The sequence below is a fragment of the Mycolicibacterium arcueilense genome (genome assembly GCF_058536225.1).
In genome coordinates this window covers 849,466-963,433 of the sequence record NZ_JBZTYL010000007.1, presented here as the reverse complement: position 1 = coordinate 963,433, position 113,968 = coordinate 849,466, and the positions used below count along the sequence as shown (strand labels likewise).

Annotated in this window: 108 protein-coding genes, 1 tRNA gene, 1 other RNA gene and 1 pseudogene (1 of these 111 cut by a window edge); 58 read left to right on the top strand and 53 right to left on the bottom strand. The window is 66.4% G+C overall.

Annotated features, from left to right (window positions below):
* The 4 genes in view from AC4LGL_RS08870 to mbtN are tightly spaced (at most 60 nt apart) and all read left to right on the top strand, a layout consistent with a single transcriptional unit that may run on beyond the window.
* Positions 1-649: the 3' portion of a putative PII-like signaling protein gene (locus AC4LGL_RS08870; protein WP_491838381.1), read on the top strand. It extends 425 nt beyond the left edge of the window; the window shows 649 of its 1,074 coding nt (coding positions 426-1,074); the start codon falls outside the window, past its left edge; its stop codon occupies positions 647-649.
* Between the two features lie 60 nt (positions 650-709).
* Entirely contained in the window at positions 710-979 is a 270-nt protein-coding gene (gene mbtL, locus AC4LGL_RS08865; RefSeq protein WP_055112333.1) for a mycobactin biosynthesis acyl carrier protein MbtL, read from the top strand.
* Positions 980-984: 5 nt separating this feature from the next.
* Positions 985-2,550, top strand: a complete 1,566-nt coding sequence (mbtM, locus tag AC4LGL_RS08860) for a long-chain-fatty acid--ACP ligase MbtM (protein ID WP_491839308.1) — start codon at positions 985-987, stop codon at positions 2,548-2,550.
* Positions 2,547-3,722 carry a mycobactin biosynthesis acyl-ACP dehydrogenase MbtN gene (mbtN, locus tag AC4LGL_RS08855; protein ID WP_491838380.1) on the top strand — a complete coding sequence of 392 codons (1,176 nt, stop codon included), beginning with the start codon at positions 2,547-2,549 and terminating at the stop codon, positions 3,720-3,722. Before mbtM ends, mbtN begins: the two co-directional genes overlap by 4 nt.
* A gap of 10 nt (positions 3,723-3,732) precedes the next feature.
* On the opposite strand, the gene AC4LGL_RS08850 is transcribed toward mbtN, so the two are convergent.
* Positions 3,733-4,383, bottom strand: a complete 651-nt coding sequence (locus tag AC4LGL_RS08850) for a GNAT family N-acetyltransferase (protein WP_055112327.1) — start codon at positions 4,381-4,383, stop codon at positions 3,733-3,735.
* 74 nt (positions 4,384-4,457) lie between these two features.
* Entirely contained in the window at positions 4,458-4,817 is a 360-nt protein-coding gene (locus tag AC4LGL_RS08845) for a DUF488 domain-containing protein (protein ID WP_491838379.1), read from the bottom strand.
* Positions 4,818-4,837: 20 nt separating this feature from the next.
* Here AC4LGL_RS08845 and AC4LGL_RS08840 point away from each other — a divergent pair, with 20 nt between their 5' ends.
* Positions 4,838-5,038, top strand: a complete 201-nt coding sequence (locus AC4LGL_RS08840) for a hypothetical protein (RefSeq protein WP_491838378.1) — start codon at positions 4,838-4,840, stop codon at positions 5,036-5,038.
* A gap of 11 nt (positions 5,039-5,049) precedes the next feature.
* Here AC4LGL_RS08840 and AC4LGL_RS08835 read toward each other — a convergent pair whose 3' ends face one another.
* From AC4LGL_RS08835 to AC4LGL_RS08820, 4 genes are all read right to left on the bottom strand, one after another.
* Complete coding sequence (locus AC4LGL_RS08835; RefSeq protein ID WP_491838377.1) at positions 5,050-7,668, bottom strand: helix-turn-helix transcriptional regulator; 2,619 nt, start codon at positions 7,666-7,668, stop codon at positions 5,050-5,052.
* Between the two features lie 144 nt (positions 7,669-7,812).
* Entirely contained in the window at positions 7,813-8,958 is a 1,146-nt protein-coding gene (nagA, locus tag AC4LGL_RS08830) for an N-acetylglucosamine-6-phosphate deacetylase (protein ID WP_491838376.1), read from the bottom strand.
* Positions 8,959-9,744 carry a glucosamine-6-phosphate deaminase gene (nagB, locus tag AC4LGL_RS08825; RefSeq protein WP_491838375.1) on the bottom strand — a complete coding sequence of 262 codons (786 nt, stop codon included), beginning with the start codon at positions 9,742-9,744 and terminating at the stop codon, positions 8,959-8,961.
* Positions 9,745-9,756: 12 nt separating this feature from the next.
* A complete protein-coding gene (locus AC4LGL_RS08820; RefSeq protein ID WP_491838374.1) occupies positions 9,757-10,227 on the bottom strand; it encodes a PTS sugar transporter subunit IIA in 471 nt (156 codons plus the stop codon).
* Between the two features lie 134 nt (positions 10,228-10,361).
* Here AC4LGL_RS08820 and AC4LGL_RS08815 point away from each other — a divergent pair, with 134 nt between their 5' ends.
* On the top strand, positions 10,362-11,951 hold the full coding sequence (locus AC4LGL_RS08815) for a PTS transporter subunit EIIC (protein ID WP_491838373.1): 1,590 nt from the start codon (positions 10,362-10,364) through the stop codon (positions 11,949-11,951).
* 26 nt (positions 11,952-11,977) lie between these two features.
* On the opposite strand, the gene AC4LGL_RS08810 is transcribed toward AC4LGL_RS08815, so the two are convergent.
* The 6 genes and pseudogenes from AC4LGL_RS08810 to AC4LGL_RS08785 form a co-directional block, all read right to left on the bottom strand.
* Positions 11,978-12,355: a hypothetical protein gene (locus AC4LGL_RS08810; RefSeq protein ID WP_491838372.1), complete on the bottom strand. Its 378-nt coding sequence runs from the start codon at positions 12,353-12,355 to the stop codon at positions 11,978-11,980.
* 116 nt (positions 12,356-12,471) lie between these two features.
* Positions 12,472-13,041 (bottom strand): annotated as a pseudogene (locus tag AC4LGL_RS08805) (hypothetical protein); the annotation flags it as partial.
* A 74-nt stretch (positions 13,042-13,115) separates the two neighbouring features.
* Positions 13,116-13,670 (bottom strand): chorismate mutase, encoded by a 555-nt coding sequence (locus AC4LGL_RS08800; RefSeq protein WP_491838371.1) that lies wholly within the window; start codon positions 13,668-13,670, stop codon positions 13,116-13,118.
* Positions 13,670-14,704 carry an LmeA family phospholipid-binding protein gene (locus tag AC4LGL_RS08795; protein ID WP_491838370.1) on the bottom strand — a complete coding sequence of 345 codons (1,035 nt, stop codon included), beginning with the start codon at positions 14,702-14,704 and terminating at the stop codon, positions 13,670-13,672. The genes AC4LGL_RS08800 and AC4LGL_RS08795 overlap by 1 nt, the downstream gene beginning before the upstream one ends.
* A gap of 62 nt (positions 14,705-14,766) precedes the next feature.
* Complete coding sequence (locus tag AC4LGL_RS08790; protein ID WP_491838369.1) at positions 14,767-15,933, bottom strand: hypothetical protein; 1,167 nt, start codon at positions 15,931-15,933, stop codon at positions 14,767-14,769.
* Positions 15,926-16,876, bottom strand: a complete 951-nt coding sequence (locus tag AC4LGL_RS08785) for a metal-dependent hydrolase (RefSeq protein WP_491838368.1) — start codon at positions 16,874-16,876, stop codon at positions 15,926-15,928. Before AC4LGL_RS08785 ends, AC4LGL_RS08790 begins: the two co-directional genes overlap by 8 nt.
* Before the next feature lie 133 nt (positions 16,877-17,009).
* On the opposite strand from AC4LGL_RS08785, the gene AC4LGL_RS08780 reads away from it, so the two are divergent.
* Positions 17,010-17,627, top strand: a complete 618-nt coding sequence (locus tag AC4LGL_RS08780; RefSeq protein WP_491838367.1) for a TetR/AcrR family transcriptional regulator — start codon at positions 17,010-17,012, stop codon at positions 17,625-17,627.
* Here the strand turns inward: AC4LGL_RS08780 and AC4LGL_RS08775 are convergent.
* Together AC4LGL_RS08775 and AC4LGL_RS08770 are read right to left on the bottom strand one after the other, a co-directional pair.
* Positions 17,572-18,585 (bottom strand): alpha/beta fold hydrolase, encoded by a 1,014-nt coding sequence (locus AC4LGL_RS08775; protein ID WP_491838366.1) that lies wholly within the window; start codon positions 18,583-18,585, stop codon positions 17,572-17,574. The two genes, AC4LGL_RS08780 and AC4LGL_RS08775, sit on opposite strands and share 56 nt — an antisense overlap.
* Before the next feature lie 18 nt (positions 18,586-18,603).
* Positions 18,604-20,364 carry an N-acyl-D-amino-acid deacylase family protein gene (locus AC4LGL_RS08770; protein ID WP_491838365.1) on the bottom strand — a complete coding sequence of 587 codons (1,761 nt, stop codon included), beginning with the start codon at positions 20,362-20,364 and terminating at the stop codon, positions 18,604-18,606.
* A gap of 98 nt (positions 20,365-20,462) precedes the next feature.
* Between AC4LGL_RS08770 and AC4LGL_RS08765 the strand changes: the two genes are divergently transcribed.
* Positions 20,463-21,794, top strand: a complete 1,332-nt coding sequence (locus tag AC4LGL_RS08765; RefSeq protein ID WP_491838364.1) for an aromatic ring-hydroxylating oxygenase subunit alpha — start codon at positions 20,463-20,465, stop codon at positions 21,792-21,794.
* A complete protein-coding gene (locus tag AC4LGL_RS08760) occupies positions 21,791-22,444 on the top strand; it encodes a TetR/AcrR family transcriptional regulator (protein WP_491838363.1) in 654 nt (217 codons plus the stop codon). Before AC4LGL_RS08765 ends, AC4LGL_RS08760 begins: the two co-directional genes overlap by 4 nt.
* Here AC4LGL_RS08760 and AC4LGL_RS08755 read toward each other — a convergent pair.
* From AC4LGL_RS08755 to prfB, 12 genes are all read right to left on the bottom strand, one after another.
* The gene (locus AC4LGL_RS08755; protein ID WP_491838362.1) at positions 22,416-23,825 is read right to left on the bottom strand and encodes a glycoside hydrolase family 183 protein; all 1,410 of its coding nucleotides are present in this window, start codon (positions 23,823-23,825) and stop codon (positions 22,416-22,418) included. The genes AC4LGL_RS08760 and AC4LGL_RS08755 overlap by 29 nt on opposite strands.
* 462 nt (positions 23,826-24,287) lie before the next feature.
* Complete coding sequence (locus AC4LGL_RS08750; RefSeq protein ID WP_491838361.1) at positions 24,288-24,560, bottom strand: hypothetical protein; 273 nt, start codon at positions 24,558-24,560, stop codon at positions 24,288-24,290.
* A 110-nt stretch (positions 24,561-24,670) separates the two neighbouring features.
* Positions 24,671-27,544 carry an MMPL/RND family transporter gene (locus AC4LGL_RS08745; protein WP_491838360.1) on the bottom strand — a complete coding sequence of 958 codons (2,874 nt, stop codon included), beginning with the start codon at positions 27,542-27,544 and terminating at the stop codon, positions 24,671-24,673.
* A gap of 132 nt (positions 27,545-27,676) precedes the next feature.
* Positions 27,677-28,411, bottom strand: a complete 735-nt coding sequence (locus tag AC4LGL_RS08740; RefSeq protein WP_491839307.1) for a YwaF family protein — start codon at positions 28,409-28,411, stop codon at positions 27,677-27,679.
* Between the two features lie 121 nt (positions 28,412-28,532).
* Complete coding sequence (locus tag AC4LGL_RS08735; protein WP_491838359.1) at positions 28,533-29,507, bottom strand: cutinase family protein; 975 nt, start codon at positions 29,505-29,507, stop codon at positions 28,533-28,535.
* 129 nt (positions 29,508-29,636) lie between these two features.
* Positions 29,637-30,005, bottom strand: a transfer-messenger RNA (tmRNA) gene (gene ssrA / locus AC4LGL_RS08730).
* A 102-nt stretch (positions 30,006-30,107) separates the two neighbouring features.
* Positions 30,108-30,599: an SsrA-binding protein SmpB gene (gene smpB / locus AC4LGL_RS08725; protein ID WP_448442783.1), complete on the bottom strand. Its 492-nt coding sequence runs from the start codon at positions 30,597-30,599 to the stop codon at positions 30,108-30,110.
* A gap of 10 nt (positions 30,600-30,609) precedes the next feature.
* On the bottom strand, positions 30,610-31,506 hold the full coding sequence (gene ftsX / locus AC4LGL_RS08720) for a permease-like cell division protein FtsX (protein WP_064878993.1): 897 nt from the start codon (positions 31,504-31,506) through the stop codon (positions 30,610-30,612).
* Positions 31,507-32,196 (bottom strand): cell division ATP-binding protein FtsE, encoded by a 690-nt coding sequence (gene ftsE, locus AC4LGL_RS08715; protein WP_055112280.1) that lies wholly within the window; start codon positions 32,194-32,196, stop codon positions 31,507-31,509.
* 45 nt (positions 32,197-32,241) lie between these two features.
* Positions 32,242-32,766: an Rv3103c family proline-rich protein gene (locus AC4LGL_RS08710; RefSeq protein ID WP_418020087.1), complete on the bottom strand. Its 525-nt coding sequence runs from the start codon at positions 32,764-32,766 to the stop codon at positions 32,242-32,244.
* Positions 32,763-33,737 (bottom strand): mechanosensitive ion channel family protein, encoded by a 975-nt coding sequence (locus AC4LGL_RS08705; RefSeq protein ID WP_491838358.1) that lies wholly within the window; start codon positions 33,735-33,737, stop codon positions 32,763-32,765. Before AC4LGL_RS08705 ends, AC4LGL_RS08710 begins: the two co-directional genes overlap by 4 nt.
* Before the next feature lie 6 nt (positions 33,738-33,743).
* The gene (gene prfB, locus AC4LGL_RS08700; RefSeq protein WP_491838357.1) at positions 33,744-34,853 is read right to left on the bottom strand and encodes a peptide chain release factor 2; all 1,110 of its coding nucleotides are present in this window, start codon (positions 34,851-34,853) and stop codon (positions 33,744-33,746) included.
* 150 nt (positions 34,854-35,003) lie between these two features.
* On the opposite strand from prfB, the gene AC4LGL_RS08695 reads away from it, so the two are divergent.
* Complete coding sequence (locus AC4LGL_RS08695; protein ID WP_491838356.1) at positions 35,004-36,374, top strand: FAD-dependent oxidoreductase; 1,371 nt, start codon at positions 35,004-35,006, stop codon at positions 36,372-36,374.
* Here the strand turns inward: AC4LGL_RS08695 and AC4LGL_RS08690 are convergent, their stop codons facing one another.
* Positions 36,375-36,707 carry a hypothetical protein gene (locus tag AC4LGL_RS08690; protein ID WP_064878978.1) on the bottom strand — a complete coding sequence of 111 codons (333 nt, stop codon included), beginning with the start codon at positions 36,705-36,707 and terminating at the stop codon, positions 36,375-36,377.
* A gap of 23 nt (positions 36,708-36,730) precedes the next feature.
* On the opposite strand from AC4LGL_RS08690, the gene hisN reads away from it, so the two are divergent.
* Complete coding sequence (gene hisN / locus AC4LGL_RS08685; RefSeq protein WP_491838355.1) at positions 36,731-37,513, top strand: histidinol-phosphatase; 783 nt, start codon at positions 36,731-36,733, stop codon at positions 37,511-37,513.
* 1 nt (position 37,514) lies between these two features.
* Here the strand turns inward: hisN and AC4LGL_RS08680 are convergent, their stop codons facing one another.
* Complete coding sequence (locus AC4LGL_RS08680; RefSeq protein WP_491838354.1) at positions 37,515-38,429, bottom strand: NADP-dependent oxidoreductase; 915 nt, start codon at positions 38,427-38,429, stop codon at positions 37,515-37,517.
* A 124-nt stretch (positions 38,430-38,553) separates the two neighbouring features.
* Between AC4LGL_RS08680 and AC4LGL_RS08675 the strand changes: the two genes are divergently transcribed.
* The 3 genes from AC4LGL_RS08675 to AC4LGL_RS08665 all read left to right on the top strand — a co-directional run bounded on the left by AC4LGL_RS08675 (position 38,554) and on the right by AC4LGL_RS08665 (position 41,756).
* A complete protein-coding gene (locus AC4LGL_RS08675; RefSeq protein WP_491838353.1) occupies positions 38,554-39,003 on the top strand; it encodes a winged helix-turn-helix transcriptional regulator in 450 nt (149 codons plus the stop codon).
* 94 nt (positions 39,004-39,097) lie between these two features.
* A complete protein-coding gene (locus AC4LGL_RS08670; RefSeq protein ID WP_491838352.1) occupies positions 39,098-40,495 on the top strand; it encodes an acyl-CoA dehydrogenase family protein in 1,398 nt (465 codons plus the stop codon).
* Between the two features lie 40 nt (positions 40,496-40,535).
* A complete protein-coding gene (locus tag AC4LGL_RS08665) occupies positions 40,536-41,756 on the top strand; it encodes an acyl-CoA dehydrogenase family protein (protein WP_491838351.1) in 1,221 nt (406 codons plus the stop codon).
* Between the two features lie 168 nt (positions 41,757-41,924).
* Here the strand turns inward: AC4LGL_RS08665 and AC4LGL_RS08660 are convergent, their stop codons facing one another.
* The gene (locus AC4LGL_RS08660) at positions 41,925-42,902 is read right to left on the bottom strand and encodes an esterase family protein (protein WP_491838350.1); all 978 of its coding nucleotides are present in this window, start codon (positions 42,900-42,902) and stop codon (positions 41,925-41,927) included.
* Positions 42,903-43,364: 462 nt separating this feature from the next.
* On the opposite strand from AC4LGL_RS08660, the gene AC4LGL_RS08655 reads away from it, so the two are divergent.
* Both AC4LGL_RS08655 and AC4LGL_RS08650 read left to right on the top strand, forming a co-directional pair.
* Complete coding sequence (locus AC4LGL_RS08655; protein ID WP_491838349.1) at positions 43,365-44,531, top strand: acyl-CoA dehydrogenase family protein; 1,167 nt, start codon at positions 43,365-43,367, stop codon at positions 44,529-44,531.
* Between the two features lie 13 nt (positions 44,532-44,544).
* The gene (locus AC4LGL_RS08650) at positions 44,545-45,168 is read left to right on the top strand and encodes an NAD(P)H-dependent oxidoreductase (protein ID WP_491838348.1); all 624 of its coding nucleotides are present in this window, start codon (positions 44,545-44,547) and stop codon (positions 45,166-45,168) included.
* Between the two features lie 7 nt (positions 45,169-45,175).
* On the opposite strand, the gene AC4LGL_RS08645 is transcribed toward AC4LGL_RS08650, so the two are convergent.
* Entirely contained in the window at positions 45,176-45,733 is a 558-nt protein-coding gene (locus tag AC4LGL_RS08645) for a type 1 glutamine amidotransferase domain-containing protein (protein WP_491838347.1), read from the bottom strand.
* 174 nt (positions 45,734-45,907) lie between these two features.
* On the opposite strand from AC4LGL_RS08645, the gene AC4LGL_RS08640 reads away from it, so the two are divergent.
* The 8 genes from AC4LGL_RS08640 to AC4LGL_RS08605 are packed head-to-tail and all read left to right on the top strand — an operon-like array spanning position 45,908 to position 53,581.
* On the top strand, positions 45,908-46,999 hold the full coding sequence (locus tag AC4LGL_RS08640) for a homogentisate 1,2-dioxygenase (RefSeq protein ID WP_491838346.1): 1,092 nt from the start codon (positions 45,908-45,910) through the stop codon (positions 46,997-46,999).
* A 2-nt stretch (positions 47,000-47,001) separates the two neighbouring features.
* Positions 47,002-48,261: an alpha/beta hydrolase family protein gene (locus tag AC4LGL_RS08635; RefSeq protein WP_491838345.1), complete on the top strand. Its 1,260-nt coding sequence runs from the start codon at positions 47,002-47,004 to the stop codon at positions 48,259-48,261.
* Entirely contained in the window at positions 48,258-49,460 is a 1,203-nt protein-coding gene (locus AC4LGL_RS08630) for a CaiB/BaiF CoA transferase family protein (RefSeq protein WP_491838344.1), read from the top strand. Before AC4LGL_RS08635 ends, AC4LGL_RS08630 begins: the two co-directional genes overlap by 4 nt.
* A 1-nt stretch (position 49,461) precedes the next feature.
* The gene (locus AC4LGL_RS08625) at positions 49,462-50,364 is read left to right on the top strand and encodes a hydroxymethylglutaryl-CoA lyase (RefSeq protein ID WP_491838343.1); all 903 of its coding nucleotides are present in this window, start codon (positions 49,462-49,464) and stop codon (positions 50,362-50,364) included.
* 7 nt (positions 50,365-50,371) lie between these two features.
* Positions 50,372-50,983 carry a TetR/AcrR family transcriptional regulator gene (locus tag AC4LGL_RS08620; protein ID WP_491838342.1) on the top strand — a complete coding sequence of 204 codons (612 nt, stop codon included), beginning with the start codon at positions 50,372-50,374 and terminating at the stop codon, positions 50,981-50,983.
* A gap of 20 nt (positions 50,984-51,003) precedes the next feature.
* Positions 51,004-52,248 (top strand): acyl-CoA dehydrogenase family protein, encoded by a 1,245-nt coding sequence (locus tag AC4LGL_RS08615; protein ID WP_491838341.1) that lies wholly within the window; start codon positions 51,004-51,006, stop codon positions 52,246-52,248.
* On the top strand, positions 52,245-53,237 hold the full coding sequence (locus AC4LGL_RS08610) for a phosphotransferase family protein (protein WP_491838340.1): 993 nt from the start codon (positions 52,245-52,247) through the stop codon (positions 53,235-53,237). Before AC4LGL_RS08615 ends, AC4LGL_RS08610 begins: the two co-directional genes overlap by 4 nt.
* Complete coding sequence (locus AC4LGL_RS08605; protein WP_491838339.1) at positions 53,234-53,581, top strand: DUF6285 domain-containing protein; 348 nt, start codon at positions 53,234-53,236, stop codon at positions 53,579-53,581. Before AC4LGL_RS08610 ends, AC4LGL_RS08605 begins: the two co-directional genes overlap by 4 nt.
* A gap of 5 nt (positions 53,582-53,586) precedes the next feature.
* Here AC4LGL_RS08605 and AC4LGL_RS08600 read toward each other — a convergent pair whose 3' ends face one another.
* A complete protein-coding gene (locus tag AC4LGL_RS08600; protein ID WP_491838338.1) occupies positions 53,587-54,222 on the bottom strand; it encodes a class I SAM-dependent methyltransferase in 636 nt (211 codons plus the stop codon).
* A 58-nt stretch (positions 54,223-54,280) separates the two neighbouring features.
* Here AC4LGL_RS08600 and AC4LGL_RS08595 point away from each other — a divergent pair, with 58 nt between their 5' ends.
* The 18 genes from AC4LGL_RS08595 (at position 54,281) to AC4LGL_RS08510 (ending at position 71,913) form a co-directional block, all read left to right on the top strand.
* Complete coding sequence (locus AC4LGL_RS08595) at positions 54,281-54,670, top strand: nuclear transport factor 2 family protein (protein ID WP_491838337.1); 390 nt, start codon at positions 54,281-54,283, stop codon at positions 54,668-54,670.
* Positions 54,671-54,710: 40 nt separating this feature from the next.
* The gene (locus AC4LGL_RS08590) at positions 54,711-55,226 is read left to right on the top strand and encodes a YceI family protein (protein WP_491838336.1); all 516 of its coding nucleotides are present in this window, start codon (positions 54,711-54,713) and stop codon (positions 55,224-55,226) included.
* A 64-nt stretch (positions 55,227-55,290) separates the two neighbouring features.
* On the top strand, positions 55,291-55,689 hold the full coding sequence (locus AC4LGL_RS08585; protein WP_491838335.1) for an Rv3143 family two-component system response regulator: 399 nt from the start codon (positions 55,291-55,293) through the stop codon (positions 55,687-55,689).
* Positions 55,690-55,862: 173 nt separating this feature from the next.
* Positions 55,863-56,231, top strand: coding sequence for an NADH-quinone oxidoreductase subunit A (locus AC4LGL_RS08580; protein ID WP_003881436.1), 369 nt, complete (start codon positions 55,863-55,865; stop codon positions 56,229-56,231).
* Complete coding sequence (locus tag AC4LGL_RS08575) at positions 56,222-56,776, top strand: NuoB/complex I 20 kDa subunit family protein (RefSeq protein WP_029106617.1); 555 nt, start codon at positions 56,222-56,224, stop codon at positions 56,774-56,776. Before AC4LGL_RS08580 ends, AC4LGL_RS08575 begins: the two co-directional genes overlap by 10 nt.
* Positions 56,773-57,462 carry an NADH-quinone oxidoreductase subunit C gene (locus AC4LGL_RS08570; protein ID WP_491838334.1) on the top strand — a complete coding sequence of 230 codons (690 nt, stop codon included), beginning with the start codon at positions 56,773-56,775 and terminating at the stop codon, positions 57,460-57,462. The genes AC4LGL_RS08575 and AC4LGL_RS08570 overlap by 4 nt, the downstream gene beginning before the upstream one ends.
* Entirely contained in the window at positions 57,462-58,766 is a 1,305-nt protein-coding gene (gene nuoD / locus AC4LGL_RS08565) for an NADH dehydrogenase (quinone) subunit D (protein ID WP_491838333.1), read from the top strand. Before AC4LGL_RS08570 ends, nuoD begins: the two co-directional genes overlap by 1 nt.
* 28 nt (positions 58,767-58,794) lie before the next feature.
* On the top strand, positions 58,795-59,526 hold the full coding sequence (gene nuoE, locus AC4LGL_RS08560; RefSeq protein ID WP_491838332.1) for an NADH-quinone oxidoreductase subunit NuoE: 732 nt from the start codon (positions 58,795-58,797) through the stop codon (positions 59,524-59,526).
* Positions 59,523-60,839: an NADH-quinone oxidoreductase subunit NuoF gene (nuoF, locus tag AC4LGL_RS08555; protein ID WP_491838331.1), complete on the top strand. Its 1,317-nt coding sequence runs from the start codon at positions 59,523-59,525 to the stop codon at positions 60,837-60,839. The genes nuoE and nuoF overlap by 4 nt, the downstream gene beginning before the upstream one ends.
* A 32-nt stretch (positions 60,840-60,871) precedes the next feature.
* Positions 60,872-63,259, top strand: coding sequence for an NADH-quinone oxidoreductase subunit G (locus AC4LGL_RS08550; protein ID WP_491838330.1), 2,388 nt, complete (start codon positions 60,872-60,874; stop codon positions 63,257-63,259).
* Positions 63,256-64,479, top strand: coding sequence for an NADH-quinone oxidoreductase subunit NuoH (gene nuoH, locus AC4LGL_RS08545; RefSeq protein ID WP_418020110.1), 1,224 nt, complete (start codon positions 63,256-63,258; stop codon positions 64,477-64,479). The genes AC4LGL_RS08550 and nuoH overlap by 4 nt, the downstream gene beginning before the upstream one ends.
* Entirely contained in the window at positions 64,472-65,005 is a 534-nt protein-coding gene (gene nuoI, locus AC4LGL_RS08540) for an NADH-quinone oxidoreductase subunit NuoI (protein ID WP_418020111.1), read from the top strand. Before nuoH ends, nuoI begins: the two co-directional genes overlap by 8 nt.
* A gap of 14 nt (positions 65,006-65,019) precedes the next feature.
* On the top strand, positions 65,020-65,763 hold the full coding sequence (locus tag AC4LGL_RS08535; protein WP_418022648.1) for an NADH-quinone oxidoreductase subunit J: 744 nt from the start codon (positions 65,020-65,022) through the stop codon (positions 65,761-65,763).
* Positions 65,764-65,767: 4 nt separating this feature from the next.
* Positions 65,768-66,067: an NADH-quinone oxidoreductase subunit NuoK gene (nuoK, locus tag AC4LGL_RS08530; protein ID WP_064878910.1), complete on the top strand. Its 300-nt coding sequence runs from the start codon at positions 65,768-65,770 to the stop codon at positions 66,065-66,067.
* 7 nt (positions 66,068-66,074) lie between these two features.
* On the top strand, positions 66,075-67,955 hold the full coding sequence (nuoL, locus tag AC4LGL_RS08525) for an NADH-quinone oxidoreductase subunit L (RefSeq protein WP_491838329.1): 1,881 nt from the start codon (positions 66,075-66,077) through the stop codon (positions 67,953-67,955).
* A complete protein-coding gene (locus AC4LGL_RS08520; protein WP_491838328.1) occupies positions 67,949-69,544 on the top strand; it encodes an NADH-quinone oxidoreductase subunit M in 1,596 nt (531 codons plus the stop codon). Before nuoL ends, AC4LGL_RS08520 begins: the two co-directional genes overlap by 7 nt.
* Positions 69,545-69,546: 2 nt before the next feature.
* The gene (gene nuoN, locus AC4LGL_RS08515; RefSeq protein ID WP_491838327.1) at positions 69,547-71,112 is read left to right on the top strand and encodes an NADH-quinone oxidoreductase subunit NuoN; all 1,566 of its coding nucleotides are present in this window, start codon (positions 69,547-69,549) and stop codon (positions 71,110-71,112) included.
* A 33-nt stretch (positions 71,113-71,145) separates the two neighbouring features.
* The gene (locus tag AC4LGL_RS08510) at positions 71,146-71,913 is read left to right on the top strand and encodes an enoyl-CoA hydratase (protein ID WP_491838326.1); all 768 of its coding nucleotides are present in this window, start codon (positions 71,146-71,148) and stop codon (positions 71,911-71,913) included.
* Here the strand turns inward: AC4LGL_RS08510 and AC4LGL_RS08505 are convergent.
* The 6 genes from AC4LGL_RS08505 to AC4LGL_RS08480 form a co-directional block, all read right to left on the bottom strand.
* A complete protein-coding gene (locus tag AC4LGL_RS08505; protein ID WP_491838325.1) occupies positions 71,910-72,956 on the bottom strand; it encodes a zinc-dependent alcohol dehydrogenase family protein in 1,047 nt (348 codons plus the stop codon). The two genes, AC4LGL_RS08510 and AC4LGL_RS08505, sit on opposite strands and share 4 nt — an antisense overlap.
* A gap of 31 nt (positions 72,957-72,987) precedes the next feature.
* Positions 72,988-73,662 (bottom strand): PIG-L deacetylase family protein, encoded by a 675-nt coding sequence (locus AC4LGL_RS08500; protein WP_491838324.1) that lies wholly within the window; start codon positions 73,660-73,662, stop codon positions 72,988-72,990.
* A gap of 2 nt (positions 73,663-73,664) precedes the next feature.
* Complete coding sequence (locus AC4LGL_RS08495) at positions 73,665-74,063, bottom strand: YybH family protein (protein ID WP_491838323.1); 399 nt, start codon at positions 74,061-74,063, stop codon at positions 73,665-73,667.
* Positions 74,064-74,104: 41 nt separating this feature from the next.
* The gene (locus AC4LGL_RS08490; RefSeq protein WP_491838322.1) at positions 74,105-75,469 is read right to left on the bottom strand and encodes an LLM class flavin-dependent oxidoreductase; all 1,365 of its coding nucleotides are present in this window, start codon (positions 75,467-75,469) and stop codon (positions 74,105-74,107) included.
* Positions 75,466-76,758, bottom strand: a complete 1,293-nt coding sequence (locus AC4LGL_RS08485) for an MFS transporter (protein ID WP_418022649.1) — start codon at positions 76,756-76,758, stop codon at positions 75,466-75,468. Before AC4LGL_RS08485 ends, AC4LGL_RS08490 begins: the two co-directional genes overlap by 4 nt.
* 96 nt (positions 76,759-76,854) lie before the next feature.
* A complete protein-coding gene (locus AC4LGL_RS08480) occupies positions 76,855-77,463 on the bottom strand; it encodes a TetR/AcrR family transcriptional regulator (protein WP_064878888.1) in 609 nt (202 codons plus the stop codon).
* Positions 77,464-77,508: 45 nt separating this feature from the next.
* Here AC4LGL_RS08480 and AC4LGL_RS08475 point away from each other — a divergent pair, with 45 nt between their 5' ends.
* Both AC4LGL_RS08475 and AC4LGL_RS08470 read left to right on the top strand, forming a co-directional pair.
* Positions 77,509-78,654, top strand: a complete 1,146-nt coding sequence (locus AC4LGL_RS08475; RefSeq protein WP_491838321.1) for a phosphotransferase family protein — start codon at positions 77,509-77,511, stop codon at positions 78,652-78,654.
* Positions 78,655-79,770: an Rv3169 family protein gene (locus AC4LGL_RS08470; RefSeq protein ID WP_491838320.1), complete on the top strand. Its 1,116-nt coding sequence runs from the start codon at positions 78,655-78,657 to the stop codon at positions 79,768-79,770.
* A gap of 186 nt (positions 79,771-79,956) precedes the next feature.
* Here AC4LGL_RS08470 and AC4LGL_RS08465 read toward each other — a convergent pair whose 3' ends face one another.
* Positions 79,957-80,358 carry a DUF4345 domain-containing protein gene (locus AC4LGL_RS08465; RefSeq protein ID WP_491838319.1) on the bottom strand — a complete coding sequence of 134 codons (402 nt, stop codon included), beginning with the start codon at positions 80,356-80,358 and terminating at the stop codon, positions 79,957-79,959.
* Between AC4LGL_RS08465 and AC4LGL_RS08460 the strand changes: the two genes are divergently transcribed.
* A complete protein-coding gene (locus AC4LGL_RS08460; RefSeq protein WP_491838318.1) occupies positions 80,357-80,866 on the top strand; it encodes a hypothetical protein in 510 nt (169 codons plus the stop codon). The two genes, AC4LGL_RS08465 and AC4LGL_RS08460, sit on opposite strands and share 2 nt — an antisense overlap.
* A 48-nt stretch (positions 80,867-80,914) precedes the next feature.
* On the opposite strand, the gene AC4LGL_RS08455 is transcribed toward AC4LGL_RS08460, so the two are convergent.
* From AC4LGL_RS08455 to AC4LGL_RS08440, 4 genes are all read right to left on the bottom strand, one after another.
* Positions 80,915-81,280: a DoxX family protein gene (locus AC4LGL_RS08455; RefSeq protein ID WP_491838317.1), complete on the bottom strand. Its 366-nt coding sequence runs from the start codon at positions 81,278-81,280 to the stop codon at positions 80,915-80,917.
* Positions 81,277-81,879 (bottom strand): TetR/AcrR family transcriptional regulator, encoded by a 603-nt coding sequence (locus AC4LGL_RS08450; RefSeq protein ID WP_491838316.1) that lies wholly within the window; start codon positions 81,877-81,879, stop codon positions 81,277-81,279. The genes AC4LGL_RS08455 and AC4LGL_RS08450 overlap by 4 nt, the downstream gene beginning before the upstream one ends.
* Before the next feature lie 212 nt (positions 81,880-82,091).
* Positions 82,092-83,585, bottom strand: coding sequence for a flavin-containing monooxygenase (locus AC4LGL_RS08445; protein ID WP_491838315.1), 1,494 nt, complete (start codon positions 83,583-83,585; stop codon positions 82,092-82,094).
* A 45-nt stretch (positions 83,586-83,630) separates the two neighbouring features.
* Positions 83,631-84,623, bottom strand: a complete 993-nt coding sequence (locus AC4LGL_RS08440; RefSeq protein WP_491839306.1) for a TIGR03617 family F420-dependent LLM class oxidoreductase — start codon at positions 84,621-84,623, stop codon at positions 83,631-83,633.
* A gap of 27 nt (positions 84,624-84,650) precedes the next feature.
* Between AC4LGL_RS08440 and AC4LGL_RS08435 the strand changes: the two genes are divergently transcribed.
* Complete coding sequence (locus AC4LGL_RS08435; protein WP_491838314.1) at positions 84,651-86,012, top strand: flavin monoamine oxidase family protein; 1,362 nt, start codon at positions 84,651-84,653, stop codon at positions 86,010-86,012.
* Here the strand turns inward: AC4LGL_RS08435 and AC4LGL_RS08430 are convergent.
* The gene (locus AC4LGL_RS08430; RefSeq protein WP_491838313.1) at positions 86,002-86,928 is read right to left on the bottom strand and encodes an alpha/beta fold hydrolase; all 927 of its coding nucleotides are present in this window, start codon (positions 86,926-86,928) and stop codon (positions 86,002-86,004) included. The genes AC4LGL_RS08435 and AC4LGL_RS08430 overlap by 11 nt on opposite strands.
* Positions 86,929-86,971: 43 nt before the next feature.
* On the bottom strand, positions 86,972-88,069 hold the full coding sequence (locus tag AC4LGL_RS08425; protein ID WP_491838312.1) for an NAD(P)-dependent alcohol dehydrogenase: 1,098 nt from the start codon (positions 88,067-88,069) through the stop codon (positions 86,972-86,974).
* A gap of 69 nt (positions 88,070-88,138) precedes the next feature.
* On the opposite strand from AC4LGL_RS08425, the gene AC4LGL_RS08420 reads away from it, so the two are divergent.
* Complete coding sequence (locus tag AC4LGL_RS08420; RefSeq protein ID WP_491838311.1) at positions 88,139-89,119, top strand: NADPH:quinone oxidoreductase family protein; 981 nt, start codon at positions 88,139-88,141, stop codon at positions 89,117-89,119.
* Positions 89,120-89,158: 39 nt separating this feature from the next.
* Positions 89,159-89,581 (top strand): nitroreductase family deazaflavin-dependent oxidoreductase, encoded by a 423-nt coding sequence (locus AC4LGL_RS08415; protein ID WP_491838310.1) that lies wholly within the window; start codon positions 89,159-89,161, stop codon positions 89,579-89,581.
* 3 nt (positions 89,582-89,584) lie between these two features.
* On the opposite strand, the gene AC4LGL_RS08410 is transcribed toward AC4LGL_RS08415, so the two are convergent.
* Complete coding sequence (locus AC4LGL_RS08410; protein ID WP_491838309.1) at positions 89,585-91,573, bottom strand: acyltransferase family protein; 1,989 nt, start codon at positions 91,571-91,573, stop codon at positions 89,585-89,587.
* Between the two features lie 289 nt (positions 91,574-91,862).
* Between AC4LGL_RS08410 and AC4LGL_RS08405 the strand changes: the two genes are divergently transcribed.
* Genes AC4LGL_RS08405 through AC4LGL_RS08395 form a run of 3 tightly spaced genes read left to right on the top strand, consistent with a single transcriptional unit; the run spans position 91,863 to position 95,679 of the window.
* Entirely contained in the window at positions 91,863-93,059 is a 1,197-nt protein-coding gene (locus AC4LGL_RS08405) for an acyl-CoA dehydrogenase family protein (RefSeq protein WP_491838308.1), read from the top strand.
* Positions 93,056-94,519 (top strand): aldehyde dehydrogenase family protein, encoded by a 1,464-nt coding sequence (locus AC4LGL_RS08400; RefSeq protein ID WP_491838307.1) that lies wholly within the window; start codon positions 93,056-93,058, stop codon positions 94,517-94,519. Before AC4LGL_RS08405 ends, AC4LGL_RS08400 begins: the two co-directional genes overlap by 4 nt.
* A gap of 2 nt (positions 94,520-94,521) precedes the next feature.
* Complete coding sequence (locus AC4LGL_RS08395) at positions 94,522-95,679, top strand: CaiB/BaiF CoA transferase family protein (RefSeq protein ID WP_491839305.1); 1,158 nt, start codon at positions 94,522-94,524, stop codon at positions 95,677-95,679.
* Here AC4LGL_RS08395 and AC4LGL_RS08390 read toward each other — a convergent pair.
* Positions 95,639-97,132, bottom strand: a complete 1,494-nt coding sequence (locus AC4LGL_RS08390; protein ID WP_491838306.1) for a PucR family transcriptional regulator — start codon at positions 97,130-97,132, stop codon at positions 95,639-95,641. The two genes, AC4LGL_RS08395 and AC4LGL_RS08390, sit on opposite strands and share 41 nt — an antisense overlap.
* Before the next feature lie 243 nt (positions 97,133-97,375).
* Here AC4LGL_RS08390 and AC4LGL_RS08385 point away from each other — a divergent pair, with 243 nt between their 5' ends.
* Positions 97,376-97,525, top strand: a complete 150-nt coding sequence (locus tag AC4LGL_RS08385; RefSeq protein WP_088304596.1) for a hypothetical protein — start codon at positions 97,376-97,378, stop codon at positions 97,523-97,525.
* A gap of 71 nt (positions 97,526-97,596) precedes the next feature.
* Here AC4LGL_RS08385 and AC4LGL_RS08380 read toward each other — a convergent pair whose 3' ends face one another.
* Together AC4LGL_RS08380 and AC4LGL_RS08375 are read right to left on the bottom strand one after the other, a co-directional pair.
* Positions 97,597-98,334 (bottom strand): SDR family oxidoreductase, encoded by a 738-nt coding sequence (locus tag AC4LGL_RS08380; RefSeq protein ID WP_491838305.1) that lies wholly within the window; start codon positions 98,332-98,334, stop codon positions 97,597-97,599.
* A gap of 38 nt (positions 98,335-98,372) precedes the next feature.
* Complete coding sequence (locus tag AC4LGL_RS08375) at positions 98,373-99,815, bottom strand: DHA2 family efflux MFS transporter permease subunit (protein WP_491838304.1); 1,443 nt, start codon at positions 99,813-99,815, stop codon at positions 98,373-98,375.
* A gap of 334 nt (positions 99,816-100,149) precedes the next feature.
* Here AC4LGL_RS08375 and AC4LGL_RS08370 point away from each other — a divergent pair, with 334 nt between their 5' ends.
* The 3 genes from AC4LGL_RS08370 to AC4LGL_RS08360 all read left to right on the top strand — a co-directional run bounded on the left by AC4LGL_RS08370 (position 100,150) and on the right by AC4LGL_RS08360 (position 103,490).
* Positions 100,150-101,580 carry a TIGR00366 family protein gene (locus AC4LGL_RS08370; RefSeq protein ID WP_491838303.1) on the top strand — a complete coding sequence of 477 codons (1,431 nt, stop codon included), beginning with the start codon at positions 100,150-100,152 and terminating at the stop codon, positions 101,578-101,580.
* Positions 101,581-101,654: 74 nt separating this feature from the next.
* Positions 101,655-102,722, top strand: coding sequence for a class I SAM-dependent methyltransferase (locus AC4LGL_RS08365; RefSeq protein ID WP_491838302.1), 1,068 nt, complete (start codon positions 101,655-101,657; stop codon positions 102,720-102,722).
* Between the two features lie 9 nt (positions 102,723-102,731).
* A complete protein-coding gene (locus AC4LGL_RS08360) occupies positions 102,732-103,490 on the top strand; it encodes a hypothetical protein (protein WP_491838301.1) in 759 nt (252 codons plus the stop codon).
* Between the two features lie 194 nt (positions 103,491-103,684).
* On the opposite strand, the gene AC4LGL_RS08355 is transcribed toward AC4LGL_RS08360, so the two are convergent.
* From AC4LGL_RS08355 to AC4LGL_RS08335, 5 genes are all read right to left on the bottom strand, one after another.
* Positions 103,685-103,761: transfer RNA gene (locus AC4LGL_RS08355), tRNA-Met, on the bottom strand.
* Positions 103,762-103,845: 84 nt separating this feature from the next.
* Positions 103,846-105,240, bottom strand: coding sequence for an FAD-binding oxidoreductase (locus tag AC4LGL_RS08350; RefSeq protein WP_491838300.1), 1,395 nt, complete (start codon positions 105,238-105,240; stop codon positions 103,846-103,848).
* Between the two features lie 130 nt (positions 105,241-105,370).
* Complete coding sequence (locus AC4LGL_RS08345; RefSeq protein WP_491838299.1) at positions 105,371-105,901, bottom strand: hypothetical protein; 531 nt, start codon at positions 105,899-105,901, stop codon at positions 105,371-105,373.
* A gap of 28 nt (positions 105,902-105,929) precedes the next feature.
* Positions 105,930-108,935 carry a UPF0182 family protein gene (locus AC4LGL_RS08340; protein WP_491838298.1) on the bottom strand — a complete coding sequence of 1,002 codons (3,006 nt, stop codon included), beginning with the start codon at positions 108,933-108,935 and terminating at the stop codon, positions 105,930-105,932.
* A 98-nt stretch (positions 108,936-109,033) separates the two neighbouring features.
* Positions 109,034-110,071 carry a YlbL family protein gene (locus AC4LGL_RS08335; RefSeq protein WP_491838297.1) on the bottom strand — a complete coding sequence of 346 codons (1,038 nt, stop codon included), beginning with the start codon at positions 110,069-110,071 and terminating at the stop codon, positions 109,034-109,036.
* Between the two features lie 91 nt (positions 110,072-110,162).
* On the opposite strand from AC4LGL_RS08335, the gene AC4LGL_RS08330 reads away from it, so the two are divergent.
* The 3 genes from AC4LGL_RS08330 to AC4LGL_RS08320 are packed head-to-tail and all read left to right on the top strand — an operon-like array spanning position 110,163 to position 113,882.
* Entirely contained in the window at positions 110,163-111,596 is a 1,434-nt protein-coding gene (locus AC4LGL_RS08330) for a zinc-dependent metalloprotease (RefSeq protein ID WP_491838296.1), read from the top strand.
* Between the two features lie 60 nt (positions 111,597-111,656).
* A complete protein-coding gene (locus AC4LGL_RS08325) occupies positions 111,657-112,505 on the top strand; it encodes a bacteriocin biosynthesis cyclodehydratase domain-containing protein (protein WP_491838295.1) in 849 nt (282 codons plus the stop codon).
* A gap of 42 nt (positions 112,506-112,547) precedes the next feature.
* Positions 112,548-113,882: a macrolide-binding ATPase MABP-1 gene (locus AC4LGL_RS08320; RefSeq protein WP_491838294.1), complete on the top strand. Its 1,335-nt coding sequence runs from the start codon at positions 112,548-112,550 to the stop codon at positions 113,880-113,882.
* The last annotated feature ends 86 nt before the right edge of the window (positions 113,883-113,968 follow it).

Here is a 113,968-nt window from a genome sequence, read left to right as displayed (position 1 = left end):
GCACCGGCGCGGCTTCGCGGGGGCCACCGTGTTCCTCGGAGTCGACGGCACCGCGCATGGTCAGCGTCGACGCGCGGCGTTCTTCGCCCGAAACACCGACGTGCCGCTGATGATCATCGGGCTCGGAACCGGGGCGCAGGTGAACGCCGTACTCGGTGAGCTCACCGAACTTCTGGCGAACGATCCGCTGCTCACCGTCGAGCGGGCGCAACTGTGCAAGCGGGGCGGGCAGTTGCTCACCCGCCCGGCCGAACTTCCTGCCACCGACGCCCAGGGTCGACGGCTGTGGCAGAAGTTGATGGTGCACACCTCGGAGACCGCGCACCACGACGGGGTGCCCATCCACCGGGCGATCGTCCGCAGGCTGATGCAGACCGGTGCCGCCGGCGGCGCCACCGTGCTGCGCGCGGTGTGGGGTTTCAGCGGCGACGACAAGCCGCACGGTGACCGGGTGTTTCAGTTCGGGCGTCAGGTGCCGGTGACGACGATCGTGGTGGACACCCCGGAACGGATCGCCGGGGCCTTCGACATCATCGACGAACTCACCCGCGAGCACGGCGTGATCAGCGCCGAGATGGTGCCCTCGGCGACTGTGGTCGATGCCGGCCGGCGCTTCGGCGGCACCGATCTGGCGCGCTTCAGTTACTAATCCCACAGCAGGCTTGGTAAGGCTAGCCTAGCTTTCCTTCGCCGTGTACCGTGCGACCCCATGCAGTCGACAACACCCGAAGCGGTCAGCGCCGCCCTCACCGAGATCCTCCGCGACGACATGAACGTCGATGTCCGCCGGGTGACCAGGGAATCCCGCCTCGTCGACGACGCCGGCCTGGATTCGGTGGCCTTCGCCGTCGGCATGGTGGCGATCGAGGACAAGCTGGGTGTCGTCCTGTCCGAAGAAGACCTGCTCAGCTGCGACACCGTCGGAGACCTCGAGGCGGCCATCCTGGCGAAAGTGCCTGCCGCGCAGAGCAGCCAGTGAGCGTGCTGGCCACGGCGCTCGCCGCGTCGTTGACCGCGAGCGACGCCGATCTGGTGATGTACGACCAGGAGGCGCGCACCTGGACCCGCCACCCCTGGGCACAGATGTATGCCCGTGCCGAGAACGTCGCCGAGCAGATCGGTCACGACGGTTCGACGGCGGTCGGCGTGGTCGGTGAACCCACCGTCGAAGGCATCGCGACGGTCCTCGGCGCCCTCCTTTCCGGCGCAGCCCTTTCGGTACTGCCCGGCCCCGTCCGAGGCGCAGACTCCGGCCAGTGGGCGCAATCCACTCTCAAGCGGTTCGCCGACATCGGCGTGGGCACCGTATTCAGCCACGGCGACTACCTGAATCTGCTGGAAAAGGCCGAGCCGTCTGTCGCCATCCACGACGACGCCGCGGTGGCACACGATCGACGCTCCACAACGCTGCCGCTGGGAACCGGCCCGTGCGCGGTCCTGCAAGGCACGGCGGGTTCCACCGGCACGCCACGCACCGCTCAGATGGCCCCTTCGGCGGTACTGGCCAATCTGAATGGACTGGCCGAACGGATCAGCCTGTCGTCCAGCGACATCGGCTGCTCCTGGCTGCCGCTGTACCACGACATGGGCCTGACCTTCCTGCTCACCGGGGCGATCCGCGGCATCGAGGTCTGGCAGGCGCCGACCGCGGCGTTCGCGGCCTCACCGTTCAGCTGGGTGCGGTGGCTTACCGAGAGCCGTGCCACGCTGACCGCCGCGCCGAACATGGCCTACGGGCTGATCGGCAAGTACTCCAGGCGGCTGACCGATCTCGACCTGTCGGCCCTGCGGTTCGCGCTCAACGGCGGCGAGCCGGTGGACTGTGAGGCGACGAGCCGGTTCGGCACCGAACTGGCCCGCTTCGGCTTCAACCCCGGGGCCCTGTCCCCGTCCTACGGCATGGCCGAATCATCCTGTGCCGTCACGGTTCCCGTTCCCGGCCGCGGAGTGGTGATCGACGAGATCACCGTCACCACCGATGCCGGTTCCAACCGGCAACAACTCGCGGTCCTCGGTGAGGCGATTGCCGGGATGGAGGTGCGCCTGCGCCCCAGCGAAGACAACGCCGGCATCGTCGACCGCGAGGTGGGCGAGATCGAGATCCGCGGCACCTCGATGATGTCGGGTTACCTCGGCCAGGAACCGCTGCACCCCGGCGACTGGTTCGCCACCGGCGATCTGGGCTACTTCGTCGACGGCGGACTTGTCGTGTGTGGACGCACCAAGGAACTGATCACCGTCGCCGGACGCAACATCTTCCCCACCGAGATCGAACGAGTTGCCGCCCAGGTCAAGGGCGTTCGCGAAGGTGCGGTGGTAGCCGTCGGCGCCGGCGAGAAGGCGGTCCGGTCCGGTCTGGTGATCGCGGCGGAATTCCGCGGCGCCGACGAGGCCGGAGCCCGCAGCCAGGTCATCCAACAGGTGGCCTCCGAATGCGGCATCGTGCCCGCCGACGTGGTGTTCCTGACACCGGGCTCACTCCCCCGCACCTCCTCGGGCAAGCTGCGCCGCCTGGAGGTCAAACGACAATTGGAGACAGCGAAGTCATGACCGCCACCGTGCCCACCCCGTCACCGGCCACCACCTCGCTCGACGAGTACCGCGATCTGCTGGATCGGGTGTTCGACGACCAGGTCAAGGCATGGACCGCCGAAGCTGAAGAGACCGAACGCTTTCCGCGTGCACTCATCGAGCACCTCGGCCGAAATGGGGTGTTCACCGAGAAGTGGGGTGACGGACAGCAGCCCGACGTGGCCAAGCTGATCGAATTGGCCTACGCACTGGGCCGCAACGGTTCCTCGGGCATCGGCGTGGGTGTCAGCCTGCATGATTCGGCCATCGCCCTGCTTCGCCGGTTCGGCAAGTCCGATCACCTCCGCACCATCTGCGAACAAGCCGTCCGCGGCGAGGCCGTGCTGTGCATCGCCGCCTCGGAAGAGTCCGGCGGTTCGGATCTGCAGATCGTGGAGACCGAAGTCCGCACGGCCCGAGACGGTTTCGAGATCAAGGGCATCAAGAAGTTTGTCTCACTGTCACCGGTCGCCGATCACATCATGGTGGTGGCCCGCAACGTCGACCACGACCCGACGAGCAGGCACGGCAACGTCGTCGTCATCGCCGTCCCGACTTCACAGGTCGAGGTGCAGACCCCCTACCGCAAGGTCGGCAACGGCCCCCTGGACACCGCCGCAGTGCACATCGATACCTGGGTGCCGGCCGACCATCTGGTGGCTCGCGCCGGGACCGGGCTCGCCGCGATCTCCTGGGGCCTGGCCCACGAACGGATGTCGATTTCCGGGCAGGTGGCCTCCGGGTCACAACGCATCCTCGGAATCACGTTGGCACGCATGATGAAACGTCGCCAATTCGGTCACACGCTCTTCGAGCACCAGGCGCTTCGGATGCGGATGGCTGACCTGCAGGCGCGGGTCGACATGCTGCGGTACGCCCTGACCGGGGTGGCCACGCAGGGCAAGCTCGACCTCCGCGCCGCCGCGGCCTTCAAGGTGACCGCGGCACGCCTGGGCGAGGAGGTCGCCTCGGAGTGCATGCACATCTTCGGCGGCTCCGGCTACCTCGTCGACGAGACCCCGCTGGGCAAGTGGTGGCGCGACATGAAGCTGGCCCGGGTCGGCGGCGGCACCGATGAGGTGCTGTGGGAGCTGGTGGCCGCGGCCATGAAGCCCGACTACGACGGGTACGCCGAATTCGCCGGAGCCTGAACGAATCCCGCTACCCGGCGGCGCCGAAGGCGTCGTCGGGTGTGCGCGGCAGTGCATAGAGGGCCATGCGGCGGTTCGACATCTCGTGCTCGCCCAGGAATTCACACCCCGCCCACTCGCACAGCCGGCGGGCGCCGGTGTTGCGATGGTCCGGGTCGAACATGATCCGCCGGCAGTCCGGGTCGAGCTCGAACACACTGGCCACGATGCGCGGCAGCAGGATCGGGCCCATGCCGCGGTTGACGAATCTCAGATCGGCGATCGCGGCGTGCATGCCGATGTCGTGCGGGTCGGCGGCATAGCGGGGTGCGATGGAATCCTTGGCCGCCCGGTACAACTCGACGTAGCCGGCAGGCTTTCCGCGGAAGCTCGCGATCAACGGCCGCGAGTACTGCCCGTCCAGCTGGGCCTGCAGGTAGCGCCGCCACCGCTCGGGCGCCCAGTCGTACTCCCAGGCTTCGACCAGATGCGGACGGTTCATCCACTCCGAGATCAACTCGGCGTCAGCATCGGCGTCGGCCGGCCGGATGTCATACGGCTCGGCCAGAACCGGGATGGGCGCCGCGTCGATGGCGCGTACCTCGTCGGTGATGTCGGTCAGCTCGCGTTTGAGCACGGGGGCCCCTGGCAAGTCGGCCACGTCGGTATCGATATCGCTCATTTGAGCGCCGAGCCTACCGTAGCGAGTGAGGGTAGGTTTACCTTCCTCCCGCTGCCCGGTCCGCAGCCGCCGGATCAGGAGAGGAGCTTGGCCAGCACCGTCAGATGACTGAGTTCGACCTCGCGGGTGGCGGTCACCAAGGTGACCGGGCCCTGGCTAACCAGTGCGCGCAGTTCGTCGAAGGCCGCGGCCTCCTCACCGGACTGCAGTTCCTCGGTGTAGCGGGCGACGAAGTCGTCGTAACGCTCGGGTTTGTGGTCGTACCAGTGCCGCAGTTCTGTGGACGGGGCCACCGCGGGCAGCCAATGACCCACCCGCGGATCGGTCTTCTTCATGCCCCGGGGCCACAGCCGGTCGACCAGGACGCGCTTCCCCTCATCGAGTTCGGGCTCTTCATACACGCGGGCCAACCGCACGCGGTTTTTCGCGGCCATGCCGTGCCATGGTAGTAGGCATGAGCGTCGATCGGGTCGCAGATCTACAGCGCTGGCAGGATTCCGGCGCTCACTGGTGCGTACTGACCCGCACTGCGGACAGCCTCACGATCTCCTTGTTGCGCTGCGACGGAGGTGAGGAAGTGGACCGGTTCACCTCCTCCGATCCTCGACTCCTCGCGTTCGTGGGCGCCCGCACCGCGAGCGACGACGACACCTGAGACCGGCAGCGTCACACCGCCGGACCGAAGCGCGCCAACCGGGCCAGATGATCGCGGTCCTCGACACCGAGCTTGGCGAACATGCGGTACAGATGTCCGTCGACGGTGCGCACCGACAGACACAGCCGGCCGGCGATCTGCCGGTTGCTCAGCCCGACACCGACGAGGTCGGCGATCTCCCACTCCCGATGGGTGAGCGGCAGCGGGTCACCGGCGCAGCGCAGCGCCGGGGTGCGCGCGCCGGTCTGGCCGGCCAGCCACAGCGCCCTGGCCGCGGATTCCAATTCACTGCCGCGGCAGCCTGCCTCGGCGTACATCCGGGCGGCGTCGGCGGCAGCGTCGGCGGCGAGCACCAGCGCCCCGAGCGCCTCGAACCGGTCCGCCGCCGCGACGAGCAACGCGGGGTCATGCCGGTTCAGACCGAGACTGTGCGCTCCGACGGCTTCCGCCACCCGAGTACCGCGCCGCTGCACCAGCTGCTGGATCCGCCTGTGGCCTGACGAGTCTCCGAATCTCAGTGCGGTATGCAGGGCCGTGAGCTCGATCGCCTCCATCCCGCTCGCCGAGGCGAGGTCCGCAGCCTGCACCGCATGCGCGACGGCCAGGCCCGTCTCGCCCGTCGCCGCCGCCGCCCACGCCCGGCCCAGCTCCAGGTCAGGCCGGAACACATCGCGTGGCCCGGCCGCGGCGGCCTCGGCACGTGCCAACGCTGCAGCCGCCGCAACGCCGTCGCCACGCATTCCCTCGGCCTGGGCCAGGCAGGCGACAACGACCATGAGCCAGCCCGGCGGCAGGCCCTGCGGCGTGGCCCACACCGCCGCCTGCAACGCATCACAGGCTGAGGCCAGCCGGCCGCGGGCCAGCTCTACCCGCCCATGCAGTGCGGTGCCGATGGCCTCGGCCTGCGGTGAGCCGGCCGCCCGCACGGCGTACGTGTCGCAGATGCCGTGCGCCTTGTCCAGCTCGACATCGCCCAGGGCCGCCGACACCTGCGCGAAGACGAACCAGTACCGCGGCGAGCCCGACACACAGTGATCGGCAGCCAGCTCACCCGCATGCGCCACCGCGACGGCCTCGTCCGACCTGCCGGACAGGGCCAACGCGCTCGAGGTGGCCAGTGCGGCCCATACCGTCGCCGTCGGTGACACCTTCTGGTCCAGTACCGCGGTACCCACCGCGATCGCCTTCTCCAGTTCACCGGTGTGGAAGGCGAAAACCGCCTCCATCGCGGCCACGAGGCTCACCGTCTGTGGGCAGTGCAGTTGCTCGCGGAGCATGGAGAGCACCGCATGCGCCGCGTCCGGCTGGGCGCATCCGAAGAACAGATTCGATGCCCGCAGACAACCCCACCGGGCCAGTATCGCCTCGTCGTCGGGATCCGGCACCCACCGGGCCAACAGTTGCTCGGCCTGCTCGCCCCGGCCCTGCCAACTCATGGCATCGGCCAGCACGATCACCGCGGACATCCCGGCACCGTGATCGACCGCGTACCGCGCAAGCTCTTCTCCGAGAGACAGATTGGACATGGTGACCGCGCTGGCCGCGGCATCGGCGATGACGTCCGGATCTGCCGGGACGTCGCCTCCCACCATGAATCGAGCCAGTTGGATACGGCCGCGCACGTCCGGCACCGCTGCGTTGCCCGGTGATTGAAGGTGTGTCGCCAGCAGCGACGCCAACTGCGTGTTGATCTGCCGGCTTCGGGTTTTCGAGCATCGGTCGCGCGCAACCTCACCGATGATCGGATGGCCGGGCTGTACCAGGGTGCAGGCCGCATCGTTGAGTACCTGGATGGCTCCGCGCCGTTCCACGCTGGCGATCGCGTCGAGGTCGCAGACTGCTGCCAGCACATCGAAGTCGAGGACCTCGGCGGTGGACACCATATCGACCACATCCCGCTCGTTCGGAGTGAGCGTGTCGAATCGTGAATTGATCAGGGCGTGCAGGTCTGCACTGGCCCGCAGCGGCCCGCACAGCCGCCACCGGCCCTCATCGCGTACGAACGCCTCATCGCCGAGAGCCGCGTTGACCACGCCCCGCAGGTAGAGCGGGCTGCCGGAGGAGAACCGGTGTAGTTCACCGACCGCGCGCGGGTCGACGTCACCGTGCAGCACCGCTGCCATCAACTCGGCGGTCTGCGCCCGGGTGAAGGGCTCCAGGTCCATCCGGAGCAGCAGCTGTTCCTTCCACAACGCGGTCACCGCATCGGATGTGGGCACCCGGTTCTGGATGGTGACGATCAGTTTCGCCGAGCCGTGCACCGCCAGCTGCTGGACCAGTAGCGCCGACAGCTGATCGAGATGCTGAGCATCGTCGACCACGATGACCAGATCGGGTTCGGCGGCCAGCGCCTCATGTGCCGCGGCGAGCATCACCGTGGGGTCATGCGCGTCCGTCAAAGTGAGTGCGTGCAGAAACGCCCCGAGCGGTACCGCCTGCCCGGTTTCGGTGCCCAGTACAAACCGCACCGGGTGCCCTTCGGCCTCCAGCTGCTCGGCCAACACCCGGGCCAACGCCGACTTGCCCACGCCGGCCCCGCCCGCCAGCACGACACCACAGAAGTCGCCACGCAACGCCTGCGCGGCTTCGCGCAGTTCAGCATCCCGTGCGACAAATGGCCAGTCGGACAAGAACGACCCCCAGATGCTTCGCGTCGTACCCGGCTGACGGTACGCCGGTACCGGAATATGTAACGGCTATTCACAGTGGGCGCAACACGAATCTTTGCCTCAGGAAACAGTTCTCGGGTTTCCCGGCGCCTGACCGCGGTACCGCTACCCCGCCGGTTCCAGCTCCCATACGCCCCGCCGCAAGACCCCGGTGACCGACAGATCCACATCCAGCACCACGAGATCGGCTGCAGCTCCGGGGATCAGATCACCCGCGGGCAGTCCCAGCGCCCGAGCCGGGTTCAGCGAGGCCTGACGCGCGACGAGCAACAACGCATCGTCTCGGTCCAAACCGCAATGGTCCATGGCGAATCGGACCACCCGATCCATGGTCGCGGTGCTGCCGGCGACCGTGTCCGTCCCCCCGACAAAGGCGACCCCGTCCATCACGTCGACCGGCACGGGCCCCAACTGGTAGCGGCCGTCGGGCATGCCGGTGGCCGCCATCGCATCGGTGATCAACGAAGCGCGATCCGGCCCGACGGTGCACGTGACGTGGCGGTAGATGGCCGGATCGAGATGGACGCCGTCGGTGATGAGTTCGACGGTGACAGCGGGATCCTCGAGCAGCGCGATCACCGGACCCGGCTCTCGCCGGTCGATCGGGCGCATCGCGTTGAACAGATGCGTGCCCACCGTGGCACCGGCCGCAATCGCGGCACGGGTCTGTTCGTAGGTGGCCTCGGTATGGCCGACGGCCACCACCACGCCGGCATCGATGAACCGCCGGATAGCGGCCAGCGCACCGGGACGCTCCGGAGCGATGGTCACCATCCGGATCGTTCCCGCCGCGGCGGCCAGCAACCGGTCGATCTCGCCCGGATCCGGGTCCCGCATGAGCGCAGGTTGATGAGCCCCGCACCGCACGGTCGACAGCCACGGACCTTCGAGGTGTATGCCGTCGATCAGTCCGGCGCGGACATCGGCCGCCAGTGCGCCGACCTCGTGCAGCAGATCGTCAGGGCTCGCGGTGACCAGCGAGGCGATCATGGTGGTGGTCCCGTGGCGACGGTGCAGCGCCACCGCGGCCGACGTGTCGGCTGTCGAGGCGGCCGAGAAGCTGCCCCCGCCGCCACCGTGGGAGTGGGTGTCGACGAAACCCGGCATCACGGTCACCGCACCCAGTGCACGATCGGCGCTGCGGGGCGGCAGACCCGCTCCCACCGCCGTCACCTTCCCGTCCGACAGGTCGATCCAGCCCGGCCGTAACAGTTCTGAGCCCGCAATGAGCGCGTCGGCAGTCAGCAACACTCAGATGCCCTGCCAATCCGGTTTCGAGCGGTAAGTCTCGCGGTAGTAGTCAATGAGCTGAAGCCGCTGCGCCGCAGAATCGTCGAGCAGAACCGTGACGTGCGGATGATGTTGCAGGATCGTGGCCGGCCACATGGCGGTCACCGCGCCCTCGACGAGGTGGTGCACCGCCTCGGCCTTGCCGCGCCCGAGGGCCACCAGGATGACGTGCCGGGCCGCCATGATGGTGGCCAACCCCTGGGTGAGGCAGTGTGTCGGCACCGCATCGAGGTCGTCCCCGAAGAACCGGGCGTTGTCGACACGGGTCTGCCGGGTCAGCGTCTTGATCCGGGTGCGCGAGGCCAGCGAGGACCCGGGCTCGTTGAAGGCGATGTGCCCGTCGGTGCCGATTCCGACGACCTGCAGATCGACGCCGCCGGCCGCGCGGATGGCCTCCTCGTATGCCGCGCACGCCGCCGGGATGTCGTCCGCCAGGCCATCAGGGCCCTGTATCGCCCCGGGGGCGAAGTCGACGCGCGAGACGAACACGGAGTCGATGACATTGCGGTAGCGCTCAGGATGATCGACGGGCAGGCCGACGTATTCGTCGAGGGTGAATCCCCTGGCCTGCCGGAACGAGATCTGGCCCGCGTCGCACCGGGCGGCGAGTTCGTCGTATACCGCCAGCGGCGACGACCCGGTCGCGAGGCCGAGGACCGCGTCCGGTTTACGGTCGAGCAGCGCGCCGAACGCGTCGGCAGCCACCCTGCCGATCTCGTCGGCATCGGCCAAGATGATGACTTCCATCTAGTCGGCCATCTACTTGACCGCCGTAAAAAGCTCTGCGCCCGACGCGATATCGGCTCCGGCCGCGACCGGCCCGGCCACTGTCACGTTGCCGGGCTCGCGCTCGTCCATGACCACAACGGGGACAATGGGATTGAGGCCCTTCGCCTCGACTGCGGGCACGTCGTAGGTGATCACCACCTGGCCGGCGGCAACATCCTCTCCCTGGCTGACGTGGGTGGTGAAGCCCTCGCCGTTCAGAGCGACGGTATCCAGACCGAGGTGCACCAGCACACCGACGCCCTCGGCCGTCATGATGACGTAGGCATGCGGCATCAGTTTCAACAACTTGCCGCTGACCGGGGCGATCGCGTCGATCACGCCGCGCGGCGGGTCCACCGCGGCGCCGTACCCGACCATGCCCGCCGAGAACACGGGATCCGGAACATCGTGGAGTGCTACCGCGCGCCCGGCTACCGGGGCGAGTACTCGCGTCAAGCTCACTGTGGTGCTCCTTCTGTGGTGTCCCAACAATACGAGGGTGGCCGGAAGACGGCCGCGGGTTCACGGGTTCTCGTCTAAGCTTCCGCACAGCTTTACGGCGGTTCGCGCCGGGTGGCCAGGAGGACGGTGGTGCGATGAGCGGTACGACGAAACCCGAAGGTACACAGGAGAAGTCCGGCCTGCGCATACCTGCTTTCGCGCAACTGCAACGGCTCGGCAAGAGCCTCATGCTGCCCATCGCCGTGTTGCCCGCTGCGGGCATCCTGCTACGGCTCGGCCAACCCGATCTGCTGGGCCGGATCGACTCCCCCGTCATCGGTCCGTTCTTCAAGGCGATGAGCGCGGCCGGCGATGCCCTGTTCACCAATCTGCCCCTGCTCTTCGCTGTCGGTGTCGCGATCGGCTTCGCCCGCAGGGCCGACGGCTCGACGGCGCTGGCCGCGGTGGTCGGATACCTGGTGATGTCAGCGGTCTTCAAGACCATGTCCCCCATCGTGCTGGCCGGCGAGGTGGACAAGGCCGGTGACCAGGCTCAGATCAACTACAGCGTGTTCGCCGGGATCGTGGTGGGCCTGGTGACGGCCTGGTTGTTCGACCGGTACCACACCATCCAATTACCGTCCTATCTCGGCTTTTTCGGAGGGCGACGGTTCGTCCCGATCGTGGTGTCTCTGGCGAGTTTGTTCATCGCCTTCCTGATGAGTTACTTCTATCCGATCTTCGATGCCGGCCTGACCGGCCTGGGCCGGTTCATCGGCGGGAGCGGCGCATTGGGCGCGTTCGTCTACGGATTCGCCAACCGCATGCTGATTCCCCTGGGTCTGCACCATATTCCGAACTCATACGTGTGGTTCCTCTACGGCGACTACCAGACTCCGGACGGGACCGTGGTCACCGGCGAACTCACCCGGTTCGCTGCCGGCGACCCGACCGCGGGCATTCTCACCTCCGGGTTCTACCCCGTCCTGATGTTCGGCCTCCCCGCGGCGGCGTTGGCGATGATCCTCGCCGCGAACAAGAAGCAGCGCAAGGTCGCGGTCGGCATCCTGTCGGCGGCCGCCCTCACCGCATTCCTGACCGGGGTGACCGAACCGCTCGAGTTCGCGTTCATGTTCGTGGCGTTCCCGCTCTACGTCATCCACGCGGTCCTGACCGGGCTGTCCCTGGCGATCGCCTACCTGCTCGACATCCACCTGGGCTTCTCGTTCTCGGCCGGGCTGCTCGACCTGCTCCTCTACGGCGGCGCTCCGGCGGCGAAGAACATCTGGCTGCTCATCGCCATGGGCGCGGTGTTCTCGGTCATCTATTTCGTGCTGTTCTACGTCGCGATCACGAAGTGGAACATGCGCACGCCGGGGCGTGAACCCGAGGCGGAGTTCGAGGCCGAGGAACAGGCGAATCTCGGAGAGGTATCTGACTCGGCGACTGCCGGCGATCCAACCACTGCTGTCACCGCCGGCGGTACCGGCACTCTCACCGCACCCGCGCGGGCCGACACTCAGGCCGAGCAGATCATCGCCGCCTTCGGCGGACGGGAGAACCTCGTCAATGTCGATGCCTGCATCACCCGCCTCCGCATGGAGGTCGCCGACAAGAGCAAGGTCGACCAGGACCGACTGAAGGCCCTCGGCGCCGCGGGCGTAATCGAGGTCGGCAACAGCGTTCAGGCAGTCTTCGGCACCAGCTCCGAGACGCTGAAGAACGCGATCGTGGACAGTTTGTAGCCGTCAGTCTGCAGCCCTCCGGCACCTCACACCGACAGCAGCCGTTTGAAGAAATCGCGGTAACGCGTCAGCGCCACGCGGAGATCCTCGGTGGAGGCCTCCTCGCCGCGAGACCACTGGGCCTCGAGCCGGGACCGGGTGTCGGCGAAACTCGCGGTGAGCTCCTCGACGACTTCCGCCACAAGGTTGTCCGCTTTCTGCACACATTCTTTCGGGTCGTCGACGAATGCCGCCTGAACGTCATTCCAACGCAAGTGCAATCCGGACCGATGCTCGTCGGCGAACAGCAGCGTGTTGTCGTCGATCACCGGCTCGGCCGGGGCAGGCCTTGCATCGGGCTCGGGGACCGGCACCTGCGCGTCCCGCGGCGAGGCGGTTGTCGCTTGTTCGTCGTGAGTGGTCATGCTCGCGCCTCCTTCGTCGAATCCGTACCGGCTTGGTTCGTGCCGGTTTCGCCCTCGGCTGGGTCGCCCTGCTCGCTCGGGGCCACGTGTTCGGTAGCCCGGGTATCGCGCCTGGTCCGCGTTTCGGGCCCCGCATGCGATTCCGGTGCATTGCCGACCAACTGCTCGAAGAGCGCGCGATAGTGCACGAGAGCCTCACGTTGCGCCTCGGTACCGATCTCCCCCTGCTCTTGAGCGAGGTGCAGGATGTGGGCGGAGCGGTAGTGCTCGACGACCTTGGGATGGTCGACCGAGATGTCAGCAGCACGCTGCTCGAAATCGTCTATCGGATAACCGCGTTCGCGCATCACCTCGGTCACCAGGCGATCTGCGTCGCCGACTGACTTCGCCGGATCGTCGACGAACCCGGCCTGGGTAACCCCCCACGCTTCGACGTACCGGGTCCGGGATTCGGGTGTCAACTCGTTGATCTTCAGTTTGTTGTGTTTGCGTTCGCGCGCAATCAGTTCCCGCTCCGCTGCGCGTTGACCGCCCGCTTTTTCGACGGCGTGCTCATACTCCGGCCCGAACTGTTCCCTGAGCCGCTCACTGCGCTTCTGACGCATCATCGACGCGCCCACGACCACCGCGAGCAACACGATGACCACGACGACTGCGGCGATGACGATCCAACTCCATGTAGGCATTTCCTGAACCTCCTGCGGCCAGGGATACCCGCCCACGGTCTACAGAAACGTCAATAGTGGGCTGTGCGCGGTAGTCAGCGGCAATAAGACCTGGTTGCGTGATCCAGCGCGCGCCGATACAACGGATCGAAATTTCGCGCTGTGGCCACGCTGTCGACAGCGCTCGCCAGGTCTGCCCGGCAGGCTGGTGAGTGCAAGGCCGGCCACTGGTCGGCGATCTCGTCGACCATCGTGTGGTTGAGCCCGTCGATCGTCGTCCTCGAGGCGGCCAGGTCGGGTGCGGTCACCGGCGCGGTCGCCGGATCCAGTTTCCATTCCGAGAACAGGCCGTACTCTACGGCGACGGTCGCATCGATCTGATCCCGGAACACGTCCCGCACGTAGGCCGGGTCGAGGTGACGGCTGCCGGCCTCGGCGGTCGTGGCCTCGATGACCTGTTGTTCGCGTTTGGGGTCCTCGATCGGTCCACCGGTGCGGAACTTGTTGGCGGCCACCGGATCCGCCGTCTGCAGTCGCTGCGCGGCGGCATCGACGAGCGGCTGCAACGCGCTGGGCTCCTGCGCCCGGACCGGCGGCGCGGTGGACATGACTGCAAGTATCAGCGCTCCGGCCGCAGCGATTCGAAACATCAGAGCTTCGCGAAGCAGGCGTCGTCAGAACCGTCATTGGGGATGGACGCGTTCTGGCTGGAGAACTTGCCGACCACGCCGGTGTCGGTCACCGAGACGCTGTCGGCGTGGATCCCCAGCGGGTAGGCGTCGTTGAGCTTCGTCATCAGGGCGTCGAGCGCCGTCTGCACGGTTTCCTTCTCGAACGGACCACTGACGTCGATGATCTGCAGGTCGAGGTTTCCGTCGTTCACCACCGGCTTGGCCGTCACCTTGGTATCCCCCACGGCCTCCATGGTGATGGTGCCCGCGGCCGGGTCCGTGCTCACGTCGGTCACCAAAGAGCCGACGCCCGGCAGGTTCTCGGCCACCGTGTCCTTGATCCCGGCCGCCGTCCAGGTCAAGGTGGCGCTCAACGATCCGATGGTGCCCTTGGAGTCCGCGGTGCCCTGCAACCTGATGTCGGACAGAGCCACGTCCGCGGTCATCCCCTTGGCAGCCTGCACCTGTTTGCCCCCGGTCTCCACCGAGATGTTGGTGTAGTGCCCGGTGATGTGCTGCCACAGGAACGGCGGGTTCACCCCGAAGGAAACCGAGGCGTTGTCCTCCACCACACATTCGGCGACGGCGACGAGCAGGGAGCTTGCCTTGTGGCGGGCGAACAGTTCGCCGCCGGTCAGCCCGATCACCACAAGCGATACCGCGATGACGACGGCGAGGATGATCGCCTGCGGGCTGCGCCACTGCGACGAGCGTTTCGCCGGTTGCGGCTTCTCCGGTGCAGCTGGCGGCTTGGTCGGCGGTGGTCCCCCCGGACGGCCCGCGGCCGGTGGACGGGGCTTGGTGATCTTCTCGGTCGCGACCTCGGCGGGCTGCGGGCGCGCCCGGATCTTCTCGGTCGCAGCTTCGGGCGGTTGAGGACGGGCCCGGATCTGCTCCGTCGGCGCCTCGGGCCGGCCGGGACGGGGCAGCCGCCGGGTGGCCGGGTCGGGCGGCGGCACAGGGCCCCGGCCTCGCCGGCCGGGTTCGCCGGGGCGTTGCGGCGGTGTCGGCATCACCGCAATTCTGCCTCATCACCCACTGCGTCAGACGTGTGGCACGCCTGTGGGTTCGCTCCTCATTCCTGGCTCACTGCCATCCCGGGCGCCACCTCGTCGGGCTGTTGTTGCAGGTCAGCAGGATTTGCAGTGGCCGCTGCCGCGATCGACAGACCCGCGGTCACCAGGCAGGCCACTGTGTACCAGAGGCTCCCGGTGGGGTCGCCGGCGGCGGTGAGGCCGTCGACGGCGCCGAAGTAGGCCGGCAGCGCGGTCAGCCAGAGGACGGTCATGATGGCCAGGTACACCGCCGCATAGCGCAGGATGAGCGGATTGGAGTAACGCACGGTCGCAGGGTCGCGGTCCTTGCGCAGGCTCGACCATTGACCGAACAGCACCGGGATCGCCACCAGGACGAGCACCACGAGTTCGGCGGCGTAGATGAACCCACCGACCGTGGTGCTCCCCGAGATCGACGTGCCCACGGTGGCCGGCAGGGGCAGCACCGCGGTTCCGATCGAAGCCAGGACGCCGACGACGATGGTGCGGCCCAGGATCTGCAGCCCGGTGAAGGTCTTGCCGTCCTGGACGTGCCGGCCGACGAACAGCTGCACACAGAACGCCAGCGACATCGGCCACAGCGCGGCGAACACCACGACGCTGGGCAGCGGTACCGAATCGAAGAACGGCTGGTTCATCGGATGGTCCAGCGTCCACTCCCACCACCGGAGCTGCGGCCCGATGTGGTCGAAGATCTCGTAGAACGCGTGGTGGACGAACCCGACGCAGATCGCACCGATGAGCACGCCGCGGCGGCGGAAGACTCCGAGGATCCGGACGATCTCGTAGGCCACCGTCGCCATCATCGGATAGATCGCGACGATGTAGAGCGGCAGCCGGCCCCACAGGAAGTCGACGGTGAACACGTTGTGCGCGAACATCGTGTCGACGTGCTCGGCGATCCCGAATGCGCCGGGGAAATACAGCGGCGGCTCGATGATCAGCAGGTACGCGATGGCGCCGAACCACAGCACCAGGTTGGTCGGATCGTTGTGCCGACGCAGCCGCACGATCGCGTACACCAGGGCCAGCACCGCCCCGACGATCACGGTGAGCTCGAGCACCGGCAGGGTCCAGTTCTCTAGCCCGAACGGGTTGCGGAACTCGACCAGACCGCCTGCGGTGTCACAGGAAAAGCCCAGGCGCTGCGCCAAACCCGAGAATGTCGGAGTACACAGATCAGACATCGGCGGTGCTCGCTTTCTGCGCCGTGGCATCACCTGCGGTGTACCACTGGGTGACCTCGTAGCCGTCCTCGTAGCGCTGGAACCACTCGTCGGCCAGTGCCGGCAGTTTCTCGTGGGCCGGATTGTGGCCCGGGACCTGGCTGCGCACGACACCGGTCAGGGCGGTCAGCATCTCGCGCACCGGCAGATGCGCGAACGCGTTCTCCACCGGTCCGTCATACGGGGTCTTGGTGAACGGAAGCTTTTGCAGCAGAGCTTTTCTCCGTGCCTGCATACCGAACATCGACACCGCGTCGATCTGGCGCTCTTCCAGCGGAACGTGCTTGTTGAAGCCTTCGGTGGCGATCTTGAGCACCGCCCAGACGTGTTTGAAGATAGATGGCGCGACCCGCATCCGGTACCACGGATCGTCGGCCACTGCGTCATAGATGATCAACGCCGAGCTGCGGTGCTCGACCTCTTCGACGAAGTGCCACAGGAACAATGACGCCACCCGGTCGTCCCCCGGAGCGAACAGCGTGTCGTCATGGTCGAGCATCAGCTTGAAGACCGGGGTGAACGTCGCCTCCAGGTCGGCGGTGTAGGCCAACCGGTACTTCAGTGGTGTCTCGGCGGTGAGGTCGTCGTACGCCTTGACCACCTCGTCGAGGGTCTCCTTGAGACCCGGGTAGGTCTTGATCAGGCCCTTGGCGTGCTGGCGGTGGGCCATCGCGTGCTGGCCCTCCTGCCGCACGAAGGCCTGGGCCTCCTCGGCCACCTCCGGGTCGGTGATGAACGGCATGGCCTCGGTGATCATGTGGCCGATCATCTTCTCGAAGGCAATGGCCAGGAACGACACCGCGTTGGCCATCGACGAAAACGCCGGGTTGGCCTCGTTCCACAGGAAGGGGACGCGGTGGTCCGCGAACGCGAACCTCATCTTCCGCACGATCAGATCCGTCATCGGTGCCACCTCAGCTCATCCAAAGCAATCATACAAACAACGCGCTCTTTGTATGATTACTACACGCGGCCGCGGCCCGTCAACGGCGGGGGGCGATATCCTGCAGGAATGTTGCTGGCCAGGAATCCGGACCGTGGCGCGTAGACGCGGGTGGGACGGGCGACCGCCCGGCAGCGACGAAGAGGCTTCGGAACGCATCGTGGCCGCCGCCGTGCAACTGATCGCCGAGACGGGGACCGGGATCAGCATCGCCGACGTCGCGGCATCGCTCGGCGTCATCCGCCAGACCGTGTACCGCTACTTCCCCACCGCTGAAGCACTGATGCACGCGGCCGCGATCGCCGCGGTGGAAGGCTTTCTGGACCGGCTCGCCGAAAGCGTGCGAGGGATCACCGATCCCGCCGAGGCGATGACCGAGGGCGTCATGTTCACCCTGGAGGAAGTCACCCGGATACCGCACCTGCGGATCATGCTGTCCGGACCGCAGGCCGCCGCGAGTTCGGTCAACGTCGCCTCCGGCGAAGGTCAGGCCTTCGGCATGCGGATGATCACCCGGTTCGACGTCGACTGGGAGAAGTACGGATACGACGAATCCGCGCTGCGCGAGCTGGTGGAATTCACCCTGCGCACGATGCTGTCGTTCTTCATCGCCCCCAATGAACCCGGCCGCAGCCGAGAAGAGCTGCGGCGCTTCCTCAGACGCTGGCTCGGCGGGGCAATTCTGGCTCAGCCGGCCGATGGCGCACAATGACATCGCCGAACACCGCGGGGATCAGCCGGTTGAAGATATCGGCGCGCTCCCACTGCAGGAAGTGACCGGCACCCGGAACCACCAGCGGCCCAATACGATTGAGAAACGCCCGCTCGGTGCGGGGTACAAAATCCTCTCCGACCACGTGATCCTCGGGACCGTACAGCACCAGGGTGGGCACCTCGACCGCAGCCATCAGCGGGATCTCGGCCATGGCGCGGCCGTAGGCGAGTTGATACGACGCCCACCCCGCCCGTAGCCGCGCCTCGTCGGCAAACGGCTCGGTCATGAAATCCACGTCGGACTGGGTGAACGCGTAGGCCGAGCCCCACAGCCGGTTGGTGTACATCGCCGCCACCCACTGTCTGCGCGCATCCGGAGTGGGCAGCATCGCTGCCAGTTCGTCAGGGAAGGCACCCTGCATCCAGCGGTAGTCCCCGGTGGGATCGGCTGCGCCGCCGACGAACCCCGGATGTTGCGTACCGATTCCCGAGTAGTCGACCCCCATGGGCGGCACGGTGTTGAAAACACAGAAGCGCGTGACGAATCCTGGATACCGGTGGATCAGGTCGGTGCTGACGACAGCACCGACATCGCTGGCCGCGATCAGGCAGGACTCGTGACCCAGATGTTCGTGGACCAACGCATACAGGTCGCGGGAGTACGTGACGATGTCGTGCTGATCGTCGGGCGGGATCGCACTGTCGCCCACGCCGCGCAGGTCCGGGACGATGACCTCGAAGCCGGCCGCGGCCAGTGCCTCGATGTTGCGCCACCAGATCCGCTTGGTTTCGGGGTATCCGTGTACCAGCAGGAGGGGCACACCGCCGATGCCCTCGCGGACGTACGCCAGCGAAACCGCTTCGGCGACAGCGGCAGTGTGGATCGTGAACGCATCAGCGGCCGGCGCCGGAGGCTGGGCCGGACGCTGACGCGGGTCGTAACGGAAATCCGCCATGGCGAAAGACCCTACTGATCAGCGGGTCCCACGCACCAGACGACCCGGGCGGGCCCCGGTGTCCACTCCGTGCCGGCGGGTTACCGTGCCGCTGACGATCGTCGCCTCGTAACCGCTTGCCCCCTGCACCAACCGTTTTCCGCCGGCCGGCAGGTCATAGGCCATTCTCGGCGCATGCAAGGTCAGGCCATCCAGGTCGATCACGTTGACGTCGGCCTTCTTGCCCACACTGATCACGCCGCGGTCGGACATGCCGTAGAGCTGCGCGGTGTCGTGCGACTGCTTGCGGATCACGTACTCCAGCGGCAGCTTCTCGCCACGATGACGGTCACGAGCCCAGTGCGTCAGCAGGAACGTCGGGTAGGACGCATCACAGATCATGCTGCAGTGCGCGCCGCCGTCGGACAGACCCAGCACGCCGGCCGGATGCGTGAGCATCCCGCGGATCGCATCGTGATTGCCGTCGGAGTAGTTGAACATGGGGTACATCAACATGGCACCGGCATCGGCCTCGAGCATCAGGTCGTACATCGCGGCCAGCGGGTCCATGCCGCGCTGCTTGGCGATCGCCGCGACGGTGCGCTCGTCGGTCGGCTCATAGTCCGGCGGTTCACCGATGTGGTACAGGCGATTTGCCGCATTCTGCGCCAGCATGAACATGCCGTCGAACAGCTTGTTGGGATCGATCGGCAGGTCTTCTTCGGCCAGGATCGCCGCGCGCACCTTCGGGTCCGCGAGCCGCTCGGCGAGTTCCTCGCGCGTGCATTCGGCCTGCAGTCGCCGGTAGGTCGGGCGGTGGGTGAAGGCATGGTGACCGGGGAAGCCGAGCAGCATGCCGAACGGTCGCGCCGCCACCTGCGGGAACAGCCGGCTTCCCGCTTTGTGCGCCGCCGCCGACAGGTCGAGCTGCTCGCGCCACAGGTTGGGGTCGGCGTCGACCTGGATCAGGGCGAAGCTCAGCGCGCAGTCGATCTCCTCGCCGAGCCGACGCATCCAGTCCAGTTCCTTCTTGGGCGCGACGATGTCCTCGCCGGCGGCACCTTGGGGAGCTAGTTCGAAGACCGCGGCGCCACCGGCCGCGGTGGCCCGGCCCAGCGCGAACAACTCGTCCTCGGCGGCGAAGGTGCCGGGCACCGGCTCGCCGTCCATGGCAGTGTGCGCGATGGTGCGCGACGATGAAAACCCAAGCGCGCCGGCTTCGATGGCCTCCTGTACCAGTTTGGCCATGGCCTTGATGTCATCGGGTGTGGCCGCTTCGTTGCGGGCGCCGCGCTCCCCCATCGCGTAGGCCCGTATGGCACCGTGAGCGATCTGGGTGCCCATGTCGACGGCCAGTTCGCGCTTTCCGATCACGTCGAGGTATTCGCCGAAGGTTTCCCAACCCCAGGTGATGCCCTCGGTGAGCGCGGTGCCGGGGATGTCCTCGACACCCTCCATCAGGGAGATCAGCCATTCCTCCTGCCCGGGACGCACCGGCGCGAAGCCGACACCGCAGTTGCCGGCCACCACGGTCGTGACGCCATGATTGCTGGACGGTTCGAGCACGGCGTCCCAGGAGACCTGGCCGTCATAGTGGGTGTGAATGTCGACGAAGCCGGGGGCGACGATCTTGCCTGTGGCGTCGATGGTTTCGGCGGCATCGCCGACCAGTGCCGGGTCGTCGGCGCCGCGCCGGTGCACCTCGACGATCTTTCCGTCCTTGATAGCAACGTCGGCGGTGAACCGGTCCGCACCGGTCCCGTCGACGACAGTACCGCCCGTGATTTTGAGATCGAACACGTTTTTGCTCCCTTGAGGCGTGGAGGCCGCTACGGTCGCAATGTAACACCGTTACATTGCGACGTCCCGAGATTCTCCTTCTCAGTGGGAGGTGCCCCATGATCCACAGCTCAACTGACACGCCCCGGCGGGCTGATGCGATCGGCGAACCGCCGGCGCGCCCCACCCGGGTCCCGGCCGAACGCTATACGTCGCCCGCGTTCGCGCGCCTCGAAGTGGAACGGATGTGGCCGCGGGTGTGGCAGCAGGCCTGCACGGTCGATCACGTGGCCGACCCCGGCGACTACTTCGAATACCGTTGCGGCCCCTACTCGGTGCTGATCGTCCGGGGGGACGACGGGGAGCTGCGCGCCTTCCAGAACGCCTGCCGGCACCGCGGCAACACCCTGTGTACCGGTGCCGGCTCCTCGCTGCGGGAACTGAAATGTGGGTATCACGGCTGGACGTGGGATCTGGCCGGGGCGCTCAAACGGATCCCGAACCGCAAAGGATTCGGGTCGGTGCACATGTCCGAGTTCCCACTGGCGCCGGTGCAGGTCGACACCTGGGAACGGTTGGTCTTCGTCAACCTCGACCCTGCGGCGATGCCGCTGGCCGACTACCTGGAAGCGGTCCCCGGAGACATCGCCTGGTGCGGGCTCGGCGACTTCCGTTGCTACGCAACGATGACCATCGATGTCGAGGCCAACTGGAAGACCATCGCCGACGGCTACAGCGAGACGTACCACGTCCAGACCCTGCATCCCGAGCTGCACCGGTGCATGGACGACGTCTACGCACCCCAGACGATCTGGGGCCACACGGGCAAGTCCGAATCGTTGTACGGAGTGCCGAGTCCACGGCTGTCCGGCGCACTGAGTGACGAAGAGGTGTGGGACGCCTACGTGTACACCCAAGGTGCCCTGATGGGCGTCGCCGAGGGCACCCCGTTCCCGTCGGACCGGCAGTCCCCCGGGCAGTCGGTGGCCGACGTGATCGCCTCGCAGATCAGGGAATTCGCCGCCGGACGGGGCGTCGACATCAGCTGGGCCAGTACTGATCAGGTGATGTGCCTGCACCAGTACAACATCTTCCCCAACCTGACCCTGCTGGCCAGCGCCGACCATCTGACGGTGATGACGTCGTTACCCGGATCGGACCCCGACCGCGGGCAACTGGTGATGACGCTGATGGCCCGCATGCCGGCCCAGGCTCCGCGGGTGAACCCGACGGACGTCCGGATGGGTGCGGAGGAGGCGCACCCCGGCGTGGTGATGAGCCAGGACATCGCCGTGCTCACCGGCCTGCAGCGCGGATTGCACCAACCGGGCTTCACCGACCTGGTCCTGTCCGCTGAAGAGCGCAGAATCATCAACATGCACCGCAACCTTGAGCGCTACCTCGACCTACCCCGCTCCGAGCGCATCGCCGAGGCGGAAGCCGGCGAATGAGTCCGAAGCCGAAGCCGATCGACGCCGACGTCATCCTCGATGCGGCGGCCGATCTCATCGAAAAAGATGGGGTGGAAGCGTTCTCGATGCGGGGGCTCGCCGAGCGCATCGGCGCGGCCGTCACGTCCATCTACTGGCACGTCGGGGGCCGTGACGCCCTGTTCGACAGCCTGGTCGACCGTCTGCTGACCGAGATGGCCGGCCTGCCCATGCACGGTGACCGCCCCGTGAATCGAATTGCCGCACTTGCCCGCAACCAGCGCAGCCTGCTGATCCGGCACCAGCATCTACTGGCGATCGCCCACGAGCGGGACCGCACCCCGACGTTGTTCCTGCCCGTACAACAGAGGCTCGCCGCCGAACTGGCTGAGATGGATGTGACCGGAACACGGGCCGCACTGGTGCTGCGGGCCGTGCAGGTGCACGTGATCTCCTCTGCGGTGATGCAGTTCTCGGCGGTGCGCGGCCCCCGGCATCAGGAGGAGGATCCGTCCCTGTGGACCGCCGACTGGCCGGATCAGGCGCTCGTCGCCGCCCTGCAGTCCCCCACCGACTACGACGCGGTGTTCGAGTACGGCCTCGACGCCCTGCTGGCGCCGCTGCGGCCGGTCAATGGCCGGGTCAGGGCAACACGGTCTTCATCAGCATGACGTTGTAGGCGGACCACAGCGACAGGTTGTAGTACAGCTCCTTGCCCGTCGACCACGGATGCAGATACGGCGCGTAGATGCCGCCAGGGATCTGTGACGACGGCGCGATCAACTGCTCGGGCCCCCACGGGCCCTGCGGCGCCGGCGCGGTCCGCATCACCACGTCGTTCATCCCGTTGCCGTACAGCACCAGGTACTGCTTGAGATACGTGTTGTACTGGGCCGACATCTCGCTCACGGGACCCGGGATCACCGGCGTCGCCGCGGCCGGATTGCCCGGTACCCAGGCGTTGTTGTCCGCGTTCCAGTACTCGTACTTGGTGAGATCCGGGATGAGTCCCGGAGCCACCCGCGCGATGTAGGCCGACCCGCCGCGCCCGTTCGGCGTGCCGAACGTGTAGATGTACGGATCACCGGGGCCCGGTTTGAGGAACGCACCCATCTGGAAGTTCTCGTTACCTCCGCCGGGCGGCCGGATCGTCCCGGGGTACACGCCCCAGTTCTCACCGTTGTCCGGCGACATCGCGATCGCCGAGAAGTTGGTCGACCACGCACCGGGACTGTCCCAGTTCCGGATCGACATGAAGTTCAGATATTGATTGCGCCCGACCGAGATTCCCGCCGTCGGGATGATACCTGTCTCCTCGGGCGCCCGGCCGATGCTGTTGATGATCTGCTTGGAGATGCCCTGGCGCCACACCGGAGAACCGGAGTACTTGTTGGCCACCACACCATCGGGCACCGCGACGGTCTTCGACAGCGATCCGTCCTGACTGCGGAACAACGCGTTGTACCGCCACTGCTTTCCGGGAATCCCGCAGTAGCCGTTGGTGTCGCCGAAGGCCATCAGCACCTGACGGTTCACCGGATCCCCGTTGTCCCACATGATTCCGAGGTCAGTTCCGGTGATGGCGAAGCGTTTGATCGTCTGGTTGGGACTGTCGGGACCGGTCACCCAACCCACGATCGACGTGCCAGGAGGCGCACCCGGGGCCGGTTGGGCCGCCGGCGCCGGAGCCGGCTGAGGCGCCGCCGGAACCGGAGCAGGCTGAGCCGCATTCGGGACCGGCTGAGCACCACCAGGATTGGGCGCAGGCACGACGGCCGCTTTCTGCCTGACCTGTCCGGAGTTCGGCATCAGCGCCTTCAGCAGGGCCAGTGGCAACTGCCCGAGTTTGGGCAGGGGGGCCCGGTCGTTGGCCCCGGCGGGCATATGCCCGATCGGGCGGTTGAGCGGCGCGAGCCGGGACGGCTTCGGAATCTGGAAGGCCTGATTCGGGAGGGGTTGCGCGGCCGCAGCGGCGCCTTCGCAGGGTTCGGCCGATGCCGCCGGCGCCACCCCGACGGCGACGACAAGCCCGATTGCGGCCGCCGCTGCCATCGTCGAAGCACCTCGAGGACGTCGCGACATGTCACACCTTCCCAATGCAGGGACGTCGACATGACGTCACAGTTGGCTGATGTGACGTTAGTGATCAATGGTGTCGATGTGACCAGTGATGCACCGATAGGTATCGTCCCGTGACCGTGTCGCAACCGACGCGGCGTGTTGCCTTCGACCGGGAAATTCGATGTCAACCGCGTGGGACAGCTCAGCTCGCCCACGAACGCTCCCCACGAACGAGCGTTCCGCACTACGGTGGGAAGTGGTGGAACTATCGAAACGAGCGAGAGGGATCACCATGGCAGGAACATTCGATCCGAAAAAGGGCGGCAAGTTCGAGCCGACCACGAAGGCCAAGCCGCCGCCACCTCCGCGGCCCGGCGGCAACAAGAAGTAATCTCCGCGAAACTGCCCACGTGCGAGCGTTTCAGCTCATACGTGGGCAGTTTCGTTTGCAGATCAGCTACAGACTTGCACCAACCGGAAAGGTCCGGTGGCACATACCGACGGCGGTCCGTATCCGCCATAACCCCAACCAGCCCCGTAGGAGGGAGGCGGGGGCGGCGGACCCCATGGGCCCGGGCCGTAACCCCAGCCGGGATGTTCGGCCCAACCAACTCCGGAGCCGACCACCGGCGACGGAGCAGCGTTAGCCACACCCGAGCCGATACCGAGGGCGGCCAATCCGAGCGCTCCGGCCGCTGCGGCGCTGATCGCGATGGACTTCAACATTTCGCAACACCTCTTGGCTTGCAGAACCCACGACTGTGGATCGCCCCGTCGGTCCAGAGTCGGCGGAAGTGTTCGATTTCGACTTCCACCAATTATGTTAGATCTACTTATTAAGTCTGGGCTGTGTAGACGCTTTGTGTGTTTCGGTCCTGCTGCAGAGACGCCAGACGTCGCTTCGACGCAGCCGACTGGATGACCTGAGGCCACCAGAACCACCGGCCCAACAGAGCCGCGATCGCGGGGGTCATGAACGACCGCACGATCAGCGTGTCGAACAGCAGGCCGAGCGCGATCGTGGTGCCCACCTGCGCCATCACCTTGAGATCACTGAACGCGAATGACGCCATGGTGAAGGCGAACACCAGACCCGCCGAGGTCACCACCGAACCGGTGCCCGCCATCGCCCGGATGATGCCGGTCTTCAGGCCACCGGAGAGCTCTTCCTTGAAGCGGGACACCAGCAGCAGGTTGTAGTCGGACCCGACCGCCAGCAGCAGGATGACCGACATGGCCAACACCATCCAGTGCAATTCCAGGCCGAGGAGGTGCTGCCAAACGAGAACGGACAGGCCGAATGAGGCGCCGAGCGACAGCAGCACCGTGCCGACGATCACCGCTGCCGCCACCGCACTACGGGTGATCAGCAGCATGATGATGAAAATCAGTGACACCGCGGCGATTCCGGCGATCATCAGATCGTAGAACGACCCGTCCTTCATGTCTTTGTAGGTGGCCGCGGTACCCGCCAGATAGATCTTGGAACCTTCGAGCGGCGTGCCCTTGAGCGCTTCCTTGGCGGCCAGCTTGATCGGCTCCACATGGTTCACGCCCTCCGGCGTCGCGGGGTCGCCCTCGTGACTGATGATGAACCGCACCGACTTTCCGTCGGGTGAGATGAAGTTCTTCATGCCGCGCTTGAAGTCCTTGTTGTCGAAGGCTTCCGGCGGAAGATAGAACGTGTCGTCGTTGCGCGCCTCGTCGAAGGCCTTCCCCATCTCCGTCGAATTCTCTTGCATGGCAGCCATCTGATCCTGCTGACCGGCCTGGGTGGCCCGCTGCGTCAGCATCATGGTCTTCATGGACTTCATCGACTCGATCTGCTCTGGCATCAACGCGGCCAACTGCGGCATCAACGTGTCGAGGTGCTCCATGTCAGGCAGGAGTTCCTGAATGTCGTCGGTCAGAGGGTCGATCCCGTCGAGGGTGTCGAACATCGACCGGACCGACCAGCACAGCGGAACGCTGGCGCAGTGGGGTTCCCAGTAGAGGTAGTTGCGCAGTGGACGCAGCCAATCGTCGAAATCGCCCAGATGGTCCCGCAATTCGACGACGTCGAGAGTCATCGTCTTCATCTTGGTGACCATCGAATGGGTGATGTCGGCCATCTGCAGGGTCAGCTGCGACATCCGTTCCATCGTGTCGATGGTCTTCTGCATCTCGTCGGCCTGAACGAGCATGTCAGCCATCCGGTCCTGGTTGTACTTCCGGTTCATCGTGTTCGTCGTGCCCTGCCGGCTGAGCAGGAACGGGATCGACGTGTGCTCGATGGGCCGGCCGTTGGGCCGGGTGATGGCCTGCACGCGGGAGACTCCGGGGACCCGGACGATCCCCTTGGCGATCTTGTCGATGACGAGGAAGTCTGCGGGGTTTCGCAGGTCGCGGTCGGTCTCGATCATCAGCAGTTCCGGATTCATCCGTGCTGCGCTGAAATGCCGTTCGGCAGCCTGATATCCGACATTGGCGGCCAGATCTGATGGCAGATACTTGCGGGCGTCGTAATTGGTCTTGTAACCCGGCAGCGTGAGCAGGCCGATGAGGGCCAGGCCCAGCGTCGCGGCCAGAATCGGGCCGGGCCACCGGACCACCGCGATGCCGACCCGGCGCCAGCCGCGCGACCGGATACTGCGTTTGGGCTCGAAACGCCCGAACCGGCTGCCGATCACGATGACTGCCGGGCCCATCGTCAGCGCGGCGATGACCGCGACGAATGTGCCCACCGCGCATGGCACTCCCATGGTCTGGAAGTACGGCAGGCGGGTGAAGCTCAGACACAGCATCGCGCCGGCGATCGTCATGCCGGACCCGAGCACCACGTGGGAGGTACCGCGGAACATCGTGTAGTACGCGGTTTCCCGGTCTTCACCGGCACCGCGCGCCTCTTGATAGCGACCGATCGCGAAGATCGCATAGTCGGTTCCCGCGGCGATGACCATCAGCGTCAGGAGATTGACCGCGAAGGTGGACAAACCGATGATGTCGGTGTGCGCCAGGAAGGCCACGATGCCGCGCGCCGCACCGAGCTCCATGAACACCATCAGCAGCACCAGGATCATGGTGGCGATCGAGCGGTAGACGATCAGCAACATCACCGCGATCACGACGAGCGTGATGGCGGTGACCCGCGCGACGCTCTTGTCGCCCGCGTGGTGCTGATCGGAAACCAGCGGCGCTCCGCCGGTCACGTACACCTTGATCCCGGCCGGCGGCGACGACTGGTTGACGATGTCGCGGACCGCGGCCACCGAATCGTTGGCCAACGTTTCGCCCTGGTTGCCCCGAAGGTAGACCTGGACGTAGGCCGACTTGCCGTCGTTGCTCTGTGCGCCCGAGGCCGTCAGCGGGTCGCCCCAGAAATCGGCCACGTGCTGCACGTGGGCGGTGTCGGCCTCGAGCTTGTCGACGATGCCGTCGTAGTAGTGGTGTGCGTCATCGCCCAGGGGCTGCTCGCCTTCCAGCACCACCATGGCGTTGCTGTCGGAGTCGAACTCCTGGAAGTCGCTGCCGATCTTGCGCATGGCGATCATCGCCGGAGCGTCTTTGGCGCTCAGCCCGACGGTGTGCTCCTCGCCGACCTTCTCCAGCGGCGGCACGAGAGCATTCGTCAGGACGGTCAGTGCCACCCAGCCGAGCAGGATCGGCACGGCCAGCACGCGGATGAAGCGAGCGATGCCCGACCTGTTCTGTGCGCCGCTGTGGCTACTCATCGCGTGCCCTTGGTGTACACACAACCCGCCCCTTCGATCAGGCCACTGTCGCCCAATGGGACAGGTCGCAAGCGATACACATTCGCAGTCGCGCGTAATATACCTAGCCTGTCAAAGTGTCAGTGTCAATAATCACTTCGCCGGTCCACTGACAGCTATTTCACAGCTGGAGCGCATCCGTTCCCACGGCCAGGTCATCAACGCCCACACGATCAGCACGATCACGACCTCGACCAGCAGATACACCGGCCACGGACCCAACACATCCAGCAGTGACGCGGTGGGCGGCTTCGCGTTCAGGTAGCCGTAATTGGCTCCGGTGATCGCGTTGAAAATGAAGGTCACGGCCCCCCACGTGAGCGTCGCGATGACCGCGAAGCGGTAGTCACGCCACCGCGGTCGCATCCCACGGCCCCAGGTGAGATAGATGGCCGCCCAGACAACGAGCACGTGGAGGGTGAAGAACGTGATGAACAGGTGGTGGGGGAAGTCCGGAGCTCCGTCTTTTGCCGTGCCGATGTCCGGCGTGATCAAAGCCTGCGAACTCAGCACGAGGCCCCAGTAATAGGTGAGGACGAAGGCCCAATGCCGTTGCGACCACAGGGCATACGCCGCTGCGAGCTCGGCGAGGTCGCACAACTGGAGCGGCACCGAGGTGTCGATGGTGGGGTCGACCAGCTTGTAGGCCAACGCCACGAGAAATACCGCGATGAGCGCAACCGCCAGGACACGGCTCAGGATCCGGGCCTGCGACTGTGTCTGCCGCCGGCCGATCACCACCAGCACCGCCGCGCCGGCCGCGAACACCGCCAGCACCACCAGGTGTGACGGGCCGTATGCCGAGAACTCGCGTTGTGCAGCCAACAATTCGATCAACTCCCCCGTTTCAGCGCAGGGAACGATTACCCATGATCGCAGGTGGGGACGCGTCTCCGCGCTGAAAAACGAAGAAGGGCCGCATCTCTGCGGCCCCTGCCCCGTGGACTACCTAGACCCACCCGGTACCGGAGGACGGTGCGGAAGGACCGGGTGTCGACGTGCCCGACCCGGGTGGCTGCGTTCCGTACCCAGGTGCGTCCGGGCTGTACCCCGGCGCCGGGCCGTACCCCGGTTGCTGACCGTGCATCGACGTGTCCGGGCTGGAGCCCGGCAGTGGGCCATACACCGGCGTCGGACCGGACCCTGGCAATACGCCGAACTCAGGCAGCTGACCGTAATCCGGCAGCGCCGGGCCGTACCCGGGTACCGATTGGCCAGACCCGGCGAGCAGCTTCGACGCGATGAATGACGCCGCCTGGGTGGTGTACACGGGGACGTAGCCCTCGGTGTGCCCACTCCACTCGTTGCCCTGACCCTCGTGACAGATCGGATCCATGGGGTTGCACAGGTCGATCGCCTTGGACCCGTACAGCGCGCTCTGGGTTGCTATCGATTGCTTGGTACGAGTGCCGACGTCGCCGAAGGTGGTGATCGCCACGACGTTGTCGGCGTATTCACGCGGGAGCGAATCGCCCCACGTGATGTTGCCCAGCGGGTTGCCGGCCACGATGTTGATCACGCTCGCGCCCTGCGAGTATCCGCCCAGCACGATCTTGGTGTCAGGGCAGGAGGACAGCGTGGACTTGATGTGGGAAATCGCGTCTTTGGCGCCGTCGCCGCCGTGCAGCTGCAGCTTGCTGGCCTTGTAGTTGACCCCGTAACTGTCGATCTTCATGCCGGCGGTCTGCTTGCGCAGCGCATCGACGAGGGCATCGCCGACCCGGCCCATACCGGCCGGCTCATCGGTGCCACGCGCGAAGACGACCTCCGCATCGGCACAGTCGGCGGCCGCCGCTATCGGCGGCGCGGTGAAAGCGGCGAGCGGAGCTCCCGCGGTGAGAAGTGCAGCAGCGCCAAGCCCGACCCAGCGACCACCTGACCGCGCACTGCCCTGCTGAGGGCGACGTTTGCGGTGAGAAAACATGCCTCAATCTAACCCGTAACCAGCACGAGTGGACCCATGCGTGGGGATGGCCAGCCCAAGCGCCGTGGTCAAAGGGTGATGACAGAAAAGAAAACAGGCCAGGGATTAGATCCCTGACCTGCATCTTCTCGGTGGAGCTGCCGGGAATTGAACCCGGGTCCTACGGCATGTCCTCGAGGCTTCTCCGTGCGCAGTTCGCTGTGCCTCTACTCGGATCTCTCAGTCACGCGAACAAGCCGAGATGACGATCCCAGTCGCTGTTTGATGTCCCCACGGATTCCGCGACCGAACCCGTGGGTGGGTCCCTCTAGCTGATGCCAGGGTCCGGGCCGAGGGCGCTCCCGGTCTGACAGACACGCAGTCGCTTAGGCAGCGAGTGCGTAGTCGCGCTGATTGGAATCGGCGCTTAATTGGTTGCAACGACGCTTACGGTGGTCTCTTGCCTGCACCGGCACGCTTCCCTTGATTCGATGCGCGAAGTCGAAACCGATCAGCCCCTCGCATCCCTGCCGAATCTCGGCAGGACAGTCAATAGTACGCCAGACCCAACGGCGAACGCCAAGTGATTATTCCGGGGCCTTTTCGTGTCGGCCGCGGTGCTCAGGCCATGCCCTTGGCGCGGCGGCCCAACTCGCGGGTGATCTCACGGTCGGCGTCACGCTTGGCCAGATCGTGGCGTTTGTCGTGGGCCTGTTTACCGCGGGCCAGCGCCAGCTCCACCTTGACCTTGCCGTCGGAGAAGTACATCGACAGCGGTACCAGCGTCAGGTTGCCGTCGCGGATCTTGCCGATCAGGTTGTCGATCTCCTTGCGGTGCAACAGCAGTTTGCGGTTGCGCCGCGGCGCGTGATTGGTCCAGGTGCCGTGGTGATACTCCGCGATGTGCACGTTGCGCAGCCAGATCTCGCCGTCGTCGACCGTGGCGAACGCGTCGGCCAGTGAGGCCTGTCCTTCACGCAGACTCTTGACCTCGGTACCCATGAGCGCGATGCCCGCCTCATAGGTATCGAGGATCATGTAGTTGTGCCGCGCCTTGCGATTGCTGGCCACAATCTGCTTATTGCCGGCGGGGCTGGACTTCTTGGTCGCCACTAGTTCACGACTACCTTCGTATGTAGAGCCGCAGCGTCACGTACGCGGTAATCCCGGACATCGCCAGGCCGAGGAACAGCATCCATGGTGCGCTGAAGTAGAGCACGTCAGCGTAGTCGACCCTGGCAATCAAATTCGACTGATAAAACTGGTCGAGCGCCTTCTCCAGGAACACCGCTCGCACCACTATCAGGCCGACGATCGCGATCACCACACCGATCAGGGCCGCGATCATCGCCTCCACGAGGAACGGCAACTGGGTGTACCAGCGGGTCGCACCGACCAGGCGCATGATGCCGATCTCGGTCCGCCGCGTATACGCGGCCACCTGGACCATATTGGCGATCAGCAGCACGGCACCGACCGCCTGCACCAGCGCCACCGCGAACGCGACGCTACTGAGCCCGTCGAGCACGGCGAACAACCGGTCGATCAGGTCCTTCTGGTTGAGCACGTTGAGCACACCGGGCTGACCCTGCATCGCCTTGTCGAACGCCTCGTGCTGCTCCGGGTCGTTGAGCTTGACGATGAACGACGCCGGGAACGCGTCCTTGCCCGCGACGTCCTTGTACTGCGGGAACTTCTTGATCGCGTCGTCGTAGGCCTGCTCGCGGTTGAGGAAGCTCAGCGAGCGCACGTCGTCGCGGTCGTCGATCATGCGGTACAGCGCCTTGCACGCTTCTTCGTCGCAGTTCGGGTCGTTGGCCGAGATGTCGTCGGTCAGGAACACCTGGCTCTCGACGCGGTCCAGGTAGATGTCGCGGGACTGGTCGGCCAGCCGCACCACCAGCAGGCCGCCACCGAACAGGCCGATGGAGATGGCCGTGGTCAGGATCATCGCCACCGTCATCGTGACGTTGCGACGAAGTCCGGTCAGAACTTCATTGACAAGAAAGCCGAAGCGCACTTAGCGATCCATTCCGTAGACGCCGCGCTGCTCATCACGGATCAGCCGGCCGAGTTCGAGTTCGACGACCCGCTGGCGCATGGAGTCGACGATGTGATGGTCGTGGGTGGCCATCAGCACCGTGGTGCCGGTCCGGTTGATCCGTTCCAGCAGGTCCATGATGTCCTTGCTGGTCTCCGGATCCAAGTTTCCGGTGGGCTCGTCGGCGATCAGGACCAGTGGACGGTTGACGAAGGCGCGCGCGATGGCGACGCGCTGCTGCTCGCCGCCGGACAGTTCGCTCGGCAACCGATTGGCCTTACCGGACAGGCCGACCATCTCCAGCACGTCCGGGACCACCCGGTTGATCACCTCGCCACGCTTGCCGATCACCTCGAGCGCGAACGCCACGTTCTCGAACACCGTCTTCTGCTGCAACAGGCGGAAGTCCTGGAACACGCAGCCGATGACCTGACGCAGGCTCGGCACGTGCCGGCCGGCGAGCTTGTTGACGTGAAACTTGGACACCCGGATATCACCGGAGGTGGGCGTCTCGGCTGCCAGCAGCAGCCGCATGAACGTCGACTTGCCCGAACCCGACGGGCCGATCAGGAAGACGAACTCACCCTTGTCGATTTTCAACGAGACGTCATCGAGCGCTGGGCGCGCCGAAGACTTGTAGTGCTTAGTCACGCGGTCGAGGGTGATCATCACGGCACGCCAGTGTAGCGGGGCGGAAGTATCCGGCAGGTCAGGCTATCGCGGCAATGTCGGGGCCGCCGGTTCCTGGCCGGGTAGCGGCTGCTCGGTAGGCGGGGCGGGTGCAGGCGCAGGCCCCAACGGCAACGTGATGGGCGGGATCAGTCCCGGGCCGTCCGGATCGAACACCGTCGTCCGCGGCGCCCCGGGCAACGGCGTGGTGGTGGGACTGGTCGACTCTCCGGGCACCGGCTCGGTCGGCGTCGTGGTCTCCGTCGGCGTCGTCGTCTCCGGTGTGGTGGTCTCGGTCGTCTCCGGCGTCTCCGTCGGCGTCGTCGAGCGAGGGGTCTGCAGCTTGGTGCGTGGCACCCAGGTGTAGTCGGGGTCGGGCACGAACCCGGGCGGGACCACCTGGGTGTCGGGCGATTGCGGCGCGGTCTGCTTGGGCCGGTACTCCTGCTGCACCCACGACAGCGCGATGAACGCCACGATCAGCACCACCGTCGAGGTGCGAACGCGGCCCAGCCTGCTACGCCAGAGCTTTTCGGCGGCGTCAGTCACCTTGCTGAAGTCGGGTTTCACTTCTTCGACTCCTGAGCCGATGCCGGGGGCGCCGCGACCGTCTCGGCGACCGCGGCCGGATGGATGACGTCCCCGGCCGCTGCGACCGATGCGTCTGACGAGGCCACGCCGGCCCGGCGCAGTGCGCGCACCACCCGTATTCGCAGCCGTCTGCCCACGTCGAACTGTTTGCCCGGCAGCGTGCGTGCGACCATTCGCAGGTTCACGGTGTCGACTCCGAGGCTCTCGATGCCCATCAACTGCGGCTTGTCGAGCAGAAGCTTGGACAGCTCGCCGTCTTCGGCCGCCTTCTCGGCGACGTCGTTGAGTACATCGTTGACCAGGTTGAGGTCGACCGTGGCCGGTATGGGGATGTCGACGACGGCGCGCGCCCAGTCCTTGGACAGGTTGAGCGCCTTGACGATCTGCCCGTTGGGCACGGTGTACATCTCGCCTTCGGAGGACCGCAACTTGGTGACCCGCAGCGTGACGTCCTCGACCGTGCCCTCGGCCTCATTGGCGGCGGCGATGGTCAGCCGTACCAGATCACCGAACCCGTACTGCTTCTCGGTGATGATGAAGAAGCCGGCGAGCAGGTCCTGCACGATGCGCTGCGCGCCGAAACCGAGGGCGGCACCGAGCACCGCGGCCGGGGCCACCAGCGAGGCGATCGGTACCGCGAGCGCATCGGTGACCTCAACGAGCACGATGATGAACAGGACGGCCACCGACACCCAGGAGATCACCGAGGCGACCGCTTGCCGATGCTTGGCGCTCTCCGAGCGCACCAGCTGGTCGCTCTCCTGATATTCGGCGTCGATCCTGCGCACCACCCGTTGGGCGGCCCAGTTGATGAACCGCGCGGCGAGCAGGCCCCCGATCAGCAACAGGGCGATGTGCAGGCCGGTGGTCAGGATCCACACGCCGATCTCTCCGACCCAGAAATCGTGCCAGCGGTCGGCGAGAGGAAGGGCAAGCACCGTATTAGTCATCGTCAATCAGTCGTCGTCATCTTTTCGGTTGCGCCATCTGATCCCTGCTTCCAGGAATCCGTCGATGTCTCCATCCAGCACCGTGGCCGGGTTTCCGACCTCGTACTCGGTGCGCAGATCCTTCACCATCTGATAGGGGTGCAGCACATAGGACCGCATCTGGTTGCCCCACGAGCTGCCACCATCCCCCTTGAGCGCGTCCATCTCGGCGCGCTCCTCCAAACGCTTACGTTCCAGCAGGCGGGCCTGCAGCACGCGCATCGCCGCAACCTTGTTCTGCAGCTGCGACTTCTCGTTCTGACAGGTCACCACGATGCCGGTGGGAATGTGGGTGAGCCGGACCGCGGAGTCGGTGGTGTTGACCGACTGCCCGCCAGGACCGCTGGAGCGGTACACGTCGACGCGTAGGTCGCCCTCGGGGATCTCGATGTGGTCCGTGGTTTCCACCACCGGGAGCACCTCGACGTCGGCGAACGACGTCTGGCGGCGGCTCTGGTTGTCGAACGGGCTGATCCGCACCAGCCGGTGGGTGCCCTGCTCCACCGAGAGGGTGCCGTAGGCGAACGGGGCGTGCACGGCGAAGGTCGCGCTCTTGATCCCGGCTTCCTCGGCATAGGACGTGTCGAACACCTCGACCGGGTAGTCGTGCTTCTCGGCCCAGCGGATGTACATCCGCATCAGCATCTCGGCCCAGTCCGCGGCGTCGACGCCACCGGCGCCGGAGCGGATGGTGACGACGGCCTCGCGCTCGTCGTATTCACCGGAGAGCAGGGTGCGCACCTCGAGGGTCTCGATCTCCTCGCGAAGCTTGACGAGTTCGGCGTCGGCCTCGGCGACTTCTTCCTCACCACCCTCTTCGGCAGCGAGCTCGAACAGCACCGGCAGGTCCTCGACACGCTGACGCAGGTCCTGCACCCGGCGCAATTCACTCTGCGCGTGCGAGAGCTCACTGGTGACCTTCTGGGCCCGCGACTGGTCGTCCCAGAGGTTCGGATCGGAGGCCTGCTGCTCGAGCATGTCGATCCGCTGGCGCAGGCCATCGATGTCGAGCACCCGCTCCACGGTCGTCAGGGTGGTGTCGAGTGCGGCTACGGCGGCTTGGCGGTCTGGATCCACGAATGTTCAGGGTACCCGGCGGCATTTCGGCGGCAGTTCTCTCCGACTGGCGGCAGCGCAGACGATCTGTGTTTAAAGTCGGTTGGTACCCGGCCCCGCACGCCATCGGCCGGGTCTGTGACGGTTTTTCCGCTCGTAAGAAGGCAGGGTATGCGCCCATATCACGTAGCGATCGTCGGCTCCGGCCCTTCGGGATTCTTTGCTGCCGCATCGTTGCTGAAGTTCGCCGATCTACCCGACTCCGATCGCGACGTGCGGGTCGACATGCTCGAGATGCTGCCGACCCCGTGGGGGCTGGTGCGCTCGGGGGTGGCGCCCGACCATCCGAAGATCAAGTCGATCAGCGCCCAGTTCGACAAGACCGCGGCCGATCCCCGGTTCCGGTTCTTCGGCAACATCAAGGTCGGTGAGCACGTCACCCCGGCCGAGTTGGCTCAGCGCTACGACGCGGTCGTCTACGCCATCGGAGCACAATCCGACCGGGCCCTGCACATCCCCGGCGAAGAGCTGCCCGGCAGCGTGGCCGCAGTCGATTTCGTCGGTTGGTACAACGCGCATCCCCACTTCGACGGCATGGCGCCCAACCTGGCGGGCGGGCGGGCCGTGGTCGTCGGCAACGGCAACGTCGCGCTGGACGTGGCACGCATTCTGGTCAGCGACCCACAGGCCCTGGCCAACACCGACATCGCCGACCATGCGCTGGCCTCGCTGGACACCCGCGGGGTGGAAGAAGTGGTCGTGATCGGACGCCGGGGTCCGCTGCAGGCGACCTTCACCACCCTGGAACTGCGCGAGCTGGGCGACATGGAGGGACTGGGCGACGTCGACGTCATCCTCGACCCGGCCGACTTCGCCGACATCACCGACGAAGACCTCGAAGCGGCGGGCAAGACCGTCAAACAGAACATCAGGGTGCTCCGGAAGTACGTCGACGAGCCGCCTCAAGAATCCAAGCGGCGCATCGTGTTCCGCTTCTGCACCTCCCCCATCGAGTTGCACGGCGACGACCGGGTCGAGTCGATCGTGCTGGGCCGCAACGAACTTGTCCGCGACCCGAACGGACGCATGGTGGCCAAGGACACCGGCGAGCGCGAGGAGCTGCCGGTCCAGCTGGTGGTACGGGCGGTCGGCTACCGCGGCGTGCCGACCCCGGGGCTGCCGTTCGACGAACGCTCCGGCACTATCCCGCACACCGACGGCCGAATCGACGGCAGCCGTAACGAATACGTGGTGGGCTGGATCAAGCGGGGACCGTCCGGGGTGATCGGCAGCAACAAGAAGGACTCCCAGGAGACCGTCGACACCCTGCTCGACGATCTTGCGACGGCCGGCGTCGACGAGCGCGGTTCAGAGTACGACGTCGAACTGGCCGAATGGCTGTTGGAACATCAGCCGAAGCTCGTCACCGGTGAACACTGGCAGCTGATCGACGCGCACGAGCGTTCCTCCGGCGAGTCGGTGGGCCGGCCCCGGGTGAAGCTGGCGAGTGTGGCCGAGTTGCTCCGGATCGCGCACGCCTGATCAGGCCGGGGGCGGCTCCGCAGGCGCAAAGGCCCACTTGTCCGGGTTGCCCGGCGAATAGACGACGGGTAACAGCGCCCCCATGGTCGGCCACTCGTTGACGTCGACGGCCATGCGCTGATACACGACGTGCTCGTTGACCGTCGGGCCGGTGATGACACCGGTGATGGTGACGAACTGCTCCCCCGTCTCGTCAGGACGCGGGCTCACCCCGGTCACCAGCAACGTGCCGTGCGCCAGTTCACCGCGAATTCCCCGGCGCGCCATGATCCGTGGCGCCAGCAGCAGCACCAGCGCGCCGACGAGCAAGAGGAGTATGCCGATTTCCCACACCAGGCCATGGTAGGACTTCAGCCATGAGTTCCACCTCGGACGACATGGCATTGGCCCTCGAGTTGGCAGATCAGGCCGACACCCTGACCATGGACCGCTTCGGCGCCCTGGACCTGCGCATCGAGACGAAACCCGACCTGACCCCGGTCACCGACGCCGACCGCGGCGCCGAGGAGGCCTTGCGTGCATCGCTGGCCACGGCTCGCCCGGACGACACGGTGTTCGGTGAAGAGTTCGGTGGGACAACCACATTGACCGGACGCCAGTGGGTGATCGATCCGATCGACGGGACCAAGAACTTCGTCCGCGGCGTCCCGGTGTGGTGCACACTGATCGCCCTGCTCGAAGACGGCGTCCCGACCATTGGCGTGGTGAGTGCACCGGCCCTGGCCCGGCGCTGGTGGGCGGGCCAGGGGCAGGGCGCGTTCGGGTCGTTCGCCGGGACGACCCGCAAACTGTCGGTGTCAGGAGTCGCGGATCTCGCGTCGGCAAGCCTGTCGTACTCCGACCTCACCACCGGCTGGGACGACCTCCGGGACAACTTCGTCGCGCTGACCGACGCGGTGTGGCGGGTCCGCGCCTACGGCGACTTCTGGTCGTACTGCATGGTGGCCGAGGGGGCAGTGGACATCGCCTGCGAACCCGAGGTGAAGCTGTGGGACATCGCCCCGCTCGACATTCTCATCCGCGAGGCCGGCGGCACTTTCACCAGCATCGACGGCGCCCCCGGCCCACACGGCGGCAGCGCGTTGGCCACCAACGGCCTGGTGCACGCCGCGGTGCTGGACCGGCTCGCCGGCGCCTAGCTCACGGCCGGAGCACGTACCGGCCACGCACTCCCCCTTTGGCGAGTGCCCGGTGGGCATCAGCCACCTGATCGAGCGGCAGCACGGCATGCACCCGCGCCGGCAACTGGCCGGACGTCGTACGGGCGAGGAGGTCGCCGAGCCGGGTGCCATCGGGGTGGGCCACCACGGCCGCGACCGCGATGCCGCGTTCGACCGGCAGCTCGGAGCTCGGCTGCACTCCGACGAACTGCCCGCCGTCGCGGACCAGCGCGAGAGCCGCCTGCTGCATGGCCCCGGCGTCGGCGACCGCGTCCCACCCCGGCTCGGCCGCGGCGGTGAAGGCAGCTCCCAGGCCGCGGACGAACTCCTCATCGTGCTCGCGGGCCAGCCCGGTCACTTTCCAACCGCGCTCCTGGGCGAGCACGACGAGGTATCCCCCGACCGCGCCCGCGGCGCCGGTGACCAACAGCCGATCCCCTGCCGGTGCGTCGCCCAGCAGATCGAGGATCTGCGCCGCGGCTAATCCGTTGAGCGGCACCGTCGATGCCGTGATCAAGTCCAATTCGTCCGGCACGACAGCAACGTCGGCCGCCGACACCACCAGTTGCTCGGCGTAGGTGCCGTAGTCCCGGTCGAATCCGGCCACGACACCCGCCACCCGCGTCCCCACAGCCAGATCTACATCTGGCCCGACGGCCTCGACGGTGCCCGCGAAATCCCAGCCGAGTCCGGTCCAGTTCGGTTGATCGACCAGACCGAGATCGTGGAACACACCGCCTGCGACACCGAGGTCGACGGGATTCACCGTCGCCGCGGCAACCTTGACCTGGACCTGGCCGGGACCAGGCTCGGTCAGCGCAACGTCGATGATCTCGATCGAATCCGGCCCATCCGGGGTACGGACGACTGCGGCGCGAAACGTGGCAACAGACATGGAAACTCACTCCTTGTAGACCCTTGTGTGACCTGCTTTCCCACTCCACGATGGAGGGGTAGCTCTCCAATGGGAAGTACGCACTTCGAAGTGCGTAAGTCACCTCGGACGAAATGGAGCGGACGTGCCGACGACAACCGCGGCCCAGAAACGGGCCCGAGCAAAGATGGATTACGACGCCTTCCTGGCGAACTGCTCCAGCCGCCAGCTGCTCGACCGCATCAGCGACAAGTGGGTGGCGCTGATCCTGGCGGCCCTCGGTGGCGACGGGCCGCGACCCGGGAGCGCAAGCGCCGGCGAGCCATGCCAGATGCGCTATTCCGAACTCTCCCGGCGCCTGGCCGGGGTCAGCCAGAAGATGCTCACCCAGACGCTGCGATCCCTCGAACGCGACGGCCTGCTCACCCGGACGGTGACCGCAAGCGTGCCGGTCACAGTCACCTACGAGCTCACCGAACTGGGCGTTTCCTTGCAGCGATTGATGATCGGGGTGAAGTCATGGGCCGAGGCGCACATGGACGAGGTGCGCACAAATCGCGAGCGGTACGACCAGCTCTCGGCAGCCGAACCCTGATCTCCGGCGCTGTGAAGTTGGTAACAGATGCCGTACCTTACTCCGGAGTAAGATACGGTCAGATGCGTCGCCACGACCAGCAGAGGCAGCTGACATGACCAACACCCTGCCGTCCAAGAACGGCACCCCATCCCGTCCCTCCAGCTCCGGCCGGCAAAGCGCGGTCGGACTGCACAAGCACAAGCGGACAGCGACCGACATCGGGTTGGCGCTGATCACGCCCATCGTCGGTCAGGAATTCCTGGACCGTTACGGCCTGCGCGATCCGCTCAACCGCGGCCTGAAATACGGTGTGAAACAGGTGTTTTCCGCCGCCGGCGCCGCCAACCGGCAATTCCAGCGGGTCCAGGGCCTAGGCAAGGCACCGACCCGGTTGAAGGCCAGCGGGGCCGACTACTTCGACCTGACGCCCGACGAAGACCAGCAGATGATCGTCGAGACGGTCCGCGAGTTCGCCGCGGAGATCCTGCGCCCCGCCGCGCACGACGCCGACGAGGCCGCCGGCTACCCGGCCGACCTGATCGCCAAGGCCGCTGAACTGGGCATCACCGCCGTCAACGTGCCCGAGGACTTCGACGGCATCGCCGAGCACCGCAGCACCGTGACCAATGCACTCGTCGCCGAAGCGCTGGCCTACGGCGACATGGGTCTGGCCCTGCCGATCCTGGCTCCCGGCGGCGTCGCCTCGGCCCTGACCCACTGGGGCAGCGCCGACCAGCAGGCCACCTACCTCAAGGAATTCGCCGGCGAGAACGTGCCGCAGGCCTGCGTGGCGATCGCCGAACCGCACCCCCTGTTCGACCCCACCGCGCTCAAGACCACCGCGGTTCGCACCCCCAGCGGCTACCGCCTGTCCGGCGTCAAGTCACTGGTTCCGGCAGCTGCCGACGCCGAATTGTTCATCGTGGCAGCACAATTGGACGGTAAGCCGGCGTTGTTCATCGTCGAGGCCTCCTCGCCGGGGCTCACGGTCAAGGCCGATCCGAGCATGGGCATCCGTGCCGCCGCCCTCGGCCAGGTGGAACTCGACAACGTGGCGGTGCCGCTGGGCAACCGGCTCGGCGAGGACGAGGCCACCGACCAGGACTACAGCGAGGCCATCGCGCTGTCCCGCCTCGGCTGGGCCGCCCTGGCCGTCGGCACCTCGCATGCGGTGCTCGACTACGTCGTCCCCTACATCAAGGAACGCACGGCCTTCGGTGAGCCGATCGCACACCGCCAGTCGGTGGCCTTCATGACCGCCAACATCGCCATCGAACTCGACGGCCTGCGGCTGATCACGTGGCGCGGCGCCGCGCGTGCCGAGCAGGGACTGCCGTTCGCCCGCGAGGCGGCACTGGCCCGCAAGCTCGGCACCGACAAGGGCATGCAGATCGGCCTGGACGGTGTCCAGCTGCTCGGCGGTCACGGTTACACCAAGGAACACCCGGTCGAGCGCTGGTACCGCGATCTGCGGGCCATCGGCGTCGCCGAGGGTGTCGTGGTGATTTAGTCCAGCCATCGTTCCGCTTATTTGAACCGAAAGACTAATCATGGCAATCAATCTGGAAATGCCCCGCAAGCTCCAGGCGGTCATCGAGAAGGGCCACCAGGGCGCTGCGGAGATGCTTCGCCCGATCTCACGCAAGTATGACCTCGCCGAGCACGCCTACCCGGTCGAGCTGGATACCCTGGCCACCTTGTTCGAAGGCATCTCGGAAGCCAAGACCATCTCGTTCGCCGGCGCCGAGGCGTTCCGCGACGACGCCAACACCAAGGGCGAGAAGGTCACCGTCAACGGCGCCAACATGTCCGCACTGCTCAACGCGCTGGAGATCAGCTGGGGCGATGTCGCCCTGCTGCTCTCGGTGCCGCGTCAGGGCCTGGGCAACGCCGCCATCTCCTCGGTGGCCACCCCCGAGCAGCTCGAGCGCCTCGGCAAGGACGTGTGGGCCGCCATGGCCATCACCGAGCCGTCCTTCGGATCGGATTCGGCGGCAGTCACCACGACCGCGGTGCTCGACGGCGACGAGTATGTGATCAACGGCGAGAAGATCTTCGTCACCGCGGGCTCGCGGGCCAGCCACATCGTGGTGTGGGCGACGCTGGACAAATCGTTGGGCCGGGCGGCGATCAAGTCGTTCATCGTGCCGCGCGAACATCCCGGAGTCACCGTCGAGCGCCTCGAGCACAAGCTGGGCATCAAGGCGTCCGACACCGCGGTGATCCGCTTCGACAACGCACGTATCCCCAAGGACAACCTCCTTGGCGATCCGGAAGTCCACGTGGAGAAGGGTTTTGCCGGGGTCATGGAGACCTTCGACAACACCCGGCCGATCGTGGCGGCCATGGCGGTCGGTATTGCCCGCGCCGCGCTGGAGGACCTGCGGGCCATCCTGACCGACGCCGGTATCGAGATCTCCTACGACAAGCCCGCCCACGCTCAGAGCGCCGCCGCTGCGGAGTTCCTGCGCATGGAGGCCGACTGGGAGGCCGGCTACCTGTTGACGGTGCGCTCGGCATGGCAGGCCGACAACAGCATCCCCAACTCCAAGGAAGCCTCGATGGGTAAGGCCAAGGCCGCCCGCGTGGCCAGCGACATCACCCTCAAGGCTGTCGAAATGGCAGGCACCACCGGCTATTCCGAGCAGACCCTGCTGGAGAAGTGGGCCCGCGACTCGAAGATCCTCGACATCTTCGAAGGCACGCAGCAGATTCAGCAGCTGGTGGTCGCCCGCCGCCTGCTGGGCCTGTCCTCGGCCGAATTGAAGTAGTTCGTCCCCCTGCCGGTTTTCTCCCGGCGAGCAGACACGAAAGTGCCCGGTTTCCATGGAAACCGGGCCTTTTGCGTCTGCTCACCCAATTAGGCACTGCCCCCACATAGCGAAATCGCCCAGAACACTTGGTGTTCTGGGCGATTTCGTTATCGCGTGTTGTCCGGCTTAGCCGAGCACCCGCTGCAGGTCCGGAACCATGGCCTGCAACTGCTGGCCCCAGTAGGCCCAGTTGTGGGTACCGGAATCCGGGAAGTTGAACACACCGTTGGTGCCACCAGCAGCAATGTAGTTGTCCTGGAAGCTGCGGTTGGTCTTGATGGTCAGGCCTTCGAGGAAGGTGGCAGGCAGGTCGCCGCCGCCCAGCTCGTTGGGCTGGCCGTTACCGCAGTAGATCCACAGACGGGTGTTGTTGGCGACCAGCGTGGGGATCTGCACCATCGGATCGTTGCGCTTCCAGGCGCTGTTCGGATCCTCCGTCGGGCCCCACATGTCGTTGGCCTTGTAGCCGCCGGCGTCACCCATGGAGATGTTGATCAGGAACGGCCACCAGCCCTCGGAGGGGTTCAGGAAGCCCGACATCGAACCGGCGTAGATGAACCGGTCGGGGTGGTAGGTCGCCAGGATGAGCGCGGCGGAGCCGGCCATGGACAGGCCGATCGCTGCGTTACCGTTCGCTGCGACGTCGCGGTTCGCGGCCAGCCACTGCGGCAGCTCGCTGGTCAGGAAGGTCTCCCACTTGTACGTGGTGCAACCGGCCTTACCGCAGGCCTGGTTGTACCAGTCGCTGTAGAAGCTGGACTGACCGCCGACCGGCATGACCACCGACAGGCCGCTGTTGAGGAACATCTCGAACGCGTTGGTGTTGATGTCCCAGCCGTTGAAGTCGTCCTGAGCACGCAGGCCGTCGAGCAGGTACACCGCGTGCGAACCCGGCCCACCACTCTGGAACTGAATCTTGATGTCGCGGCCCATCGACGGCGACGGGACCATCAGGTACTCCACCGGCAGACCCGGCCGGGAGAATGCTCCCGCGGTCGCCGACCCGCCGGTCACTCCGATCAAGCCAGGCAGCATCAGCGCTGCCACAGCCGCCACCGTCATGCGGCGTGCCCAATGGCCACGAATCTTGTCAATGAAGGTCATACTGCGAATCCATCCGTTTCCGGTCAACTACGCCATTTGCGCGATCAGCGATAAGCATCGCCAAGCGACACCGCAGCGACCGAGTCACTGCACTGTCACGCCCGCTCGCCCGAGCCGGTGCCTCTGATGAGCGGACCGAAGAATTCAGTTGTTGCGCCATGAGTAAATCACGCGCCCACGACGGGGGAAAACCCGCGGCGCGCCGCCGAACTGCACGTCCGGGCATTTCAAAAAGTGATTCTGACTTTATCTATTACGCGCCGGCGGGCGATCTACCTGGGAAAACGGTTCGACACTCGCGACCGCGCGGACGCCGTTCGATGAACACCGATGCGCATCTGTTCACAACTGGTGTCCGGAGGGTTATCCGATCGTCGCCAACCAGTTTTCGAAATGCCCGACCGAGCACCTTCGGGTCGGCCCCAATCATGGCCATACAAAAAAGTATGGTAACTTTCGGCCATGACCTCGCCCCCCACCACGGACTGCGTCATCACCGCCGAATTCGTCGCTCGACTGGCCGAGCGGGCCGGTGAAGCCGAGGAGTTGCGCCGGCTTCCCGACGCGACGGTGACCGACCTCGTCGACTCCGGCTTCACCGAACTTTTGGTGCCCGCCCGCTACGGCGGTCAGCAGGCTGATTTTCCGGCCCTCCTGGATCCGGTACGCCGGATGGCCCACGGATGCACGTCGAGCGCCTGGACCATCGGCTTCCTGGCCCTGCACAACTGGATGCTCGCGCTGTTCGGCGAGCAGGCCCAGGAAGAGGCCTTCGCGAGCCGCCCGTTCCTGGCCCCCGCCCCACTCGCGCCGACCGGGCGCGGACTGCCGGCCGACGGCGGCATCCGCCTCACCGGCCGGTGGTCCTGGGCCACCGGCGTCATGCACGGAAACTGGATCATCGTCGCGGCGCTGTGCGGACCCGACGATGCGCTGTACCCAGCGCTCGCGCTGCTGCCGATCGGCGACGTGACCGTGGCCGACGTGTGGCACACCGACGGCATGCGGGCCACCGGTTCCAACGACGCCATCGCCACCGACGTATTCGTCCCGGAACACCGACTGGTGAAGGTGCTCGACATCTATTCCGGTACCGCCCCGGGCGCCGGGCTGCACGACAGCAGCGCCTACCGCTGGCCGATGGTGCCCGCACTGGCACTGCTGGCGGCGATGCCCGCACTCGGCAGCGCCGAGCGGGTCACCGAGATCTACGCGCAACGCCTCGGTGAACGCGTGCTGCCCTATGAGGGCGTCGTACAGAAGGACAAGCCGATCGCACAGGCCCACCTGGCCGGGGCGCAGGTCCGGGTGCGCGCTCTGCGCGCTCTGCTGGCCGACACGGTCGGCGAGATAGAGGCCATCGTGGCTACCGGCGACGCCGTGGACAAGCCGGTTCGCGCCCAAGCCCGTCTGGCAGCGGCGCATATCGTCTCCGAATCCAAGGCCGTGATCGGCGAATTGCTGGGCGCGGGCGGAGCCAGCATCCATTTCCTTTCCAGCCCGTTGCAGCGGTTCAAACGCGATGTCGACGTACTGTCCGGCCACGTGGTGTTCGACTACGACACCAGCCGCGAGTTGGCCGGTGCACTCGCGCTGGGGATGAAGATCCCTCGTACGTCGATGATCTGACAGGGCCGATCTGATGAAGACTCTGTGGATCGAGGCCAGCCCGAAGGGGGACGACGCGTTGTCCTCCCAGTTGGCGCAGGCCTATCTGGATGCCGCCGACACGGTCGGCGACGTGGAACGCCTCTCGGTGTGGGACGACGATGTGCTGCGGTTCGGCCGGGATGCGGCGATCGCCAAGTTCGCTCAGCTGTTCGGAGAGCCGATCACCGAGGATCAGCAGGCGGTGTGGCAGCAGGTGCTCGCCGAGATCGAGCGGGTGCGTGGCTTCGACCGTCTGGTCGTGTCCTCCCCTATGTGGAACTGGCATGTGCCACATGCCCTCAAGGCGTGGATCGACATCATCGTGCAGCCGGTGGCCAGCTTCACCCTCAACGAGCGTGGTGAACATGTGGGCACCCTCGGTGAGGGAAAACCGTTGCAGCTCATCCTGACCCGCAGCAGCGCCTACGACGGACGTCACCCCGAACTACAGGATTTCCAGAAGCCTTATCTGGAGTATGTGTTCGGGATGCTGGGCTACCGCGTCGACACCCTGGTGGTGGAACCCACCACCAGGTGGACTCCTGCCGAACGGGATCAGATGCGTGCCGATGCCGTCGCCCGGGCACGTGCAGCAGCGCATACCTCCGGGGCTTGACCCGCACTCAGGTCTGGGCGGGGCTACTCGCCAAAACCTCGGTGATGGCTTCACAAAACGCGGGCAGATCGCCGGGCGCGCGGCTGGTGATCAAGTTGCCGTCGACGCAGACCTGCCGATCCACCACTGTGGCCCCGGCATTGCCCAGATCTGTGCGGATACTCGGATAGCTGGTCAGCGTGCGGCCACGCACCACGTCCGCCTCCACGAGGGTCCACGGTCCGTGACAGATCGCCGCAACAGGCTTTCCGGATCGGACGAAATCGCGGACGAAGGCCACCGCCGTCTCGTCGAGCCTCAACTTGTCCGGGTTCACGGTGCCCCCGGGCAGGATCAGCGCGTCGAACTGGTCGACCTTCGCCTCGGCGACCGTGCGGTCCACCGGAAAGGTTCCTGCGGGCTCGAGGTCGTGATCACGGGCCTGGATTTCACCGGCCTTGAGCGACAACAGTTCGACGTGACCGCCCTCGTTCTCGACCGCCGCGCGCGGTTGTTCGAGTTCGATGCGCTCCACACCGTCGGCGGCAAGGATTCCCACCCTGCGGCCTTCCAATTCCTTTCGCATGCGAGTCCTTTCGTTGAGACCGACGGGCAGCAGCGGGCGTGGGCGCCCATGAAGGGCTACCCCGGGGAGCCGGACCCAAAACGCCACAGATCGTTGCTAGTCACCCCTTGTCAGCCGTCGTAACAAAAAGTAAAGTCACTTTCAGTTTTCGCCCCGCACCTTCAGGAGTCGAGCATGGAATCATTCGTCCACCTGCGTAAAGGCAAGACCCCGAAGCGGGTGCACGCCGACCTCGAGGGCCTCAAGGACGACGAACTCGGTCGCGGCGGCTTCGTCGGCCGCACCGCGAACATGTACCGGCGCAATGACCCCACCGCCTACCGCACCGTGGGCCCCCTACGCCCCACCGATGTCTTGTCCAGTGAGCTCAAGCCCAGCGACGCCACCGACGCGCACGGCGGCCCGCTGCTGATGTTCTCCAACGCGGACTGCCAGGTGCTGCTGAGCCGGCGTAGCGAGGAGATGCCGTTCTTCGTCCGCTACGTCGACGGCGACCTGCTGCTGTTCGTGCACAAGGGCTCCGGCCTGCTGGAGACCGAGTTCGGGCCACTGCGCTACCGCGAAGGCGACTGGGTGTACATCCCGAAGGCCTGCACGTTCCGCCAGGTGCCCGACAGCGAGAGTACGTGGCTGATGATCCAGGCCACCGACGATTTCCGGGTCCCGCCGGCCGGAACCCTGGGCCGCCACTTCCCCTTCGACCCGGCACAGGTCACCATCCCCGAGCCGGCACCGATCGACGATGACGGGCGGGAAGAGTACGAGGTGCGCCTGATACACGACGGTGGCCCGACTTCGCTGTTCTACCAACACAATCCCCTCGACGTGGAAGGCTGGCGGGGCGACAACTTCCCGTTCACCTTCAACATCGAGGACTACACCGTCATCACGTCCGAGAGCGTGCACCTGCCACCGACCGTGCACCTCTTCATGCAGGCCACCGGTGTGTACGTGATGAACTTCCTGCCCAAGCCAGCCGAGAGCGTGCCGGGCACCGAGCGCACCCCGTGGTACCACCGCAACGTCGACTACGACGAGATCGCGTTCTTCCACGGCGGAACCCTCTACGGCATCCCGATGCCGCCCGGCCTGGTTTCCCATGCGCCGCAGGGCGTTCACCATGGGGCGCCCGAGAAGGCGCGGGAACGCGCCCGCCGCAAGTTCGACGACTACGACCGCGTCGACTGGTCCGTGATCGCCATCGACACCCGTCGTCGTCTCATCCCGTCCGCCGAAATCCTCGCCAACGACCTGGGGCAGCACTAGAGATGACAACTGTTGAAGCACCTGTGAAGCACGAGTACGACCGCATCCCGTATCTGGTTGCCTACCAGAACAACTCGTCGGTGCGCGACGTGTACGGCGGAGTCGCCGAGCTCGTGGTGCTGGAGAGCTACCTGCTGCGCCCCAAATCGCCAGAGCCTTCCGCCGCCGGAGCCGCCCCGGCGGCGACATCAGATACGGTGCTGGTGTTCATGCACCCGATCGGCGGCGGTGCCTACCTGCCGATGATCAACGCCCTGGCCCGAGCCGGACACCACGTCATCTACTGCAACAGCCGGTTCCGTGGCACCGACTCGGCGCTGCTGATGGAGAAGGTGGTCGAGGATCTCGGCGAGTGCATCAAGGACGCCAAGAACCGGCTCGGCTACGACCAGGTGGTGCTGGCCGGCTGGAGCGGCGGCGGTTCACTGTCGGTGTTCTACCAACAGCAGGCGCAGAACCCCACCGTGACGGCGAGCCCGTCCGGCGACGGGCCGGACCTGACCAAGCTGGGCCTGATCCCGGCCGACGGAATCATGCTGCTGGCCGCGCACATCAGCCGGCACGGCACCATGACCGAATGGATGGACGCGTCGATTCTCGACGAGAACGATCCGTCAAAGCGGGATCCCGAACTCGACCTCTACAACCCGGACAACCCCAACCAGCCGCCGTACACGGCGGAATTCCTGGAGCGCTACCACGCGGCCCAGATCGCCCGGAACCGGCGGATCACCAAGTGGGTCAAAGAAAAGCTGGCCGAGCTCAAGGCCGCCGGGCGGCCGGATGACGAGTTCGCGTTCGTCGTGCACGGCACCATGGCCGACCCGCGCTGGCTGGACCCGACCGTCGATCCCAACGATCGTCAGCCCGGCACGTGTTATCTGGGTGATCCCCAGGTGGTCAACATGAGCCCGGTCGGGCTGGCACGGTTCTGCACCCTGCGCAGCTGGCTGTCGCAGTGGAGCTATGACGACGCCAACGGTGACGCCGTCAAGGCCGGCCCGGATATCGCGGTCCCCGCGCTGGTGATCGGCAACCTGGCCGATGACGCCTGCACGCCGAGCCACACCCGCCGGCTTTTTGAGGCGATCGGGCATCCCGACAAGGAGATGCACGAGATCCCCGGCGCCAACCACTACTACTCGGGCCCGGATCAGCGTGGCACCCTGCGCCAGGCCGTCGCGGTCTGCACGGACTGGCTGCACCGGCACGGATTCGGCGGGCAGGAGCGAAGCGACCGGGGATCGGGGCAGTCACTATGACGACCGGACCGCTGGACGGCATCAGGGTGATCGAGCTCGGCACTCTGATCTCGGGGCCGTTCGCCGGCCGGCTGCTGGGCGACATGGGCGCCGAGGTCATCAAGATCGAACTGCCGGCCACCCCGGATCCGCTGCGCACCTGGGGGCAGGCCGAGCTCGACGGGCACCACTTCTTCTGGACCGTGCACGCCCGCAACAAGAAGGCCGTCACCCTCGACCTCCGCACCGCCAAGGGCCGCGAGCTTTTTCTGGACCTGGTGGAGAAGTCCGACATCATCGTGGAGAATTTTCGGCCCGGCACCCTGGAGAAGTGGAATCTGGGCTACGACGTTCTGCGCGAACGAAATAAGGGCATCATCCTGGTGCGGGTGTCGGGGTACGGGCAGACCGGACCCGACGCCGGCAAGGCCGGTTACGCCTCGGTGGCCGAGGCCTCGAGCGGGCTGCGGCACATGAACGGGTTCCCCGGTGGTCCCCCACCGCGGCTGGCCCTGTCACTGGGCGACAGCCTCGCCGGCATGTTCGCCGCCCAGGGTGCGCTGGCTGCCCTGTACCGGCGGACCGTCACCGGCGAGGGGCAGATCGTCGACACCGCGCTGACCGAAAGTTGCCTGGCGGTACAGGAATCCACGATCCCGGACTACGACGTCGGCGGTGTGGTCCGCGGACCGTCGGGCACCCGGCTGGAAGGCATCGCGCCGTCGAACATCTACCAGAGCGCCAACGGCAGCTGGGTGGTGATCGCGGCCAACCAGGACACCGTCTTCCGCCGGTTGTGCGCCGCGATGGGCAGCCCGGAGCTGGCGACCGACGACAGGTTCTCCAATCATGTTGCCCGGGGCCGCAATCAAGATGAGCTGGACAAGATCATCGGTGATTGGGCAGCCAGGCGCCAGCCGGAGGACATCATCGAGACCCTCTCACAAGCCGGGGTGATCAGTGGGCCGATCAACACCGTCGCCGAGGTCATGCAGGACCCGCAACTGCAGGCCCGCGGCATGCTCGCGGACCATTGGGACGAGCGCGTGCAGCGCAACGTCAAGGGTCCCGGCGTCGTCCCGGTGCTCTCCGAGTCACCTGGCACGATCCGCAACGCCGGTTCGGCCCGGCCCGGCCAGCACAACGACGAGGTGTACGGCGACCTGCTCGGGCGCAGTGCACAAGACCTGGAAACCCTGCGCGCCGAGGGGGTGCTGTGAGATGAACCTGCCCGACAAGGTCGACATTCGCGAGGTGTGCCTGCGCGACGGCCTGCAGATCGAGACGCCGATTCCGCTGTCCGCCAAAGTCGCGATCCTTGAGGCCATCGTCGCCACCGGGGTACGTGAGGTGGAGGCGACGGCATTTGTCTCACCCTCGAAAGTGCCCGCGTTGGCCGATGCGGCCGAACTCGCCGAGGAACTACACAGGTTCCCGGGCGTCGAGTTCTCCGCTCTGGTGGCCAGCCCCAACGGCGCCACACGCGCCATTGCCGCGGGGCTGGGCTCGATCGAGTACGTGGTGTCCGCCTCCGACGCCCACTCCCAGGCCAACGTCGGACGCACCTCGGCCGAGGCCACGGCTCAGATCGCCGAGATCGTGGCCATCGCGGCAGACAGCAACACCTCGGTGGAGGTCATCATCGCCACCGCCTGGGACTGCCCGTTCGACGGTCCGACCGATCCGCAGCGGGTGCTCGACATCGTCTCGTCTGCAGTCGGTTTCGGTGTCAACCGGATCGCTATCGCCGACACCATCGGCACGACCACCCCGCGTCGGGTGAGCTCACTGATCGCTCAGGTCCGGCCGCTGGCCGGGGCCCTGCCACTGGGTGCGCACTTCCACAACACCCGCGGCGCGGGTCTGGCCAGTGCCTATGCGGCGGTGCAATCCGGGGTCACCCGCCTGGACGCATCGGTCGGCGGGCTGGGCGGCTGCCCGTTCGCCCCGGGCGCCAGCGGCAACATCGCCACCGAAGATCTGGTCTACCTGTTGCGCGACAGCGACATCGCCGTCGACGTCGACCTGACTGCCGCGATCGATGCGGCGCGTGTCGCCCAGGAGGCCGTGGGCCACGAGCTTCCCAGTGCGCTGCTGCGCGCGGGTGACCGGATATTGAGCTGAGGCGTCGATGACCGCTGCCGAGCTGGGCACCAAAGGCCGCCAGACGCGGTCGGCGATCGAGCTCGCCGCGCGGAAGCTTTTTGCCGAGCGCGGTTTTCACGGCACCACGCTGTCCGATATCACCTCGGCTGCGGGCAAGAGTCCAGCGGTGTTCTACCGGTATTTCACCGACAAGGAGGATCTGCTGGCGGCACTGGCCGAATCCTTCCTGCACGACGTCGTCGAGCCGTCCGGGCTGAACCTGCACCTGCCGGATTCTCCGGAGGACACCGTGTTCTTCACCACGGTGGTCACCGGCTACTGGAACATCTTCAAACAGAACATCGGCATCATGATCGCGGTGGCCCAGCTGGCCGCGACGCAGCAGCGATTTGCCGATGTGCAGAACAAGTTCCGGCGGTTCGGGGTCGACATCGTCATCGCCTCGGTACACCACGCGCAGGCACAGGGCCACGCTCAGGGGCTGGAGCCCGAACACGTGGGCGCGGCCATTGCCTTGCTGTTCGAGAACTTCACCACCGTATTCGTCGGTCATACCGGGCTCGGCATCGAGATGAGCGACGCCGAGGCCATCACCACCCTGTCCACCATCTGGAAGAGAACCCTGTACGGCTTCTGATCCGAGAAGGAGAGATCTCAGTGGATTTCGCTTTACCCGAACACCTTTCAAACGTGCTTGCCGAGATGGACGAGTTCATCGAGGCCGAGATCAAGCCGCTTGAGCGCGAGCACATCCAGTATTTCGACCAGCGCCGCGAGTATGCCCGCACCGACTGGGAGAACGGCGGGGTGCCGGCCAGGGCGTGGGAAGATCTGCTCGACGAGATGCGACGACGGGCCGACGCCGCCGGCTGGCTGCGGTATGGGCTGCCCGCCCGCTTCGGCGGGCGCGACGGCAGCAACCTGGACATGGCGGTGATCCGGGAACACCTGGCGCACAAGGGCCTGGGGCTGCACAACGACCTGCAGGACGAGTCCTCGATCGTCGGGAACTTTCCGCAGGTGATCATGATGGACCGCTTCGGCACCGAGGACCAGAAGGCCGATTGGGTCGAGGCGATGCTCACCGGCAAGCGTTCCATGGCGTTCGGATTGACCGAGCCCGACCACGGTTCGGATGCCACCTGGCTCGAGACGACCGCAGTCCAAGACGCGGACGGCTGGATCATCAACGGGCGCAAGCGGTGGAACACCGGAGTGCACCGGGCCACCCACGATCTGATCTTCGCCCGGACCTCCGGTGAACCCGGGCAGGCCCGTGGGATCACCGCATTCCTGGTGCCCACCGACGCGCCGGGATTCACCGTCCCGTTCTACTGGTGGACGTTCAACATGCCCACCGATCACGGTGAGGTCGAACTGAAGGAAGTACGCGTACCGGCCGATGCGGTGCTCGGTGAGGTCGACCGCGGCCTCGAGGTCGGCCAGACCTTCCTGCACGAGAACCGGATTCGCCAGGCTGCCAGCAGCCTGGGCGCCGCCCAGTTCTGTATCGACCGTGCCGTGGACTACGCCAACCGGCGGATGGTGTTCGGCAAGCCGCTGGCGGTGAACCAGGCCGTGCAGTGGCCGCTGGTGGAATTGCAGACCGAGGCGCAGATGGTCAGGCTGCTCGTCCGTTATGCCGCAACACAGTTGGACCAGAACCACCACATGGAGGTGTCCGACAAGGTCTCGATGGCCAATTACCGCGCCAATCGGCTGGTGTGTGAGGCCGCCGACCGGGCCATGCAGGTACACGGCGGCATCGGCTACAGCCGTCACGAACCGTTCGAACACATCTACCGCCACCACCGGCGCTACCGGATCACCGAGGGCGCCGAGGAGATCCAGATGCGTCGAGTCGCACAGCGGCTGTTCGGGTTCGGCAAGGCCAAGCGGTGACCAGCCCGTCCCGGCCCGCCGACCTGCTCGCTCCCCGACTGGTCGACGTCCTCACCCCGGTGCTCGGCACCGAGGTCGCCGTCGAGGACCTGCGCGAGCTGACCGGTGGCGCCAGCCGCACCACGTGGTCGTTCGATGCGGTCACCGACTCGGCCCGGCGCGCCCTGATCCTGCGAACCGGTGCACCTGACGAGGTACACGCCGGCATGGAGCTGGAGGCCGGCGCCCAACAGGCTGCGGCCCGGGCCGGGGCGCCGGTCCCCCACGTGATCGTCGCCGACAATTCCGTTGCCGCCCTGGGTGATCCGTTCCTGATCTGCGACTTCATCGGCGGCGAGACCATCGTGCGGCGCATTCAGCGCATGCTCGACGACGCCGGCCGGGCCCGGCTGCTCACCCAGTGCGCGCAGGCGCTGGCCGCCATCCACCGGGCCGAACCGCCGGCGCTGCCGGGCCTCGTGGAGCTGGACCAGATTTCCCAGTGGCGCGGGCAACTCGACGAGATGGGCGACACCACCGCCACTTTCGAGTGGGTGTTTCGCTGGCTGGAGTCCAACCGGCCACCCGCGTCACCGCTGCGGCTGGTGCACGGTGACTTCCGGATGGGCAACCTGATCGTGGACGACTCGGGTCTGGCCGCGGTGCTGGACTGGGAGTTGGTGCACCTCGGCGAGGTGTACGAGGATCTGGCCTGGTTCTGCATCCGGGCCTGGCGGTTCGGCGCGCCGGCCGACCTCGGAGCCGGTGGGCTGGGCAGCATCGAGAACTTCCTCAGCGCCTACGAGCAAGCCGGCGGGCAGACACTGGACCGGTCGGCGATCCGCTGGTGGCTCGTGCTCGCCACCCTGCGCTGGGGCGTGATCTGCCGCTATCAGGCCGAGCGCCATCTGAGCGGGCAGACCCGATCGGTGGAGCTGGCGACCATCGGCCGTCGGGTCTGCGAGACGGAGTGGGACCTGTTGGGTCTGCTGGACGGGAGCAGCTGGTGAGCAACCTGTACGGACGGCCCACCGCGGCCGAGCTGGTGGCCGCGGTCGCGGAGTTCCTCGACACCGAGGTGCGCGACAGCGAGTCGGTGGCCGCTCCGGTCAAATTTCAGGCCCGGGTGGCGGCCAATGCGCTGCGCATGGTCGAACGCGAACTGCTGGCCGGCGAAGCCGAACCGGTCGCCGAAGCCGCGCTGGCCGGCGTCGGGTTCGCGGACGAGGCCTCACTAGCGGCGGCGATCCGCTCCGGGCAACTCGACGACCGGGCCGACGACGTCGCCGCCTGCCTGCGTGTCCTGGTGCGCCAGCGGCTCGCCGCCGCACACCCGGGCTACGACGAGCCGTGAGCCCGTCAGAGTCTGCGGACCCGGACCAGCCACGCCGGCTCGTCGACCCGGGCCCCGACGAGCTCGCCGATCGCCTCGGCATGCGCCGAACCCACTACACCGCGGTATGTCGTGGTCTCCAGCGACTCCATTTCCCAGCCTTCGGAGAAAGCCTGGCGAATGGTCTCCTCGCTGACCTGGGGTCCGAAACCACGGCCCGCGTCGGACAGCGCCAATACGTGCACCCTCGCACCCGGTCGGCACACCCGGTGCAGGGCGGCCACATACCCGGGCCGGTCGGCATCGTCGAAGACATGGAACAGCGCGCTGTCGACGATGGTGTCGTAACGCGGGCCCGGCGACTCTCCGAGGCGGGTCGCGTCGGCCACCGCGAAGTGGGCGTCGATTCCCCGCCGCGCGGCGTTCTCGCGGGCCTGGGCGACGGCATGTTCGGAGAAGTCGATGCCCAGCACGTCGTACCCCAGGCGGGTCAGCAGCATGGTGTGTTCACCGGCTCCGCAACCGGCGTCCAGCACCTTGCCGCCCAGGCGGCCGGTGCGTTCCAACTCGACGATGGCCGGTTGCGGCTCGCCGATGACCCATGGCGCGGTGCCGGACTCGTAGGCTTCGTCGAACAGCGAATGTGCGGGCGTGGAGTTCATGATTCGAGTCTGAAACCTGAATGACTGTTGAGGTCAAGCCCTACCCGAGGAGCCGATGATGTCCCCTACCGAAGTCGAAGTCGTCGACGGCGTCGCGCACCGCTTGTTCGATGCGATCGAGCGCGGCGACAAGGCCGCAGTGGCCCAGCTGTGGGCCGACGATGTGGCGGTATGGCACGCCGGTGACGCCAAGGACAACGACCGCATCCGCGCATTGAAGGTCATCGACTGGTTCATCAACGCGACCAGCGAGCGGCGCTACGAGGTGCTCGATCGACAGTTCTTCGACGGCGGATTCGTCCAGCAGCACGTCTTGCACGCCGCCGCGCCTGACGGGACGTTGATCGCATTGCGGGTGTGCATCGTGATCAAAGTGGGTACCGACGGTCTCATCGACCGCATCGATGAATACTTCGATCCGAAGGACATCGCACCCTTGTTCGCCTGACCCGAGCCGCTTACCCGATCCGAGCGAAAATGGAGGTCTCATGGCTACGACCAGCGACATCCTCACCGTCAGCGCAGGAAACTGGATCCTCGTCCCGGACCGCTCCAAGGTGACATTCAGGAACAAGACGATGTGGGGCCTGGCCACCGTCACCGGGCAGTTCACCGAATTCCATGGTGAGGGCACCGCCGGTGCCGGGGTGAACGGCCAGGTGGTGATCGAAGCGGCGTCTGTGCGCACCGGCATCGGGAAGCGGGACAACCATCTGCGGTCTGCAGATTTCTTCGATGTCGAGGGTCATCCGGAGATCACGGTGCAGGTGACAGGTTTGGAGCCATCCGACGACCGGGTGCGGCTGACGGCGGTCCTGACCGTCCGCGGAGTGTCGAAGCCCATCGAATTGCCCGTCGATGTGCAGGCGCTCGACGACGGCGCGCTGCGGTTGTCAGGTCAGTGCGAGGTCCAACGAGACGACTTCGGCGTGTCGGGCGACATGCTCGGGATGGTGGGTCCGACGACAAACCTGTCGGGTGAACTCGTGTTCACCCGAGTTTGATGCCCTGCAACAGAATTCGCTGAGTTGACCGGCCTACGGCACCGCGCGCAGTAGCATCGGCAGCATGGCCGGCCCCGCGCCGCTGCGCATCCTGGTGTACAGCGACAACCCGCGCATCCGCGAACAGGTACGACTCGCACTGGGCAAACGCGTGCACCCCGAACTGCCCGAACTGGAATACGTCGAGATTGCCACCGCACCGATGGTGGTCGCCCAGATGGACGCCGGCGGCATCGACCTGGCCATCCTCGACGGGGAGGCCACGCCGGCCGGCGGCATGGGAGTGGCCAAACAGCTCAAGGACGAGGTCTCAGATTGCCCACCGGTCCTGGTGTTGACCGGACGACCCGACGACGCCTGGCTGGCTAGCTGGTCACAGGCCGAAGCGGCCGTCCCTCACCCGATCGATCCGATTCGGTTGGGCGATGCGGTGGTGTCGTTGCTGCGCGCTCCGGTCCGGTAACTTTTCCGCGAATTGCCCTGTTGCCGTTGACTTTCGCGGCATGGCTGCGGCCGCAGCGACACGCTGCCCCGATATGAAACGATACTAACCAAAATGTGTGGCACAGGCCGCAAACCTCGCTAGGCTGTGGGTTAGCTCACATCGACAGCCCACCCGAGGGAGCGATAAGTGGCATGAATTTATACACGCCCATCCTGGTTCTCGGAGCGATCGCGGCCGCGTTCGCCGTGGTTTCCGTGGGAATCGCGCTCGTGATCGGTCCGCGCCGCTACAACCGATCCAAACTTGAGGCCTACGAATGCGGTATCGAACCGATGCAACCCGGGGCCGCAGGGGTGACCGGGCAGCGCATGCCGATCCGGTACTACCTCACGGCGATGTTGTTCATCGTGTTCGACATCGAGATCGTCTTCCTCTACCCGTGGGCCGTGGCCTTCGACAGTCTCGGGCTGTTTGCACTGGTGGAGATGTTGCTGTTCATGCTCACGGTGTTCGTGGCTTACGCCTATGTCTGGCGGCGAGGAGGCCTGAATTGGGATTAGAGGAGCGTCTGCCCGGTGGAATCCTGCTGTCGACGGTGGAGGCCGTCGCGGGTTACGTACGTAAGGGGTCGTTGTGGCCGGCCACCTTCGGTCTGGCCTGCTGCGCAATCGAGATGATGTCCACAGCCGGGCCGCGTTTCGACATCGCCCGGTTCGGGATGGAGCGGTTCTCGGCGACACCGCGGCAGGCCGACCTGATGATCGTGGCGGGCCGGGTCAGCCAGAAGATGGCACCCGTACTGCGCCAGATCTACGACCAGATGGCCGAGCCGAAATGGGTGCTGGCCATGGGGGTTTGCGCTTCCTCCGGCGGCATGTTCAACAACTACGCGGTGGTACAGGGCGTCGATCACGTGGTGCCGGTGGATATCTACCTGCCCGGCTGCCCTCCGCGGCCGGAGATGCTCCTGCACGCAATCCTCAAGTTGCACGACAAGATTCAGCAGATGCCGCTCGGCGTCAACCGCGAGGAGGCCATCCGAGAGGCCGAGAAGGCAGCGTTGGCCGTCACACCGACCATCGAGCTCAAGGGACTGTTGCGGTGAGCACAGCCAACGGTAGCGGCCCAGGCGACACACCCGAGGTGATAGGGACGCGTCGAGGCATGTTCGGCGCCTCGGGCACGGGCGACACGTCAGGCTACGGCCGGCTCGTGCGATCGGTGGAACTACCCGGCAGCTCCCCGCGGCCCTACGGCCAGTACTTCGACGAGGTCGTGGACCGGCTCGCCGAGATCCTCGGTGAGGAACGCTATGCGGTGTCGATCGAACGCGTGGTGGTGCATCGTGATGAGCTCACCCTGGAGGTCAGCCGGGTCCAGCTGCCCGCGGTGGCCAGTGTGCTGCGCGACGATCCCCAATTGCGGTTCGAGCTGTGCCTGGGCGTGAGCGGCGTGCACTACCCCGACGACACCGACCGTGAGCTACACGCCGTCTACCCGCTGATGTCGATCACCCACAACCGCCGGATTCGGTTGGAAGTCGCAGCGCCCGATGCCGATCCGCACGTGCCGTCGCTGTTCACCATCTATCCGACCACCGACTGGCACGAACGCGAGACCTACGACTTCTTCGGCATCGTGTTCGACGGTCACCCGGCCCTGACCCGCATCGAGATGCCCGACGACTGGGTCGGCCACCCTCAGCGCAAGGACTATCCGCTGGGCGGAATTCCGGTCGAATACCACGGCGCGCAGATCCCGCCGCCCGATCAGCGGAGGTCCTACAACTGATGAGTACCGAATCCCCCGTCGTGGTGGTCGGCGGTCAGGACTGGGACGACGTCGTGGCGGCGGCCCGTGAGCATGCCGGTGAACGCATCGTGGTGAACATGGGTCCCCAGCATCCGTCGACCCACGGTGTGCTGCGGCTGATCCTGGAGATCGAGGGCGAGATCATCACCGAAGCCCGTTGCGGCATCGGCTATCTGCATACCGGCATCGAGAAGAACCTGGAATACCGCAACTGGACGCAGGGCGTCACCTTCGTCACCCGGATGGACTACCTCTCGCCGTTCTTCAACGAGACCGCGTACTGCCTGGGCGTGGAGAAGCTGCTCGGCGTCACCGACGCTATCCCCGAGCGCGCCAGCGTGATCCGGGTGATGCTGATGGAACTCAACCGGATCACATCGCATCTGGTGGCCCTGGCCACCGGCGGTATGGAACTCGGCGCGATGAGCGCGATGTTCTACGGGTTCCGGGAACGCGAAGAGATTCTGCGCGTGTTCGAGTCGATCACCGGGCTGCGGATGAACCATGCCTACATCCGTCCGGGCGGGCTGGCTGCCGATCTGCCCGACGGCGCGCTCGGTGAGGTCAGGGCGTTGCTCGACCTGTTACCGAACCGCTTGCAGGACCTGGAGGATCTGCTCAACGAGAACTACATCTGGAAGGCCCGCACCGTCGGCGTCGGCTACCTCGACCTGACCGGGTGCATCGCACTGGGGATCACCGGTCCGGTGTTGCGCTCCACCGGGCTTCCCCACGATCTGCGCCGCGCGCAGCCGTACTGCGGATACGAGAACTACGAATTCGACGTCATCACCGATGACCGCTGTGATTCCTACGGCCGGTACATCATCCGGGTCAAGGAGATGCGGGAGTCGCTCAAGATCGTCGAACAGTGTGTGGACCGGCTCGAGAAGATGGGCGACGGTCCCGTGATGATCGACGACAAGAAACTGGCCTGGCCCGCCGATCTCAAGGTCGGCCCGGACGGACTGGGCAACTCCCCCGAGCACATCGCCAAGATCATGGGCCACTCGATGGAGGGGCTGATCCATCACTTCAAGCTCGTCACCGAGGGTATCCGGGTACCGGCCGGGCAGGTCTATGTCGCGGTCGAGTCCCCGCGCGGCGAGCTCGGAGTGCACATGGTGTCCGACGGTGGCACCCGGCCGTACCGGGTGCACTACCGCGACCCCTCGTTCACGAATCTGCAAGCGGTGGCGGCGATGTGCGAGGGCGGGATGGTCGCCGATGCGATCGCTGCGGTGGCGTCGATTGATCCGGTCATGGGCGGTGTGGACCGATGAGCGCTTGCGCGAAGAGGAGACAGCACGGATGAGCGACGTCTTTCTTGAACTGGGGCAGCGCCCCGATGAAGCGGGCCCGCCGATCAACGGGCCCGCGGCATATCCGGATGAGGTGACGGCGCGGCTCACCGCCGACGCCGAGCAGATCATCGCCCGATATCCCGAAGCCCGCTCCGCTCTGTTGTCATTGCTGCATCTGGTGCAGGCCGAGGATGGTTGCCTGACTCCAGCTGGAATCGGTTTCTGTGCCACGCTGTTGGGCCTGACCGATGCCGAGGTGGCCGCGGTGGCCACGTTCTACTCGATGTACCGGCGCACCCCGACGGGCGACTACCTCGTCGGGGTGTGCACCAACACGCTGTGCGCGATCATGGGCGGCGACGCGATCCTCGATGCGCTGCAAGATCATCTCGGCATCCATGCCGGGGACACGACGGCCGATCGCCGGGTCACGCTCGAACACATAGAGTGCAATGCTGCGTGCGATTACGCGCCGGTGGTGATGGTCAACTGGGAGTTCTACGACAACCAGACCCCGTCGTCGGCGCGGGATCTCGTCGACGGCCTGCGCGGCGGGACCCCGCCGGCCCCGACCCGCGGTGCACCACTGTGCACCTTCCGGGAAACCGCCCGCACCCTGGCCGGTCTGACCAACCCGAACACCCCGGGAGCCGCCCCCGGCACAGCAACGCTGGCCGGCCTGCGCGAAGCCCGGAAACGCGACATGGCCACTCCCGAAGCGGGAGGTTCGATCTCGTGACTGCGCTGACCCCGGTGCTGAGCCGATACTGGGATGAACCAGAACCATGGACGCTGGACACCTACCTCCGCCATGACGGTTACCGCGGGCTGCAGCGCGCCCTGGCCATGGGGCCGGACGATGTGATTGCACTGGTCAAGGATTCCGGGCTGCGCGGGCGTGGCGGCGCGGGATTCCCGACCGGAACCAAGTGGTCGTTCATCCCGCAGGGCGATGACGGCGCCGGGGCCAAACCGCACTACCTCGTCGTCAACGCCGACGAATCGGAACCCGGTACGTGCAAAGATATTCCGCTCCTGCTGACCACGCCGCACTTCCTGATCGAGGGCATCATCATCGCGGCATACGCGATCCGGGCCCGTCACGCGTTCATCTATGTCCGCGGCGAGGTGGTGCCGGTGTTGCGCCGGTTGCAGGCCGCAGTAGCCGAGGCGTATGCGGCGGGATATCTGGGCACCGACATCCTCGGCTCCGGATTCGACCTGGAACTGACCGTGCACGCCGGCGCCGGTGCCTACATCTGCGGCGAGGAAACCGCCCTGCTGGACTCCCTGGAAGGCCGCCGCGGCCAACCACGACTACGCCCACCGTTTCCCGCGGTCGCCGGTCTCTACGCATGCCCCACCGTCGTCAACAATGTCGAGTCCATCGCCAGCGTTCCTCCGATCCTGGTCAACGGCGTGGATTGGTTCCGGTCGATGGGATCGGAGAAATCCCCTGGCTTCACGCTGTATTCGCTGTCGGGCCACGTCAACCGGCCCGGCCAGTACGAGGCGCCGCTGGGCATCACCCTGCGCGAACTGCTCGACTACGCCGGCGGCGTCCGTGATGGGCACACCCTGAAATTCTGGACTCCGGGCGGCTCGTCGACACCGCTGCTGACGACCGAACACATCGATGTGCCCCTCGATTACGAGGGCATGGCCTCGGTCGGATCCATGCTGGGCACCAAGGCGCTGCAGATCTTCGACGAGACCACCTGTGTGGTCCGGGCGGTACGACGCTGGACACAGTTCTACGCGCACGAGTCCTGCGGTAAGTGCACGCCGTGCCGCGAAGGCACCTACTGGCTGGCCCAGATCTACGCCCGGCTGGAAACCGGTGCGGGCACTCGGGCCGATATCGACAAGCTGCTCGACATCGCCGACGGCATCTTCGGAAAGTCGTTCTGCGCGTTGGGTGATGGTGCGGCAAGCCCGATCATGTCCTCGATCAAATACTTCCGTGACGAGTACGAGGCGCATCTGGACGGGGGCTGTCCGTTCGATCCGCACGCCTCGACGCTGATGGCGACCGAAGGGGCGGGTGCCTGAATGTTTCTCACCGCGAGCAGAGGAGGCCGTGCATGACGCTGGCCGAGCCGACCAAGGACACCCCGCCCGTGGAGATGGTGTCGCTCACCATCGACGGTGAACAGATCAGTGTCCCCAAGGGCACGTTGGTGATCCGCGCCGCCGAACTGATGGGCGTCCAGATCCCGCGGTTCTGCGATCACCCGCTGCTCGATCCGGTGGGGGCCTGCCGGCAGTGCCTGGTCGAGGTCGAGGGCCAGCGCAAGCCGATGGCCTCGTGTACCACCACGGTCAGCCCGGACATGGTGGTGCACACCCAGTTCAGCTCCGAAGCGGCCGACAAGGCTCAGCGCGGTGTGATGGAACTGCTGTTGATCAACCACCCGCTGGACTGCCCGATCTGCGACAAGGGCGGTGAATGCCCCCTGCAGAACCAGGCAATGTCCAACGGCCGCCCGGAAACCCGGTTCGAGGACGTCAAGCGGACCTTTCCGAAGCCGATCAGTATCTCCGCGCAAGTGCTCCTGGATCGCGAACGGTGCGTGCTGTGCGCCCGCTGCACCCGGTTCTCCGCACAGATCGCCGGCGACCCGTTCATCGAACTGTTGGAACGCGGTGCGCTGCAACAGGTGGGCATCGCCCCGGGCGAGCCGTTCCAGTCCTACTTCTCCGGCAATACCGTGCAGATCTGCCCGGTGGGGGCGCTGACCGGGACGGCCTACCGCTTCCGGGCCCGTCCCTTCGACCTGGTGTCCAGCCCCAGCGTCTGCGAGCACTGCGCCTCGGGATGCGCCCAGCGCACCGATCACCGCCGCGGGAAAGTCATGCGGCGCCTGGCCGGCGACGATCCCGAGGTCAACGAGGAGTGGAACTGCGACAAGGGCCGGTGGGCCTTCACCTATGCCACGATCGGAGATCGGATCACCACGCCGTTGATCCGGGAGGACGGCGCGTTGCGCCCGGCATCGTGGTCAGAAGCGCTGACCGTGGCCGGCGCGGGCCTGCTGGCCGCCGCGTCGAGCACCGGTGTGCTGGTGGGCGGGCGGTGCACCGTACAGGACGCCTATGCCTACTCTAAGTTCGCCCGAATGGTGCTGGGCACCAATGACATCGACTTCCGCGCCCGGCCGCACTCCGGCGAGGAGGCCGATTTCCTGGCCGCCCGCATCGCCGGACAACCGATGACATTGCGTTATGCCGAACTGGAAAAGGCACCGACCGTGCTGCTGGTCGGGTTGGAGCCCGAAGAGGAATCACCGATCGTCTTCCTGCGACTGCGCAAGGCCGCCCGCAAGCACGGCCAGCAGGTGCTCTCGGTGGCACCGTTCACCAGCCGGGGGCTCACCAAGATGGCGGGCACGCTGATCCCCACGGTCCCCGGGGCCGAGGCGGATGCACTGGCCGCACTGGAGACCGATGAGCGGCTGCGAGGCCCCGGCTCGGTGATCCTGGTCGGTGAGCGACTGGCCACCTCACCCGGTGCACTGTCGGCCGCGCAGCGCCTGGCCATGGCGACCGGAGCCCGGCTGGCGTGGGTCCCCCGCCGGGCCGGAGAGCGCGGCGCCGTGGAGGCGGGTGCCCTGCCGAACCTGCTGCCCGGCGGCCGCCCCGTCACCGACGCCGACGCACGGGCCCAGACGGCCACGGTGTGGAACACCGCCGACCTGCCCGGTCACTCCGGGCGTGACACGAACGCCATCCTGGCCGCGGCGGCCGACGGAGAACTCGCCGCACTTCTGGTCGGCGGCGTCGAAGTCACCGATCTGCCCGATCCGGCCATCGCGCTGGAGGCACTGCGCGCCACCCCGTTCGTGGTGAGTCTCGAACTGCGCGAGAGCGAGGTCACCGAACTGGCCGATGTGGTGTTCCCCGTCGCGCCGGTGGTGGAGAAGGGCGGCGCATACCTCAACTGGGAAGGCCGGATTCGCCCGTTCAAGCCGGCATTGCAGACGAACGCGATTCCCGACCTGCGGGTGCTGCACTACCTCGCCGACGAGATCGGCGTCGACCTCGGGCTGACCGGCCCCGACGCCGCGGACGACGAGCTGGCCCGGCTCGGCACCTGGACCGGACCCCGCGCCGCACAGCCGTCAGCGACACCCGAGCCACGTCGGGCCCCCGGACCCGGCCAGGCGGTGCTGGCCAGCTGGCGTCTGCTGCTCGACGCCGGACGCCTGCAGGACGGTGAACCCTATCTGGCTGGCACCGCTGTCAGCCCGGTGGTGCGGCTCTCTCCCGGCACGGCCACTGAACTCGGTGTGGCAGCGGGAGATCCGGTGACCGTGAGCACCGAACGCGGATCGGTCACCTTGCCGCTGTCGGTCACCGAGATGCCCGACCAGGTGGTGTGGCTGCCCACCAATTCCCCGGGATCGGCGATCCATCGTCAACTCGGAGTGACCGCGGGTGCCCTGGTCTCGATCGGGCAGGCCGCCTCATGACCTACCCCGACCCCACCCTGTTCGGTCACGACCCGTGGTGGCTGATCCTGGCCAAGGCACTCGGGGTGTTCGTCTTCCTGCTGCTGACCGTGCTGGCGGCGATCCTCATCGAACGGAAGGTACTGGGCCGCATGCAGATGCGGCCAGGCCCCAACCGCGTGGGGCCCTGGGGTCTGCTGCAGTCGCTGGCCGACGGCGTGAAACTCGCTCTCAAAGAGGGCCTCACTCCGGCGGGTATCGACAAGCCCATCTACCTCCTGGCCCCGATAATCTCGGTGATCCCGGCGTTCTTGGCGTTCGCGGTGATCCCGATGGGTGGCGAGGTTTCGGTGTTCGGCCACCGCACGGCGCTGCAGTTGACCGATCTGCCCGTGGCGGTGCTCTACATCCTGGCTGTCACCTCGATCGGGGTGTACGGCATCGTGTTGGCCGGCTGGGCGTCGGGGTCCACGTATCCCCTGCTGGGCGGTCTGCGTTCCAGTGCCCAGGTGATCTCCTACGAGGTCGCGATGGCCCTGTCGTTCGCCGCGGTGTTCCTCTACGCGGGCACCATGTCCACCTCGGGCATCGTGGCGGCCCAGGACCGCACCTGGTATGTGTTCCTGCTGCTGCCCTCGTTCGTGGTGTACGTGACGTCGATGGTGGGTGAAACCAACCGGGCGCCTTTCGATCTGCCCGAGGCCGAGGGCGAACTGGTCGGCGGGTTCCACACCGAGTACTCGTCGTTGAAGTTCGCCATGTTCATGCTCGCCGAGTACGTGAACATGACCACGGTGTCGGCCCTGGCCACCACGATGTTCCTCGGCGGCTGGCACGCGCCGTTCCCGTTCAACCTGATCGACGGCGCCAACAGTGGTTGGTGGCCGCTGCTGTGGTTCACCGCCAAGGTGTGGACCTTCATGTTCTTGTACTTCTGGCTTCGGGCCACCCTGCCCCGGTTGCGCTACGACCAGTTCATGGCATTGGGCTGGAAGGTGCTCATCCCGGTCTCGCTGGTCTGGATCATGGTCGTCGCCGTCACCCATAGCCTGCGTGAGCATGGTTACCACAACTGGGCCACCGGCCTGGTGACCACCGCGGTCGTGGTGGTGGCGGTCCTGGCCGCCGCACTGTGGAAAGCACTGCGGGGCAAAACTGTTCAGCCGATACCGCAGCAGAGCGCCGGTGCCTATCCGGTACCTCCGCTGCCGAATGCTGGAAAGGAGGCCATCGATGCCTAAGAAGCCCAAGTTCCTCGATGCCCTGGCCGGATTCGCGGTCACCTTCGGATCGATGTTCAAAAAGCCGATCACCGAAGGGTATCCGGAGAAGCCGGGACCGGTCGCGCCGCGCTATCACGGCCGTCATCAACTCAACCGCTACGCCGACGGCCTGGAGAAGTGCATCGGCTGCGAATTATGTGCCTGGGCCTGCCCGGCAGACGCCATCTTCGTCGAAGGCGCCGACAACACTGCCGACGAACGCTTCTCGCCGGGCGAACGCTACGGCCGGGTGTATCAGATCAACTATCTGCGCTGCATCGGGTGCGGATTGTGCATCGAGGCCTGCCCGACCCGGGCGTTGACGATGACCAACCAATACGAGATGGCCGACGACAACCGGGCCGATCTGATCTGGGGCAAGGACAAGCTGCTGGCCCCGATGCAACCCGGGATGCAGGCGCCACCCCATGACATGGCGCCGGGCAGTACCGACGACGACTACTACCTCGGCCGGATCACCCCGCTTTCCCAGGACGCTCGGTGAACCCCGACGTCCTGATGCTCGCCGCTGAACATTCTGTGCGGACGTCGACAACGGAAGCCGTGCTGTTCTGGATCCTCGGGACGGTCGCGGTGCTCGGCGCCATCGGCGTGGTCGCCGCACCGAAAGCGGTGTACTCCGCGGTATTTCTGGCCTGCACCATGATCGCGCTGGCGGTGCTCTACATCGCCCAGGACGCTTTGTTCCTCGGCGTGGTGCAGGTGGTGGTCTACACCGGCGCGGTGATGATGCTGTTCCTGTTCGTGCTGATGCTCATCGGTGTGGACCTGGCCGAATCATTCGCCGAAACGATACGCGGCCAACGTATTGCGGCACTCGCGGCGGGCACCGGGTTCGGCATCCTGTTGATCGCCGGGATCGGCAGCGTGTCTGTCAGCGGGTTCACCGGGCTGGCCCAGGCCAACAGCGGTGGCAACGTGGAAGGACTGGCGGCCCTGATCTTCACGCGGTACCTGTGGGCATTCGAGCTGACCAGCACGCTGCTCATCACCGCCGCACTCGGCGCGATGGTGCTGGCCCACCGGGAGCGCTTCGAGCGCCGCAAAACCCAGCGTGAACTGGCTGTCGAAAGGTTCCAGGGCGGCGGCCATCCGACGCCGTTGCCCAATCCCGGTGTGTATGCACGGCATAACGCCGTCGACGTACCGGCCCGGCTGCCAGATGGCTCCGACGCGGCGTTGTCGGTCAGCGCCATCCTGCCGCAGCGCTCGATCAGTAACTCGGCCAACGGGGAGGGGTGATGCGATGAATCCGGACAACTATCTCTACCTGTCGGCGCTGCTGTTCACCATCGGCGCTTCGGGAGTGCTGTTGCGGCGCAACGCCATCGTGATGTTCATGTGCGTCGAGCTCATGCTCAACGCCGCCAATCTCGCGTTCGTGGCGTTCTCCCGCATGCACGGTCATCTCGATGGTCAGGTGGTGGCGTTCTTCACCATGGTGGTGGCCGCCTGCGAGGTGGTGATCGGCCTGGCCATCATCATGACCATCTTCCGTACCCGCCATTCGGCCTCGGTCGACGACGCCAGCCTGCTGAAGCACTAAGGGCGACATGACACTACCTGTGTGGCTTCTGATCGCACTCCCCGCCGCCGGAGCAGCGGTGCTGCTGTTGAGCGGCCGACGGTCTGACCGGTGGGGGCATCTGCTGGGTTGCGCGACCGCGCTGAGCGCCTTCGCCGTCGGAGCGGTGCAGTTCACCCAGATGCTGGGCCGCTCCGACGAGGGCCGGGCAGTCGCGGAGTCCCTGTTCTCCTGGGTGCCGGTGGCCGGACTGCAGGTGGATTTCGGGCTGCAGCTGGACCAGTTGTCGGTGTGCTTCGTGCTGCTGATCACCGGTGTGGGCTCGCTGATCCACATCTATTCGATCGGTTACATGGCTGAGGATCCCGACCGGAGAAGGTTTTTCGCCTACCTCAACCTGTTCCTCGCGGCGATGCTGCTGCTCGTACTCGCGGACAACTACCTGGGCCTGTATGCCGGGTGGGAAGGCGTGGGCCTGGCCTCATATCTGCTCATCGGCTTCTGGTCGCACAAACCCTCGGCGGCCGCCGCAGCCAAGAAGGCATTCGTCGTCAACCGAGTCGGCGACATGGGACTGGCGATCGCGCTGATGATCATGTTCGCCGCCGTGGGGTCCATCTCGTTCGCCGGGGTTTTCAGCGCCGCACCGGCAATGGGCGAAGCCACCCTGACCGCGATCGGCCTACTCCTGTTGTTGGGTGCATGCGGCAAATCTGCCCAGGTGCCGCTGCAGTCGTGGCTCGGCGACGCGATGGAGGGCCCGACCCCGGTGTCGGCGCTGATCCACGCCGCGACGATGGTGACCGCCGGCGTCTACCTCATCGTGCGGTCGGGCCCGATCTTCGACCTGGCGCCGGGGGCTCAGACCGGCGTGGTCTTCGTCGGCGCGGTCACGCTGCTGTTCGGCGCGATCATCGGCTGCGCCAAGGACGACATCAAGAAGGCGCTCGCCGCGTCGACCATGAGCCAGATCGGCTACATGGTGCTGGCCGCCGGACTCGGGCCCGCCGGGTACGCGTTCGCGATCATGCACCTGCTCACGCACGGATTCTTCAAGGCCGGTCTGTTCCTCGGGGCGGGGTCGGTGATGCACGCGATGGACGACGAGGTGAACATGCGTCGCTACGGCGGGCTGCGCAAGGTCCTGCCGATCACGTTCGCCACGTTCGGACTCGGCTACCTGGCCATCATCGGGGTCCCACCGCTGGCCGGCTTCTTCTCCAAAGACAGCATCATCGAGGCGGCGCTGGGCGCCGGCGGCGTCCGCGGCGTGATCCTCGGCGGCGCGGCCATCCTGGGCGCCGGGATCACCGCGTTCTACATGACCCGGGTGATGCTGATGACGTTCTTCGGTGAAAAGCGTTGGGACGACGGGGTTCACCCACACGAGGCCCCTGCCGTGATGACCTGGCCGATGATCCTGCTCGCGGTCGGCTCGGTGGTCTCCGGCGGCGCGCTGGCGATCGGCGGCACGCTGTCGCACTGGCTAGAGCCGGTGGTCGGCGCTCACGAGGCACACCACGCGATGCCCGCGTGGGTGGTCACCGTGGTGGTGCTTGTGGTCGTCGCACTCGGCATCGCGGTGGCCTACCGGATGTATGCACAGCGACCGGTTCCGGCCGAGGTGCCCGACGGCTCGGCGCTGACGGTGGCGGCTCGGCGCGACCTGTACGGCGACGCATTCAACGAGGCGGTGTTCATGCGAGGTGGCCAGACGTTGACCGCAGCCCTGGTGACCGTCGATGACAAGGTGGTCGACGGCACCGCGGGCGGCCTGGCCGCGCTGGTCAGCCGAACATCGGATGGGTTGCGCCAGTTGCAGACCGGCTTCGCCCGCTCCTATGCGCTCTCCATGTTGGGCGGAGCGGCCCTGGTGGTGGCGACGATCCTGGCGGTGCGACTGTGGTGAGCGCATTTCCGTGGCTGACGGCGTTGTGGGTTACCCCGACGGTGGGAGCCGCCGTGGTGATGCTGCTGCCCGCAGCGCAGCGGGCACTGGCCAAATGGCTCGCGCTGGTGGTCTCGCTGGCCGCGCTCGGTCTGGCCGCCGTGCTCGCCGTCGGCTTCGATCCCACCGGTGAGCAGTATCAGTTCGTCGAATCACACCGCTGGATCCCGTCATTCGGCACCGGCTACATCCTCGGGGTCGACGGAATCGCCCTGGCCCTGGTGGTCCTGACCGCGGTGCTGCTGCCGCTGCTCATCGTCGCCGGCTGGAATGACGCCACCCACCAGACCGGGCTGGGCGGCCGGGGCGTGCAGGCCTACCTGGCACTGACGCTGGCCGTCGAGGGCATGGTGTTCATGTCCCTGGTGGCGCTGGACATCCTGCTGTTCTACGTGTTCTTCGAAGCCATGCTGATCCCGATGTATTTCCTGATCGGTGGGTTCGGAGGAAACCGAGCTCAAGCTTCCAAAGCAGCAGTGAAGTTCCTGCTGTACAACCTGTTCGGCGGCCTGGTCATGCTGGCCGCGGTGATCGGGCTCTACGTGGTCACCGCGGGCAGCGATGCCTTCGATTCGGGCACGTTCGACTTCCGCGCGATCGTCGCCGCGGTCTCGTCCGGCGAACTCGTGATCAACCCCGCGGTGGCGAACTTCCTGTTCCTGGGTTTCATGTTCGCATTCGCGGTCAAGGCACCGTTGTGGCCGTTCCACCGCTGGCTGCCCGATGCCGCGGTTCAGGCCACCCCGGCCAGCGCGGTGCTGATGATGGCCATCATGGACAAGGTCGGCACGTTCGGCATGCTGCGCTACTGCCTACCGCTGTTCCCCGATGCGTCAACGTATTTCCGGCCCCTGGTCATCACTCTCGCGGTGATCGGCATCGTCTACGGCGCCGTCCTGGCGATCGGCCAGACCGATGTGATGCGGTTGATCGCCTACACCTCGATCTCGCATTTCGGTTTCATCATCCTCGGCATCTTCGTGATGACCAGTCAGGGTCAGGCCGGGTCGGCCCTCTACATGATCAACCATGGGATCTCCACGGCCGCACTGTTCCTGATCGCCGGATTCCTGGTCTCGCGCCGTGGCTCCCGGTTGATCGATTCCTACGGCGGCGTGCAGAAGGTGGCACCGGTCCTTGCCGGAACGTTCCTGGTGGCGGGCCTGGCCACGTTGTCCTTGCCGGGCCTGGCGCCGTTCATCAGTGAATTCCTGGTTCTCATCGGCACATTCACTCGCTACCCGGTGGTCGCGGTGTTCGCCGCCACCGCCCTGGTGCTGTCCGCCGTGTACATCCTGTGGATGTACCAACGGATGATGACCGGTCCGGTCCCCGAAGGGCTCTCGGGCGACGCACACCGGATTCGGGACCTGGTTCCTCGCGAGCTCGCCGTGGTGGTCCCCCTGATCGCGCTGCTGCTGGTGTTGGGCATCTATCCCAAACCCGCTCTGGACGTGATCAATCCGGCCGTCCAGCACACGTTGACCACCATCGGACAGAACGATCCGCCGCCGCAGATGTTGCCCAAGATCGCAGAGGGGGTCCGCTGATCATGGTGACGCCGAGCATCGAATACGGCCTGCTCTCCCCCATGCTGATCGTGTTCGGGGTGGGGGTGGCCGGTGTGCTGGTCGAGGCTTTCCTGCCCCGATCGGCCCGCTACCGGGTACAGGTCGTCCTTGCACTGGGCGGATTGCTCGCCGCCGTCGTGGCCGTCGTCCTGGTGGCCCGGGACCTTCACGGCACCCCCGGCCGACCCGCGGTGCTGGGCTCGGTGGTCCTCGATGCACCCGCACTGTTCCTGCAGGGCACCATCGCCGTCGTCGGCGCACTGGGGATCCTGCTGATCGCCGAACGGCAGCCCAGAACTGCCACGCAAGACGGCGTCGCCGGTCTGGACGGCTTCACGCCTCAGGCCTCCGCGGTGCCGGGAAGCGTGGCCGAGAAGATGGCCACCAAAGCCGGGGTGATGCAGACCGAGGTCTTCCCGTTGACCATGTTCGCCATCGGCGGCATGCTCCTGTTCCCGGCCGCCGATGATCTGCTGACCATGTTCATCGCGCTGGAAGTCCTTTCGCTTCCGCTGTACCTGCTGTGCGGGCTGGCCCGACACCGGCGGTTGCTGTCGCAGGAAGCGTCGATGAAATACTTTCTGCTGGGCGCCTTCTCGTCGGCCTTCTTCCTGTACGGCGCGGCCATGCTGTACGGCTACGCCGGTACCCTCGATCTGGCCGGAATCGCCACGGCCGTGGGCACCAAGGCACCCAACACTCCGTTGGCACTGATCGGTGTTGCCCTCTTGCTGGTCGGGGTGTTGTTCAAAGTCGGTGCCGTTCCGTTCCATTCGTGGATTCCCGACGTGTACCAGGGCGCCCCGACCGCGATCACCGCGTTCATGGCCGCGGGGACCAAGATCGCTGCGTTCGGCGCCATGCTGCGCATCTTCTACGTGGCGCTGCCGCAGTTGCGCGACGACTGGCGGCCCGTGCTGTGGGCGATCGCGATCCTGACCATGGTGGTCGGCACCATCACCGCCGTCACCCAGACGGACGTGAAACGCATGCTCGCCTACTCGGCGGTGGCCCACTCGGGTTTCATCCTCACCGGCGTGATCGCCGCCAACCCCGCCGGAGTGTCCTCCACGCTGTTCTACCTGTTCACCTACGGATTCAGCACACTGGGCGCGTTCGCGGTCGTCGGCCTGGTTCGCAACGCCGCCGACGAGGAGGAGACCTCGATGGCGCAGTGGGCCGGCCTGGGCCGGCGATATCCCATTGTCGGCGTGGTGTTTTCGCTGTTCCTGCTGGCGTTCGCCGGAATTCCGCTGACCAGCGGATTCGTCAGCAAGTTCGCGGTGTTCAAGGCCGCCGGTGAAGGCGGGGCCATCCCGCTGGTCATCATCGGCGTCATCGCCAGTGCCGTGGCGGCCTATTTCTACGTGCGGGTGATCGTGCTGATGTTCTTCACCGACCCGCCCGAGGAGGCACCCGAAGTCGTGGTTCCGAGTGGACTCACCACCGCCGTCATCACCGTCACCGCGGCCGTCACCTTCGCGCTCGGCGCCCTGCCGCAGCCGCTGCTGGACCTGGCCAACAATGCCGAGACCTTCCTGCGGTGAGTTCCTGCCTCGAGCAGTCGCTACATTCGACTCATGACGACGGTCCTGACCACTGACCACGGCGCCATCCGGGTCCTCACTCTGAATCGTCCCCAGTCGCGGAACGCGCTGGGACGCGAGCTCATCGAGGAGCTGTACGGCGCCCTGGACGACGCCGATACCGACCCGGCCGTACGGACGATCGTGCTCACCGGGACCGACCCGGCGTTCTGCGCCGGCGTCGACCTCAAAGAGGCCCAGACGCTCGGCATGGACTACTTCGAGAAGTTCCGGTCGCACAACTGCATCACCAAGACCGGCGAGTTGCGCACCCCGATCATCGGGGCGATCAACGGAGCGACGTTCACCGGCGGGCTGGAGATGGTTCTGGGCTGCGACTTCCTGATCGCCTCCGAGCGGGCGGTGTTCGCCGACACCCACGCCCGGGTCGGCATCCTGCCCGGCGGCGGGATGACCGCACGACTGCCTCACGTGGTGGGTGCGGCAATGGCGCGCCGGCTGTCGATGACCGGGGAGGTCATCGATGCCGCCCGCGCCGAACACCTCGGCCTGGTCACCGAGGTGGTTCCGCACGAGCGGCTGTTGGAGCGGGCACTGGAACTGGCCGGTCAGATCGCCGAGGTGCCGGGACCGACCATGGCCGGTCTCAAAGAGATCTACACCCGCGGCAGCCGGCCGATCGTCGGTCCCGCACTCGCCGCCGAGCAGGAGATCGCCGGCGCGCAGGCCCGGGATTTCGACGGTCTGGGTGACCGCTATCAGGCGGTGGCCCAACGTAACCGGGGTCAGATCGACAGCTAGCCCGTCGAGGCCGGCTCGATGATCGTCATCCCCGGCCCGGTGGGCGTGTCCATGGCGGCCATCGCCGCGCCCGCCTGCTCGAGTCCCACACGCCGGGTAACCAGCAACTCCGGTTGCAGTGCGCCGGACGCGAGGAGACCCAGCATCGCCGGGTAGTCGACGGCAGCCATGCCGTGCGACCCGAGGATCGCGAGTTCCTGGGCGATCACCCGGTCCATCGGAAGCGCGGTCTGTGCCGCATCACCCAGCAGGAGCCCGACCTGGATGTGCCGACCGCGCCGCCGCAACGAGGACACGGAGGCCGCCGCGACCGCCGGATGCCCGATCGCGTCGACCCCGATGTGTGCACCGCCGCCGGTCCGTTTCACCACGTCCGCTGCGGTGTCGGGGATCTCGGTGGCATTGATCAGCTCATCGGCTCCGAGACGGCTCGCGACGTCGAGCGCCTCGGCGCTGCGGTCCACGGCAACGACCTTGGCGCCGAACGCTTTCGCGATCATCACCGCCGACAGGCCTACCCCGCCGCACCCGTGAACCGCGACCCACTGCCCGGGCTGCACCTCACCGCGGGTGACCAGGGCTCGGTACGAGGTCGCGAATCGGCACCCCAGCGAGGCCGCCGCCACGAACGAGACCGCGTCGGGCAGACGGACAAGGTTGGCTTGCGCCCGCGGGACCGCGACCCGCTGCGCGAAGGAGCCGGGCAGAGTGAACCCCGGCTGGAGCTGGTCGGGGCACACCTGGGCATTGCCGGACACGCAGAACTCGCAGTGACCGCAACCCAGGACGAACGGCGCGGTCACCCGATCGCCCATCTGCCAGCCCGCTACCTCGGCGCCCACCGCCACGACGGTCCCGGCGAATTCGTGTCCGGGAATGATCGGCAAGGCCACCGGATCGTGTCCCCGCCAGGCGTGCCAGTCGGACCGGCACACGCCGGTGGCCGCCACCTCGACGACCACCCCGTCGTCGGGACATTCAGGGTCGGCCATGTCGACCACGACGGGCCGCCCACCCACCTCGGAATAGACCACTGCACGCACAGTTGCGATGGTAGGCCGACTCCTGCCCGGTTCAGCGATGCCGCGTCAGAATGAAGCCGACGGTGCGCCCGCCGAATCCCGGCAGGGCGGGCGTCGACATCTCGACCTGTTGTCGGGCCTGCTCGACGACGGGAGTCTGCGGGTCGAGCACCGACAGGTAAACCTCATGGGCGGCAAGAGAACTCACTGCCACATCGGTATAGTCGTCGACGACCTCGCAGTGCGACGGGTCCGGCCCGTTCTCGAAGAGCCAGGCCGGCGGGTCGGCCAGGCTGTCGTACGCCGCCGCGACGGCGTGGGCGAATTCGATGTGGTCACGCTGATTGGGTGCGCCGGGCGCCCAGCTCGGCCCGCTGTAGAGGGTGACGACGACGTCGGGGCTCACTGCCTCGATGGTCTCGGCGATCTTCGCCCGCAGTTCAGGGGTGTCGCGGATATTGCTGTCCGGAAAGTCCCAGAACGACACGTCATCAACCCCGACGATGGCCGCCGACCGCCGCTGCTCCCCCTCCCGCAACGGCCCGGCCTGTTCGGGCGGCATACCGGCGATGCCGACCTCACCACGCGAGGCCAGCGCGTACTTCACGGACTTACCCTCGTCGGTCCACTTCGCGACGGCAGCCCCGACGCCGTACTCGGGATCGTCCGGGTGCGCCACCAACACCAGCGCGGTTTGCCAATCGGCGGGAAACGGTTGCACGGCCATCGCTAACTCACCCGGGTGTTGTGGGCGGAACGGATCAGCCAGCGTTCGTCGTTCTCGACGAGGACGTAGCTGATGATGCCGCTGCGGTCCTGCGCCTTCGCGTCCGGCTGGACGTGGTCGGGCCAGTCCCAACGGGTGTGCACCAGCGCCACCCCCGGTGCGATCTCATCGATGGCCTCGACCCGCTGCGTGTAGTTGTGCTTCTGCCGGACAACGGATTCCGGAACATCGCGGTGCCCTTCGACATTGTCTTGACGCGAAGTCCACCACAATCCGCTGTGCGCGACGAAGTCGGCGTCCTCGGTGAAGTACCGGCCCCAGCCATCCATGTCGTGCGCTACCCACAGGTCGGTGGTGGCGGCGATGACGGCCCTGATGTCCTGTCGGTCCTTCAGATTCATTCCACCAGTGTCGGACCTCAACCGTGGTTCATGTCAATGCCTCAGGCCCAGTACGGCGGCCGGTGGGCGGCGCCGGGATGGTCAGGCGAGAGCAACGGTCCGGCCCCTCCCAGATGCTCACGGAGTGTCACCCGCTCACCGTGGTCGGGCACCCTGCCGCGACGACGCAGTTCGGGCACGACATGGCGGGCGAAGTCGACGAAGGTGCCCGGTGTGGTGACATAGGCCAGGTTGAACCCGTCGACGTCGGCCTCGTCGGCCCAGCGTTCGAGTTCGTCGGCGACCTCCGTCGCTGAGCCCACCACCACCGGCCCACGCCCGCCCAGACCGACCTCGTCGGCCAACTCCCCCGCCGTCCAGTTCCGGTCCGGCGTGGTAAACGATGCCAGCGCCGAACGATTGGCCTCGGTCTGCACGTATCTCAGCGGTTCGTCGGCACCGAGCTCGGCCAGATCGACCCCGGTCCAGCCGCCGAACAGCGCCAGCGCACCGTCCGCGCTGACGTACTGCCGGTAGTCGTCCAGCTTGGCCACGGCCGCCTCATGGGTCTCTGCGACGATCGGGGTCAGCATCGTGAAAACCTTGATGGACCGGGGATCTCGTCCGTGCTCAGCTGCAGCGGCGCGCAGCGCCTTGACCGGCTCGGCGACAATCTCGGGCGTCGGGCCGGAAACGAACACCGCCTCGGCATGCGCCGCGGCGAACCGGACCCCTCGCGGCGAGGCACCCGCCTGAAACAGCACAGGGGTGCGCTGCGGAGACGGTTCGCACAGGAACGGCCCTGGGACGCTGAAGTAGCGACCCTTGTGCTCGATGTCATGGACTTTCGCTGGGTCGGTGAACACGCCCCGTTCCCGGTCACGGACGACGGCGCCGGGTTCCCACGATGCCTCCCACAGCTTGTAGCAGACCTCGAGGTACTCCTCGGCGATGTCGTACCGCTCGTCGTGTGGGATCTGGGTGTCCAGTCCCAGATTGCGTGCGGCACTGTCGAGATAGGAGGTGACGATGTTCCAGGCCACCCGACCGCCCGTCAGGTGATCCAGGGTGGAGAAACGACGTGCCAAGGCGTAGGGCTGCTCATAGGTCAACGACGCCGTGACACCGAATCCCAGGGTTTCGGTGACCGCTGCCATGGCCGAAACCGCCAGCGTCGGGTCGTTGACGGGAACCTGTGCGGCATCGGCCACCGCCGCATCCCGTGAACCGCCGTAGACGTCGTAGACGCCGAGCACGTCTGCGAGAAACAGCGCGTCGAAGCCACCGGCCTCCAGCGTGCGGGCCAGCTCCGTCCAGTACCCGAGTTCGCGGTACCGGTAGCCCCGATCTTCGGGATGACGCCACAACCCCGGGGACTGGTGTCCGACACAGGCCATGTCGAAGGCGTTGAGGTAGATCCTGGTCATGATGCATCCCCGATCTCGTCCAGATGTGTTTCCCGCGCGAAATAGGCGGCGGTGAAGGTGATCGCCGTCAGCACCGCGAAATACCCCACGATCAGCCAGGGGCTGCCGCCGCCGGCGACCAGCAGGGCCGCGGCGATCAGCGGTGCGAAGCCTCCCGAGAGCACCGCACCGATCTGATAACCCAGCGAAGCACCGCTGTAGCGCAGCCGTGTGTCGAACAGTTCCCCGAACCAGGCGGCCTGTGGACCGTACATGGCGTCATGGGCGACGTTGACGCCGAACACGATCGACAACACGATCGCGATGTGCGATCCGGTTCCGGCGGCGACGAAGAACAGGATCAGGGCCAATACTCCGGCCACCGCACCGAACAGATACGGAGGACGCCTACCGACCCGGTCGGACAGCACGGCCCACGCGGGCGTGCTGATCAGGCCGACGGCAGACGCGATCAAGACGGCTGTCAACCCGACCTGACTGCCCGCTGACGACGAATCCTGCAGGTATGTCAATGAATACGTGGTCAACAGGACAAACAGGGCGATCTGCGAGAACCGCAGTGCCGTGGTGATCAACACATTGCGCGGCTGCGTGCGCAATACCTCCAGCACCGGCAGCCGCGCCACCTCGCCGCGATCCCGGACCTGGGTGAACACCTCGGCATCGGTAAGCCTCAGCCGGATCACCAGACCGACGACGACCAGAACGGCACTGAGCAGGAAGGGGATTCGCCAACCATAGGCCAGGAAGGTGTCGGGCCCGGCGATTGTCCTGGTGAGGTAGAAGACCGCCGTCGACAACAACATGCCCGCCGGCGAACCCAATTGGGTGAAGCTGCCGAACAGACCGCGTCGACCGGCCGGCGCGTGTTCCACCGAAAGTAATGCCGCACCACCCCATTCGGCACCCACCGCCAGACCCTGGAGCAACCGCAGGAATACCAGCAGCACGGGCGCGATCAGCCCGACCTGGGCGTAGGTCGGCAGGAGTCCGATCGCGAAGGTACTGAGGCCCATGCCGACGAGTGCCGCTACCAGAACCGATTTGCGGCCCAGACGATCGCCGTAGTGGCCTGATATCAGGGCGCCCAGGGGCCGGGCCCCGAACCCCGCGGCATAGGTCGCGAACGCGGCCAGTGTGCCTGCGGTCGACGAAATATTCGGGAAGAACAGCGGTTTGAAGACCAGGGCCGCAGCCGTGGCGTACAGGTAGAAGTCGTACCACTCGATCGTGGTGCCGACCGCACTGCCCAACGCGACGGTGCGCGCACTCGGCTTGGCGGTGGCCAGTGAACGTGGGTCGGTAACAGTCACGTGGCCGCAGGTTATGCGGCGTCGGGAGCGCCCGGAAGATTTGTCCTCAGTGTGACGTAAAGGCGTCGGGCGTCATGGTTTGACGGTCGCCCCGTGCACCAGGATGGCCGCCGTCTGCGCCACCCACTCGTCGTCGAGTTCACGTTCCGGCCACAGCAGCATCCGCAGCATGGTCGAGCCGCCGATGAGCTCCACCAGGCGGTCGGGGTCGACATCTGGTTGGACCTCACCCCGCACGATGCCGTCGACGATCCGGGCTCGCACGGTGACGAAGGTCCCGGCGAACCTCTGCATCACGCGGGAGTTCAGGTCGGTGTCGGCGACGACGTCCGCGACCAGTCCGGGCAAGGCCGCACGCATGACCGGGCTGGTGAACACATCGCGGGCGGCGCCGATCATCGCCCGAATGTCGGCGGCGATGTCACCGGCCGGCGCGGTCAGACCTGACGCGGTCGCGGGGAACACCGCCTCGTGGACCAACTCGGCCTTGCTCGACCACCGGCGGTACAGCGCGGTTTTCGTGGTCTGCGCGCGCTCGGCGACCGCGGCCATCGTCAGGTTCGCGTAACCGATTTCGACAAGCAGGTCCACGGTGGCCTGCAATATGGCAGCGTCGATGCGCGGGTCACGGGGACGCCCCGCTCCGGCGGTCTTGCCAACCGGTGATGGCTCTGCTTTCATAACGCTACTAACAGTATCGTAATTGTGGCCGTAAGGAACAGTTGAATGGCAAACGAGGCCGTGGACGCTCCTGTGGAGAACGTCGACCACCTGCAACGCTCCAGCCGCGACGTCACCACCCTCCCCTCGGTGCTGTCGAAATGGCTGTCCTCCGTGATGCCGGGCGGTGTCACCCCCGAAATCACCGTGGAAAGCGGTGTGGACTCAAACGGTATGTCCTCAGAAACGATCATGCTGACCGGACGCTGGCAGGAGAACGGCGAGCCGAAGGAGCAAAAGTGGGTGGCCCGCGTCGCCCCCACCCAGGACGATGTCCCGGTGTTCTCGTCGTACCGGCTGGACCACCAGTTCGAGGTGATGCGGCAGGTCGGCGAACTCACCGACGTGCCCGTCCCCAACGTGCGCTGGATGGACACCACCGGCGAGGTGCTGGGCACGCCGTTCTTCCTGATGGACCGGGTCGACGGCCAGGTTCCGCCCGATGTCATGCCCTACACCTTCGGCGGGAACTGGTTCGCCGACGCCCCGATCGAACGCCAGCGCGAACTGCAGGACAGCACCGTGGCGGTGCTCGCCAAGCTGCATGCGATCCCAGATGCCGCAGAGCGGTTCGGGTTCCTGTCCGAGATCGATCCGCCCGGGGACACCCCGCTGCGCCGGCACTTCGGCTGGCTGAAGGACTGGTACGAATTCTCGGTCCCCGATATCGGCCGCTCACCACTCGTCGAGCGAGCGCTGAAATGGCTCGAGGACAACTTCCCCGAGGACGTCGCGGCGTCCGAAACCGTTTTGACGTGGGGTGATTCGCGTATCGGCAACGTGCTGTACGACGACTTCCGCCCTGCTGCCGTCCTCGATTGGGAGATGGCGACCCTCGGCCCCCGCGAGCTCGATGTCTCCTGGATCATCTTCGCGCACATGGTGTTTCAGGAGCTGTCCGGCATGGCCGGATTGCCCGGTCTGCCCGACGTAATGCGTGAGGAAGATGTCCGCGCGACCTACCGCGAGTTGACCGGGGTAGAACTCGGCGACCTGCGCTGGTTCTACATCTATTCGGGCGTCATCTGGTGTTGCGTGTTCATGCGCACCGGCGCCCGGCGCGTGCACTTCGGCGAGACCGAGAAGCCCGACGATGTCGAAACGATGTTCTACCACGCGCCGTTGCTGCGGCGCCTGATCGAGGAGTCCTAAATGCTCGGCCCGATGGACGAATACCCCGTCCACCAAGTCCCCCAGCCGATCGCCTGGCCCGGCTCGTCCGACCGGAACTTCTACGACCGTTCGTATTTCAACGCCCATGACCGCACCGGTGACATCTTCGTCATCACCGGTCTCGGCTACTACCCCAACCTCGGGGTGAAGGACGCCTACTTCCTGGTACGGCGCGGGGACGAGCAGACCGCCGTGCACCTGTCCGACGCGATCGATCAGGACCGGCTCAACCAGCACGTGCTCGGCTACCGGGTCGAGGTCACCGAACCGCTGCGCAAGATCCGGATCGTGCTCGACGAGACCGAGGGCGTCGCCGCGGATCTCACCTGGAACGGTCTGTTCGACGTGGTACAGGAGCAGCCGCACCTGATGCGTCAGGGAAACCGGGTCACGCTCGACGCCCAGCGCTTCGCCCAAACCGGTTCCTGGAGCGGCCATCTGGAGATCGACGGCCAGCGCATCGACGTCGACCCGGAGACCTGGATCGGCTCCCGCGACCGGTCCTGGGGCATCCGTCCGGTCGGTGAGGCCGAGCCTGCGGGGCGTCCGGCCGACCCGCCGTTCGAAGGCATGTGGTGGCTGTACGTCCCGATGGCATTCGACGACTTCTCGATCGTCTTCATCATCCAGGAGGATCCCAGCGGATTCCGCTCGCTCAACGACTGCAGCCGGGTCTTCAAGGACGGCCGCGTCGAGCAGCTCGGCTGGCCGCGGGTGAAGATCCACTACCGCTCCGGCACCCGGATCCCGACCGGCGCCACCATCGAGGCCACCACGCCCGACGGCACGCCCGTCCGGTTCGACGTGGAATCCAAACTGCCGGTGCCGATCCACGTCGGCGGCGGTTACGGCGGCGACGTCGACTGGATCCACGGCGTGTGGAAGGGCGAGAAGTTCACCGAACGGCGCACCTACGACATGACCGATCCGGCCGTCGTCGGCCGCACCGCGTTCGGTGTGATCGACCACGTCGGTCGCGCCGTCTGCACCGAAGGCAACGGTGCACCGGTCGAGGGTTGGGGCCTGTTCGAGCACGGCGCACTCGGCCGCCACGATCCGTCCGGCTTCGCCGATTGGCTCACCGTCGCCCCGTAGCTTGTCACTCGCCAGCTGGCTGTTTGTCATGCCAGAGTGGCTGCCGCCGCCGGCAGCCACTCTGGCGTGACAATGCAGCGCGGGCCCATGCCACGGCGTCACGCTGGCGTGACGCTCGGGCTTGAGTGCCACTCTGGCGTGACAATGCGGCGGGAAAGCGCGGCAGCGGAAAGCTCGGCAGGACGGCTACGCAGCCCAGAACAGCGCGCCCGCGCCGATCGCCTCGACCAGGCAGTAGAACCAGTTGGGGTAGAACGACGTACGTTCGTCGAACACCGCCGATACACCGCGGCCGACTGCCATCCCGGCCAGCGCGGCGCCGACGGTGATCAGGATCCCGGTGCGGACCTCCCCCGGCGTCACGGCCGCGTAGGTCAGCACCGCGGCGATCGCGATACCGAAACCGCCATACACGCCACGGACTTCCGCGCGGGCTGCGGCCGTTCTGAGGTCGTAGTCGAACGGACGCAGAATCGTCTGCGGAGCTGCCAGGGCGTAGACACCCATGCCGAGGAAGAACACCCCGGCCACGACGATCACTGCGATAACCACGGTAGCCTCCTGATCAATTGATGAGGAGGCCAGCATGCCGCCTGAACCCGGACCCGCGCTTCCACAAACCTGCTGCCCGACGGTCTGGCTATGGCCGGGGCAGGCGCTCTACGCCGGGCCGGGACTCGGCCTTGAGCCGCATTCCGGATCGGTGTGGTGCCTGGCCGTCGGCATCGACGGGCCGCTGACCGTGACACTCCAGGGCAGCGCAACCGTCGCACGCAGCGTGTTGATCCCGCCCCGGCTCACCCATCACCTTTCGATGCAGGGCGGGTTGGTGTCGAGCTACCTCGATCCCAGCTCGCAACGCAGCGCGTCGTGCCGGCAGCAGTTCACCGAGTTCCGGGACGGCATCGGGGTAGGCCATGCCGCCGAGACCAGACTGACGGCCATGCCGGAGGACGACGAGGCCGCGCGGCGCTGGCTGGACCTGGCCGCCCCGGATACCCCTCATCCGCTGCCGCCGATGCCGGGTTCGCCAGCCCGTCACACCTGGCCGACACCTTCAAGACCACGTTCGGGCTGTCGGCGACGCAGTTGTTGACGACGGGGCTGCGCATCCGCACGCCGTGACGTGGTTGGACAGCATGCCTCATACCGCGTAGGAGACCACCAGTACGAAGGCCGAGAACAGCAGCATGCCTATGCAATTGATCCAGAATTCCTGTTTGAGAAATCGGGCGCGGTAGTGCGCATAGCAGGCGCACAGGAAATAGACGACAATTCCCACATTGGCCGAGAACGCCACGCCTGGATATTTGAGACCGGCAATCAACCCGACGCCGGCAAGAAGTTTGACCACGATCAGCACCCACCACCAGTCACGAGGGAGTCCGACACCATCGAGGCATCCTTGGATGAATCGCGGCGGCTTGAGCGAGATCAGCGCGTCCCCGAGGATCACGATCGCCAGAATTGCGGTGAGCCACCACCAGTGCGGCGTGTCGATCACAATCATTCTCCTTGTCGGGTTGGTGCGATGACGCACTCGATGACGTCGCGTAGTTGGTCGGGCACCGACCGGTGTCCCAATGCCTGGTTGTTGCCGCTGAGCACAATGCCCAGGTATGCGAAGTAGATGGTGCGAGCATTGCGCGCGGCATCAGACTCGCCGAGACCGAGGTGCAGCAGAGCGGATTCGATTTCGCCCACCAGGATTTCTGCCAGATCACCAAAGATGCTCGAAGTGTGATCTCCGCGAACAATGATCGACGCATACCGGCGTGAGAGGGCTGGATCTTCGGCGAAGTAGGTCAGGAACGGTTCGAACAGTTTGGCGATCGCCTTCGGCGCATTCGTGTGAGATGGCCTTCGGGTGAGACTTTTCCGGTTGGCGTGCACCGCTGCGATCCGGTCGTCGAACACTGCCACCAACAAGCCGTCTTTGTCTCCGACGCTCATCACGGTCCCGCTGCTCACTCCGGCATCGGTTGCGATCTGCCGAACAGTCGTCGAATCAAAGCCTTGCTCGCGGAACAGCTTTTCGGCGGTCGCCAAAACCTTGCGCTGGGTTGCATCCCGCTGTTCGGCCCTTGACTGAACATGTTCAGTGAACATGTTCAGGACACTGCCACCTCGTCGGGCGCCGTGTCAAGGACGAGATTGTCCGAACGGTGGAAAAGGCGGCACACCAGCCACACTGGTCGCCGCGTGGGGGCTGCGGTTGGAACCGTTTGCCCTGCGCATCCGCACACCGTGACGTGACGAGCGTGCACAAACCGCTGACGAAATACGGCGTGTCGGGCAGCAGACACGCACGGTCGCGGTGCTTAGGAGGCCACCGACTCGGCAGCAGGGGCGCGGCCGAAGACCATCGACTCGTCGATGCGGTCGAAGCGGTGGTCGATGGCATCCAGCACGTAGTTGTGCCGCACGTGCCACGGCCGCTTGGTGCCCGAACGCGGCAGCGCATGCTCGGAACGCTGGATATAGCCGGCCTCAAGGTCCCAGGTCCGCTTCTCCGGCATCGGCGCCGCACCCTTGTGCGGGTAGGCGTGGGTGTAGCCGTGAGCGCCCATGTAGGCCAACAGGTTTGCGAACGCCCGCGCGGTCATGTCGGCGCGCAGCGTCCACGACGCGTTCGTGTAGCCGATGCACCAAGCCAGGTTCGGGACATCCTCGAGCAGGAACTCCTTGTAGACATACCGCTCGGTCGGCTTGACCTCGTGACCGTCCAGCGACAACCGGATGCCGCCGAGGGCCTGTAGTTGCAGGCCGGTCGCGGTGACGATCACGTCGGCATCGACCCGCGCGCCCGACTTCAACACGATGCCCGCGGCGTCGATGTGGTCGATGTGATCGGTGACGACATCGACCCGTCCGTCGCTGATGTGCCCGAACAGATCCCCGTCGAGCACCAGGCACAACCGTTGATCCCACGGCTTGTACCGCGGCTTGAAATGTACGTCGACGGGATACCCCTCGGGCAGCAGGGCCACCGTCCGGCTGCGCAGGAACCGGCGACCGAGGTCGGGTGCCTTACGGAAGAAGAAGTAGCTCAGCACGTGGATCATCGCGTTGCGGAACCGCACGATCTGATGAGAGAGCTTGCGCGGAAGAAACTTACGGATCGCCTGCACCGAGGGAACGATGCGGTCCGCCGCCACCATGTAGGTCGGTGAGCGCTGGAGCATCGTGACGTGCGACGCCTGCTGTGCCAGAGCGGGCACCAGACTGACCGCGGTGGCCCCACTGCCGATCACCACGACGCGCTTGCTCGAGTAATCCAGTGACTCGGGCCAGAACTGCGGGTGCACGACGTCGCCACCGAACGTCTCGATGCCGGGGAACTCCGGGGTGTAGGGCTCGTCGTAGTTGTAGTAGCCGGTGCCGCAGAACAGGTACCGGCACCGGAAGGTCACGGCCTGGCCGTCCTGCTCGGTATGCACCGTCCAGGTGTCGGTGCCCGAATCCCAATCCGCCGACAGCACACGGGTGTTGAACCGGATATGGCGGTCGATACCGTGTTCCCGGGCAGTCTCGGTCAGGTAGTCCCGAATATCGCTGCCGTCGGCGACGTTCTCCGGCCGGGTCCAGGGTTGATACGGGAAGCTCAGCGTGAAGATGTCGCTGTCCGAGCGGATCCCCGGATACCGGAACAGGTCCCAGGTGCCGCCGATCCGCGCCCGGCGTTCCAGCACGGTGTAGGTCAGCCCGGGACTCTTCTCGTGGACACGATAGGCCGCGCCCAGCCCCGAGATCCCGGCCCCGATGATGAGCACATCCGAATAGTCCGGATCCGCCGCCTGGCGATCACCGCCCATGGCGAACCTCCTTTGGTCCCGACGAGTACCACCCACCCTAGGCGTTCAGTCGCGCAGCGCGTCGACGATCTGGGCAAGCGAATCCACCGCGATCGGGCCGGGTTGGTACAGGCAGATCCGCTCGGACACCCCGGCCACGCGGTCCCGGATGTGGGCGGCGACATCGGCGGGGCCACCGCAGGCCGCGATGGTGTGCAGCACCTCGTCGTCGATCAGCGAACCCATCTCCTGCCAGCGGCCCTGCTTGGACAACGCGTTGAGTTCCGGCTGCAGGTCACCCCAGCCGTGCACGTCCAGCACCGGGCGATAGGCCGGGGTCGAGCCGTAGAAGGCCAGCAGCCGCCGCGTCGCGTCGTGAGTCGGGTCATTTTCGGATCCGACCGACACGATGATCTCCGGAACGATCGCCAGCTCTCCCGCGTCACGTCCGGCGGCGGCGAGCCCGTCACGCACCGCGGGCAACGTCGCCTCGTGCAGGAACCGCTTCGACCCGAACGGCATGACCAGCAGGCCGTCGGCGAACTGCGCGGTGGCCCGGGTGAGCCGCGGGCCCAGCGCACCGACATAGATCGGCGGCGGACCGTACGGGTTGTCCCGCGGGGTGAACGTGGGCGTCATCAAGGTGTGCCGGTAGTAGTCGCCTCTGAAATTCAAGGAGTCGAGTCCGTCTGGGTTCTCCCAGGCAGCGAAGATCGCCCGCAACGCCGCGACGAACTCGGACATCCGGGCCACCGGCCGGTCGAAGTCCGCACCGAAGCGCTTCTCGATCTGTGTCCGGATCTGGGTACCGAGCCCGAGCGTGAACCTTCCACCGGACAGGATCTGGTGGTCGATCGCCTGGTGTGCCAGGTGAATCGGGTTACGGGGAAACGCAATTGCCACATTCGTCATCAGGTCGAGATCCCCGACCGTGGAAGCGAGCGTCAGCGGGGTGAACACGTCGTGGGGTCCCTCGAAGGTGAACACCCCACTGGCACCGGCCTCGCGCAGGGCCGCAGCCCGACCCATCGCGTCGCGCGGCCCGAACAACGCTGTCATGACCTTCACGCGTGAGAGCCTAGACAGGTGAGCATCCCAACGAGCACCGATGTCGTCGTCGTGGGTGCCGGTTTCGCCGGCCTGTCCGCTGCCCGCGCCCTGACCCGGCTCGGACACGAGGTGGTGGTGCTCGAGGGCCGCGACCGGGTTGGCGGACGCTCGTCGACCACCACGATCGCCGGCGTGCCGGTCGACCTGGGCGGCACGTTCGTCGGCCCCACCCAGGACGCGGTGCTGGCGCTGGCCGACGAACTCGGGTGCCGCACCGTGCCCACCTACGACCGCGGCAAGAACCTGATTCGCTGGCATGGCCGGGTCCGGTCCTACCGCAGCACGATCCCGCGGCTGTCGATGATGGAACTGTTCGACGTATCCCGCATCCAGTGGCGCTTCGAACGGCTCTGCCGGCTCATCCGGGTCAATGAGCCGTGGAAGAGTTCGAACGCCGAGAAGCTCGACGAGCTCACGCTGGAGCAGTGGCTGCGCTCGGCCGGGGCCAACGCCTCGACGCGCAACCTCATGGCGATCATGTCCCGGGTCACGTGGGGCGCCGAGCCCGACGAGGTGTCGATGTTGCACGCCGCCCGCTACGTCAAGGCCGCCGGCGGGCTCGATCGCATGCTCGACGTCCGTGGCGGCGCCCAACAGGACCGGTTTCCCGGCGGCACCCAGCAGATCGCGTCGAAGATGGCCGAGGAACTCGGAGATCGGGTGGTGCTCGACGCCCCGGTGGGCCGCATCGAACGCCACGACGACGGCACCGTCGCAGTGACATGTCCCTCCGGCGTGGTGCAGGCACGCGCGGTGATCGTGGCGATCCCGCCACAGCACCGGACCGGGATCGAGTTCAGCCCGGCGCTGCCCAAGCCATATACCGACTTGGCGGCGAACTGGCCGCAGGGCAACCTCAGCAAGGCATATGCCGCCTATGAACGACCGTTCTGGCGCACCAACGGTTGCTCAGGCGAAGCATTGTCCGACGAGGGCCCCGTCTTCATCACCTTCGATGTGAGCCCGGCGGACGGCAGTTCCGGCGGACCCGGAATCCTGCTCGGGTTCACCGACGCCCGCACCTTCGACCGGTTGTCACCCGCGGAGCGCCGCGAGCAGGCACTGTCCGGGTTCGCCACCCTGTTCGGCGACGCGGCCCGCCAACCGATCGATTACGTCGACCACTGTTGGAGCGCAGAGCAATTCGCTCCGGGCGGGCCGACGGCGGCGGTGCCGCCGGGATCGTGGACTCAGTACGGCAAGTGGCTGCGGGAACCGGTGGACGCGATCCACTGGGCCGGCACCGAAACCGCGAATGAGTGGACCGGGTTTCTCGACGGAGCGGTGCGGTCCGGCCAGCGTGCGGCCGCCGAAGTCGCAGGTCGCCTTACTGATTGACCACCTGGGGCGACGCGACCGATTCGGCCAGCGCCCGCAACTGGGCGTTCACCTGCGACGGGCATTCCAGGATGGCGCAGTGCCCACCGGGCATCTCGACGAAGGCATGCAGGTTCGGAGCGTCGGCGGCGATCCGGCGGGCGGCGTTGATCGGCAGCAAGCGGTCCTTGGAGCTGCCGATCACCAGCGTGGGCACCGACAGGTTCTGCAGCGAGATGTGTTGTGGGCCCAGCCCGTTCACCAGCGTGCGGGCCCAGCCGCCGCGTCCGGCGGCCGGAGTCTCGGCGAACAGTTGATAGATGAACTCAGCGACCGACGGATCGGCGTCACGGCCCACTGCCAGACGGGCGACGAAACGCTTGTTGGGGCGCTCGACGATCCGCGGCATCCGCGTACCGCCGAAGGTCCGGATCGCCGTGCCGGCTGCCCGGGCCCGCGTCGACGCCAGCGGGGCCGGGACCCTCAACAGCTTCACGTCGCGCACCAGGTCTCCGGTGGTGGTGTTGATCAGTGCGACGGCGTCGGCACGGGCGGGAACCCGGGCCGGATAGCGTTGCGACCATGAAGTGATCGCGATACCGCCCATCGAATGCCCGGCGACGACGGCACGTTCACCAGGCCTCAGCGTGGCATCGAGTACCGCGTCGAGATCGGCGGCGAGGTGGTTGAGGCTGTAGCGATGACGCCCGCGCGGGGTCTCGCTGTGGCCGTGTCCGCGATGGTCGTAGGCGATGACGCGGAAGTCCGTGGCCAGATCGGCGATCTGGTGCGCCCAGACGCCGATGGCACACGTGATGCCGTGAGCCAACACGATCGGGTAGCCGTCCTCGGGCCCGAACACCTCGGCATGCAGCCGCACGCCGTCGACGGCGCGCACCTCGACAGTGCGTCCCGGTGGTAGCTGGGGAAGGGTCATGATGCTCCGATCGTTGGCGTCGTTGCCGGGTGAAACAGAGGCATTACGAGCTTACCGTTTGGGTAATCAGCACGGGTTTTACCACGTCAGCGGACTTTGCGGCGGCCCACGCGCGGCCGAAGTCGTCGAACGGGTAGCGGCTGACGAACTTGTCGAGCGGTAGTTCGCCACGCCGGTACAGATCGACCAGGCGCGGGATGAAGGTCTGCGGTTCGCTGTCTCCCTCGACCACACCGCGCACGCTCAGCCCCTTGCCCATGATCGCGGCGACCGGCAGTTCGGCCGTCAGCGCGCCGAGGCCCAGTAGCGCCAGGGTGCCGCGCTCGCGCAACACCGTGATCGCTGTCATCAGGACGTCCGGGCGCGCGGTGGTGTCGACTGCCGCGGCCGCTCCCCCGGTCAGCTCGTGCACGGCCGCGGCCACGTCGCCGCCGGCGGTCGGGTCGATCGTGGCGGTGGCACCCAACTCGATTGCCAGCGAACGTCGTTCGGCGATCGGGTCGACTGCGACGACGGACCGGCACCCCGCAATGCGGGCGCCCATGACCGCGGAAAGCCCCACCGCGCCGGCCCCGAACACCACAAGTGCATCCGTGGGTTGCGGCGCAAGCACATTGAGCACGGCGCCCACCCCGGTCTGCACGCTGCAGCCCAGTGGGGCGGCCAGCGCGGGGTCGATCGGCTGGGGCAGCACCACAGCGTTGCGGCTGCCGGCGATCGCATACGTGCAGAAACTGGACTGGCCGAAGAAGCCGCCCCCGATGGGGACACCGTCGGCGTGCAGCGCGCTGGACTCTCCGCGGGTGCCGCGCATGTTCAGGTCGGTGGAACGTTCACAGTAAGCCGGGGTGTCCGCCTGGCAGTTGGAGCAGGCGCCGCAACTGGCGAAGGTGAGAACGACCTGGTCCCCCACCGCGGGTACGGCATCCGGCCCCGCCTCGATGACCGTGCCCGCACCTTCGTGACCGAACACCATCGGCAGCTTTCGAAACCGCGCCGCGACACTCACATCGGTGTGGCAGATGCCCACTGCGTCGATGCGAACCAGCACTTCGTCGCCGCGGGGTGGACGAATCTGCACGTCGGTGAGCTGGGGATCGGCTCCGGCGTCGAGCACCACCGCAGCGCGGGCGTTGAGCATCCGGTGATGCTAAGCCACGGACTTGACACCTGTCACAATTGGCTGGCGACCCACCAGAAGGAGACAACGATGCGTGCAGCACAGATCACCCGACTCGACGGTCCGGACGCGGTGCGGGTGGCCGAGGTGGAGGAGCCCTCCAGTGCCGAGGGCGCCGATCAGGTCGTGATCGACGTCCACGCCGCTGGGGTCGCCTTCCCTGACGCCCTGCTCACCCGGGGTCTCTACCAGTACAAGCCGGAGCTTCCGTTCACCCCGGGCGCCGAGATCGCCGGCGTGGTGCGCAGCGCCCCCGCCGATGCCCATGTCGCCGCCGGCGACCGCGTGCTGGGCCTGACCATGCTGTCGGGCGGCATGGCCGAAGTCGTCGCCCTGCCTTCCGAGCGCGTGTTCCCCCTACCGGACGCCGTGTCGTTCGAGGCCGGCGCCGGCATCCTGTTCAACGATCTGACCGTCCAGTTCGCCCTGCGCACCCGCGGCCGGCTGGCCGAGGGCGAGACCGTCCTGGTGCACGGCGCCGCGGGCGGCATCGGCACCTCGGCGCTGCGGCTGGCCCCGGCATTGGGAGCCGCGCGCACCATCGCGGTGGTATCCACCGAGGAGAAGGCCGAGATCGCCAGGGCGGCAGGCGCTTCCGACGTGGTGCTGGCCGACGGGTTCCGCGATGCGGTGAAGGAACTCACCGGCGGGCGGGGCGTGGACATCGTGGTCGACCCGGTCGGCGGGGATCGCTTCACCGACTCGCTGCGATCACTGGCCGTGGGCGGACGGCTCCTGGTCATCGGGTTCACCGGCGGCGAGATCCCTACCGTGAAGGTCAATCGCCTACTGCTCAACAACGTCGACGTCGTCGGCGCGGGGTGGGGCGCCTGGACGTTCTCCCACCCCGGCTACCTGCAGGAGCAGTGGGCCGAACTGCAGCCCCTGCTGGCCTCCGGCGCAGTGCCCGCACCACAGCCCGAGGTGTTTCCGCTCGAGCAGGCCGCACAGGCCATCGCGTCGCTGGAGAACCGCAGCGCCAAGGGCAAGGTGGTGCTGAAGCTGCGGTGACCCGGGAATAACAGCGCTCGCGCCGGTGTTGCGGGGTGCGTGAGTGAACATGCCGAACTGAGCCCGACCGACTGGGTACGCGACCAGACCCAACGCATCCTGGAACAAGGCACCACCGAGGGCGTCGAGGTGCTCGACCGTCCGATCGTGCTGTTCACGACGACGGGCGCCAAGTCCGGCAAGAAGCGGTACGTACCGCTGATGCGCGTGGAGGAGAACGGCCGCTACGCGATGGTGGCCTCCAAGGGCGGCGCACCGGAGCATCCGTCGTGGTACTTCAACGTCAAGGCCAACCCCGCCGTGACCGTGCAGGACGGCGACAAGACCGCGTCGCTGACCGCCCGCGAAATCTCCGGTGACGAGCGCGAACACTGGTGGAAGCTCGCCGTAGAGGCCTACCCGCCCTACGCCGAATACCAGACCAAGACCGACCGACAGATTCCGGTCTTCATCGTCGAATGACGACTACCACCATCCGAGGGCGTCGGACATCTGCCGCGCCAACTCGGTGGTGAGTGTCCGCACGTAGGTCGCCGACAGGTGGTGGGCATCGTGGTACACCAACACGTTGCCCTCCACGGCGCGGCAGATCGTCGGCCGGCACACCGCATCGGTGAGGTCGAGAACCTTCATCAGCGGATAGTCGGCCAGGTAGTCAAGGGTCGGATTGCGTTGCGCCAGGGCTTCGTTGCGCGGTACCCCACAGGACTCGACGTCACCGCCCTTGGACAGGCAGTCCACCGGCGAGAAGAACCAGCCGTCACGGAGCATCCACGGCGTGTCACGCATGCCGAGCATCGGAATCCCATTGGCGGACAACTCATCCCATATGCCCAGATAGTAGTCGGGCACGTAGTCGCCCGGGCCGTTGAGGATCGGGCGCGTCGAGGTGAAGAACACGTAGTCCGGTCGGTCGGCGATGATCTGCGCCAAGGCGTTGTCCGACCACGTTCGACAGGACGGATATTTCTCGAACGACCCCGCGATGATCGGCACGGGTTTGGTGGTCAGCGGACAACCGAACTTCAGGTAGGTGGTCACCTTGACGCCGTGTTGGCGTCCGATCTGATGTAGCGCCGTCAGCCAGTGCTCGGAATGCGACCCACCCGCCAACGCGATGGTGTGGGCGCCGTTGGGATCTCCGTACACGCAGGTGACGACCTCGCCACCGGTGAACCCCGTGACGCAATGATCGATCGACGACGGCGGGATGTCGTCATCCGCTTCCAGCGCGCTCGGGCGCATCGGCAGTTTGGCGACCCGGTGATTCTCGGTGAGCGCGAGCGCGCCCGGGTAGTCCCGCATCGACAGCATGCTGAGTTCCGCGCCGCTGGCCCGGGCGAGGGCGACATGTCCGCGCCACATCAGCGACGACGCCACCAGCAGCACCGTCATCAGCAGCACCGCGGCACCCGGCACAGCCCACATGCGGGCAAGCCGATACCACCGGGCTTGCCATTGCGCCCTGGCTGACCATGCGGTGAGCCAGGCAATCAGGACGGCGGCCAGAGCGACAGCGGCGCCATCGGCCAGGCCGACGGCATCGTCATTGATGAAGGCCAGCCAGAAGATCAACAAGGGCCAGTGCCACAGGTACAGCGGGTAGGCCATCGATCCGAACGCGACCAACGGGCCGCTGCGCAGGATTTCGTTCGCCCTCGGCGGCATCGCCTGGGCTGCGCTGACTATCACCAGCACGGTCGCCGCCACCGGAATCAACGCCCAGGCGCCCGGGGACTGCACCGTCCGGTCCGTGAGCACACCGCACACCAGGATCGCCGCCAGACCGGCCGCGGCGACACCGGCGCGCAGCCAACCCGGCCACCGAAGTCGACCCACCGGCCCGGCCACAAGGGCCGCCGCGAGAACCCCGGCCAACACCTCCCAGGCCCGGGCGAAGGTGCTGTAGTAGGCGAGCATCGGGCTATCCGACTGCGTCGTGACCGCGTAGTACAGCGAAGCCGCCAGCGCGACAGCGGACATCCCGACCAGGATTGTGGGTCGTGCGAGGCGTCCCCGACGCGCCGTCACCGCCATGACCACCCCGGCGAGCACAAAGAACGCCAGAGTGAACTGGCCCAGCATCGAGAGCGCCCACAGGTGATGCAGCGGGGTCACTGTCTCGCCGGCCTGGACATAGTCGTCGGCCGAGCCCAGCAACTGCCAATTCTGATAGAAGCCCAGGCTGGCCAGGGTCTGATCAGCGAAGGCCTCCCACCTGGTCTCCGGCTGGACAAGAACCGTCAGCACCGCACACACGGCCAGCACGAGAACCAACGGAGGCACCACCCGGCGCACCACCCGGCCCATCTCTGCGGCCAGCGCCGCGGGGCTCGCCAGGCTGCGCAGAACCCGACCACCGATGAAGAAGCCGGTCAGAACCAGCAGGACATCCAGCCCGCCGCAGGCCCGCCCGAACCAGAAATGGCAGATGACGACCATCACGATGGCCATACCACTCAACCCGATCAGGTCATCGCGAACCCGCCGCGCAACGGAAGGTACGAGAACCGGATCGCCAACAATCACCTGCACACTGAACTTTCCCTGGGGTGTCTTCGCCGGTCACTGACGACGGAACACCCTCGGGCCACGCCGTTCGCCGCACCGAGCATAGGCCACCCAACCGGGTGGTCAGGTCCGGCAACCGGGTACCCGAATTCTCCCTATCGGACAGGTAGTAAGCCCCTGTTGTACGAATCGGACATAGGCATGTGCGCGCGGGCAAATCTAGCCTGGAGGCATGACCGCCACCGCCACACCGGCTGCCAAGAAGTCCACCTACCGGCCGCTGGAGCTGTTCGACACCGACCGGTTGCTCGACGACGACGAACGCGAGATCGCGGCGACCGTGCGCAAGTTTGTCGATACCCGCCTGCGGCCCAACGTCGGCGAATGGTTCGAATCGGCCACCCTGCCCCGGGAGCTGGCCAAGGAGTTCGGCAAGCTCGGCGTTCTCGGTATGCACCTGCAGGGCTACGGCTGTGCGGGCACGAACGCCGTCAGCTACGGGCTGGCCTGCATGGAGCTGGAGGCCGGCGACAGCGGGTTCCGCAGCTTCGTCTCCGTCCAGGGCTCGCTGTCGATGTTCTCCATCTACCGCTACGGCTCGGAGGAACAGAAGAACGAATGGCTGCCCCGGCTGGCCGCCGGTGATGCGATCGGCTGCTTCGGCCTGACCGAACCCGACTTCGGTTCCAACCCGGCCGGAATGCGCACCCGCGCCCGCCGCGACGGAAGCGACTGGGTGCTCAACGGCACCAAGATGTGGATCACCAACGGCAACCTCGCCGACGTGGCCACCGTGTGGGCGCAGACCGACGAGGGCATTCGCGGCTTCCTGGTGCCCACCGACACCCCGGGCTTCACCGCCAACGAGATTCACCGCAAGCTCTCCCTGCGTGCCTCGGTCACCTCCGAGCTCGTGCTGGACAACGTCCGGCTGCCCGCCTCGGCGCAGCTGCCGCTGGCCGAAGGACTGTCTGCCCCGCTGTCGTGCCTCAACGAGGCCCGGTTCGGCATCGTGTTCGGCTCACTCGGTGCGGCCCGCGACAGCCTGGAGACCGCGATCGACTACGCCGGCTCGCGCGAGGTGTTCGACAAGCCACTGACCAGCTACCAGCTCACCCAGGAAAAGCTCGCGAACATGACGGTCGAACTCGGCAAGGGGATGCTGCTGGCAATCCACCTGGGCCGCATCAAGGATGCCGAAGCGGTACGGCCAGAGCAGATCAGCCTGGGCAAGCTCAACAACGTCCGCGAAGCACTGGCCATCGCCCGTGAATGCCGGACAATGTTGGGCGGCAGCGGCATCACCCTCGAATACTCGCCGCTGCGCCACGCCAACAACCTCGAATCCGTCCTCACCTACGAGGGCACCTCCGAGATGCACCTGCTGTCCATCGGCAAGGCGCTGACCGGGCAGGCGGCCTTCCGTTGATGACCGCTGCCATCGAGCACCTGATCGGCGGACAATGGGTACCCGGCACCGGCGACACGCTGCTCAGCGTGAACCCGGCACAACCGAGTCTGGTTGTGGCCCAGGGAAGTAATGCCCGCACTTCCGACGTCGACGCCGCGGTGGCCGCCGCCACCGCGGCAGCGCCGGCCTGGGCCGCCACCCCGATGCACCAGCGCGGCACGGTCCTGCTGGGCGCCGCGGACATCGTCGACCGCCACGCCGAGGCGTGGGGGCTCGAGCTGGCGCGTGAAGAGGGCAAGACGAAAGCCGAAGGCGTCGGCGAGGTTCGGCGGGCCGCCCAGATCCTGCGCTACTACGGGAACGAGGGTGATCGGCAGGCAGGCGAGATCTACGCCTCGCCCCGGGCCGGTGAACAGATCCTCATCACCCGAAAGCCGCTCGGCGTGGTCGGGGTGATCACCCCGTTCAACTTCCCCATCGCCATTCCGGCCTGGAAGATCGCGCCCGCATTGATCTACGGCAACACCGTCCTGTGGAAACCGGCGAGCACCGTTCCGCTGCTGGCGATCCGACTCGCCCAGGCGCTCAGCGACGGCGGCCTGCCCGCCGGCGTGCTCAACCTGCTGATCGGCGGATCCGACGTCGGCAACGCCATCGTCGACCACCCCGGCATCGACGGCATCACGTTCACCGGTTCCACCGGGGTCGGACGGCGTATTGCCGCGTCCGCAGCCGCGCGCGGAGTCCCGGCGCAGGCCGAGATGGGCGGTAAGAACGCCGCCGTCGTGCTCGACGACGCCGATGTCGAACTGGCCCTCGAGCAGGTGATGCTCGGCGCGTTCCGCTCGACCGGTCAGAAGTGCACCGCCACGTCCCGCCTGATCGTCACCGACGGGATCGCCGACGAGTTCCTGGCCGCGCTGGCCGAGCGCGCCGCGTCCCTGACGGTCGGGGATCCGACCGACGACGCAACCCAGATGGGGCCTGTCGTCAATGACGCTGCACACCGGTCTATTTCGGCGGGGATTCAGAACGCTGCCGCGCAGGGTGCCACGGTGTTGACCGGTGGCACCCCCTACTCGGAGGGCCTGCTGGCCGAGGGCTACTTCATCGCACCGACCGTCGTCGAACTCAACGGCGAAGCCGCCGACGTGTGGACCGACGAATTGTTCGGACCGGTCCTTGCCGTCAAGCGGGCCGCCGATGCCGACGCCGCGTTCAGCCTTGCCAATGACAGCGAGTTCGGGCTCTCGGCAGCGATTTTCACCCAGGACCTGACCCGGGCGCTGCAGGCTGTCGAGCAGATCGACGTCGGCGTGCTGCACGTCAACTCCGAGTCTGCCGGTGCCGACCCGCATGTACCGTTCGGCGGAGCCAAGAAGAGCGGGCTCGGCCCCAAGGAGCAGGGCGGCGCCGCACGGGAATTCTTCACCCACACCACCACGGTGTACCTGCGGGGCGGGCGGCCGGGCGCATGAACGTGAGCACGGGTGCCCTCGACGGGGTCGTCGTCGTCGATTTCAGCCGCGTGCTTGCCGGGCCGTACGCGACCATGATGCTCGGCGACTTCGGCGCCGAGGTCATCAAGGTCGAACGCCCGGGCACCGGCGACGACACCCGCGCATGGGGTCCGCCTTACGACTCGACCGGCGTGGCAACGTATTTCAACGCCGTCAACCGCAACAAGCGTTCGGTGACGCTCGACCTCACCGACCCCGACGACCGCGAGCACGCCCGATCCCTGGTAGCCCGCGCCGACATCGTGGTGGAGAACTTCCGGCCGGGGACGATGGAGAAACTCGGCCTGGGCTACGAAGATCTGCGGGCGATCCGTCCCGATCTGATCTACTGCTCGATCACCGGGTTCGGCCGGGACGGCGGCGCCGAACTGCCGGGCTATGACCTGCTGGTGCAGGCGGTCGGCGGGTTGATGAGTGTCACCGGAACCGAGCCCGGCGATCCGACCAAGGCCGGTGTGGCCCTGGTCGACGTGCTGGCCGGCCTGCACGCGCTGAGTGGAATCCTGGCGGCGCTGGCGCACCGCGACCGCACCGGAGTCGGACAGCGCGTCGACACCAATCTCTTCTCGGTGTTGTTGTCCTCCATGGTCAATCAGGCTTCCGGGTACCTCGGGGCCGGCGCGGTGCCGCAGATCATGGGCAATCGCCATCCGAGTATCGCGCCGTACCAGACGTTCGACACCGCAGACCGGCCCATCGCGGTCGCCGTCGGCAACGACAAACAGTTCCGGTCCTTCGCCGCCGCCATCGGCGAACCACAGCTGGCCCAGGATCCCCGGTTCGCCACCAATCCGGACCGGGTCGCCCACCGGGATGCATTGTGCGCCATCATCGAAACCGCGCTGAAGAGACACGGTGCCGATCACTGGTACGCCGCGCTGACCGCCTCTAGTGTGCCGGCCGGCCCGATCAACGACCTGGCGGAGGCATTCGCGTTCGCCCACCGACTCGGCTTGGAAGCGACCGTCGCGGTGCCCGGAACACCCACACCCCAAGTGGCCAACCCGATCACCTTGTCGGCGACCCCGGTCAGCTACCGCAGTGGACCACCACGCCTGGGCGCCGGCGACGACGCTCTCAGCCCGGCCGGCGAGACGCCAGCAGCTGCCAGGCCTTGAGCGCCAACCACAGCTGTGCCCGGGTGTCGGCCGATTCAAGGTCGTCACCCAACAGTTGGGAGATCCGCCGCATCCGGTTGCGCATGGTGTGGCGGTGCACCGCAAGCTCGGTGGCCGCCGCCTCCATCTGACCGTTGCGGCCGAGGAAGGCCGCGAGGGTGGGGATCAGATCCTCCCCACCCGCCAGTGCGTCCAATGGAGCTGCCAACACCCGTAATTCGGTCGTGCTCCGACCCTCGAGCAGCACACCCATCGGGCTGAGTTCACCGAATTCGGTGAACCTCCCGCTGCCGGAATGCGCCGCGATGCGGGCCTGCTCCAAGGCCGTGGACAGATCGGTCAGCCCGGCAGTTCGGCTCATCCCACCGCTGACCGTGATTCCCGTCTTTTGCTCGAGTTCCTCGATCACCGTGCGGATGCGACGTCGGCTCCCGGCCGCCGGCACGATGATCACGATCTCGTCACCCATCGGGGCCATCAGAAACGATGTCAGTACCCGACCCAGCACGTGCTGCGCGGCCAGCAGCGGGCCCGCGCCGGTGAACGACGCCACCACGATGTCGCCGTCGGGCTCAAAACCGAAGTAACGCAACACCGCACCGTCGACAGCACCCGCGCCAGAAATCATCTCGCGGGCCACTGCAATCCGCAACAGCTGCTCGGCATCGACCACCCGGGCCGGTTTCTCGATCGCGATCGAGATCAGCGACACGGCATGGGCGACCAGGAGCCGGTCGGCATTGGACATCGGATCGGACGTGCGTATCGCAAGCCGTCCGCGAACGGGCTGGGCGGCCCGTAGATTCTGGATGGTCACATAGGCATCCCCGTCGGCGGTGACATGGGCTCCGTGCCGACGCGCGGTCTGAACCTGCTCTCCGAGCACGGCGGTCAGCCGCTCCCGGTGGTCGCCGCCGGCCGCCAGCACAGTGCCGTCGTTGTCCACCACGACGACGGTCGCGGACAGACGATCCGCCAAAGCGTCGACCACCCCGGGAATGCCGCCCCGCAGTGTCGCCCGGGCCAGTACCTCCTGATCGTCGACCACGCGCTGCACCGAGCGCAGTTCGTCGGCCTTGAGCGCGTCGATCACTGCCCGCGCGATCGCGATGAACGGCGTCGACGCGGGCACTTCGAGCACGGGAATCCCCAACTGATCTCCGGCGGCACGTACCGCCGGCGGGATGTCGGCGATCATGGTGCCGGTGTCGACGGCCAGCGCCGCGGTACCGGCCGCGGCCAGGCGTGCCACGTAGGCGAATTGCGCGTCGGCGTCCGCTCCGATGTTGATGCCGGTCGTCATCACCAGCTCGCCGCCGGCCAGATACGGAGCCGGGTCGGGCAACTCGATCGCATGCGCCCACGAGATCTCGCGGTCCGCGCCGCGCGCTCCGGCCACCAGGACCAGACCGAGACTGTCGACCTCGGTCAGATCCCGCACGGTGAGTGCCACAGGAGAAGTCTTACTCCTTTTCCGCAGTCGGCGGCATCACCACGGCACTTGACTGTGACCGCGCCCACTCCCTTCCGGCGAAACAGGTTGAGCTGTAGCGAAACTCACACTCTAAGAATTGCTTTTAGACAGCCGCTGCGAGGACCATGGGAGATGTCCATTTCGCTCGGGCGATCCCCGAGGTGTGGACGTCAACAAACAACGAGTACCCGTGATCCGGGGCACTTTCGAGGAGTGAGAAGTATGTCCTTCGCACAGTTTCGCGCAAACCAGAAGCGCGCCAACATGCGGCGCCGCCTCTATGCGCGGATCAACGAACTGCCGAACTCGTCGGTTCGCGAAGAGTTGATCGCAGTAGTTCAGCGGCACGAGCTTCAGGATGCAGATCACTGAGATGACGATTCCGCTGTACAGAGCCGGTGGCCCGAAGGCCTCCGGCTCTGTTGTTTTCGGCGTCCGGTCCGTCAGCCGCGGCCGAAGTACGGCATGGACCGCGCCATCACCGTCAGCGACGGCACCGACACCTCCAGGGGCAGATCGATCAGGTGCGCCACGGCGCGGGCCACATGCTCGACATCGAAAGTCGGCTCAGCTGCGAGACTTCCGTCGGCCTGCAGGGTCTGGTGACTGAATCCCGCGGTCATGTCGGTCGCGGCATTGCCGATGTCGATCTGGGTGATGCAGATGTCGATATCGCGTAGGTCCAACAACATTGACGCGGTCAGCCCACTCATCGCGTGTTTGGTGACGGTGTAGGCCAGGCTTCTGGGGCGGGGCCGGTGTGCCGAGATCGAACCGTTGTTGATGATCCGCCCGCCGCGCGGCAGCTGGGCGGCCATGACTCGAGCGGCTTCCCGGGCACAGAACACCGCGCCGTCGACATTGGTGCGCCATGTGTCGTGCCACTGCTGGTCGTCGAGGTCGGCGATCGACGCCGACGGCCCGAACACCCCGGCGTTGTTGAACAACACGTCGACGCGCCCGAATGTCGACACCGCGTCGGCGAACAACGCCTGCACCGAGGCTGAATCCGTGACGTCGGTAGGCACGACGCGGGTGTTCGGATTCCCGCCTCCCACCTCGACCAGCGGCTCGGCACGGCGACCCGCCAACACGAGCTGATGACCGGCGTCCAGCAGAACCCGGGCCGTCGCGCGGCCGATACCACTACCCGCGCCCGTGATGACCACGACTTTGCCCATGCGCCCGATTGTGCCCGACCTCGACCGAGCGCCCGCGCCTAATGTGTCGGCGTGCCACCCGCCGGGCTCGGCCGCGGGGCGGTGAAGAAGGACCCGATCACGGCGAACACGCTGATCACCGCGGCGGCGTGGAAGGCCGCATGCACGCCGGGCAGATCCGGGGCCCCACCCGAGTGGGACGCCTTGGTCATCACCGTCACGAACAACGCGGTTCCCGCCGCACCGCCGACCTGCTGCAGCGTCGTCAGAATGGCGCTGCCGTGCGAGTAGAACCGGTCGGGCAGGACTGCGAGCGCGTCAGTCATCAACGGCGTGAACATCATCGACAGCCCGAGCATCATGACCGACTGCAAGACCACCAGTTCCCAGACCGGCGACGCCGCCGACAGCAGCGTGAAACCCCACAGCGACACACACAGCATCAACGACCCGGGCACGACCAGCAGACGGGCGCCGTGACGGTCATAGGCCCGCCCGACCAGCGGCCCGGCCAACCCCATCAACAGCCCGCCGGGCAGCGTCGCCAACCCGGCGACCAACGCGCTCTGCTTCAGCACGTCCTGCACATACAACGGCACCATGATGATGGCGCCGAACAACCCCATGAAGCCGAGGACCACCAGGCTCAGCGACACCGAGAACCGCCGATAGGTGAACGGCCGCAGGTCCAGGAACGCACGGTCGCGGCGTTGCAGCTGTATCTGCCGCGCGCCGAATGCCACCATCGCCACGGCCCCGATCACCATCGGCACCCACGCAGGTACCGCCTGCCGGCTGTGCGCGGACTCGCCCATGAGCGACAGCCCGAACACCAAGCCCGCGAACGCGATCGCCGACAGCGGGACCGAGACGGGATCGATCGGGGTGGGATGCTCCCGTTCGTCGTCGACGCGCAGCCACGCGAGACCAGCGCTCAGCGCGAGCAGGGCGATCGGCAGCACGATCCAGAACATCCACCGCCAGTCCAGCGAGCCGAGGATGAACCCCGACAGCGTAGGCCCGATCGCCGGTGCGACGGCGATGACGATCGAGATGGTGCCCATCATCTGGCCGCGCCGGTCGGCGGGAATCAGCGTCATGACCGTCGTCATCAGCAGCGGCATCATGACCGCGGTACCGCAGGCCTGCACGATGCGTCCGACCAGCAGGACCGTGAAACCCGGCGCGAGCGCGGCCACCAGCGTGCCGGTGCAGAACAACGACATCGACGCGAGGTAGATACTGCGCACCGGGAACCGCTGCAGCAGCGAACCCGACATCGGGATGACCACCGCCATGGTCAACAAGAAGCCACTGGTGAGCCATTGCGCGGTGCTCGCCGAGATGTCCAGGTCGACGATCAGTGCAGGTAACGCAACGCTCATGATCGTCTCGTTGAGGATCATCACGAACGCCGAGCTGACCAACAGCGCGATGATGACATTGGCGCTCGACTGGGCACGCGGTTGCGCCGCGATCTCCCCCGTGCTCGGGCCCGTCATTGTTTCCCACTCTCCTAGCTCCCCCGAGCTTTGCCTGCGCAGCCACCCAGGGTAGGTCGGACACCCGACATCAGGGAAACCGATTTTGCTGCGGCCGACCGGCCGCAGGCACTGCTCGCCCATCGAGCCGTCGCGCGAAGCGCTGGGCCAGTGCGGTATTCGCACCGAGTGGGCATAACCCACACCCGGCAGTTCGTCGGTGAATTGCAGCTGTCGATCCTTCCCGGCCAACCGCCCACTGCGGAGTGTTCCGAAGACTAGAGTCCGTGCCGAACCGCGGCGCCTGCCGCCGATGGCGGCAGCGCCTGGGACACCAAAACGGCGAGGTGGATCAATGACCACGAGCGAAGAACCGCGGACCAAGCGCCGCGGCATCATGCAGTCCCTCACCGGGCTGTGTGTCCGCTATGTCGAGCGCTTGATGCCCGACCCATATCTGTTCGCGGTCATCCTGACCCTCGTCGTCGCCGGCCTGGTCGCCTTCTTGGTGCACGGTGCAACGCCCGACGGCATGCTCAAGGCGTGGTACGGCGGCGTCTGGGGATCGCAGAACATCTTCACGTTCGCCTTCCAGATGGTTCTGATCCTGGTGACGGGCTACACACTCGCCGAGGCGCCGATTCTGAAACGGGCCATCGTCGCCATCGCCGCCAAACCGAACAACCAGGTTCAGGGCGCCTTCCTCTGCTTCGGCGTGAGCGCTGTTCTCTCCCTGCTGAACTGGGGACTCGGGTTGGTGGCCGGCGCGCTGGTCGCCCGGCAGGTTGCGAAGCGATTCACCGACGCGCATTTCGGCTACCTCATCGCGGCGGCGTTCATGGGCTTCATCGTCTGGACGCAGGGGCTCTCGTCGTCGATCGCCCTGGCGAACACGGACAGCACCAGCCCGATCAACGTGATCCACAAGATCACCGGCGTCACTGTGCCGCTGAGCCTGACGATCTTCCAGCCCTACAGCTGGCTGTCGGTGATCGTCGTGCTGGCGCTGCTCGCGCTCGCCATCTGGCGGATGGAACCGACGCAGAGCCTCGCACCCGATCCCGCAGTGTTCGAGGACGAGGATGCGCCCGAAGAAATGGGCGGATCGCCGGCTTCGTCGGCGGAAGGCAAGAAGACGTTCGCCGAATGGCTGGAAAACCTGTGGATCCTCAATGTTTTGGTATTCGCCGCGGGTATCGCCTATTTCGTGCTCAGCGGCTTCGCACTGAACATCTCATCGATGATCATGTTGTTCACCATCACCAGCGCGTTGCTGCACCGGACACCGATCCGGTTCATCCGGGCCTTCACCGGTGCCGCCAAGGTGTCCGGCCCACTGCTCCTGCAGTACCCGCTGTACGGCGGTCTGGTCGGCTTGCTGGGCTATCAGGCGGTGGAGGGTGCCAAACCGCTGCAGACTCTGCTGGCCGAAGCGTTCGTGAACGGCGCGACCCAGTACACGCTGCCGTTCCTGACCTTCATCGGCTCGTTGATCATCAGCCTGTTCGTGCCGTCGGGCGGTGGGCACTGGGCGGTACAGGGCCCGATCGCCGTCGATTCGGCGCTGGCGATCGGTCAGGACTCACCGGCGTACCTGGGATTGATCTCCATGGCGGTCGCAGTCGGCGAGGGCGTCGCGAACATGATCCAGCCGTTCTGGCTACTGCCCCTGCTGGCGATTGCGAAGCTCAATGTCCGCCAGGTGATGGGCTTCACGGTCGTCGCGTTCCTGATCGGAGTGGTGGTGCTGGGCGCCACCACGCTCCTTGCGCCGTACGTGATCTGAAGTCGGTGTCACAAACAAAAATCGGGTAGTGCACTACTGCATACTGCGCTGCAGCGTCACGCAAGTATCGGCCCATGACAATCACGGACGCGGCGCCGCACAATGGCAGCGCTCCCACATTCCTGGTATCCGCCAACGATGCACCACATCCCCTGGCCCTCATCGCAGCCCGTTTCAAAGAAGCGATGAGGGCCGCGGACAAGCTGATCATCGACGGCCGTGCCACACCCGATGAGGCACAGGCCCATGTTTCGTCCGCCTGCAATGCCCTCTCCGACCAGATCCACCTCCACTTGCGGCCGGGTAACCCCGGCGTCGACGAGATGGGGGCATTCGTACACGCGGAGACCTACCCGTACCTGGGGCTGAGCACCCTGATCGACCGCTCCTACACCAAACCGCGGGGCTATGCCGGGGACTATCTGACGTTGCAGATGGTCTACGACGACCAACCGGACGGGGTACGCAGGCTCGGTCCCTACATCGACCGGTGGTTTCTCGACATACCGGCTTCGCGCGCCGTGAAGAACCGTCGACAGCTGCTGCGCGACACCATCATCGACACTGCGCGGGCCTGCAACGGTAGACCGGCTGCGATCACAAGTCTGGCCTGCGGACCCGCCCGGGAGATCTTCGACATCTTCTCCGAGCCAGACCACCCGGACCTCACCGCTACCTGTCTGGACATCGACGACCAGGCATTGGCCTACGCACAGAGCCTCGCAGTCAGTGCCGGTGTGACCGGAAGAGTTGCGTTCGTTCAAGCCAACGTCGTCAAACTAGCGCTGGGACGTCAAACTCTGACGTTGGGCGAGCAGGATCTGGTGTATTCGATTGGCCTCATCGATTATCTGGCCGATCACCTCGTCATCAGACTGCTCGACTGGATCTACCGCCACCTGCGTCCAGGTGGCACGGCGATGGTCGGGAACTTCGATGTCGACAATCCGGACCGGGCGTTCATGGACCACCTGCTGGACTGGAGGCTGATCCACCGGTCACCGCGAGACTTGGCAGATCTGTTCGCACGATCGGAGTTCGGGCACGCGCCGGTCGAGATTCGTCGCGAAGCCACGGGGATCAACCTGTTCGCCTCGGCTACCCGGCCGAAACCATCACCCGCAGGCACTTCACCGGCTTAGGGTCGCGAAATGCGGGAGTCAACGGTGATACGCCGAATAGCCTCGGTAACTGTCGTCGTGTCGATGATCGGAGTGGGTACGGCGTGCCACTCCGGCGGTTCGGGCAACTCCAGCAGTCCGGCGCCGACCACCACCAGTGCATCGGCCAACGTCGCGCCGTTCAGCGGATTCATCGAAGCCGTCAACGGCGCCAAAGGGCCCGTCACTTACCGGGCGGAACTCCCTCAGCTGCGCGACGGAGACGCAGCGGTCCGCGACGAGTTCAACACCGGAATGCGCGCGGCCCTCGACGAATACCTCACGCCGCCCGACGACAACCGCCCGGTGACGATCGCGCCCGGCGTCATCGATGAAGACAACCGCAGCGAGGTGTCCCACATCGGTTTCGGCGCGGTGGCCGGCGTGCTGCTGCTCAACATCTTCGTCGACCATGCAGCGCACCCGTTCAACACCGTGTCCACGAAGGTGATCGACGTCCACACGGCGAAGCCGATCCTGATCACCGATCTGTTCACCGACCAGACTGCCGGACTGACCGCGTTGGTCGACGGCATCAAGGCCGAGATGGCCGACGAGGAGAAGTTGGCCAATCAACCCGCGCCGGCCCCGGTCGCCGATCAACTCGGCAATTGGGTACCCGACGACGACGGACTGGTTGTCTACGTTTCGGTCGCCCACGTACTCGGCGACTACTACCCGGTGACGGTGCGCTGGGACGCCATCGCGGGCGTGCTCGCGCCTGGGATGCGGGACACGCTGACGAAATAGCCTGCGGTCACGTCTCGTTTCGTTGGATCAGCCGGATGCGACGAGCTGGGTGATCTCGCTTGGCGTCGTTTGAATTAGCGCGCTTCCGGCTTTGACGACGGTGTGTTTCACGTCGCTGGTGATCTCCCATTGAGTCGTGCACGTCAATCCATGGAAATGGCCCCCGGAGATAATCTCCGAGGGCCATTTCCTCTTGGTAGCGGGGACAGGATTCGAACCTGCGACCTCTGGGTTATGAGCCCAGCGAGCTACCGAGCTGCTCCACCCCGCGTTGCGAATACAAGGTTACCGGGGTCTTACGTCGAGCTCCAAATCGAGTGCTCAGAGAGGTTTCCGGCCCGAAAACGACCGGAAATCAGCCCACAAAACGCACCACCTGACCGCACCGGAACACCCCTGCCGGATCGTGCCGGTCGGCCAGTGCAGCCAACCAGTGCTGGGTGTCCTCGTCATAGACCCGGGCGGCCCGCCCGGCGTCCTCGGACGGTGCGAAATTGGCGAGCTGGCCGCCGCTGGACCATGGCGACAGCGCCACGATGAGCGCTCCGGCCTGCGGCACCACGGCATCGGCAATCGGGGGCACCAGGACCCCGATGGTGCTCACCGCGAAGGCGGCGTCGCGATGGCAGAACGCGCTGCGGTGCCGGCCCTCACGGGCCAGCGCCCCGCCCAGCATCCGGACTTCCACGATCGTCTGCACCGAGCCCGAATCCGGCCCGGCCGCGGCCAGCAGCACCTCGACCGTCTCCGCGGTCAGTTCCCGCAACAGCGTGTGATGCTCGAAGATCGGCATCGGATCCACCGGGTCGGCGTGCACGGCGCCGATGGCGGCATAGGGCATCACCGCGACGGTATCGAGCACCGGGGTCGCGACTGCGCGCATCGGCGCCAGCAACCGCTCAGCCTCGGCGAAATCGCCAAGGGCTGCGTACCGCACCGCCACGGTCAAGCGGCCGGCCAACGGTTCCGGAACTCCGGGCATCGGCGGGAGCTGTTGCAGTGCAATGGATGTCGAGATCGAATCGGGCAGCTCGGCACACCATCCCGCCCACTCGCGCAGCACAACGCCGGCGTCGGCACCATCGAAATACACCGCGCCACCGTAGAACTCAGCGATGGGCAGCAAATCGATCTCGACCGAGGTGACGATACCCAGCGTCGACTTTCCGCCGCGCAGCCCCCAGAACAACTCCGCGTTCTCCTCCGGCGTGGCACGCAGCAACTCCCCCGCCCCGGTGACCAACTCGAACGATCGCACGTAGTCCGACGACAGCCCGAAAGTGCGGACCAACGGCCCGATGCCTGCGCCGGTGAGAAACCCCACGACGCCCACGCTGGGGGCTGAACCGCCCAGCCCGGCCAGACCGTGCGGGGAAGCCGCGTCCTGCACCTGCTGCCACGTGGCCCCGGCCGCCACCCGTGCGGTACGCGCCACCGGATCGACGCTGACACCTGTCATCGCAGAGGTCAGCACCAGGATCGTGTCGCGGGCCACCGCCATGGTGCCGTGACCGGTGGCCTGGACGGCGACCCGGTAACCTCTGGCCGCCGCGAAGCCCACGGTGTTGGCGATGTCGTAGGCGGTGGCCGCCAGCACCACCGCGGCAGGCTCGACAGCGGCCGCCGCATTCCACGGGGTGGCCCGTTCGTAGCCGGCTTCCCCAGGTAGCGCCACGGGGGCGGCGACGTGGGCTCGCAGGCCCTTCAACGCGTCGTCCAGGCCGTCGTGGGCGACATCGGTCAGGGTCATCGGGGTCCTCTCAAGATGAGCGCAGAAAGTCCGTGCAAGATACTCGCCACACAGCATCACCTAGGTGACTTGGCGTTGACTTGGCGGCCTGCTCAGAGAGGCAGCGGATCGGCTAGTGGCCTGAGCCGCATCACTTCTTTTGCGGCGTGCACACCCCTGCGAATTCCTTGCCTTCCTTCTCCGCCACACCCGCCGCGTCGAGCCAACCGACGCCTTCGAAGAAGAAGGTGTCGGCCGGGTGACTGTTCGATCCGGCGACGACCTCGGCCGTCCGAGCGGTCGCGGGGTATCCCCCGGGCGTGGACTGCACATCGAGGAACAAATATTCTTCTGTGCGCCAATCGAAGTCAGGCGGCGGCGCTTCCGTCACGGCCAGACCCGGATAAGGTCCACCGACGGTGAACCGGTCGAGAGTCGCCGTACCGGAGGTATCGGTCAACACGAGCTTCGGGCCGAATCCAAATCCGACCTCCACCGACCGCACCCCGGCGCAGCCCGGCGGCATCCAGATCTCCAGCTTGCCGTCGGTGACCCGGGCGCCGAACGCCGGCCGCATCGGGGCGGCGAACGGCGCATCCGACCACGGACGCTCCCCGGTCCGGCAAGCGGTGAGCCCCGCTGCCACCAGCAGCGTCAACAGCACGGCCAGCCAGGACCTCACGAGTCACCCCCGCCTGCGAAGCCCTCCGCTACTTCGACGAATTGAACTTGTTCATCGCATCGTTCAAGCGCTGCAACGCCTGCCCGTACTTGCCGAAGTCGCCGCTGCGTTGCGCATCCTGCGCCTCCGACAGCGCCGACTCGACGTCTTTGAGCGCCGCGGACTTGGCCGGGGACAGCTGCACGGACTCACCTGGCGGGATCGCGGCCGGGGGCGCGGCGACCTGCGGCGCCTGGCCGTCGGCGTTGGCCGGTGGTGGCGCCGCGGGTGCTGCTTCCGGCGTCCCGGCAGACTGCGGCTTGCCGTCGGTGGGAGCCACATTGGTGGCGGTGGCGCCGGCACCCGGCCCGAACAGCTCGGTCAGCGCGGCACCGACGGTCGGGCCGTAGCCGACCTTGTCGCCGTAGAGCATGGCCACCCGGATCAACCGCGGATAGGTCGACGCCGCGTCGCTGGTTCCCGGTGAAGCGTAAACCGGTGCCACATAAAGCAATCCACCGTCGGCCACCGGCAGGGTCAACAGGTTGCCCCAGCGGATCCGGTTCAGGTTGTCGCGTCCGATCACACCGAGGTCCTGCGTCACCGCGGTATCGGTACTGATCGCGTTGAACGCCTGCTTGGGCCCCTTGACCTCGCCCGGAATGGTCAGCACCGTGATCTTGCCGTAGGTCGCCGGGTCCGAGCTGGCACTGACATAGGCGGCCAGGAACTCGCGCTGCAGCCAGTTCAGGGCGCTGGTCAACTGGAACGACGGCGAACCGTCGTTGTTCACCAAGTCTTTGGCGACGATGTAGAACGGCGGCTGATAGCTGCTTGCCGTCGGGTTGGGATCAAGCGGCACATTCCAGAAGTCGGCGTTGGTGAAGAACTTCACCGGATCGTCGACGTGGTACTTGGTCAGCAGGGACCGCTGAACCTTGAACAAATCCTCGGGATAACGCAGGTGCGCCTGCAGTTCCGGAGAGATGTCCGCCTTCGGCTTGACCGTCCCGGGGAACACGCTCATCCAAGCCTTGAGCACCGGATCCTGCTCGTCCTGGGCGTACAGCGTGACCGTGCCGTCGTAGGCATCGACGGTCGCCTTGACCGAGTTGCGGATGTAGGACACCTGCTTGTCCGGCGCCAACCGGTTGACCGCCACCTCGTTGGAGTCGGCTGTTGCACTCGACAGGGTCGTCAACTCCGAATACGGATAGTTGTCCAGTGTGGTGTAGCCGTCGACGATCCAGACCATGCGCTTGTTGACGATCGCCGGGTAGACACTTGTGTCGGTGGTCAGCCACGGCGCCACCGCCTCCACCCGCTCGGCCGGATCCCGGTTGAACAGAATCTTGCTGTTCTCACCGATCACGTTGGACAGCAGGAAGTTCCGCTCCGCGAACTTGGCGGCGAACACCGAACGGGCCAGCCAGTTACCGATCGCCACACCGCCGGTGCCCGAGTACGTGTAGTTCTTGGTGTCCGTGTTGGTCTCGTAGTCGTATTCGCGGTCGACGTCACCGTTCTTACCGACGATCGCATAGTCGGCCGAGGTATCGGCGATCACCGGCCCGAAGTACACCCGGGGCTGGTCCAGCGGTGCCGGCCCGGGCGAGACCACCTTGCCGTTGGCACCGACGACGCTGGCGAGGAACTCCGGGTAACCACCGTTCTGGTTGGGGTCGTTGGCGATACCGCGCACCGTGTTGGCCGGCGAGGCGATGAAGCCGTTGCCGTGGGTGTAGACGGTGTGCCGGTTGATCCAGTCGCGCTGGTTCTCGATCAGCCGGTCCGGATTGAGTTCGCGCGCGGCGACGACGAAGTCACGAAGATTGCCGTCAGAGCCGGCGTAGCGGTCGATGGCCAGCTGATCCGGGAAGAAGTAGAAGTTCTTACCCTGCTGGAACTGGGTGAACGCGGGGCTGACGATCGTCGGATCGAGCAACCGGATGTTCGACGTGGTCGCCCGGTCCGCAGCGACCTGCGCGGCGGTGGTCTGACCGTTGCTCTCGTAATTGCGGTACGTCACCGTGTCGTCGGTGAGCCCGTAGGCCTGCCGGGTCGCGGTGATACTGCGGCTGATGTACTCGCTTTCCTTCTGCGCGGCGTTGGGCTTGACGCTGAACTGCTCGACGATCAGCGGCCACCCTGCGCCGACCACCATCGAGCTCAGCAGCAGCAGCACCACGCCGATGGCCGGAATCCGCAAGTCACGCAGCACGATCGCCGAGAACACCGCGACCGCGCAGATCAGGGCGATCGCCAGCAGGATCAGCTTGGCAGGCAGCACGGCGTTGATATCGGTATAGCCCGCACCGGTGAACGGCTTGCCGGTGCGGGTATTGCTCAGCAACTCGTAGCGGTCCAGCCAGTACGCAAATGCCTTGAGCAGGATCAGGAAGCCGACCAGGCTGATCAGCTGGATGCGCGCAGCGCGGCTCAGCGCTCCGCTGCGACCGGCGAGGCGGATTCCGCCGAACACGTAGTGCCCCAGCAGATTCGCGACGAACGCCAGGAAGGTCGCGACGAACAGATACGTCAGCACCAGCCGGTAGAACGGCAGGTCGAACGCGTAGAAGCCCAGATCCCGGCCGAACTGCGGATCGGTGATCCCGAAGTCACTGCCGTGCAGGAACAGCTGCACGCGCACCCAATAGCTCTGCGCGATGACGCCGGCCAGCAGGCCGATGAAGACCGGCACCCCGATGCCGAACAAGCGCAGCCGGGCCAACACGGTGGTCCGGTAACGCGCCACCGGATCGTTCGGGCCCGCCGCCGGGACGAACACCGGACGGGTGCGATAGGCCAGGGCCAGGCCGGCGAACACCACCAGACCGATGAGCAGCCCGACCACGAGGAACACGATCAGCCGGGTGGCCAGCACCGTGGTGAACACCGAGCGGTACCCCAGCTCGCCGAACCACAACCAGTCGACATAGCCGTCGACGACCCGAGGCCCGATCAACAGCGCCAGCACTGCCACCAGTGCCAGGCCGATCAGTATCCGGCTACGTCGCGTCAGCTTCGGCATCCTCGCCGCGGGCCGCATCCCCACTCGTGAACTCCCGTTTCAGCCTCGGTGGACTCGTGGCATGCCCGACGGGGCCGCCCGATTTTCTACAACTCTAGCCATCCACAGGCTGCGCGCGGGTTTCAGCAACGAGGCGGTTCGCCACCGGCAGAAATCGTGTGCAACGCATCGACGGCCTGGGTCAGGGTGTCGACCTTCACCAACTCCATGCCGTCCTGAGGCGCAGAACGCGCCTCGGTGCAGTTGTCGGCCGGTACCAGGAACACCGAGGCGCCCGCTTCCTTGGCCGCCAGCATCTTGTGCGTGATGCCACCGATCGACCCGACCTTGCCCTCACCGGTGATGGTTCCGGTGCCCGCGATGAACTTGCCGTCGTTGAGATCACCGGTGCTCAGCTTGTCGACCACGGCCAAGCTGAACATCAGGCCGGCAGACGGGCCGCCGATGTTGGCCAGGTTGAAGTCGATGGCGAACGGCGCCCACGGCGCATCGAGCACACCCACGCCCAGGAATCCGTAGTCCCGATCCGGGTTGTCCCCGAGCGTGATCGTCGCGACCCCGGGCGGGGCGTTCTTGCGCCGGAAGTCGATCACCAACTGCTCGCCCGGCTTGGTCTTCTTCAAGATGGCCTGGAACTCGTCGAGGTTGGCCACCGGTATCCCGTTCACGCCGTCGATCGCGTCACCGTCGCGCAGCTTGCCCGCCGAGGGGCCGGGATCGGTGACGCTCTGCACGGTCACCGCCACGGGGTACTTCAGGAACGACAGCGCCGCGTACTCGGCGCTGTCCTCGGACCGCTTGAAATCCGAGTTGTTGGCCTCGTCGATCTCGTTCTTGGATTTGTCCGGCGGGTACACCAGGTCGCGCGGCACCAGTTGCTCACGGCCCGACATCCACAACGCCATCGCCTGGCCCAGGGTCAGGCCGTCACGCTGGGACACCGTGGTCATGTTCAGGTGCCCCGAGGTGGGGTGGACCAGATCGGCCGGGCCCTCGGTGCTCTTGATGTCGACGACCTGCTTACCCTCGACCTCGCCCAGGGTGTTGAACGTCGGACCCGGCCCCAACGAGACGAAGGGCACCGTCACCACCGACAGCAGGACGCCGAACGCCACAATCGGCACCAGCGCAACCAGCAGCGTCAAAATCCGCCTGTTCACGCCGCCCACAGTAAAGCCTGAACCATCGTGTTCACCCACAGCGTGACCCACAGGCACACCCGGACACCTCGTCATGAGTACCGTTGTGGGTATGGCTGACCTGCCCTTCGGCTTCTCCGCCGGGAACGACCCCGACCGAGACAAAGACAAGAACGACCCCGATTCGGGATCCGGTTCCGGCAACTCCGGGCCAGGTCCGGGGTCGGATCCGTTCGGTTTCGGCATGGGCGGAGCCAACTTCGACATGGGCGATCTCGGACAGATCTTCACCAAGCTCGGCGAGATGTTCAGCGGCGCAGGTGGAGCCATGGGCGGCAAACAATCGGGTCCGGTGAACTACGACCTGGCCCGGCAGTTGGCGTCCAACTCGATCGGATTCGTCGCCCCGGTACCGGAGAAGACCACCGGCGCGGTCGCCGACGCGGTACGGCTGGCCGAGACCTGGCTCGACGGGGTCACCCCGCTGCCCGCGGGCACCACCAGGTCGGTGGCGTGGACGCCGAGCGACTGGCTGGACCACACGCTCGACACCTGGAAGCGGCTGTGTGACCCGGTGGCCGAGCAGATCTCCTCGGTGTGGGCGTCGGCGCTTCCAGAAGAGGCCAAGAGCATGGCCGGCCCGCTGCTGGCGATGATGTCGCAGATGGGCGGCATGGCGTTCGGCTCCCAACTGGGCCAGGCGCTGGGCAAGCTGTCCCGCGAAGTGCTCACCTCCACCGACGTCGGCCTGCCGCTGGGTCCCAAGGGCGTCGCGGCCCTCATGCCCGAGGCCATCGAATCGCTCGCCGAGGGACTGGAGCGTTCGCGCAGCGAGATCCTGACCTTCCTGGCCGCCCGCGAGGCTGCCCACCACCGGCTGTTCAGCCATGTGCCGTGGCTATCGAGCCAGCTGCTCGGCGCCGTCGAGGCCTTCGCCAAGGGCATGAAGGTCGACATGTCGGGCATCGAGGACTTCGCCCGCGGGTTCAATCCGGCCTCCCTCGGCGACCCGTCGGAGATGGAACAGCTGCTCAATCAGGGCATCTTCGAGCCCAAGGCCACACCCGAACAGGAAGCCGCCCTGGAACGGCTCGAAACCCTGCTGGCCCTCATCGAGGGCTGGGTGCAGACCGTCGTCACCGCCGCGCTGGGCGACCGCATTCCAGGCACCTCCGCGCTGGCCGAAATGCTCCGTCGTCGACGCGCCACCGGTGGACCCGCCGAACAGACCTTCGCCACGCTCGTCGGCCTGGAACTGCGCCCCCGCAAGATGCGCGAAGCCGCGGTGCTGTGGGAACGGCTCACCGAGGCCGTCGGCACCGATGTCCGCGACAGCGTGTGGCAACACCCCGACCTGCTGCCGAGCGCGGCCGATCTCGACGAACCGGCCGGCTTCATCGACCGGATGGTCGGCGGCGACACCAGCGGCATCGACAGTGCCTTCGAACAGGCTTTGGCTGATCTTGAAAAAGAAGCCGATCTGGAGAAAGAACAGCGCGAGGGTGGCAACGGCGACGCCAAGGATGACGGCGACAGCGACAACTGACCCTCGCGGGCCTGTGGATAACTGAAACGGCGGTGCCTGCCGCCGTGGCAGAGTCATCGCATGACGCGCTACGTGCTCGCCGCAGGCCGTCCGATCCTGCTGCGCCCCGACGACTCGGTTCAGTTGGGCTGGGATCCGCGGCGCGCGGTACTGGTGCGGCCGCCGGCCGGACTGAGCCAGGCACAATTGGCCGATCTGCTGCGGGCACTGCAAGCGGGCGCAACCCGCGACGAATTGGCCATGGCGGCAGGAACATTCGACGATGCTGAGGCGATCGACGAGCTCATCGGCGCATTGACCGAAGCCGAGATGCTCACGGCGCTGACTGCCGCGCCGCCACGGCCGGCCCGGTCGGCCTCCATCCGCGTGCACGGCCGCGGACCACTCTCGGAACTACTGACCAACGGCCTGCGCTGCTCGGGCGCCCGGGTCAGGCACAGCACGCACCCGCACACCAGGAACGTGGCGGCCTCCACCGACCTCGTGGTGCTGGCCGATTACCAGATGTCCGACCCGCGGCTGCTGCAAGAACTGCATCGCGGCGGAATCGCCCACCTGCCGGTGCGGGTCCGCGACGGCGCCGGTCTGGTGGGGCCGCTGGTGGTGCCCGGCCAGACCAGCTGCCTGCACTGCGCCGATCTGCACCGCGCCGATCGCGACGCGGCGTGGCCGGCCGTGGCCACCCAGCTCAGAGGTGCCGTGGGCAGCGCCAGCCGCGCGACCATCCTGGCCACCGCGGCCCTGGCCATGCGTCAGGTCGATCTGGTGATCCGTGCCGTCAGCCATTCTGGCGGTGCGCAGCCGGCGCCCGAGGCGCCGCCGACGCTCAACACCACACTCGAACTCGACGCCGACGGGTACGCGATCGCTGCCAGACATTGGTCCCGCCACCCCGACTGCCCGTGTTGAAAACGAATGTTGCCAGTTAGTTGCGGCACATTCAGGAGCATCGTGGATGATGGTCTGGTGACCGACATCAAACGGGGAAGCGTCGCACGGAATGCGAAGCTGGCCGGTCTGGCCGGCGGTATGGCGGGACGGGCAGCACTAGGCTTCGGCAAGCGTCTGACCGGCAAGTCCAAGGACGAAGTCACCGCCGAACTGATGGACAAAGCCGCTCAACAATTGTTCGCCGTGCTCGGTGAGCTCAAGGGCGGAGCGATGAAGGTGGGCCAGGCACTGTCGGTGCTGGAGGCGGCCATCCCCGAGCAGTACGGCAAGCCGTATCGCGAAGCTCTGACCAAATTGCAGCGCGAAGCTCCCCCGCTGCCGGCAGCCAAGGTGCACCGCGTGCTCGATGCACAGCTGGGCACCAAATGGCGGGAGCGGTTCACCTCCTTCGACGACACCCCGGTGGCCTCGGCCAGCATCGGCCAGGTGCACAAGGCGGTCTGGTCCGACGGCCGTGAGGTGGCCGTCAAGATTCAATACCCCGGTGCCGACGAGGCACTGCGCGCGGACCTCAAGACGATCCAGCGCCTGGTCGGCGTGTTCAAGCAGCTGGCCCCTGGCGTCGACATCCAGGGTATCGTCGACGAGTTGATCGAACGCACCGACATGGAGCTGGACTACCGGCTCGAGGCCGAGAATCAGCGTGCGTTCGCCAAGGCGTACCGCGACGATCCGCACTTCCGCGTTCCGGCCATCGTCGCCAGCGCACCGAAGGTCGTCATCGCCGAATGGATGGACGGCATCCCGATGTCGGTGATCATCCGCGAGGGCACGCCCGAACAGCGCGACCTGATGGGCACCCGACTGTCCGAGCTCACCTTTGACGCGCCCAAGCGCTTGCAGATGATGCACGGCGATGCCCATCCGGGGAATTTCATGTTGCTGCCCGACGGGCGGATGGGCGTCATCGACTTCGGCGCTGTCGCGCCACTGCCCGACGGCTTCCCGACGTCTCTGGGTGAGTGCATCCGGCTGGCTCGGGACAAGAACTACGACGAGCTGCTGCCCACCATGGAGGAAGCCGGTTTCATCCAGAAGGGCCAACAGGTTTCGATCGAGGAAGTCGACGACATGTTGCGCCAGTACGTCGAACCGATCGAGGTCGACGTGTTCCACTACAACCGCCGTTGGATTCAGCGGATGGCGGCCGGTCAGATGGACAACTGGGTGGCCCAGATCAGGACAGCCCGCCAGCTCGATCTGCCGCCGAACCTGGCCATCCCGCTGCGGGTGATCGCTTCGACCATCGCCATGTGCTGTCAGCTCGACGCGCATGTGCCGGTGAAAGCCATTGCCACCGAACTGGTTCCGGGTTTCGCGGACGAAGCGGCCTGACCCCCGCTCGCTTCTCGAATGTCACGCTGGAGTGACGCCCGGCTTCGGGCGTCACTCCAGCGTGACAATGGCGGGTTCGTCCGTGT

What these genes read in the sequence shown, in the direction of transcription:
- mbtL (WP_055112333.1), top strand. Translation starts at nt 710, where the DNA reads ATGCAGTCGACAACACCCGAAGCGGTCAGCGCCGCCCTCACCGAGATC.
- mbtN (WP_491838380.1), top strand. Translation starts at nt 2,547, where the DNA reads ATGACCGCCACCGTGCCCACCCCGTCACCGGCCACCACCTCGCTCGAC.
- AC4LGL_RS08850 (WP_055112327.1), bottom strand. Translation starts at nt 4,383, where the DNA reads ATGAGCGATATCGATACCGACGTGGCCGACTTGCCAGGGGCCCCCGTG.
- AC4LGL_RS08845 (WP_491838379.1), bottom strand. Translation starts at nt 4,817, where the DNA reads ATGGCCGCGAAAAACCGCGTGCGGTTGGCCCGCGTGTATGAAGAGCCC.
- AC4LGL_RS08840 (WP_491838378.1), top strand. Translation starts at nt 4,838, where the DNA reads ATGAGCGTCGATCGGGTCGCAGATCTACAGCGCTGGCAGGATTCCGGC.
- nagB (WP_491838375.1), bottom strand. Translation starts at nt 9,744, where the DNA reads ATGGAAGTCATCATCTTGGCCGATGCCGACGAGATCGGCAGGGTGGCT.
- AC4LGL_RS08815 (WP_491838373.1), top strand. Translation starts at nt 10,362, where the DNA reads ATGAGCGGTACGACGAAACCCGAAGGTACACAGGAGAAGTCCGGCCTG.
- AC4LGL_RS08810 (WP_491838372.1), bottom strand. Translation starts at nt 12,355, where the DNA reads ATGACCACTCACGACGAACAAGCGACAACCGCCTCGCCGCGGGACGCG.
- AC4LGL_RS08800 (WP_491838371.1), bottom strand. Translation starts at nt 13,670, where the DNA reads ATGTTTCGAATCGCTGCGGCCGGAGCGCTGATACTTGCAGTCATGTCC.
- AC4LGL_RS08795 (WP_491838370.1), bottom strand. Translation starts at nt 14,704, where the DNA reads ATGCCGACACCGCCGCAACGCCCCGGCGAACCCGGCCGGCGAGGCCGG.
- AC4LGL_RS08790 (WP_491838369.1), bottom strand. Translation starts at nt 15,933, where the DNA reads ATGTCTGATCTGTGTACTCCGACATTCTCGGGTTTGGCGCAGCGCCTG.
- AC4LGL_RS08785 (WP_491838368.1), bottom strand. Translation starts at nt 16,876, where the DNA reads ATGACGGATCTGATCGTGCGGAAGATGAGGTTCGCGTTCGCGGACCAC.
- AC4LGL_RS08775 (WP_491838366.1), bottom strand. Translation starts at nt 18,585, where the DNA reads ATGGCGGATTTCCGTTACGACCCGCGTCAGCGTCCGGCCCAGCCTCCG.
- AC4LGL_RS08765 (WP_491838364.1), top strand. Translation starts at nt 20,463, where the DNA reads ATGATCCACAGCTCAACTGACACGCCCCGGCGGGCTGATGCGATCGGC.
- AC4LGL_RS08760 (WP_491838363.1), top strand. Translation starts at nt 21,791, where the DNA reads ATGAGTCCGAAGCCGAAGCCGATCGACGCCGACGTCATCCTCGATGCG.
- AC4LGL_RS08755 (WP_491838362.1), bottom strand. Translation starts at nt 23,825, where the DNA reads ATGGCAGCGGCGGCCGCAATCGGGCTTGTCGTCGCCGTCGGGGTGGCG.
- AC4LGL_RS08750 (WP_491838361.1), bottom strand. Translation starts at nt 24,560, where the DNA reads ATGTTGAAGTCCATCGCGATCAGCGCCGCAGCGGCCGGAGCGCTCGGA.
- AC4LGL_RS08745 (WP_491838360.1), bottom strand. Translation starts at nt 27,544, where the DNA reads ATGAGTAGCCACAGCGGCGCACAGAACAGGTCGGGCATCGCTCGCTTC.
- AC4LGL_RS08735 (WP_491838359.1), bottom strand. Translation starts at nt 29,507, where the DNA reads ATGTTTTCTCACCGCAAACGTCGCCCTCAGCAGGGCAGTGCGCGGTCA.
- ftsE (WP_055112280.1), bottom strand. Translation starts at nt 32,196, where the DNA reads ATGATCACCCTCGACCGCGTGACTAAGCACTACAAGTCTTCGGCGCGC.
- AC4LGL_RS08705 (WP_491838358.1), bottom strand. Translation starts at nt 33,737, where the DNA reads ATGACTAATACGGTGCTTGCCCTTCCTCTCGCCGACCGCTGGCACGAT.
- AC4LGL_RS08695 (WP_491838356.1), top strand. Translation starts at nt 35,004, where the DNA reads ATGCGCCCATATCACGTAGCGATCGTCGGCTCCGGCCCTTCGGGATTC.
- hisN (WP_491838355.1), top strand. Translation starts at nt 36,731, where the DNA reads ATGAGTTCCACCTCGGACGACATGGCATTGGCCCTCGAGTTGGCAGAT.
- AC4LGL_RS08680 (WP_491838354.1), bottom strand. Translation starts at nt 38,429, where the DNA reads ATGTCTGTTGCCACGTTTCGCGCCGCAGTCGTCCGTACCCCGGATGGG.
- AC4LGL_RS08670 (WP_491838352.1), top strand. Translation starts at nt 39,098, where the DNA reads ATGACCAACACCCTGCCGTCCAAGAACGGCACCCCATCCCGTCCCTCC.
- AC4LGL_RS08665 (WP_491838351.1), top strand. Translation starts at nt 40,536, where the DNA reads ATGGCAATCAATCTGGAAATGCCCCGCAAGCTCCAGGCGGTCATCGAG.
- AC4LGL_RS08660 (WP_491838350.1), bottom strand. Translation starts at nt 42,902, where the DNA reads ATGACCTTCATTGACAAGATTCGTGGCCATTGGGCACGCCGCATGACG.
- AC4LGL_RS08655 (WP_491838349.1), top strand. Translation starts at nt 43,365, where the DNA reads ATGACCTCGCCCCCCACCACGGACTGCGTCATCACCGCCGAATTCGTC.
- AC4LGL_RS08650 (WP_491838348.1), top strand. Translation starts at nt 44,545, where the DNA reads ATGAAGACTCTGTGGATCGAGGCCAGCCCGAAGGGGGACGACGCGTTG.
- AC4LGL_RS08645 (WP_491838347.1), bottom strand. Translation starts at nt 45,733, where the DNA reads ATGCGAAAGGAATTGGAAGGCCGCAGGGTGGGAATCCTTGCCGCCGAC.
- AC4LGL_RS08640 (WP_491838346.1), top strand. Translation starts at nt 45,908, where the DNA reads ATGGAATCATTCGTCCACCTGCGTAAAGGCAAGACCCCGAAGCGGGTG.
- AC4LGL_RS08635 (WP_491838345.1), top strand. Translation starts at nt 47,002, where the DNA reads ATGACAACTGTTGAAGCACCTGTGAAGCACGAGTACGACCGCATCCCG.
- AC4LGL_RS08630 (WP_491838344.1), top strand. Translation starts at nt 48,258, where the DNA reads ATGACGACCGGACCGCTGGACGGCATCAGGGTGATCGAGCTCGGCACT.
- AC4LGL_RS08625 (WP_491838343.1), top strand. Translation starts at nt 49,462, where the DNA reads ATGAACCTGCCCGACAAGGTCGACATTCGCGAGGTGTGCCTGCGCGAC.
- AC4LGL_RS08620 (WP_491838342.1), top strand. Translation starts at nt 50,372, where the DNA reads ATGACCGCTGCCGAGCTGGGCACCAAAGGCCGCCAGACGCGGTCGGCG.
- AC4LGL_RS08600 (WP_491838338.1), bottom strand. Translation starts at nt 54,222, where the DNA reads ATGAACTCCACGCCCGCACATTCGCTGTTCGACGAAGCCTACGAGTCC.
- AC4LGL_RS08595 (WP_491838337.1), top strand. Translation starts at nt 54,281, where the DNA reads ATGTCCCCTACCGAAGTCGAAGTCGTCGACGGCGTCGCGCACCGCTTG.
- AC4LGL_RS08590 (WP_491838336.1), top strand. Translation starts at nt 54,711, where the DNA reads ATGGCTACGACCAGCGACATCCTCACCGTCAGCGCAGGAAACTGGATC.
- AC4LGL_RS08585 (WP_491838335.1), top strand. Translation starts at nt 55,291, where the DNA reads ATGGCCGGCCCCGCGCCGCTGCGCATCCTGGTGTACAGCGACAACCCG.
- AC4LGL_RS08580 (WP_003881436.1), top strand. Translation starts at nt 55,863, where the DNA reads ATGAATTTATACACGCCCATCCTGGTTCTCGGAGCGATCGCGGCCGCG.
- nuoD (WP_491838333.1), top strand. Translation starts at nt 57,462, where the DNA reads ATGAGTACCGAATCCCCCGTCGTGGTGGTCGGCGGTCAGGACTGGGAC.
- nuoE (WP_491838332.1), top strand. Translation starts at nt 58,795, where the DNA reads ATGAGCGACGTCTTTCTTGAACTGGGGCAGCGCCCCGATGAAGCGGGC.
- AC4LGL_RS08550 (WP_491838330.1), top strand. Translation starts at nt 60,872, where the DNA reads ATGACGCTGGCCGAGCCGACCAAGGACACCCCGCCCGTGGAGATGGTG.
- nuoH (WP_418020110.1), top strand. Translation starts at nt 63,256, where the DNA reads ATGACCTACCCCGACCCCACCCTGTTCGGTCACGACCCGTGGTGGCTG.
- nuoI (WP_418020111.1), top strand. Translation starts at nt 64,472, where the DNA reads ATGCCTAAGAAGCCCAAGTTCCTCGATGCCCTGGCCGGATTCGCGGTC.
- AC4LGL_RS08535 (WP_418022648.1), top strand. Translation starts at nt 65,020, where the DNA reads ATGCTCGCCGCTGAACATTCTGTGCGGACGTCGACAACGGAAGCCGTG.
- nuoK (WP_064878910.1), top strand. Translation starts at nt 65,768, where the DNA reads ATGAATCCGGACAACTATCTCTACCTGTCGGCGCTGCTGTTCACCATC.
- nuoL (WP_491838329.1), top strand. Translation starts at nt 66,075, where the DNA reads ATGACACTACCTGTGTGGCTTCTGATCGCACTCCCCGCCGCCGGAGCA.
- nuoN (WP_491838327.1), top strand. Translation starts at nt 69,547, where the DNA reads ATGGTGACGCCGAGCATCGAATACGGCCTGCTCTCCCCCATGCTGATC.
- AC4LGL_RS08510 (WP_491838326.1), top strand. Translation starts at nt 71,146, where the DNA reads ATGACGACGGTCCTGACCACTGACCACGGCGCCATCCGGGTCCTCACT.
- AC4LGL_RS08500 (WP_491838324.1), bottom strand. Translation starts at nt 73,662, where the DNA reads ATGGCCGTGCAACCGTTTCCCGCCGATTGGCAAACCGCGCTGGTGTTG.
- AC4LGL_RS08495 (WP_491838323.1), bottom strand. Translation starts at nt 74,063, where the DNA reads ATGAATCTGAAGGACCGACAGGACATCAGGGCCGTCATCGCCGCCACC.
- AC4LGL_RS08490 (WP_491838322.1), bottom strand. Translation starts at nt 75,469, where the DNA reads ATGACCAGGATCTACCTCAACGCCTTCGACATGGCCTGTGTCGGACAC.
- AC4LGL_RS08480 (WP_064878888.1), bottom strand. Translation starts at nt 77,463, where the DNA reads ATGAAAGCAGAGCCATCACCGGTTGGCAAGACCGCCGGAGCGGGGCGT.
- AC4LGL_RS08475 (WP_491838321.1), top strand. Translation starts at nt 77,509, where the DNA reads ATGGCAAACGAGGCCGTGGACGCTCCTGTGGAGAACGTCGACCACCTG.
- AC4LGL_RS08470 (WP_491838320.1), top strand. Translation starts at nt 78,655, where the DNA reads ATGCTCGGCCCGATGGACGAATACCCCGTCCACCAAGTCCCCCAGCCG.
- AC4LGL_RS08460 (WP_491838318.1), top strand. Translation starts at nt 80,357, where the DNA reads ATGCCGCCTGAACCCGGACCCGCGCTTCCACAAACCTGCTGCCCGACG.
- AC4LGL_RS08465 (WP_491838319.1), bottom strand. Translation starts at nt 80,358, where the DNA reads ATGCTGGCCTCCTCATCAATTGATCAGGAGGCTACCGTGGTTATCGCA.
- AC4LGL_RS08455 (WP_491838317.1), bottom strand. Translation starts at nt 81,280, where the DNA reads ATGATTGTGATCGACACGCCGCACTGGTGGTGGCTCACCGCAATTCTG.
- AC4LGL_RS08450 (WP_491838316.1), bottom strand. Translation starts at nt 81,879, where the DNA reads ATGTTCACTGAACATGTTCAGTCAAGGGCCGAACAGCGGGATGCAACC.
- AC4LGL_RS08445 (WP_491838315.1), bottom strand. Translation starts at nt 83,585, where the DNA reads ATGGGCGGTGATCGCCAGGCGGCGGATCCGGACTATTCGGATGTGCTC.
- AC4LGL_RS08440 (WP_491839306.1), bottom strand. Translation starts at nt 84,623, where the DNA reads ATGACAGCGTTGTTCGGGCCGCGCGACGCGATGGGTCGGGCTGCGGCC.
- AC4LGL_RS08430 (WP_491838313.1), bottom strand. Translation starts at nt 86,928, where the DNA reads ATGACCCTTCCCCAGCTACCACCGGGACGCACTGTCGAGGTGCGCGCC.
- AC4LGL_RS08425 (WP_491838312.1), bottom strand. Translation starts at nt 88,069, where the DNA reads ATGCTCAACGCCCGCGCTGCGGTGGTGCTCGACGCCGGAGCCGATCCC.
- AC4LGL_RS08420 (WP_491838311.1), top strand. Translation starts at nt 88,139, where the DNA reads ATGCGTGCAGCACAGATCACCCGACTCGACGGTCCGGACGCGGTGCGG.
- AC4LGL_RS08410 (WP_491838309.1), bottom strand. Translation starts at nt 91,573, where the DNA reads ATGGCCATCGTGATGGTCGTCATCTGCCATTTCTGGTTCGGGCGGGCC.
- AC4LGL_RS08405 (WP_491838308.1), top strand. Translation starts at nt 91,863, where the DNA reads ATGACCGCCACCGCCACACCGGCTGCCAAGAAGTCCACCTACCGGCCG.
- AC4LGL_RS08385 (WP_088304596.1), top strand. Translation starts at nt 97,376, where the DNA reads ATGTCCTTCGCACAGTTTCGCGCAAACCAGAAGCGCGCCAACATGCGG.
- AC4LGL_RS08380 (WP_491838305.1), bottom strand. Translation starts at nt 98,334, where the DNA reads ATGGGCAAAGTCGTGGTCATCACGGGCGCGGGTAGTGGTATCGGCCGC.
- AC4LGL_RS08375 (WP_491838304.1), bottom strand. Translation starts at nt 99,815, where the DNA reads ATGACGGGCCCGAGCACGGGGGAGATCGCGGCGCAACCGCGTGCCCAG.
- AC4LGL_RS08370 (WP_491838303.1), top strand. Translation starts at nt 100,150, where the DNA reads ATGACCACGAGCGAAGAACCGCGGACCAAGCGCCGCGGCATCATGCAG.
- AC4LGL_RS08365 (WP_491838302.1), top strand. Translation starts at nt 101,655, where the DNA reads ATGACAATCACGGACGCGGCGCCGCACAATGGCAGCGCTCCCACATTC.
- AC4LGL_RS08360 (WP_491838301.1), top strand. Translation starts at nt 102,732, where the DNA reads ATGCGGGAGTCAACGGTGATACGCCGAATAGCCTCGGTAACTGTCGTC.
- AC4LGL_RS08350 (WP_491838300.1), bottom strand. Translation starts at nt 105,240, where the DNA reads ATGACCCTGACCGATGTCGCCCACGACGGCCTGGACGACGCGTTGAAG.
- AC4LGL_RS08330 (WP_491838296.1), top strand. Translation starts at nt 110,163, where the DNA reads ATGGCTGACCTGCCCTTCGGCTTCTCCGCCGGGAACGACCCCGACCGA.
- AC4LGL_RS08325 (WP_491838295.1), top strand. Translation starts at nt 111,657, where the DNA reads ATGACGCGCTACGTGCTCGCCGCAGGCCGTCCGATCCTGCTGCGCCCC.